Below are 109,731 nucleotides of genomic sequence, written 5' to 3' on the forward strand. Positions count from 1 at the left end.
GGCTGCTTCGGCAGCTCACCGTGGACGGTCACGCGAAAGGGCAGGGCATTGCTCAGGCGCGCCATGAAAAACCGCGACCAGCGCTGCCGGCGTTGCATCGAATGGGCCAGGCCCAATCGCTCGAAAACCCCGAAGACACTGGCCATGCTCAAACCCAGCGTCACCACCAGCAGCACCCGCGCGATCCGCGCGTACACCCGCAGCCGGCTCATCACACGGCCGCCTTGAAGTGCTTGGCGTAGCGCGGGCAGAGTTCGTCGCGCTTGAGCAGGATGAACACGTCGGCGACCTGGAAGTCTTCGTCCCAGCAGGGCTCGCCGCAGATCTTCGCGCCCAGGCGCATGTAGGCCTTGAGCAGCGGTGGCATTTCGGCAATCACGTTCGACGGAATATCCAGAGTTGGCAGCGGGTTCTTTGGCTCGGCACGCAGGTGTTCGGTGCACAGATAACGTTCGCGCAGGCGCTGCATGATCGCGTGGGCCTGCACGCCGCCGTCCTGCATCGGGATGCTCGCGCAACCCATCAGATAGCTGTAGCCGCCCTGATTGAGGACTTCGGCCAGTTCGCCCCAGAGCACGGCGATGGTGCCGCCGTTGCGGTAAGCCGGGTCGACGCAGGTGCGGCCGATTTCGAGAATCGGGCCTTGCAGACCGGCGAGGCCGTGCAGGCTGAATTCTTCTTCGCTGTAGAACTTGCCCAGGCTGCTGGCGGCGGTGTGATCGAGCAAACGGGTGGTCGCCACCAGGCGGCCGGTGTTCAGGTCACGCACGCCGATGTGGCTGCAGTGAACATCATAGTCATCCATGTCCAGACCCAGTTCCGCGCCTTTCAGCTTGGCGTTGAACTCGCCGCTGAACACGTTGAAACGCAAGGCCTGGGCTTGCTGCAAGGCCTCGGCGCCGATCAGGCGTTCGGCTTGCAGACGGCGTTCATTGCCGGTGTCGCTGATGCGGGCGATCTGAGTCATTTGAATCTCCGTACGGGCCTTTAACCCGTCGTGGGTTACAGCCGATCGACTTTCTTTATGCAGCCGTGTTGTGCAAAGTCAGGCTATGTAGCCCCGGTGTCATCGCCATGAATGTTTGGTGATGCTTATATGACAGCCCACGAGGAGCCTCTGATGACCTGGTCGACCCTGCTTGAATGTCGCGAACGCCTGCCCGCCGTTGCCGATCTGGCGGAGGGTTTCGCCACGCTGCTGCATCAACTGGGCAGCGTCACGCCGTTCGAACTGGCGGTGGCGGGAGGGCGGCGGATGGCGACGCCGGGGTTGGCGTTTCTGGTGGGCTATCAGGCGGCGTTGCGGATGCTCTGGCCGAGCGCGCCGCCGAGCCTGGGTGCTTTGTGTGCGACGGAACAGCGCAGCCTGCGACCGGCGGACATGCAGACCCGGCTCACGGATCTGCGCCTTAGCGGGCAAAAGGATTTCGTCACCGCCGGCGATGCAGCGGACTGGCTGTTGATCGCCGCCCGCAGTGAGCAACCCGGCGAATTGCCGCGCCTGAGCCTGGCGGTGGTGTACCCCGGCGAATCCGGCGTGCGCGTGGAAAAGCTCCCACCGTTGCCGTTGATGCCGGACATCAGCCATGGCCGCCTGTATCTCGACGACGCTCTGTGCGAACTGCTCGCCGGGGACGGTTGGGATGCCTACGTCAAACCGTTCCGCAGCCTTGAAGATGTCTATGTGCTCAGCGCAATGACCGCGTGGCTGTACGGCGTCGGTCAGGGCAGCGGCTGGCCGCAGCCGCTGCAATTGCGCTTGCTGGCGCTGTTGGCCGGTTGCGCGGAGGTCAGTCGGCAGCCACCGAACAATCCGGCGGGGCATGTGTTGCTCGGAGGCTTGTTTGCGCAGTTCGACGGGCTTAAAGCGGAAGTCGATCAGGCGCTGCTCGACGGCAATCCGGAGTGGGCAGCGATGTGGCAGCGCGATCAGTCGGTCATGCAACTGGCCGCAGGTGCGCGGGCCAAACGTCTGGCCAAGGCGTTGGCGGCAAGTCAAAACACATCTGTCATGAACGCCGGCTAGTCTTGTCAAGTTCATCCCCAGAGCCCTCACCATGTTCAAAGGACTGTCCCTGTTTCTGCTGCTGATCAGCTTCACGGTTCAGGCCGAACAATGGCCGGGCGAGCAGTGGTCGAGCGGCCCGAAACTCACCGGCCCGGCCGTCGATGCAATGGAGGCCTACGCCTTCCCGAGCCGCGATGACAACAACCGCCAGGGCATCCGCACCGACGCCTTGCTGGTGATCCGCGACGGCCAGCTCATCTATGAACGCTACGCCGCTGCGACCACCGCCGACACGCCGCACCTGACCTGGTCGATCAGCAAAAGCCTGATGGCCACGGTGTTCGGCGTGGCGTACGGCGAAGGCTTGTTCAAGCTCGATGATCCCGTCGCGAAGTTTTACCCGGTGCTGGAAAAACACCCGGCCATCACGATCCAGGATCTGCTGCACTGGGCCTCGGGCATCGACTGGCAGGAAGACTACGAATACGCCCCGCTGAAATCCTCGGTGGTGGCCATGCTCTACACCCGTGGTCATCGCGACATGGCCGCCTTCACCGCCGACCACGACAGCTACGCACCAGCGGGTCAGGCGTTCCGCTATTCCAGCGGCGACAGCAATTTGTTGGCCGCGGCGCTGAAAACCATCGTCGGCCCGCAGCGGTATCCCGACTATCCATGGACGGCACTTTTCGATCCTTTGGGCATCCGCCATGCCACCTGGGAAACCGATGCCACGGGCACCTTCGTCGCGTCTTCATACGCTTACCTGACGGCGCGGGATCTGGCGCGAATCGGCCTGCTGATGGAACGGGACGGACGCTGGAACGACCGGCAGTTGTTGCCCAAGGATTGGGTCGCCTTCAATCGCCAACCCTTCGCCGGCTACAAGGCTAATCAGGACGAAGCCGTGCCCGGCGGCCACTGGTGGCTCAATCGACCGGCAGACGGTGCCCCCTCGCCATGGCCCGACGCACCCCCCGACACCTTCGCCGCCCTCGGCCACTGGGGTCAGGCGCTGTACGTGATCCCGAGCGAAAAACTGGTGATCGTGCGCTACGGCGATGACCGCGATGGCAGCTATCGCCACAACGAATTGCTCAAGCGTGTGTTCGGGGCGGTGCGGCCATGAAGTTGTTCAGACGAATCCTGCTGGTGCTGCTGGTCGTGCTGCTGGGCTGGGGCTGGCACGAGCGCGAGAATCTGTGGGCCTTCCCGGACATTATCAGCGCCTACACCGCCAAGGAATATTGCTCGTGCCGCTACGTCATGAACAACGACGCCGAGTATTGCCGTGGCTACGTGAAGCAATGGTTGCCCAGCGAACTGATCGATGACCGAACGCAAAAACTGGTTACCGCCAGCGGCATGGGGCGCAGCAACAGCGCCCGGTGGCAAGGCGAACGCCAAGGCTGTCGCCTGCAACCCTGATCCGGTTCCACCCTGCGGAACCACATTCGATTGTCCTCTCGCGTGTCTCGCGGTTATCTGGCGGTGAGCACGACCTGCCGTTCATGTGTCGTGAAACAACACCGAACAACAAGACCGGGAAACACCCGCGCGAGGAGAACCGTCATGCCCCGACATCAGCATATTCTGGCCTGGCTCAACGACGTGGCCGGCGACCTGCACGCCACCCGCCAGGACATTCACGCTCACCCTGAACTCGGTTTCGAAGAAAGCCGCACCTCGGCGCTGGTCGCCCGCTCGCTCGAAGAGTGGGGCTATGAAGTCCACACTGGCGTCGGCAAGACTGGCGTGGTCGGCGTGCTGCGCAACGGCAGCAGCACACGCAAACTCGGGCTGCGGGCCGACATGGATGCGCTGCCGATCATCGAGAATACCGGTGTCGCTTACAGCAGCCGTCATCAGGGCTGCATGCACGCCTGCGGGCATGACGGGCACACCGCGATGCTGCTCGGTGCGGCGCGTTATCTGGCGGCGACCCGTCAGTTCGACGGCACCCTGACGCTGATTTTCCAGCCCGCCGAAGAGGGGCAGGGCGGGGCCGAAGCGATGCTCGCTGATGGCCTGCTCGAACGCTTCCCGTGCGATGCGCTGTTCGGCATGCACAACATGCCGGGCCTGCCGGCAGGGCACCTGGGCTTTCGCGAAGGGCCGATGATGGCTTCGCAGGATCTGCTCACGGTGACCATCGAAGGCGTCGGCGGCCACGGATCGATGCCGCATCTGGCGGTGGATCCGCTGGTGGCGGCGGCCAGTGTGGTGATGGCTTTGCAAACCGTGGTCGCGCGCAACATCGATGCACAGCAGGCGGCGGTGGTGACCGTTGGCGCGTTGCAGGCCGGCGAAGCGGCAAACGTGATTCCGCAACAGGCGATCCTGCGCCTGAGTCTGCGTGCGCTGAACGCCGAAGTCCGCGTTCAGACACTGGACCGCGTGCGCTCGATCATCGAAGCCCAGGCCGAAAGCTTCGGCTGCACCTCGACCCTCGAACACCGTCCTGCCTACCCGGTGCTGGTCAACCACGCCGCCGAAACCGAGTTCGCCCGTCAGGTCGGCGTCGAACTGGTCGGCGCCGACGCCATGGATGGCAACACACCAAAACTGATGGGTAGCGAGGACTTCGCCTGGATGCTCCAGCGCTGCCCCGGCGCCTACCTGTTCATCGGCAACGGCGTGGCGCGGCCGATGGTGCATAACCCGGCCTACGACTTCAACGACGACATTCTGCTGACCGGCGCGGCGTATTGGGGCGCGCTCACCGAGAGCTGGCTCAAGCCGGCCTGATTTCTTCATTTTTTGCTGCCGCTGGAACGCAGGTGTGCACGTGCCTGCGTGGTCTACCCACAGCTTCTGGAGAATCCCCATGCAGACTTCGAACGCAGGCGTTTCGCGCACCCGGCAAGTGGTCGCCGCCGTCATCGGCAACGCCCTGGAATGGTACGACTTCATCGTTTACGGCTTTCTGGCGAGCATCATCGCCCGGCAGTTTTTCCCGTCCGACGACGACTACGCCTCGCTGCTGATGGCGCTGGCGACTTTCGGCGTCGGCTTTTTCATGCGCCCGGTGGGCGGCATCCTGCTGGGCATCTATTCCGACCGCAAAGGTCGCAAGGCTGCGATGCAGATGATCATCCGCCTGATGACCGTGTCCATCGCCCTGATTGCGTTCGCGCCGAACTACGCCGCCATCGGCATGGGCGCGCCGTTGCTGATCGTGGTAGCGCGGATGCTGCAGGGCTTTGCCACGGGCGGCGAATACGCCAGCGCCACGGCGTTTCTGGTGGAGAGCGCGCCGGCCCATCGCAAGGGCTTGTACGGTTCGTGGCAACTGGTCGGGCAATGCCTGGCGGTGTTCAGTGGTGCGGCGATGGTGGCGCTGGTCACGCACCTGTTTTCCCCCGAAGCGCTGGACAGTTGGGGCTGGCGGATTCCATTCGTGCTCGGTCTGTTGATCGGCCCGGTGGGCTTGTGGATTCGCAAACACATGGAAGAACCGGAAGAGTTTCTCGAAGCGCGCAAAAAAGCCAAAGGCGCCGCGCCCGGCCTTTGGCAGGTGCTGCGTGAACATCGCCGCAGCCTGCTGGTGTCGATGGGCCTGGCCTGCGGTGCGACGGTGTCGTTCTACGTGGTGCTGGTGAACATGCCGACTTTCGCCCACAAAAACCTCGGCCTGCCGCTGGATCAGGTGTTGCTGGTGCAGATGCTCGCGGTGGGGCTGATGACCGTGGTGATTCCGCTGTCCGGTGCCCTGTCCGATCGCCTCGGTCGGCGGCCGGTGCTGATGGCGTTCACCTTGGCGTTTTTCGTCATGGTCTATCCGCTCTATGTGTGGGTCGCGGCGGCGCCTTCGATCGAGCGCTTGCTGGTGATGCAACTGCTGCTGTGCACGGCGATTGGCGGGTTCTTCGGTCCGGCTCCAACTGCGCTCGCCGAGCAGTTCCCGATTGAAGTGCGCTCCACTGGCGTGTCGGTGGCCTACAACGTAGCGGTGATGGTGTTCGGTGGTTTCGCGCCGCTGATCGTCACTTGGCTGAGCAAAGTTCTGAACACCCCGGTGGCGCCGTCGTTCTATGTGTTGTTCGCTTGCCTGCTGACCCTGCTCGGTACTTACTGTTTGCAGGAGGCCCCGCGTGCAAAGAAACCCGTTGCGCTCAACCTGGGAGTGAAACCGTGAGTCCGTTAGCCATTGATCCGATTGTCGCCCTTGATGCCGATGCGCTGTCCCGGGCGATCCATGCCCGCAAGGTGTCGTGCCGCGAAGTGATGCAGGCCTACCTGACGCACATCGAACGCTTCAATCCGGCGGTCAACGCGCTGGTGTCGCTGCGTCCGCAGGACGTGCTGTTGCGCGAGGCTGATGAATGTGGCCGGCAACTGGATCGCGGCGAGTCCCGGGGCTGGATGCACGGCATGCCCCAGGCGATCAAGGACCTGGCGGCCACCGCCGGGTTGCGCACCACCCTGGGTTCGCCGTTGTTTGCCGAGCAAGTGCCGCAGCACGACGCGATCAGCGTGGCGCGGGTGCGGGATTGCGGGGCGATCATCATCGGCAAGAGCAACGTCCCGGAGTTCGGCCTCGGTTCGCAGACCTACAACAGCGTGTTCGGCACCACCACCAACGCCTACGATCCGGGCCTGATCGCCGGCGGCAGCAGCGGCGGGGCGGCGGTGGCACTGGCCCTGCGCCTGCTGCCGGTGGCCGATGGCAGCGACATGATGGGCTCGCTGCGCAACCCGGCAGCGTTCAACAACGTGTTCGGTTTCCGCCCGTCCCAGGGCCGCGTGCCCCATGGGCCGGCGCCGGAAGTGTTCGTCCAGCAACTGGCCACCGAAGGGCCGATGGGGCGCACGGTCACCGACGTCGCGCGATTGCTCTCGACCCAGGCCGGTTACGATCCGCGCGTACCGCTGTCGCTGGCCGATGAACCACGGGATTTCGGGCTGGATCTGCAACAGGACTGCAGCGGCCTGCGCCTCGGTTGGCTCGGTGATTACAACGGCTATCTGCCGATGGACGATGGCGTGTTGAGCCTGTGCGAATCGGCGCTGACGGATTTCAGTGCGCTGGGCTGTCAGGTCGAGGCTTGTCAGCCGGAGTTTTCCATGGAGCGCTTGTGGCAGACCTGGCTCACGCACCGGCATTTCCTGGTGCAGGGCAGCCTCGGCGCGGCCTATGCCGACCCGCAAAAACGCGCGCTGCTCAAACCCGAAGCACAATGGGAAATCGAGGGTGGTTTGCGTCTGACCGCTGCCGAGGTCTATCAGGCATCGGTCGCGCGCAGCGAGTGGTATCGCGCGTTGAGCGAGTTGTTCGAGCGTTACGATTTCCTGCTGTTGCCCACCGCCCAGGTGTTCCCTTTTGATGCACAGCAACCGTGGCCGCGAGTCGTCGGCGGGCAGACCATGGACACCTATCATCGCTGGATGGAAGTGGTGATCGGCCCGACACTGGCGGGGTTGCCGAGCATCAGCGTGCCGGTGGGCTTCAACCCGGCCGGGTTGCCGATGGGCCTGCAAATCATCGGCCCGGCCCAGGCGGATCGGGCGGTGCTGCAACTGGCCTATGCTCATGAGCAACTGACCCGCTGGGTCGAGCGGCGACCGCCGGCATGCCTGCAATCGGCCTGAGCGGCCCGCATTTTGCTGCACGAAGTGATCTTTCACCCGCATCCACGGAGGTCGAACACATGGGCAGCAAGGCAGACACCGGCAGCGTGCGCTCGGTCGAACGGGCGCTGGCCATCGTCGAGTTGCTCGGCGAGCATCAGGCGTTGGGACTCGAAGAGTTGCACTACCTGACCACCCTGCCCAAAGCCACGGTGTCGCGGATGCTCGCCACCTTGCAGGAGCAGGGCTGGATCTATCGCGGCCTCAGCGACCGTCGCTACCGGTTGTGCGCCAAGCGGCTGTTCGGTGATCGTCAGCAACGCTTCAAGCGCCATCTGGTGGAAAGCGCCGCGCCGATGCTGCTCGAACTCAGCGAGCGCACTGGGCTGGTGGCGGATCTGTCGTGCTTCGACGGCGAGCGGGTTGAAGTGATGGAAAGCGCGATCCCGCAAGTGCTGCGCAAACGCTATCCGAACAACTGTCAGATCGTCGGTCATCACGCGAGCCTGTTTCATTCGGCGATGGGCCGGGCCTGTCTGGGAGAGCTCGACAGCCAGGACGTGCAGCGACTGGCCGAGCGCGAACAACTGGCGGATGACGGTGTGTTCCAGGCCACCGAGCAAGCCCTGCATCAGGGTTTCGGCCAGCGCACCGAAGGCTATTGGGAATACCCGGTGCGCCTGCCGTTCCTGATTCGCGCGGTGGCGTTGCCGATTCGTGCGCAGGGGCAACTGGTCGGCAGCATGGCGCTGCATTGGCCGATGGATCAGGCGCCGGTGGAGCGGGTGCTGAGCCTGCACCTCAACAGCCTCGCGGCGACTATTGGCCAGGTGCAGCAGGCGTTGGTCTGAGCCTTTGCACAGACTGACAGTTTGCAATAGCGCCACGGCCAGTTAAGGTTCGTGCAGGTTTATCGGCCCCACGAGTCTTCAATGTTCAACCGTTCTCTGTGCAACGCCTTCGCCGGCCTGCTGCTGGGCGCCGTCGCGCTGCCGGCCCAGGCCAACTGGTATCTGGACGGCGAGTCGTCGCGGCTGTCATTCGTCAGCACGAAAAACGCCAACGTGTCCGAAGTGCAGCGCTTTCTGGTGCTGCACGGCAAGGTCGATCCCGATGGCCGCGCCGAAGTCGAGGTCGAGCTGGACTCGATCAACAGCGGCATCCCGCTGCGCGACGAACGCATGCGCAAGGAACTGTTCCAGATCGAGCAATTTCCCGAGGCGACCATCACCACGCAAATCGACCTGCGCCCGATCAACGATCTGGCCCCCGGCGCGCAACTTGAGTTGCGCCTGCCGCTGACCGTCAACCTGCACGGCAAACAGCACGAATACCCCGCTGAACTGCTCGCCACTCGGCTTGATGACCGACGTTTTCAAGTGGTGACGCTGGAGCCGCTGGTGATCAGCGCCGAGGATTTCGATCTGCTGCCAGGGCTGGAAAACTTGCGCAAAATGGCCGGCCTGTCGGCCATCAGTCTGTCGGTGCCGGTGGGTGCGGTGCTGATCTTCACGGCGCGCTGACATGCGCGGCGCAGTGTTCCCGTGGCGTGACGGCAACCGCTTCGAACTGTTGATCGACGGCCCGCAATTCTTCCCGCGCATGCTTGAGGAAATCGCCCGCGCCCGTGAGCAGATTGAACTGGAGCTGTATCTGGTAGAGGCCGGCGCCTGTGCCGAAACCGTGGTTCAGGCGTTGGTGCTGGCAGCCGAGCGGGGCGTGCGGGTGCGCTGCCTGTTCGATGATTACGGCAGCCTCGCCTTCACCCTGACCTTGCGTCAGCGTCTGACCCTCGCCGGTGTCGAGCTGCGTTTCTACAATCGCCTGAACTGGCGGCGCTGGGTCGGCAATTTCTATCGCGATCACCGCAAGCTGTTGCTGGTCGATCAGCGTCTGGCGGTGGTTGGCGGCACCGGGGTGACCGACGAATTCTGGACGCCGGGCCACGACACCAGCGAATGGCACGAAGTGATGGTGCAGATCACAGGTCCCTTGGTGCTCGACTGGCAATTGCTGTTCGACCGCCAATGGATCGCCAACCGACATCGCCGCGCCTGGAAACCTCACGCGAATTTCGGCCTGCCGCGTTTGCCGCGCGTGCCCGACACCGGCGAGGGCATGGGCCGTGTGGCCTACGCCGACGCCCGCCAGCATCGCGACATTCTGCAATCACTGTTCCGCGCACTGAACAGCGGCCAGAAGCGCATCTGGCTGGCCACGCCGTACTTCCTGCCGACCTGGAAAATCCGCCGTTCTCTGCGCAAGGCCGCCGCCCGTGGCCTCGACGTGCGCCTGCTGCTGACCGGGCCGCGTACCGATCACCCGTCGGTGCGTTACGCCGGGCATCGCTACTACCCGCGCCTGCTCAAGGCCGGGGTGAAGATCTTCGAATACCAGCCGTGTTTCCTGCACCTGAAAATGGTGCTGGTGGACGATTGGGTGAGCATCGGCTCATGCAATTTCGACCACTGGAATTTGCGCTTCAACCTTGAGGCGAATCTGGAGGCGCTGGATCCGTCACTGACGGCAGCGGTGGTGGCGAGTTTCGAGAAGGACTTCGGCCTGAGTCAGCAGGTGAGTCTGGAGGAATGGCAGCGCCGGCCGTTGTGGCGGCGAGTGAAACAGCGGATCTGGGGATGGGTGGATCGGGTGGTGGTCAACCTGCTGGATAGACGCGGCTAGTCGCCAACCCCCGATTGATCGTTCCCACGCTCTGCGTGGGAATGCCTCAATGGACGCTCTGCGTCCGCTTTGGGACGCGGAGCGTCCCGGGCTGCATTCCCACGCGGAGCGTGGGAACGATCGGTTAGCTTTAACAGTTACAACAATTCAAAGCTCTGCTGCGTCACGTCCTGGGAATCCAGGCCGATCTGCACGTTGAACTTGCCAGGCTCTGCCGCGTACTTGAGCTGGGCGTTGTAGAACTTCAGGTCATCTTCGGTGATGGTGAAGTGCACGACTTTCTGCTCGCCGGCCTTGAGCATGATCTTCTGGAAGTTCTTCAGCTCCTTGACCGGACGGATCATCGAGCCGGTGACGTCTTGGATGTACAGCTGCACCACGGTTTCGCCGTCACGCTTGCCGGTGTTTTTCACCGTGACACTGGCGTCGAGCTTGCCGGTGGTGTTCAGGGTGGTCGACGACAGCGCCATGTCGCTCAGGCTGAAATCGGTGTAGCTCAGGCCGTAACCGAACGGGAACAGGGGCCCGGTGGTGTCATCGAAATACTGCGAGGTGTAGTTGCCCGGTTTGCCCGGCGTGAACGGCCGGCCAATGCTCAGGTGGTTGTAGTAGGTCGGGATCTGACCCACGGAGCGCGGGAAGGTCACCGGCAGTTTGCCCGACGGGTTGTAGTCGCCGAACAGCACGTCGGCGATGGCGTTGCCGCCCTCGGTGCCGCTGAACCAGGTTTCCAGAATCGCGTCAGCCTGTTCCTTTTCCTGAAGGATCGTCAGCGGACGGCCGTTCATCAGCACCAGCACCAACGGCTTGCCGGTGGCTTTCAGGGCGCGGATCAACTCACGCTGGTTTTCCGGGATGTTCAGGTCGGTACGGCTCGACGATTCGTGGGACATGCCACGGGACTCGCCCACGGCCGCAACGATTACGTCAGCGTCCTTGGCGGCTTTCACCGCTTCGTCGATCAGCACGTTGGCCGGGCGCGGGTCATCGACCACTTCCGGCGCATCGAAGTTGAGGAAGTTCAGGTAGTCGAGGACCTTCTTGTCGCTGGTGATGTTGGCACCACGGGCGTAGATCAGGTTCGACTTGTCGCCGATCACGCTGCTCATGCCGTCGAACAGGGTGACCGATTGCGCCGGACGGCCAGCAGCGGCCCAGCTACCCATCATGTCGATCGGGGCCTTGGCCAGCGGACCGACCAGCGCGACTTTCGCGGATTTCTTCAGCGGCAGGGTTTCGTTCTGGTTTTTCAGCAGCACCAGGCTGCGACGGGCGACGTCACGGGCGTCGGCGCGGTGCAGGCGGCTGTCGGCGTAGGTGTCGGCCGGATCGTCTTCGGCCTTGCCGATGCGCAGGTACGGGTCCTTGAACAGGCCCATGTCGTACTTGGCCCCGAGCACTTCGCGCACGGCGTTGTCGATGTCTTTCTGTTCGATCTCACCAGACTTGAGCAGCCCCGGCAGTTCTTTGCCGTACAGGGTGTCGTTCATGCTCATGTCGATGCCGGCCTTGATCGCCAGCTTCGCCGCTTCGCGACCGTCTGCTGCCACGCCGTGCTTGATCAGCTCGAAGATCGCGCCGTGGTCGCTGACCGCCAGGCCCTTGAAGCCCCATTCCTTGCGCAGCAGGTCGTTCATCAGCCAGGTGTTGGCGGTGGCCGGGATACCGTTGATCGAGTTCAGCGCGACCATCACGCCACCGGCGCCGGCATCAATCGCGGCGCGGTACGGTGGCAGATAGTCCTGGTACATCTTCACCGGGCTCATGTCGACGGTGTTGTAGTCGCGACCACCCTCGACCGCGCCGTACAGGGCGAAGTGCTTGACGCTGGCCATGATGCTGTCGGCCGCGCTCGGCGTGTCGCCCTGATAGGCCTTGACCATGACTTTGGCGATGCGCGAGGTCAGGTAGGTGTCTTCACCGAAACCTTCGGAGCTGCGGCCCCAGCGCGGGTCGCGGGAAATATCGACCATCGGCGCGAAGGTGATGTCGAGGCTGTCGGCTGCGGCCTCTTTGGCGGCCACGCGCCCGGACTGGCCGATGGCGTCCATGTCCCAGCTCGATGCGAGGGCCAATGGAATCGGGAAAATCGTACGGTGGCCGTGGATCACGTCGTACGCGAAAAACATCGGGATCTTCAGGCGGCTGCGCATGGCAGCGTCCTGCATCGGACGGTTTTCCGGGCGGGTGATCGAGTTGAACGTGCCACCGATGTTGCCGGCGGCGATCTCTTTGCGGATCAGTTCGCGAGGCATCTCCGGGCCGATGCTGATCAGGCGCAACTGGCCGATCTTCTCGTCGAGGGTCATTTGTTTCATCAGGTTACTGATGAACGCATCCTTGTTTTCCAGGGGTACCGGGGTCGTGGCGGCCAGTACTTGATGACTGGCCAGGCTGACGAACAGGCCCAGCAAACACAGCTTCTTCATGAATAGTTTTCTCAAGGGCCTAAACGGCGTTGCAATGCCGGCCAGCCAAAATTTAGGGAGCGACTATTGTTGTTCGGGTGCTGATTCAGAAAACGACAGCCGAATGTACATCGTCAGTTTCGACGACGTGATCGCGCAGGGCCTCTTTTTAGCCCATCGGCCCGCCGCAATCCAGTGGCGCGGGCGATTATGCCCCAACCGCCGGCTGAGAATGTTTCGCGAGTCATTATTCATGAAATGTGCAAGGGAGCACCCGTCCGATGAATGTCAGTCCTGTCTACCGCTCGCGTTTGCAGGTCGCCGCCTTGCTGGTGCTGGCCACGCTGTTGACCGCCTGCGGCATCAACAACATTCCCACCCTCGACGAACAGGCCAAGGCGGCTTGGGGCCAGGTGCAGAACCAGTATCAGCGCCGCGCCGACCTGATCCCCAATCTGGTGGAAACCGTGAAGGGTTATGCCAAGCACGAGGAGGAAACCCTGACGGCGGTGGTCGAGGCCCGGGCCAAGGCGACGTCGATCCAGGTCGATGCCAGCACCCTCGACAACCCGGAAAAGCTCAAGCAGTTCCAGCAGGCTCAGGATCAGCTGACCGGTGCCTTGAGCCGTTTGATGGTGGTGTCCGAACGCTATCCGGACCTGAAGGCCAACCAGAACTTCCTCGCCCTGCAATCGCAACTAGAAGGCACGGAAAACCGTATCGCCGTGGCCCGCCGGGATTTCATTCTGGCGGTGCAGAAGTACAACACCGAGATCCGCACTTTTCCCGGTCGCCTGTGGCACAGCGTGATGTACAGCGATCTGCCGATCCGCGAGACCTTCGAAGCCACCAGCCCCGGCGCGGACAAGGCCCCGGAAGTGAAGTTCTGAGCCGGGGATGCCCATGCGTGTGTTGAAGATGGGCCTGGTGCTGATGCTGTGGCTGTTCGCCGTCAGCGCCCGGGCCGAGTTGACCTTTCCGGCGCTGACCGGGCGGGTGGTGGACGACGCGCAGATGATCGAGCCGTCGGTGCGTGCACAACTGAATCAGCAGTTGCAGGCCCACGAACAGGCAACCGGCGAGCAGTTGGTGGTCGTGACCTTGCCGAATCTGCAAGGCTCCACTATCGAGGACTACGGCGTCGAGCTCGGCCGGCACTGGGGCATCGGCCAGAAGGACAAAAACAACGGCGCACTGTTGATCGTCGCCCGGGACGAGCGCAAATTGCGCATCGAAGTCGGCTACGGGCTGGAGGATCGCCTGACCGATGCCCAGAGTTCGGTGATCATCCATCAGGTCATCACACCGGCGTTCAAGGCCGGCAATTACAGCAAGGGCATCAGTGACGGCGTGGCGGCGATGCTGGTGGTGCTGGGCGGCAATCCGCTGGACGAACCTTCCACGGTGTATGAATCGGCCGGCGATCCGTCGGACGATTTCGTCTCGCGGCACCCGGCGTTGTTCGTATTTCTGGTGATGTTGTTCATCCTGACTGTTTTTATCTGCCAGATGCTCGGTATCCTTCCCGCCGGCCGGGGCGGCTCCGGAGGAGGGGGCGGCTTCGGTGGCGGAGGTTTTGGCGGCGGCGGTGGAGGCGGGGGCTTCAGTGGCGGCGGTGGCAGTTTCGGCGGAGGCGGGTCCTCCGGCGGCTGGTGATAACAATAATGAGCAGGCACTTCACGACATGGCATTACTGACTGAACACGAACAACGCAAGGTCGCCGAGGCCATCGCCCGGGTCGAGCGCGACACCGACGCCGAACTGGTGACGGTGCTGGCGGCCCGCGCCGACGACTACGCGTACATCCCGCTGCTGTGGGCCAGCCTGCTGGCGCTGGTGGTGCCGGGCATCGTGCATTACCTGACCGGCTGGCTGACGATGCACAGTCTGCTGCTGGTGCAGTGGGTCAGTTTTGTCGTGCTGTGCCTGGTGTTTCGTCTGCCCAAGGTCACCACCCATCTGATTCCGCGCCACGTCCGCCACTGGCGTGCCTCAAACCTGGCGCGGCGGCAGTTTCTCGAACAGAACCTGCATCACACGGTAGGCAGCACCGGCATGCTGATTTTTGTCTGCGAGGCCGAGCGCTACGTGGAGATCCTGGTGGACGAAGGGATTTCCAGAAAACTGGACAACAAGAGCTGGGATTCGATTGTCGCGGTGTTTACCGAGCAGGTGCGGCAGGGGCAAACGTTGCAGGGCTTCGTGACCTGCATCGAGGCGTGCGGCGAGTTGCTCAAGGTGCATGTGCCGGTGACGCAGGTGAGGAATGAGTTGCCGAATCGGTTGGTGGTGCTGGGATAAGCCGTTCGGGAAATTAGCCGTGCCCTTGAACGCCATCCCCCCTAAACTAGCGGCCATTCCCGATTTGCCTGTCCGAGGCCGCTTTTTCCCATGTCCGTTACCGCCCCATCTGCCAAACCGGCGCCCGATCACCACGCCCAGTTCATCGAGCTGCTGCAAACCAGCCTCGAACAGAACGGCTTCATCAAACTGGTGCTGGCCAAGTACGTCGGCGAAGAAGCGGACCTGCAGCGGATCATCATCAAGCCGGTGACGGTCAAGGCGCAGCCGTGCCTGTCGTTCGTTTATCGCTACAAGACCCGCGACATCACCAAGAACCTGCCGCTGGACGAGGCGGTGACGACGATTGCCGGGCTGTTGCCGGCCGCGTTCAAAAATGCGCATTTGCTCACGCTGACTGACGAAGCCCAGCTCGAATACAGCAAAAAGGGCAAAAGCTCGCTGTTCATGAGCAAACCCCAGCAATTGCGCGAAGTGCCGTCCGCCGAACACAACCGCGAGAAGAACCGCTTCCTCGATCTGAACCGACCGTTCCTCAAGGACCTGGGCGTCACCAACGCGCAACACGAGCTGATCCCGGCGATGTCGCGCAAGTGGAAGCAGATCAACAAGTTCATCGAAGTCTTCAGTCACGCCCTGACGTCCTCGCCGCTGGCCCTGGACAAACCGGTACGGGTGGCGGATTTCGGTTCCGGCAAGGGTTACCTGACGTTCGCCATCCATGACTATCTGCGCAACACCTTGAAGGCCGAGGGCGAAGTCACCGGCGTCGAATTGCGCGAAGAGATGGTCAATCTGTGCAACACCGCCGCACAGAAGTTGGAACACCCAGGGCTGGTGTTCAAGTGCGGCGATGTGCGCAGCGTGGCGCCGAGCGAGCTGGAAGTGATGATCGCTTTGCATGCCTGCGACATCGCCACCGACTACGCGATCCACACCGGCATCCGTTCTGGCGCAGCGATCATCATGTGCTCGCCGTGCTGCCACAAACAGATCCGCTTGCAGATCCAGAGTCCGGCGCTGCTCAAACCGATGCTGCAATACGGCCTGCATCTGGGGCAGCAGGCGGAAATGGTCACTGACAGCCTGCGTGCGCTGTTCCTCGAAGCCTGCGGTTACGAGACCAAAGTGTTCGAGTTCATCTCCCTGGACCACACCAACAAGAACAAGATGATCCTTGCCGTGAAGCGCGCCGAGCCGGTGGACCCGGCCCAGTTGCTGGTGAAAATTCAGGAGCTCAAGGCGTTCTACCAGATCAGCGAGCACTGCCTCGAAACGCTGCTGCTCGCCGATGGCCTGCTGCCGCTCAAGGCTTGAGCTGAACCCCGGCCGGTAACGTGCCCGGTTGAGCCGGGCGCACCGCCGTCTTGCGCCCGAGCATCACTGTCGCGATCACCCCGCAGGCGAACAGCCAGGTGATCGGCTCCACATGTTCGCCGAAGAACAGCGCGGAAAACGCGATGGTGAAGAAGATCTGCAACAACTGGATCTGACTGACCCGGGCAATGCCGCCCATGGCCAGCCCGGCGTACCAGGCGAAGAACCCCAGGAACTGCGAAAACAGCGCGACGTAACCGAAGGCCCACCAGGTTTTCGTCGAGACCGCGCCCTGATGCTGGATCGCCAGATACAGCACCGGGCCGATCAGCAACGGCGTCGACAGCACCAGCGCCCAGCAGATCACCTGCCAGCCGCCCATCTCCCGGGCCAGGCGACCGCCCTCGGCATAACCCAGACCGCCCACCGCAATCGCCCCGAGCATCAGCAAATCACCGGCCTGAATGCTGCCGGCGCCGGTGTACAACGCATAACCCAGCACCAGCGCACTGCCTAACGCGGCGCAGGCCCAGAAGGCTTTCGACGGACGCTCATGGGACAGCCACGCGGCGTACAGCGCCACGCACAGCGGCTGCAAACCGTTGACCAGCGCACCGTGGGATGCCGGCAAGGTCTGCATGGCCCATGCGGAGAGCACCGGGAATCCGAGAATCACCCCGGCGATCACCAGGCTCAGGCCTTTGACCTGTTGCCAGGTCGGCCACTTTTCCCGTCGCCACAACAACAGTAACGCCGCCGGAATCGCCGCGAACAACGCACGGCCGAGGCCGTTGAGCAGAGGGTGAAGTTCCTGCACCACGATACGGGTGAAGGGCAGGGTGAGGCTGAAAATCACCACGCCGAGCAGGCCGAGGGCCATGCCGGTGTTTTCGCGCGAAGACATGAGGGCAACCCGATTAGAAGGTGGCAGGGAGGTGGCTTCATCTAGCCACAAACCTTGCGCATCGTGCTGTTACAGTCAGGCGCAGAGTTATCCATACAGTTTGCGGACGTCATCGCGAACCTTGGACTACTTTGAATACTCCTGTGCATTCACCAGAGGAGTCCTGTCCATGGCCGCGAAAACGATTCTGATGCTGGTCGGCGATTACGTCGAAGACTACGAAGTGATGGTGCCGTTCCAGGCCCTGCAAATGGTCGGTCACACCGTGCACGCCGTGTGCCCGGACAAGGCCGCCGGTAAGACTGTGCGCACCGCGATCCATGATTTCGAAGGCGATCAGACCTACAGCGAGAAGCCCGGTCACCTGTTTGCCCTGAACTTCGATTTCGCCAAGGTCGATGCCAAGGATTACGACGCGTTGCTGGTGCCCGGTGGTCGCGCGCCGGAATACCTGCGGCTGAACGAAAAAGTCCTGGAACTGGTGCGAGCCTTCGACAAGGCCGGCAAGCCGATTGCTGCTGTCTGCCATGGCGCGCAACTGCTGGCGGCGGCGGGGATTCTCGAAGGCCGCGAGTGCAGCGCCTATCCGGCCTGTGCCCCGGAAGTGCGGCTGGCCGGTGGCACCTACATCGATATTCCGGTGACCGAGGGCCACGTCCAGGGCAATCTGGCCACCGCCCCGGCCTGGCCGGCGCATCCGAACTGGCTGGCCGGTTTCCTCGGGTTGCTCGGAACCAAAATCACCCTGTGAGCGTGAGGCCCATCGCGAGCGTGTTCGCGATGGGCAAGCCCGGACGGATCAGAAGAACCGCGTCACGCTGACCTTGGCATTGCGTCCCTGACTGTAAGCCCGATCACCGCTCAGCGCCGGGCGGTAATCTTCGTTGAACAGGTTGTCGACGGTGAGGTTGACCTCGGTGCCCTTGAGGTACGGCTGCTGCGGTTTCCATTTGGCGAACAGACCCTGCACGTTGTAGCGGTCGTTGGCGTACTGGTCGTAGAACACGTCACCCAGGGTGTTTTTGCTCGAGCCGTACTTGTCGCTCGGCAGGCGATCGGTCTGGCGCACGAACTCTCCTTGCCAGCCGACCTGGGCATCCCAGCTCGGAATCTTCACGCCGAGCACGGCAATCCATTTGCTCGGTGGAACGTCCCGCACCCAGACGTCCGGTCCCCATGGATTGGTGTAGGCGCCTTCGTGCTTGCCGGTCATCCACGAGTAGGACAGCGAACCGAACAGGTACGTCGAGTCATAGAAGCTTTCGACTTCAAAGCCCTTGATGGTCAGCCCGCCGATGTTGCGGTAGTTGCCCATGGGGCCGGAACCCTTGCAGTCCGAGGCGATGCTGCCGCCCTTGATGGCCTGGTTCTCGCAGCCTATGCCGGTGGCCTTGAAGATCTCGTCGTCGATCTTGTTGCGGAACAGCGTGGTGCGGACCTGCACGTTGTCGTGGTCTGTGAACACGTTGGCGAAGTGGCTGATATTACCGGCACGCCAACCGGTGATGCGTTCCGGGTCGAGGTCGACGCTGGTGGCGGTGCGGCTGCCCAGACCCTGCACTTCGTACTGCTCGTCGATGACCGGCGCGCGCCAGGTCTTGCTGTAGTCGACGAAGAAGCCGACGTCCGGGGTCATCCGCCAGAACGCCGACAGACGCGGCGACCAACCGGTGTAAGTGCGGTCGCTGTAGTCGTGGCCGAAGCTCGGGTCCGGGTTGTCGTAGTAAGGCGCGTCGTTGGCTTCGCCGCGATTGCGCACATGGTCGTAGCGCACGGACGGGGTCAGGGTGAAATCGCCCAGTGTGATCGCGTCTTGCAGATAAACGCTGTTGGTGTCGACCTTGCCCTGGGGCATGAAACTCGGCTGGAAGTAGCCGTAGTTGTACTTCGGCACTTCGTAGGTCTTGCCCGGCATCCACATTTCCGTGTCGCGGCTGTGCTTGCGGATTTGCACACCGCCGGTGACCGCGTGAGACAGCACGCCGGTTTCGAACAGGCTGATGTTGCTCGCCTCGACGATGCGGTCCTTGTAGGCGGTGTCCATCTTGCGTCCGCCGGTGGACGTCTGGAAGAACGCCGTGGCATCGCGCTCGTCGGTCTGATCGGTGTTGGACTCGGAATAGCTCAGCTTGAAATCGATCAGGCGATTGTCCAGCGGCTGGTACTGATACTTGGCCGACCACGTGGTGTCGGTGGTCTCGCGGTTGGCGAGGAAACGCTTGAGGGCGTTTTCGTAGCCGTATTGCTTGATGTTGGCGCGGGTCGGCGGGGTCGGATAACTGGCCGACGAAAACGGCGCCCAGCGCTCGCTTTGCGAGCGCGAATACGACAGACCGACGCTGTGCTCGTCGTTCAGGTGCAGGTTGAACTTGAGCAGTTGGCCGTCCAGATCCAGCGCGCTGTTGGGCAGGCGCCGAGGGTTGATCGGGTACTGATTGTCCGGATCGGGCGGGGTGCCGGCCAGCTTCATGTCGCCGCCATCGCGCTTGGTCAGGTACACCAGCGCATCGGCGCGACCGTCGTCGGTGCGACCGAACACGGCACCGGTGTAGGTTTGCTGATGGTCGTTGCTGGCGTAACCGTACTTGACCATCGCACCGCTGTTGCGACCTTCCTGCAATAGGTCCGGGGCGTCTTTGGTTTCCATGTGCACGGTGCCACCGAAACCGCCGTTGCCGGTGAGCATCGAGTGCGGGCCTTTTTCCACTTCAATGCGTTTGATCAGCTCCGGTTCGATGAAAATCGTGCCTTGCTGGTAGCGCTCGAAACCGCTTTTGGTGGCGCCGTCGACGGTCAACGGCACGTCCTCGGCATCGCCCAGGCCCCAGATGTTGATGGTCTGGCCGCCCGGTTTCATCGAACCGCCCATGCTCACGCCAGGCAGGGTCGCCAGCAGGCTGGGAATGTTGTTTGGCTGGTGGCGGTCGATGTCGGCCTGGGTCAGGGTCGAGCGGCCGACGGTGCTGGAGTCGACTTCGGTGCCGCTGCCGATCACGCTCAGGGCGTCGAGCTGGATGCCGTCACCGCTGCTGGTGACCGGCTCTTCCGGGCGCACGACGTAGGTCTGGTTGACCTTGATCAGACCGAACTGGCTGTTGTCGAGCAACGTGCGAATCGCCGCTTCCGCGCTGTATTCACCGTCGAGGGCCGGGGCCTTGAGGTTGCGCAGTTGCGCCTCATCGAACAGCAACTGGATCTTCGCCTGTTGGGCGACCTGACTCAGCGACGTTGCCAAGGGTTGCGCCGGCAAATGCAGGCTCAGGTCAGCGGCATGGGCTTGTACGCTGAACGCAAGGCAAGTGGCGAGCAGGGTCGGTCGAAGGCAGGTGAGCGGGTACGGCGAAAACACGCGAAACATGGAATCCCCCAGGGCGGCGAAAAGGCCAGAAAGGCCTGCGTACGAAGCGCAGACCGGAGGAAGACGCGGCAGGTAAAAAAAACCTCACATGCGAATGCAAAATATTCTCATGTAAGGTTTTGTCAGCGGTTTTCGAGGCGGATACTGCCATCGGCCAGCGCGACGGTTCTCACCGGTACCAGGGCTGGCAGGGCGTTGATCAGGGCGTCCGGGTCCTCGACGTCGAGGTTGCCGGAGACCTTGATCTGCCCCAGTTTTGCGTTGGCCAGCAGCACCGGACGCGGGCGATAGAGGTTCAGCTCATCCACCAGACTGGCCAGCTCACGGTTGCGAAAGGACAGATGCCCGGTGCGCCAGTCGGCCACCTGGCTGGCTGCAAGACTGTGTTGCTGCAAGGCGCCGCTGGCCAGGTCGACCGCGACTTGCTGCTGTGCGCCGAGCAGCAGCGGTGCGCGGCTGTCCGGTGTGAACGCGACCTGACCGTGGGCGACGCTGACCACCAGTTGTCGCTCGCTGCGCCGCACGTCAAAGCCGGTGCCGACCACGCGGATCGTGGCGTCGCCGGTCTGCACCCACAGCGGCCGTTCCTTGTCCGGGGCAACGTCGATGTAGAACTGTCCGCGATCAAGCGTGAGCCGGCGCTGGTGGCTGTCGAAGTCGACACGCAGTTGCGTGTTGGCGTTCACTGACAAGGTGCTGCCGTCAGGCAGTTCGAAGGTGCGCAGGCCTTTGGCGTGGGTAGCAATCTGCTGCTGATAGACCTCATGTGACGTGCCCAGAGGCGTAGCCAGTATCGCAACGATCAGCGCGGCGGCCATCGCCAGCGCGGGTCGCCAGCGGTTTTTTGAGCGATTTACCGGCAGCGGCGTTGGCCGGTTCAGTTGCTGCAATTCACCAAGCTCGGCCCACAACACTTCAAATGAACGATAGGCGCTGGCATGCGCCGGCTCGCTCAGCCATTGCTCGAATGCCTGGCGCTCTGCGGGCTGCTGATCCTGACGATTGCGGGTAAACCAGGCGGCGGCTTGAGCGTCGATGCTGTCGTCGGGCAGTTCCTCGGTGAAGTCGTGAGAACGGTTCATTCTGGCTGCTCCATGCCGTTGTCGTGATCCAGGCGTTGCTTGCAATGCAGCAGTGCGAAGGCAATGTGTTTTTCCACCATGCTCAGCGAAATCCCCATGCGCTCGGCAATCTGCGCCTGACTCAGGCCTTCGAAGCGGTGCAGCACAAGCGCCTCGCGCCGACGTGGCGAGAGTTCGCCCAGCACGGCTTTGAGTTGCTCTAGCCGTTGCTGGCGTTGCGCGGCCGCCATCGGATCGTGATGCTCATCGGCCAGTGGTTCGGCATCGTTGTCTTGAGTGGGCTGCACGATGTACCGCACCTTTTGGCGGCGCCAGTGGTCACGCAGCAGGTTGCGCGCCATTTGAAACAGAAAGGCCCGCGGCTGCTCGACCTTGGCCCGGTCGCGATAGTCGAGCCATTGGGTGAACACGTCCTGGGTCATGTCCGCCGCGTCACTGGGATTGTCCGTGCGTTTGCGCAGGTAATGCAGGATGTCCCCGTAAAACCGGCGAAACGAATCGGCCGACAGAGGATCGGGCGTGAGGCGGGGCATGACTATCCTTCTCGACGAAGCGGGGGGTGCAGAAAGTCGCGGATGATATGAGAATGATTGTCATTTGTCATGTTCACATTCGCGCCTGTCAGTGCGGAGTGGCTAAACCGTCGAAACGGTCTTTACTTGCGGGGATTCAATCGACAGGAGCAGCGACATGTCCGGATGGTACGAGTTGAGTAAAAGCAGCAACGGCCAGTTCAGGTTCGTGCTGAAAGCGGCAAACGCCGAAACGATTCTGACCAGCGAGCTGTACACCACCCGCAGCGCCGCCGATAACGGCATCGCCTCGGTGCAGGTCAACAGCCCGCTGGACGAGCGCTACGAGAAGAAATCGACGAAGGACGGGCATCCGTATTTCAACCTCAAGGCGGCCAATCACCAGATCATCGGTAGCAGCGAATCCTATTCGTCCGAGGCTGCGTGTGCCAAAGGCATCGCCGCCGTGAAGGCCAACGGGCCTACGACGGTGATCAAGGACAAAACCCTGCCGGTGCTCTGAGTTCACCTCCAGCACAAAAACCTGTGGGACCGGCAGCGTGCCGATCCCACAGGTTTTTTGTCGTGCTTGACGATCAGCGCAGGGTTTTGAGAATGGCCTGCAACTGGTTGCGCCCGGCCTCGCTCAACGGGAACACCGGCAAGCGTGGATCGCCGACTTCCAGCCCGGTGTCACGCAGACCGGCCTTGATCGTCGCCGGCAACCCGCCCTTGAGGATGAAGTCCAGCAGCGGCAACTGGCGGTAGAACAGTTCCCGCGCCTTGCCCAGATCCCCCGCCAGTGTGGCCTCGTACAAATCCAGATTGAGTTGCGGAATCAGGTTCGGTGCTGCCGTGCACCAGCCCTTGGCCCCGGCCGCAAAGGCTTCCAGCGCCAGTGGATTGCAGCCGTTGTAGAACGGCACCTGGCCTTCGCCGAGCAGTTGCAGCTTGTGCATGCGCTGGATGTCGCCGGTGCTCTCCTTGACCATGGTCACGTTTTCCACGCCGTTGACGATGCGCAGAATCAGTTCCACCGACATGTCGGTGCCGCTGGTGGCCGGGTTGTTGTAGAGCATGATCGGCACGCCGATGCTGTCGCCGATGGCGCGGTAATGGGCGAGGATTTCCGCCTCGGTCAGCTTCCAGTAGGACGCCGGCAGCACCATCACCACGTCGGCGCCGTGGGCTTCGGCAAAGCGTGCGCGACGCACGGCTTTGGCGGTGGTCAGGTCGGAGACGCTGACCACGGTCGGCACGCGTTTGGCCACGTGCCTGATGCTGAATTCGGCGACCTGGTCCCACTCCGCATCGCTCAGGTAGGCGCCTTCGCCGGTGCTGCCCAGCGGCGCGATGGCATGGACGCCGCCGTCGATCAGCCGATCGATCGAACGACCCAGGGCCGGCAGATCAAGACCTTCGCCTTTGGCGCCGAACGGGGTGATGGTATAGCCGATGATGCCGTGAATGTTGGACATGAGAGTGCTCCGCAAGGATGAGTTGTTCAGTTCAGGCAATCGGCGTGCTGACGCAGGTTCTGCCGGGCGTAGTAGTTGAATGCAGCGGCGTGGCGTTTGGGTTTCGACACCCAGTCATGGGCCTCGCGACCCAGCTCGGGAATGATCGGTTTGATCGTCCCGGCAGCCATTGCCAGCAATTGCAGTTTGGCGGCGCGCTCGATCAGTTGTGCGATGACGCAGGCTTCCTCGATGGTCGTGCCGGTGGACAGTTGACCGTGGTGGGAAAGCAGGATCGCCCGTTTATCGCCCAACGCCCCGGCAATCAATTCGCCTTCTTCGTTACCGACCGGCACGCCCGGCCAGCCCTCAAGGAACGCGCAATCGTCGTACAACGGACACAGGTCCATGTGGGAAATCTGCAACGGTACTTCCAGCATCGACAGCGCGGCAATGTGCGTCGGGTGGGTGTGGATGATGCAGTTCACGTCCGGCCGTGCGCGGTACACCCAGCTGTGGAAACGGTTGGCCGGGTTGGCCATGCCGTGGCCTTCGAGCACTTCCAGGTCTTCGTTGACCAGCAGCAGATTGCTCGCGGTGATTTCGTCGAAGCCCAGCCCCAGTTGCTGAGTGTAGTAAGTGCCCGGCTGCGGGCCACGGGCGGTAATCTGCCCGGCGAGGCCCGAATCGTGGCCGTTCTCGAAGAGGATCCGGCAGGTCAGGGCCAGCTTTTGCCGGTCTGTCCACGTATTATCCGCCAGGCTTTTTTGCATCTGGGTCAGCGCTTGCTTGACCAGTTCGTCTTTGGGTAGTGCTAATGTCTTCGCCATATCCGTGTCCTGTGGTGGTTGCCATGGATGACACTTAAGAGGCTATATGACACTTTGTGTCATTGGCAAGGACAAATCGTCTTTCCTTTGCTGGATTAATCGCTTCGCATGTCTATCCGTTTGAAATTATTGAGAAAAAAACTTGGCGTAACCCTTGAAGCACTGGCCGAGAAATCCGGCATGACCAAGAGTTATCTGTCGAAAGTCGAACGCGGGTTGAACACGCCGTCGATCGCCGCCGCGTTGAAACTGGCGAAAGCGCTGAACGTGAAGGTCGAGGAATTGTTCTCCGAAGACAACGTCAGCCTCGACAGCTACAGCCTGGTGCGCATCCACGAGCGCCAGTCGCTGGCGGCCAACGACCACAGCCCGGGTTATGCGGTGCTGGCCCATCAGGTCAGCGAGCGCAGTTTGCTGCCGTTCATCATTTACCCGCCGAGCGAATTCACCGACAAGACCTTCAAGGAACACTTGGGCGAGGAGTTCCTGTTCGTCCACGAAGGCCGGGTCGAAGTGGACTTCGTGAACGAACGGGTGCTGCTGGAGCGGGGGGACGCGCTGCATTTCAATGCGCAGAAACCCCATCGCATCCGCTCAGTGGGCGAGGTGCAGGCGCAGTTGCTGGTGGTGGTGCACAGCAGCGAGGAGTGATCAGACCTCGACCGGCACCGACAGCTTCGGATGTCCCAGCGCATGGCTCTTCGAATCAAAGAACCGCAACTCGGCGCCCGTGCTTTCGAACACTTTTGCGTAGTGGCGCTTCTGGTGCTGGATGAACGCCGCGCTGCGCGGGTAGATCGAGATCGCCACGGTCTGCGGTTTCGCCAGGCGCAGGGCGCGCACGATGTGGTTGTCCTGCTCGCCCAGGGCATGGCCGAAGATGCACAGACTGTCGCCGTGCGCGAGTAGCTGGTCGTAGCAGAACGACAGGTAATCGGAACTGCGGATGGTCTTGAGCTTGTCCGCGCTCGGCCCCTCGTTGACGAACAGCGGCACATCATCAAGCGTCTTGATCGTGTTGTTGATCGCAAAACTGCCCAGCAGCGTGCCTTCGGTGGCGGTCATTTTGCGGGCGCTGCCGTTCAGGTTGCGCACCAGATGCAGGCCACCGTGCAGGTACAGCAGACGCGGTTTTTCGGTGTGGCTTTCGCACAAGTCGAAACTGGCGTCGGGACCGTTGAACAGGTCGTCGATGGCCTCGCTCTGGTGTTGCAGGGCCCAGTAGTTGAGCAGGTCGTAATTGGTGGTGAACACCGTGCGATAACTGGCCAGTTCGCGGTTCAGAATGCTCAGGGTCGAGGCTTCGACCAGTCGCCACGGAATGTGCAAATCGTGGACGGCGTTGATCAGCGCTTCCTTGATCGCGTAGTAGCGGTTGCGCGGCGCAGCCGAGCTGACGGCCAATGCCTTGTTGACCCGACTGGTGGTTTTCAGGGCGCCAAGTACCTGTTCGAAACTGCGCGTCTGCATCGCGTCGAACACGCTCAGTTCCGACAGGCTCAGGGGTTTTTCTTCCACCGTGCGGGCGCTTTCGAACAGCGAGTCGTAGCCGAAATCGTCCCACACCGCGCGGCTGGCGCCGTTGCCCACCAGCAAACCACGGAAGTCGGTGGTGGCGCGCAACGCGTTCCAGTCTTCGAGTGTGGCGTCGACATCCAGAAAATCGGTCATTGCAGGGCACGTCTCAAAACTAAGGGGCAGATGGGCGGCGACTTTATCACGAGCGGGCATTGAGCCAGATCAACATCCGCCGTGACCGATCGGTCGATCCTGTATGCATCCGCCGAATCGCAGGAGTCGATTCGGCCCCTGTCAGGAGACGCACCATGAGCAGCACCTTTTTCATTCCCGCAGTAAACATCATGGGCAGCGGCTGCCTCGACGAGGCGATGAATGCGATCCGCAACTACGGTTTTCGCAAGGCGCTGATCGTCACCGACGCCGGGTTGGCCAAGGCTGGCGTGGCGACCATGATCGCCGAGAAACTGGCGATGCAGGACATCGACTCGGTGATCTTCGACGGCGCCAAGCCAAATCCGAGCATTGCCAATGTCGAGGCCGGGCTGGCGCTGCTCAAGGACAGTCGCTGCGATTTCGTGGTGTCCCTTGGCGGCGGCTCGCCCCACGACTGCGCCAAGGGCATCGCCCTGTGCGCGACCAACGGCGGGCAGATCCGCGACTATGAAGGCGTCGATCAATCGGCCAAGCCGCAATTGCCGCTGATCGCCATCAACACCACCGCCGGCACAGCCAGCGAGATGACCCGTTTCTGCATCATCACCGATGAAACCCGCCATGTGAAAATGGCCATCGTCGACCGTAACGTCACGCCGCTGCTGTCGGTCAACGACCCGGCGCTGATGGTCGCCATGCCGAAAAGCCTGACCGCTGCCACCGGCATGGACGCACTGACCCACGCGATCGAGGCCTACGTCTCCACCGCCGCCAACCCGATCACCGACGCTTGCGCCTTGAAGGCGATGACCCTGATCAGCAACAACCTGCGCCTGGCGGTTCGCGACGGCAGCGACCTCGCCGCGCGGGAAAACATGGCCTACGCGCAGTTCCTCGCCGGCATGGCGTTCAACAATGCATCGCTTGGCTTCGTGCATGCGATGGCGCACCAGTTGGGCGGTTTCTACGATTTGCCTCACGGGGTGTGCAACGCGGTGCTGTTGCCCCATGTGCAGACGTTCAACGCGCTGGTCTGCGCCGATCGCCTCACCGACGTCGCCCATGCCATGGGCGCCGACATTCGTGGTTTCAGCCCGGAGGAGGGTGCGCAAGCCGCGATTGCCGCGATCCGTTGCCTGGCCAAGGACGTCGACATCCCCGGTGGCTTGCGTGACCTCGGCGCCAAATGCACCGACATCCCGATACTCGCCGCCAACGCCCTGAAAGACGCCTGCGGTTTGACCAACCCACGGGCGGCGGATCAACGGCAGATCGAAGAGATTTTCCGCAGCGCGTTTTAAGCGGGCTGGCGACCGGGCGCGAACCTCACGCAGAGCACCGCGCCCAACGCCAGTACACAACACAGCAGCGACAGCGGCCACGCTTGCGGACTGGCGAACAGGCTGGCCACGGCGCCGATCAGTGCAGCCATCAATTGGTGGATGAAACCGCTCAGGGCCATCGCGTAGGCGCCGGCAATCGGCGCTCCATCGTTGGCCCGTGACAGGCTGATCGGGTAGTTCAACGACTGGCCGAACACCGCTACGCAGTAAGGCAGCCAAAGCAGCCAGGCCATCGAGCTGGCCAACAGGCTGCCGGCCAGCATCACCCCACTGCCGGCCATCACCAACCCGACCCCCAGTGTCATCAACCGGTGCTGACCCGTGCGCAAGACAAAGCGATTGACCGCCAACGCGCCCAGAAAATACGCCGCACTGATCGGCCAGCCCAACAGCCCATATTCGGTCGTTGTCCAACCGAGCGGGCCTTGCAGAATCAACGGCGCAGCGCTGTTGAACGCGATGATCACGCCATAACCCAGACCGCCCGCGAGCGCCGGCAGAAGAAACGCCCGACAGGTCAGAATCCTTCCGTAGACCGCCCAGGGCGACGCGGTTGCGGGTGCCTCGACAAGCTCCGGAAAATTCAGGCGCGAGACAATCGCGGCCATCAACAGACTGACCGCACCCAGCAGATAAAAGATCGCCTGCCAGCCCAGCGTCACCTGAATGAGCGAGCCGGCGTATTGCCCGATGCCGAGCGCGACAACGAACGAAATCGAAATCCACGACAGCGCCTTCGCCAGCAGATCGCCCCGGAAACTGTCACGAATCAGCACCCGCGCCATCACCGAAATGCCGCTGGCGCCGATCCCCTGAAGCAGGCGCATCAGCAGGAACGACTCCAGTGTCGAGCCCAGCGGCAGCACCAGATTCGCCAGCCCATAAATCCCCAGCGCCGCCAACAGCACCGGTTTACGGCCGATGCGCTGCGCCAGACTGCCCCAGAGCAGCATCGGCAGCGCCATGCCGATCAGGTACAGCGACAAGCCCCAGGCCACCTGCGGTGCATCGACCTGCAAGTGCCCGGCGATCTGTGGCAACGCCGGCAGGTAAATGCTCATGCCCAGTTGGGCGAGAAACACGGTGGAGCAGGTGATGAGCAGGATGAGGCTGGGGTTCATGAGTCGTCCGTGAAGGTTCAGCGGTCGCGATGGCCGCTGTGAGTCAGTAACAATCCGGTGATCAAATCACAGAAGTGGTGGATCAGTGTCGATTCCATGTCGGCGCGCAGCGTAACGCGGATCGCGGCTTTACCTTGAGCCACCACCGGGAAAAATACCGCGCTGGTGAAAAAGCCGTGTTCGGCCAGTTCGATGGCAATTCGAGTGGCCAGGGCGGCCTCGCCGCAGTTGATCAGGCGGATGGCCATGGGGCTGCCGTGTTGTTCGGTGCTCAGCAGGCTGTCGAACAGGCGAATATTGGCCTGGAGCCGAATCTGCAATGCACGCAGCTCTGCACTGCGATGCAGTTGGATCGACGCCAGACCCGCACCAATGGCAGCGCAATTGAGGCTTTGCGACCAATTGCTCGGACCGCCGTAACGCTGGATCAATTTTTTCTGGCGCTGATTGCCGAGCATCACCAGACCGCCGCTGGCACCGAACGACTTGGCCAGCGAAGCGACGATCAGGCAATCCTCTTCCAGCGCCGGCATTCTTGGCCGTACAAGGCCGGCGCCGTTGCTGCCGACCGCCGACAACGCGTGGGAGTCATCGAGATATAGAAACAAGCCATAACGTTCCTTCAGGTACAGCAGACCGTCCAGATTTGCCACGCCACCCATGCTGTAGGCACCGTCGGCGATGTAGGCGACGGTGGAGTGGCGTTGGCACACCGATTCGAGAAAATCCATGTCGTTGTGGGGCGATGTCAGCACTTGAGTTTCATCGGCGCAGCTGGCTTTCAGGTGATGCATCGAATAGTGGGCCAGGCGATCGAACACCATCACCGGCGGGCGGTTTTGCGTGAACACGCCACTGGCCAGCAACGGCAGGATGCCGGCACTCGCGGCGCTGCAGGACAGACTGCTCAGACACACCGCGCCAAACAAGTGCGACAGCTCGCTTTCGTATTGATCGAGCAGCGCCAGCTTGCAGCGATTTTTCGAGTTGGCTACGCGCAGTGTGCCGGTTTCCCGAAGGGCCGATATGGCACCTTCAAGCAGGGCCGGGTGGTGGTCGAGGCCCAGATAGGACGTGGTGCAAAAGTGATGGAACTGGCGCCCGTGTTGATCGAGCAAGTGGTTGCAGCCTTTGACCTCGACATTGAGAGCCGCGACTTTTCCGGCTTCGGCAGCCTCCCAGTCGTGGTCTGCCAGCGCGATGACTTTGCGATAGTTGGAGAAGGTGTTGAGGGAATCCGTCAGATGATTCAAAGGCAGCTCTCCTTGAGCATGGCAATCCATGGGGTGTTTCAATTTGTGTGTGTTGCCAGACTTTAAAGAGAGCTTTGCAGGGTCAGAATCGGCTGTATCCGATAGTGCTGAGGGCTGTTGGAGTTTTGTTTGTAGGGCGATGCCTCGCCGGGTTGTAAGGCGATGAAATGCCCGACAACCCTTAGAGTGAAGGGCTTACCTTTGCCCTGTTATCCGACGGCTGCGGCGCTCTTTTCCAGCGCCGGGGAAAACTGGATCAGCACCACGCCCGCCATCAACAGCACCGCGCCGAATACCCGAGACAATGTGAGTTGCTTCTCCAGCAGCCCGAACAACCCGAAGTGGTCCAGCACCATCGACGCCAGCACTTGTCCGGCCAACGCGAGCGCGACAAACCCCGATGCCCCGAGTTTCGGCACCAACACCACCGCCAATGCCACAAAACACACCCCGAACGCGCCACCGGCCCACATCCACAGCGGCGCCTTGCCGATGAACGCCAGTGATGGCAACGGTAATCGCAGCGCGACGATCACCGGCAACAACACCAGAACGCTGACCAGCAATGACGCCAATGTCGCCCACAACGGATGGCCCAGGCCCCGGGCCAGATTGGTGTTGATCGCACTTTGAAAAGGCACCACCGCCCCGGCCAATACCGCCAGCAACAACAGACCGGCCCACTGCAACGTACTCATGATCGTTCTCCAGCAAGGTTTTGCTGGACTCTAGGGTATTCGTCGCGCAGATTTAAATTCTGTTTTGTCATCCGGAACATGCATCAGATGAATGATCTTCGGCGCATCGACCTCAACCTGCTGGTGATCCTCGACGCCTTGCTCAGCGAGCAGCACGTCACCCGCGCCGCCGAGCGTCTGCACTTGAGTCAACCGGCGGTCAGCCATGCGTTGGCCCGACTGCGTGACTTGCTCGGTGATCCATTGCTGGTGCGGGCCGGTTCGGGGCTGGCGCCCACCGCTCGGGCGCTGGAACTGGTGGCGCCGCTGGCCGAGGCCCTGGCCCAGGTGCAATCGCTGCTGGCGCCCAACACCTTTGACCCGGCCAGCGCGCGCCGGACCTTTCGGCTTGCGATGTCGGACTACGGCGCGGCGATCATCCTGCCTCGCCTGATTCGTACATTGCGCGCGGAAGCGCCGGGCATCGACCTGCAAATCAGCCATGCCAGCCGCGAAGGCATGGTCGAAGGTTTGCTCAACGGCGACATCGACCTCGCTGCCGGTGTGCTCCCGGAACTCCCCGGCGAATTGCACAGCACGCCGCTGTTCGAGGAGCGCTACGTCTGCCTGCTGGATCGCCAGAGCCTTCCCGCCGGAGGTGTTCTCGACCTGCCAACCTACCTTTCCCGTCCGCACGTTCTGCTGGAAATGCGCGGCAGCGGCACCCCGGAAATCGAACGCACCCTGACCGCCCTGCGTGAGCGCCGCCGTGTCGCCATCAGCCTGCCGCACTGGAGCGTTGCGCCGCAGTTCATCAGCGGCACGGATCTGATCCTGACCGTGGCTTCGCGGGCGTTGAACGATATTGATGAAGAGGCACTGATCATCGTGCCGCCGCCGTTCGAGATCGCGCCGTTCACCTTTGTCTCGGCGTGGCACAAGCGGCGGGGTGGGGATCAGGCGTTGAACTGGTTGAATCGGCGGATCGGGGAGGGGATAGTGCGCGGCTGAAAAACATCGAGGAGCGGGGCGTGACAGTGAAGTCTGGGGTTATTGGGTGTATGGCGCTTTGCGGCGCGTTGATGGCGGGGCAGGTGTTGGCTGATTGTGTGCCTGCGCCGGTGGCTAACGAGCGGGATTTTTCTGTTTGCAAGGAGTGGCCGGCGTATCCCGGGCTGATCATCAACGCCAAATCGGAGCGCGTCGATGCACCTGAAAATACCGAGATGATCGCTTCCTACGATTTGGATGTGTCTGTTCTGAAAGACGGCCAAACGGATCCGATTGCAACTCATCACCAGGCTTCTGCCTTCAAAACAGATGGCATAGCGTTCCGGGAACTTGCGCTCGATACGGCTCGATACACGCTCGCCCCTGATCTTCGAGCTTTTGGAGTCCGGGTGCAGTTCACCAACGGATCTCGCCTCATTCCGCTTGAAGAAACGCATCTCTCTCTTTATGTGAGAGACGGCGCCAAGTTGCGCCCCGTCCTGCAGCGATTAGTGGTTTATCAGTACGGCGGCGAATGGGACGGTGAATGCACCGGCGAGCGATATGAGACAACCAGAACGCTAGAAATCGCCAAGACCAGCTCCCATGGTTATGCCGACCTGATTATCAAAACCCGACAGACAGGGACGACCAATGTCGTCGAAGGCGATGCTTGTGAAGACAAGACCAGTGTCGGCAGCCCTGAACTGACAACCCTTCGCTACGATGGAAAATCATACGTCTTGCCTAAAGGTTTCCAGGCGATCGAGTGATACAGAACCAACGCGACTCTTATCAAGGAAGAACAATGCTCACCCCAACCCGACTTTTCATCGCCCTCGGTTTTCTGGCCATCACCACTCAGGCCCACGCCGCCTGTGAGGTAAAGAAATTCGACGGTCACTCCCTGTCACGCTGCAAAGTGTGGCCGGCCTTCCCGGACAAGGCGATCTCGGTGAAGTCCACGTTCGTGTCCGACTCCGAAGGTGACCACGACGGTGTGTTCGACCTGGAGCTGTCGCTCCTCAACGCTTCCGACGCCAAACCGCTGGCGACTTACGTAAAGCCTGGCGCCTACAATTCCGACGCGATCAGCTTCAATGACTTGAAGATCGATACCGCTCGATACCGTCTGGCGTCGGACGTTCGCGCCTTTGGCCTGCGTTCGGATTTCGCCGACCATCTCTCAAGAGCCAATCCCTACGCGAAAACCGATCTGGCGCTGTATGTACGTGAAGGCAGCAAGTTGCGGCCGGTGCTGGAAGGTCTGGTCATTCGCAAGGAGTTTGGTGAGGGTAGCGGTGAGTGCGACACCAAGGACACGAAAATCCTCAGAAGCGTGGAAATCGGCTCGTCCAGCCATAACGGTTTCGCTGATCTGATCGTTTCCTCAAGTGGTGTGGTGTACACATCGACCCAGTCAGGCAAAGAGTGCGTTTCCAAAACCACTAACCTGAAGAACACCCAAATCACCCTGACCTACGATGGCAAGCAATACCTCGTCCCCGAAGACCTCCGAGGTTACTGACCGATGCTCACCGGCCTCAACCACCTGACCCTCGCCGTCACCGACCTGGATCGCAGCCTCGCGTTCTACCGCGACGTGCTGCGCTTGCGGGTCGAGGCCACGTGGGACGCCGGTGCCTACCTGTCGCTCCCTGGATTGTGGTTGTGCCTGTCGCTCGACGCGCAACGCAAATCCGAGCCCGCCGCCGAGTACACCCATTACGCCTTCAGCCTCGACGCAGCGGACTTTCCACGGTTCGTGCAAAAGCTTCGCGCCGCGAACGTGCAGGAATGGCGCGACAACCGCAGCGAAGGTGCGTCGTTCTACTTCCTCGATCCGGACGGCCACAAGCTCGAAGCGCATGTTGGCGATCTGGCCTCGCGACTGGCCGCATGTCGGCAAAAGCCCTACGCAGGCATGCGTTTTTTCAACGAGTCGTGAATATTCACAAACCGCTGGGATAGACTGGCGGCCACGTTTTCCGGCACTTGCAGGTTTTCCATGACTCCATCGTTGCTTATGGCCGTGCTGGCCTCGGGTTTCATCTACGGCATCACGCCGGGGCCGGGTGTGCTGGCGGTGTTCGGCATCGGCGCTGCGCGGGGCCGACGGGCCGGGGCGGGGTTCCTGTGCGGGCATCTGCTGGGCGATGTGATCTGGTGCAGCACGGCGTTGATTGCGATTGTCGGCGCCCGGGAAATCGGCAGTACCGCGTTCGATGTGCTCGGTGTACTCAGCGGTCTGTACCTGTTCTGGCTCGGCTGGCGCGCCGTGCGGGCCAAACGCAGCAACGGCGATCAGCCACAGGGCGCTGCGCGTCAGCCGTTCTGGCACGGCATCCTGTTCGGGCTGACCAACCCCAAGGCCTACCCGGTGGCAGTGGCGACGTTCACCGCGCTGCTGTCGAGCCGCGCCGAACTGCTCAACTGGTCGATGCTGCCGATGCTGATCGCTTTGAGCTTCCTCGGTGGATTGCTCGCCTACGCTATTCTCATTGGCATTGTCGGCGCCCGACAGGTGCGCACGCTGTATCAGCGCCATGAACTGGCCATCACCCGGTTGTGCGGGGTAATGTTTATCGGTTTCGCCATCAACGCCCTGGTGCATGCGCTACCGGGGCTGATGCCGAACAAGACTTGAATGTGATCGCTGGGATGCGAGGTCGAGGTCAGGGACGGTTGATCAGTGCTGCATTGCCCGGACACCCACGCTGAACCATGGAAAGTCGAAATTCTGCACCGTTGGCGAGTTATATCGATCTGTTGCTGGACGCCGTGTGCGCAGTCGACAAGCAGGGTCGTTTCGTTTTTGTCAGCGCGGCCTGCGAGCGGATTCTCGGCTATACGCCTGACGAACTGATCGGCCAGTCGATGATCGACTACGTCTATCCCGCCGACCGTGAACGCACCTTGTCCGCCGCCAGTGACATCATGGGCGGCGAGCCCAAGCACAATTTCGAAAACCGCTACGTGCGCAAGGACGGCAGCGTCGTGCACATTCTGTGGTCGGCGCGCTGGTCTGAAGTCGATCAACTGCGCATTGCCGTGGCTCGGGACATCACCGAGCGCAAACTCGCCGAATCCCGTCAGGCGGCGTTGTATGCGATCTCCGAAGCGGCGCATGCGGCGGAGGATCTGCTGGCGCTGTTCAAGCGCATTCACATGATTATTGGCGAGTGGTTGCCGGCGCTGAATTTCTCCGTGGCGCTGTACGACGAACACTGCGCACAGCTGAATTTTCCCTATCACGTCGACGATGACGAGTTGCAACCGGAGCAGCCCGGCACCGTGACCGGTCGGCTGTGCGCCGAAGTGATCCGCAGCGGTCAGCCGATCCTGCTGACCCCGGATTGCCCGCACGCACCGCCAGGTTTCGAAGCGTTGGTGGCGGGGCAGCAATCGCCATGCTGGCTCGGCGTGCCGCTGAACTCGAAGAACGGCACCATCGGCGCGCTGATCGTCAAAAGCCTGGCCGGCGGCGAGCGCTACACCGAGCGCGACAAGGAACTGCTGCAATACGTCTGCGCCCAGGTCGCCACGGCCATCGAGCGTCAGCAATTGCACGCCCGTCTGCGGCGCATGGCGCAATACGATCAGTTGACCCAGTTGCCCAACCGCGAATTGCTGCGTGATCGGCTCAAGGCTGCGCTTGCGGGTGCGCGGGAGCAGTCGGGGTTCATGGCGCTGCTGTATGTCGATCTGGATCGCTTCAAACAGGTCAACGACACCTTCGGCCACGCCGTTGGCGACATGCTGCTGCAAACCGTGGCCAACCGCCTCAAGGGCTGCGTACGCGACACCGACACCGTGGCGCGCATTGGTGGCGATGAATTCGTGGTGCTGCTGCACAGCGTTCACGCCGCCGAAGATGCCGACAGCGTGGCGGAAAAAATCCGACAGATTCTGGTGCAACCGATGCGTCTGGACGGGCACAACCTGCACATCGAACCGAGCATCGGCGTCGCCCGTTATCCCGAGCACGGCAGCGAAGAACAGCAACTGTTCCGCCACGCCGACCAGGCCATGTATGCCGCCAAACGGCAGAATCACCGGGCGCGGGATATCTGACTGACATCATCCGTTCGTCGCGGCAACGGCAACTTTTCTAAACCTTTGGCGGCTGGCGAATTCTCAATCCAGGCGGGCAGCAGCTCGCTACGATCAATACCAAGAGGTAGAGAATCATGCCTAACTCAAGAAACTCGAACTCGGGAAACTTCGCCAACGATCGAACCAAGGCGTCTGAAGCCGGTCGCAAAGGTGGGAAAACCACCACCACGACGGTCGACAAAGAGCCTAAAACCGACATGGGCCGCAAGCCCGCTCAGAAATCGAAGTAGTCGGCGAAGGTTGTTTTGATTGAGAGGCGGGGGCGAAAGCTCCCGCTTGAATTTCAAGAGAAGGAGGGCGCGACCATGAACCGGATGGCCACCCGAGTACGCAACTTCAGTTTTGTCACCCTGCTGGGGCTGTGCGCCGGCAGTGCGTTCGCCCAGTCGCCCGCCGACTTCATCAACGAAGCTTCGGCCAAAGGCATGGCCGACATCGAGGCCAGTCGTCTGGCGCACCAGAAGTCCGAGTCCAAAGAGGTCAAGGACTACACCATCGTGGTCATCAACGACCGCACCACCGCCAATCAGCATTTGGCAAAAATCGCCAAGAAGCTGGACTTGCCTGTCGCCCCCCGTGAAGAGGTCGCCGACAAGGCCAAGGCATTGATGCCGGAGGTGAAGGACGGCGCAACCTTCGATCAGGCCTACGCCGCCAGTCAGGTCAAAGCCACGGAAGAGGCGATCGAACAGATTCAGCAGGAAGCCCAGACCACCGACGTGCCAGAAATCAAAGCCTTCGCCAACGAGACCCTGCCGAAACTGCAAAATCACCTGCAAATGGCCCGGGCTCTACAGGCCAGCCGCTGATATCGGGTTAAACAAAAAGCGGCGCTCAGGCGCCGTTTTTTCTGCTCAGCATTCATTCAAGTCCTGCTTCGGTTTGCTCTTGTGGCCGAGCCCCTCAAGATCGAACACCTCACCTTCACCCATGGCGCGGTAGTGCCTGCGCAGAGCCTCCAGTTGCTTGAGGTCCAGCGACTCCAGCCCGAGCATCGCGTTCTGCGCCTCCTTGTTCACCCGCAGCAACTCATCGAGTTTCAAATGCAGAATGTCGGTGTCGCGGTTCTGGGTGTTCTGGATCAGAAACACCATCAGAAACGTAATGATCGTGGTCGAGGTATTGATGATCAGTTGCCAGGTGTCATTGAAATGAAAAAACGGCCCGCTCAACCCCCACAACCCAATCAGAATCAAAGCCCCCATGAACGTCTTGGGGCTGCCGGCCCAGAGTGCCAGCGTTTGCGAAATCTTTGCGAATTTCATGGCTGTGTTCCTTGTAGGGGAGCGCTTGAAATTCAGACATCGGGGTGGGTGTGAAAATTCTGCTTATCGATGCTTGTTGCCTCTGGGGATTGATTGTTCTGCATCACGGTTTTAGTGGAGAAACTTTCATTGTGTTGGTTTGCGTCTAGGATCAGATGGCAGTCAATTTGCCAGTATGCGAGTACACGGATAGAAAATCAGTCAGAGGCCGCTCATGGAATTCTTCGAAAAGTTAGCCAGTCTTGCCGCCAAAGTCCGGTTGCAGAGCGCTGCAATCCAGACAGAAGAAGCGACAAAAAACGCGTTTGTCATGCCTTTCATCAGTACCGTTCTGGGTTACGACGTGTTTGACCCGACAGAGGTGACTCCAGAGTTTGTCTGCGATGTCGGTACGAAGAAGGGCGAAAAAATTGATTACGCCATCATGAAAGAGGGTGAAGTGCAGATCCTCATTGAGTGCAAGAAAATCGGCGAGCCATTGCACATCAATCACGCCTCGCAGCTGTTTCGTTACTTCCACGTTACCAGCGCCCGAATTTCGATTCTCACCAACGGTCAGGTCTACAAGTTCTTCACTGACCTGGACGCGCCGAACAAAATGGATGAGAAACCATTCCTTGAACTGGATCTTCTGGATATCGATGAATATTCGGTGCCTGAACTCATCAAACTCACCAAGTCCGCGTTCGACGTCGATTCGATCATCAACGCGGCCGGTGAATTGAAGTACGTCAGCCAGATCAAGAAAGTCATCGCATCGCAGGTCAGCAAACCGGATGACGACTTCGTCAAAGTGTTTGCTTCGCGAGTCTACGACGGAGTCATTACGCAAAAGGTGCGGGATCAGTTCCATGAACTGACGAAGAAAGCGGTTGTGCAGTTCCTCAACGATCAGATCAATGATCGCCTGAAGTCTGCAATGAGCGGTGCTATCCAGCCGGCGCTGGCTTCATTGCCGTCGGCTTCTGCGGGAACTGATCCCGTCGATACGCGGGATGAGTCGGACGATAAGGTTCTGACGACTCTGGAGGAGTTGGAGGGTTACCACATCGTTCGTGCATTGGTTCGATCCGTGGTCGATGCCAAGCGAATCGTTCAGCGCGATACACAGAGCTACTTCGGCATTCTGCTGGACGATAACAACCGCAAGCCGATTTGCCGTCTGCATTTCAACCGTTCGCAGAAGTACATCGGTATCTTCGATGAAGAGAAAAACGAAACGCGCCATCCGATTAACTCAGTCGATGACATCTACGAGTACTCGGATCATCTGAAAAAGACAGTTGGCTACTACGACTGACAAAAAAACCGGCCCAAGTGGCCGGTTTTTTACGACTAGTTCGTCACCTCTATATTTGCAGCCCACCTGAAATACCCCACGGCCTCACATTGCTGATTGACCAGCATGAAGTTCATTTCGAGTCTGGCCATGCCCGATGCCTTGGTCGTGCACGCCCAGAAATGATCGTGGGCTTTCTGGCTAACGGGTTCGGTTGGAGCGCTGGGGTTGGGAGCGGGAATGGTGAGGTCCGGGTGAACTTCCAGGTGAAGCCCTGAAAGGACGTTGCTGGTATCGATTGTCATGTCGTAGACCACAACACTGTACTCGGCGATGAGGCTGACGGTTCTCCCGCGCAAATGAACAATACGACCAATGTCGATAGGTAAGGTTATATTGCTGTCATTTCTGGCTTTTTTTTGAGAGCTGTCATCTGTAGCAAAAAAGATGAACCCATCGCTGATGCTTGTCGGTGAACTGGCATCCAGACTGGGGGCCGGATAGCGCGAGCGTATTGATTCGGCATCGACGATCAACAGAATGTTGTGCGCATTCTCGGTGACGGAAGACGGTGAGGGGATCGGTTCGGAGGTCATCATGGATTCCTTTCATGATGTTGGCGCAAGACGCCAACCGCTTCGGCCGGCCGTGCATCCTGGTATGGCCGAGGCGGTAGCGAATCCGTCGGGCCCCTTGTCGCCAAGGAGCCCGAGGCAACGTCAGTTGTGAATGGAAATGAACGGATCCCACGAGCAGCAGCCGATGATCTGGCAGTTGCGGTCAACGATCAGGAAGTGGAAGTGATAGGTCACGCGACCGCACGAAAGGGTTTCCGACGACCAGTAGTGGTTATCGACTTTCTGGCAGCTGGGCACCGATGGATTGCTGGTGTTTGGCACCGCAACACAGGCCGTAGCCTTGCGCGGCGAGGGTGGGGAGATCAGGTCGGCGCCCTGGTTGCCTATGAATTTGTAGAAGATCACGGCGGTTTCGAAGCTTTGCGACAGGCTGGTTTCACGCCAGCGAATCAAATCGCCGACCTGTGCCTTCAGGTCCAGTTCACCACCGGCCTGGCCGCTGACCACGTTGTCCTGGTTGGTGACCATGTACACATGATGCCAGTCGATCAGCGTCGGGTTCTTCGGGTCTTTGCTGATGCCGGGATACTTTTTCAGAATGGTTTCGGTGTCGATCGTGACCAGCACATCCGTGACTCGAGACATGGTAAAGCTCCTTGTTCATAGTGATTGCCTGATGTTTTTTTCAGGCACGACAACGTTGCTTGCCATTCGGCCGTTGCGAGCACACTACTGCCGGAACCCATCGGTCACGAGAGATGAGCGGACCTGCTCCCTGCAGGACAACTGATAGATCGGGTTCCTTCCGATTGCCGCAAATTGACTATAGGCAGGTATTTTAGGCTGTCAAAATTGCGCTTAATCAGTTCGACGGACGGTCAACTGAGTGATAAGTCCCAGCGATTTGGCGATAAGCATCGAAACGCCGGACATGGTTTGCAATCTGTCGGTCTGGAGCTGAGTGCTGCCCAGCCTGTATCGTAAAGAACCGCTGGAATGCCCCGACAGGAGAACGCAATGACCTGGTCCGCCAAGCAATACGTCGCTTTTGAAGATGAACGCACCCGCCCGGCCCGCGACTTGCTGGCGGCGATTCCCACGCCCGAGGCGCGCTCCGTGGTTGATATCGGGTGTGGCCCCGGCAACTCGACCGAGCTTCTGGTGGAGCGTTTTCCGGGGGCGAAAGTGCAGGGGCTCGACAGCTCGGCGGACATGATCGCCGCCGCGCGCAAGCGTCTGCCGCAGTTGCAGTTCGAGGTGGCGGACATTGATAAATGGGCCGATGAAGGGCCATTCGATGTGGTCTTCGCCAACGCGGTGTTGCAGTGGGTGCCGGATCACGCGACGTTGCTGCCGACGTTGGCAGGCAAGTTGGCGTCGGGTGGCAGTCTGGCGATCCAGATGCCGGACAACCTGAATGAGCCGTCTCACCGGTTGATGCGCGAAGTGGCCGCTAATGGACCGTGGGCCAGCAAACTGGCGGGTGCGGCGGGGCAACGGACCGAAATGGCGGATGCCAGTGCCTATTTCTCGATGCTGCGCCCGCATTGCGCGCGGGTCGATGTGTGGCGCACCACGTATCACCATCAATTGGCGGGCGGGGCTTCAGGCGTCGTTGAATGGTTCAAGGGCAGCGGTTTGATTCCGTTCCTCAGTCCGCTGACGGAAACGGAGCGGGCGGATTATCTGGCGCAATATCTGGTGGAGGTTGCCAAGGCTTATCCGGCGTTGTCGGATGGTTCGGTGTTGTTGCCGTTCCCTCGGTTGTTCATTGTCGCCACACGTTGATACGAAAAAGGGCCGATTTGATCGGCCCTTTCTTTTTCGGTCAGCGCTGTACGGCGACCAGCATCATCATCGGCCGCTCGCGCTCTTCGGCGAGAGCCGGTTGCGCGGCCACTTCAGCATCGCTCGGGCCCCATTCATTGACGTGTTGAATGGTGAACCCGGCGCCAATCAACGCGTTGAGCAGCGTCCCGACCGTACGATGCTGCTTGATCACGCCGTCGGCCAGCCAGTTGGTCACCCGTTCGCCTTCCATCTGATAACTGTCCAGCGGCCAGCGCTTGTTGCCTTCGCCGTCGATCAGCCAGCCCGGATTGTGCGGCGCCATGAAGATCGGATGCTCGATGGAAAACACAAAATGTGCACCCGGTTTAAGCGCCGCATGCAGTTTGGCGAACAGACCCGAGAGATCTTTGATGTAGTGAAGGGCCAACGAGCTGTAGGCCAGATCGAAAGTGCACACAGGCAAGTCGAGGTGTTCCAGGTCGGCACGCTCGTAGCGGATGTTCGCGGCGGAGGTGGTTTCCTTCGCCCGTTCGAGCATTTTCTCCGAGACATCCAGCCCCAGTACCTCGGCTGCGCCCTGTTCACTGGCCCAGCGGCAGAACCAACCGTAGCCGCAGCCCAGATCCACCACCTGTAAACCGTGCAGGGGCGGTAACAAGGCTTTCAGCGCCGGCCATTCCGGTGCGGCATCGAGGCCGCCAATGGAGCGGTTCATCTGGCTGTAGCCCTGGAAAAATTCGGGGTCGTCGTAGATGTTCTGGGTCATGGGTTTGCTGCTCTTTTGAATTTGATTTGGGTGGCTTGGGGGCCACGGTTTTGAATCCCTCGAAAGGTGATGGCGCGTATTCGTCGATGGCCGCGCAGGGGGAGGGTGGTGGGCGATGGGGAAATGCTAGCGGGTCGTGGCGAGCGTGAGAACAGGCGGAGTGTTGGGGATCTGTAATCGCGGTTTTTCGATTCGGGATGTTTAAAGAGTGGGTTCCGTTTACTGAACCTTCCCACAAGGTTTTCAGGTTGTCCGTCGGAAGTGCGGGCTCTAGCCTGTGTGGGTCGCTGATGAATTGGCGATCGGGATTGGAACCCCCGCGACTTCACTGAATGCAAAGCGCCGTTCATGACGTATGCTTGCGCACCTTGATGGTGTGCACTCTGTTATGGCGGCTGTGCGCGGGAGACTTCGAGTCTGTCGGGTTTTGCTCAGTGGCCCGGGTTCCAACCTGCGTACAGCTGCCACCCCTTCGCGTGGAACCGAATGGGTCAGCTCTAACCATCACACTGGGTATCAAATCATGTTCAAACCAACGCCGAATCCACCCGAAGTCGAAACCGATCCAACCTCCCCCTACACCTCAATCGACTCCAGAAAACTCAACGACGCCGCCAACCGCGCCCTCGATCACTACCTTTGCCCCGGCGCCCATGTCATGGGCACGATCAACCAACCCGACCCGATGTACTTCGCCAACCCGGCTTACGACACCGAATCCTTGCTGGCCAACGCCAGCGAATCACTGGGCTCGGCCAGCGAAATGCTCAACAACTTTGCCGCCACCCTTGACCCCGCCCACCGCAGAACCGCGATAGGCATTGCGCAACTGGTGATGCTGGGTGAATTGGCGGTGAATCAGGCGCTGGATCATGTTGAGGTGAAGGACTGAATTACAGCTGTTCTGGCAGGCATAAAAAAACCGGTCATCGCGACCGGTTTTTTTGTTTCCGTATCCCTGGATGTTTTCTGTCAAGAAACGCCTGAAAGCAAACTTTCATAAGGAATTCGCAATCCATCGTGCAGACGTTTAATCATCGACAGGCTCAGTTTTCGTTTGCGGTTCAGTACTTCTGACACGCGTCCGCTGGTGCCAATGAAAGGCTCCAGGTCACGAGGAGTCAGGCCTTGCTGTTCCATGCGAAATTTAATTGCCTCAATCGGATCAGACGGCGGTATTGGGTAATGTTCTTCTTCGTACTTCTCGATGAGTAGCACGAGGATTTCCAGTTCATCACCTTCAGTCGAGCCGACTTCAGCTCCCCAGAGCTGTTCCACTCGTGTCAACGCCGCAGTCAGGTCTTCCGGGCTGCGAATTGGCTTGATGTTCATTACACGGTCTCCGCGTTGATCTGGTCATACTGGGCATGGGTGCCGACGAACCGGATGAAGCCAAGCTGCCGCTGGTAATCAATTGCCAGAATCACTCGATATTTATTGCCACCGATATTGAAGACAACCCTTGCACCCTTGAGGATGCTGGCTGTTCTGAGTTCGGCCTTGATCTCTTGTGGCGTGCGGTAGAGTGCCTTTTCCATATGGCGATACCATTCAACCAGCGGGGTCTGGGAATCAAAGTGAGCCGGATTGTTCTCCCAAAATTCCCGCAAGGTTGCTCTTGCAATTATCCGCATCCATGCCTCCTCCCGTTTTGGGAGATATTAGTCTTCGCCTAGCAGAGATGCAATCTCTGATATCCATTGAGCAAAGCGGGTGAGTCGCTTTGTCGTAAGCGTAGGGGCCCACGTTGAAGCATGTGATCTGAATTATTTATCAAGGAGTGACGGCTTGGGGTTTCATCAAATGACGGACATTAAAAAACCGGTCATCAGGACCGGTTTCTCAATTCATCTTCAACGTTGCTGCAAAACCTTGAGCGCCGCCGAGGCCAGGAATCCGGAGCGGCTTTTCTCTTCCGGGTGGTGCAACACGTATTCATCGATACGATTGAGTAGATAGCCCGGCAATGTGATGTTGAGTTTCTGAGCTTTGCCCAGGTATTTGGTTACATCGATGTCCACCAACGCCCACGTGCAGCCAGCGTATTTTGGATTGGCGGCATGCAACGTGACCTTGTTGGCGGGCGGGATCGGTGAACCGTCTTCGGCCAGAATCTCGAAGTGGCCTTCGATGGCTTCTCGGGCCATGGCCATTGCGTCGTCCAGATCATCTCCAGCGGAGAAGCAGCCCGGAATATCCGGCACCTCCACTCCCCAGGCATGTCCTTCATCACCCATTGAAATCGCGATCGGGTAAAGCATATGTGTTGTCCTCCTGGACGCTGCTGACCGAGCGAGTCAAAGCAACGCCTGCTGCAAAATACTGATGGCCGTTTTCTTGAGCAGATCTTTCTTCGGGTGAGGCACCGTAACCAGACCAGGTTTGGTCGGATGCTTGAAGTGATGATGACTACCCTTGATCCGCACCAGATACCAACCGTCTGCGACGAGTTGGCCAATTAGAAAACGGCTATTCACAACACCTCCTTGTGGTGTGCTTGGTGGGTACTATACCTACGATTTTTTCTCGATCAACACTATAACCACCGAGCGGTCATCATCCTTTGATGGAGCTGGTGTTCACGAAGGAGTCTAGGCGGGGATACTTCAGCAGGATTGGGAGTGTATTGCGGGCCGTTTCCATGAAATCCAATGGGTTGGTGTTGAGGCTGAACAGACGTGGGTCCCTGATCAAAGTAAATTTTTGAGGCAGGTTCTAACTCCAATATTTTGGGGCTTATCCCGATTTGGGCGCGATAACCCACAGTTAAATGGAGTTAAGCAGTCGAAGTAATGTCCGCCCCCGGCGTATTGGGGGGATTCGCTCCAAATCCCAGACACAAAAAAACCGGCCATCAAGGCCGGTTTTTTCTGTTTCCGTATCCCCCGTCAAACCACGACGCAGGACATAAATTCGATTGGAGCGGGTGAAGGGAATCGAACCCTCGTTATCAGCTTGGGAAGCTGGAGTAATGCCATTATACGACACCCGCTCAGAGCGGCTGACTTTGTACCAGACTCGGCCACGGATTTGAAGTTTTCTTTGCGTGTGGCGAGCGGAAAAGCCTGAATCAGAGCCAGATCGGTCAATCACGGGCAAGCGCTACGGGCTGGAGGACGGCTGAATCTCAGCCTCGCAGGCTTGCTCGCGACGACACTGTTTCAAATGGCCAATGCATGGTGATCCTGGACTAACGGGTAACGCGTTCGGCTGGCCTGTTGCGCCGGTTTCAGGAAACCGAGCAGGGCGTTCTGGCTGTCACGGCAGGCCGACTTGTGTTCCATGTCGAGGAAGTGACCAGTGGCTTGCAGGGTGGTGAAGGTACTCTGCGCCACATGGTTGCCGAACAGGCGCGCATCTTCGGCGGCGGTGTATTCGTCCCATTCGCCGTTCATGAACAGCACAGGTACGTTGATTTTCTTCGCCGCGTTCAAATAGCACTGGCGATCACTGTGCAGCACGTTGCTGATGTGAAAGTGCATCTGCCCGTATTCGTGCTCGGCGAGGCTGCTGACATGGCGATAGTTGAAGCGCTTGAACAGCGACGGCAGGTGTTTGCCGATGGTGTTGTTGACCAAATGGCCAACCCGGTCGCCGTCGCGTTTACCGAGGCATTCGACGCCGCGCTCAAGGTAATCGAGCATGTGCGCGTTGACCACCGGAGAGAACGAGCTGATCACGGCTTTTTCGATGCGCCGGGGTTGGTGCGCAAGGGCGACCATGGTCGCGGCGCCACCCCAGGAAAACGACAGCACGTGTTCGGCCGCGAAGTGGTCGATCAGCTCCAGCAGGATCAGACCTTCGACTTCTTTCGTCAGATGTTTCTCGTGGCGGTTATGGACTTTCGACTTGCCCGCGTAGGGCTGGTCGTAGCAGACCACGTTGAATTGCGGGTGCAGATTTTTCACGGTTTGTGCAAACGACGCAGTCGTGGCCATCGAGCCGTTGACCAGGATGATGGTCTTTTCTGCGGCGTCTGCGCGATAGAACTCCGTGTAAACCCGATACTGACCCTGTATATCCAGCACAGCGATTTCTGGCCTCATGTCATAAGACTCCTGGCAAGCAAGCGGGTATGCGCGCAAATAGAGATTGCACGAGCTTTGTGACAGGTAGGCATACGCCTGGAATTTTGGAGCCCATGTCGATCCGTTACGGCAGGTCGACGGGTATTGTTATTGGCGGGCAGTCTGTCGGCTGAGGCGGAGCCTTGAGGCTCTCTACCGACAAAAAGTTTCTTAGAAGTTATGTGTGACTCATCGGTCACAATTTGGCCGACGTCCTGATTCAAGCAGGGGGATCCGGATCGCGCAAGTGCCGTTGGTAAATTGTTCGACAACTTCTGCTGAGCGGTCGGCTGCTTAGAACAAATGAATCTCTTCGGTGCGCAAGGCGCGGTACTCGCCCGGTTTTAGCGCGTGATCCAGCGGCAGCGGGCCCATGGATTCGCGGTGCAGGCGCAGCACTTTGTTGTTGAAGTGGCCGAACATGCGCTTCACCTGGTGGTAGCGTCCCTCGACGATGCTCAGTCGCGCCGTTCGCGGGCCGAGCAGCTCCAGCTGCGCCGGTTGGGTGGTCAGGTCCTCGAAGGCGAAGTAGATCCCCTCGGCGAACTTGATCGCATATTCCGGGCCGATGTCCTGTTCGGTCTCGACGTAATAGACCTTCGGCAGTTTGGTCTGCGGCTGGGTCAGGCGCCGGGACCAGGTGCCGTCGTTGGTGATCAGCATCAGGCCGGTGGTGTTGAAGTCCAGGCGCCCGGCGATGTGCAGGTCGTCCTTGTCCGGCTCGTGGATCAGGTCGAGGACGGTCGGGTGCTCGGGATCGCGTGTGGCGCTGACGCAGCCCTGCGGTTTGTACAACATGAAATAGCGCGCCGGTTTGCCGCTTTGCAGCACTTCGTCGTCGACTTCGACACGGCTGAATTCCAGGACTTCGCTGTGAGGGTCGCTGACGACTTTTCCGTCGATGCGCACGCGCTTTTCCACCAGCAACAGGCGAACCTGCTTGCGGTTGTAGCGGGGCAGGTTACTGAGGAAACGGTCGACGCGCATGATCAGGAATCGGCAGGTAGCGGGGCGCGCATCTTACGGGATCGACGGCTTGGCCGCTTGCAGTTGCGCCTCGACCTGGGCGCAACGCGGGCACAGACAGGATTGGTCGCGCAGTTCCGGCGGCAGGGCTTCGAGCACTGCCGGGTCGATGCTCACGCCGTAGCACCAGCAGGCACGGTCGGCGGTGCGCGGGTCGGCCAGAGTGCAGTCGTTGCGGGCGCCGCAGGCCGGGCAGAGGTCAGGTTTGTTCATGTTGTCAGGCATAGGTCGATTGGTGCATTTCCACGCAGGTGCGGTTGCGGCCGGTCTGTTTGGCCCGGTACATCGCATGATCGGCCCGGGACAGCAGGCTGTGCAAGGTGTCATCCCGTTGCAGGGTGGTGGCGCCGATGCTGACCGTCAGATTCAGGGTGTGACCGTTGTAGGCATAGTCCTGCTGTTCGACGTGTTGGCGGATCTTCTCGGCAATCTTCTGACCGGTCTCGCCGTCGGTGTCCTTCAGCAGAACGATAAATTCCTCACCGCCCCAACGGCAGACGATGTCGGAATGGCGCAGGCAGCTTTGCAGGTCCCGGGCAAAACCGATCAAAACCTGATCGCCGGCCATGTGCCCGTAGGTGTCGTTCAACACCTTGAAGTGATCGAGATCCAGCAGCAACGCCGTCAATGGTTTCGGCTCACGGTGAGCTTCGTGCAGAGCTTGCACGGCGAGCAGGTCGAAACCGCGCCGGTTGGGCAGTTCGGTCAGGCTGTCGAGGGTGGCCTGGGCCTGGATCTTTTCCTGATAGCGCCGGATCAACCGGTTGACCAGGGCCAGCACGATCAGCGTCACCAACAGGCAGATCAGCAGATTGAGGTACAGCGACTGGCGGATTTCGCTGAGCGCGCCGTCTTCGCGTTTATCGACGAACAGGTACCAGTTCAGCTCCGGAATGAACCGCACGTTGAGGAAATGTCCCTGACCGTGTGCGGAATATTCGTAGCTGCCGCTGTGAGGTTTGGGCAACTGGGCGACCAGGCTTTTCATGCTGTCGAGATCCGTCAGGCTTTTCCCGACCCGCGCACCTTCCGGCCCGCCCTCGGCGCCGGTCAGTACCAGCCGGCCGAAGGTGTCGACGAAGTAAACGCTGCGTTGATAGCGCTGCTGGTACTTGTCGATCAGCTTGATGACCGCATCCACGGTCAGCCCCACGCCGGCGGCGCCGATGAAGCGATCGTTGTAGTCGTAGACCTTGTAGTTGATGAAGAAGGTCATGTTGTCTTTGTTGGCCAGGTCCGGGTCGACGTTGATCTCGTACGGATCCTTCATGTCGCGCACGCGGAAGTACCAGGCGTCGCGCGGCTCGTCGATTTTCACCTGCTTGAGCACGCCCTTGGCGTGGTAGTAGGTGTGGCTGCTGTTGGAGACGAAGAACGCCGTGTAGGCGCCGTAATGAGTCATGACCTCGTCGAGATAGCGGGTCATCTGATCACTGTCTTTCTCACCGTTCACCACCCAGTCGCGCATGAAGGTGTCGCGGGACATCATCGAGGAAATAAGGATCGGTCTGACGAGGTCTTTCTGGATTTCCGAATACACCGTATCGGACGTCAGCGGCAGTTCGGTGTTGACGATGTTGTCGCGGATCGACGCCCGCGAGGCGTAGTAGCTGAGCAGCGAGGTGGCGAGGAAGCCTGCGCCGAGGAGGGCGACCAGCGTCAGTACCAGCGAACGTTGGGAGTAAAACGCAGATCTGAGCGGCATTGGCAATTCCGTCGACGGTGGCCCGATGGCAGCATTCTAGTGGCAGTGACGGGGAAAAGGTTGCGGCATATTGGTCTGAAATGAGCCGCCTGTTGCGCCGCTGATCCGAAGGGCGCTGGAAGTTGGCACTCGGTAGCGGTTTGCCAGTCAAAACTCTTGTCAGCCGGTCTGTGCCGACTGCTGTCGCAGGTCTTTCAGGAGGCCGTCATGCGTATTTCAAAATGGCTGCGTCGGGGGCTGCTGGGAGCAGTACTCGGTCTTGGGCTGTCCGGTTGTTACTACTATGGTGGCGGCTACGATGTTTACTCCCCGCCTTACTACTACCCCGGTTACTACTCGCCCTATTACTACGGTGGATATTACGGGCCGCGCTACTACGGTGGCGGCCGCTATTACTACGGCGGCTATGGGTATCGTGGGGGTTACGGACGGGGTTATCACGGCGGTGGATACCACGGCGGCCACCACTAATCAGTAGCTGAATGACGGCGTTTGCCGATGAACAAGATTTCATGAATCACTTGTATCAAGTTGTTACTGAAACGCACCAGATTCGGAAAACGCTGTCAGATATTTCGTCAGTCGCCGAATGAAAGACTGACGCCTGCCAGCGTCGCTGGTGTGGCTACCCGCGGTCCAGGAGGCCGCCATGTATCGCCGAATTCTTCTGCTTGCCGTGATGCTTTTTTCGATTGGCGGTTGCGTCCCTTATTCCTATGGAGATGGCTACTACACCTCAGAGGTCTACACCTCCCAGTCTCCTTCGTACTACAACAGCGGTGGCACTTATTACAGCGGCGGCAGCACCTACTATTCGGCCCCGCGTTACTACCAGCCAGCGCCGCGCTATTACCAACCGGCTCCACGTTATTACTCGGCGCCTCGTTACTACCAACCGGCCCCGCGCTATTACGAGAGCCGCCGCTGGCATGGCGATGATCGCGGACGCTGGGATGGCCACCGTCGCGGTGGTTGGGATGATCACCGGGGTCGTGGCGACTATGACCGCCATAGCGGACGCGGCGATCACTGGCGCGGTAACCGCTGGTAACTACCCGCAAAAAAGCGGCGCATTGAGCGCCGCTTTTTTTGTGCCCGGATTTCAGTAACTGGAGAGGTCCGCCAACGGGTGCCGCCCCTCCCAGACCTTGTGAAAGTGCGCCTCGACCACCGCATCCGGCACCCGTGTGATGTCCGGCCAATGCCAGTGCGGTTTGTGATCCTTGTCGATCAAACGCGACCGAACCCCTTCGCTGAACTCCGGATGCCGGCAGCAATTGAGGCTCAGGGTGTATTCCATCTGAAAGACTTCGGCCAGCGACAAGTGGCGGGCGCGGACAATCTGCTCCCAGACCAGATGCGCGGTCAGCGGCGAGCCTTCGCTCATGGTTTTCGCCGCCCGGGCAATCAAAAGATCGTTGCTGTCCCGTTGCAGGCTGATGGCTTTCCAGGCGCAGGTCACGTCGCTGACATCCAGCAGTTCATCGATCTGCCGACGGCGCGGCAACCACTGCGCTTCCGGCATCTGCGCCACCGCTTCCTGCTGCAACGCCTTGAGCAGGCTGTTGAGTTGCATGGCGGTCTGTTCCTGCCAGTTCAGTTGCAGCAGGCCATCGATCAGTTCCTGCTGCTGTTCGTCGAGCAGGAAGCGGTCGGCCAGATCCAGATCGATCGCATCGCGACCGTTCATGTGCGCGCCGGTCAAACCAAGGAACAAACCGAGCTTGCCCGGCAGTCTTGACAGAAACCAACTGGCACCGACATCCGGGTACAGGCCGATGCTGATTTCCGGCATCGCCAGACGACTGCTCGGCGTGACGATCCGGATGCTCGCGCCTTGCAGCAGACCCATGCCGCCGCCCAGCACATAACCATGGCCCCAGCAGATCAACGGTTTCGGGTAGGTGTGCAGGCTGTAGTCCAGCCGGTATTCAGCGTTGAAAAACTGTGCGGCCAGCGGCGGCACTTCGCCGGGGTGTGCGCGACAGGCCTCCACCAGGCTGCGCACCTCGCCACCGGCACAGAAGGCCTTGGCGCCATTGCCGCGCAGCAGCACGCAGACGATTTGCGGATCCTTGGTCCAGGCGTTCAGTTTGTCGCTCAGGGCATGGATCATCGGCAGGGACAGCGCATTGAGCGACTTTTCGGCATCCAGACTGGCCACGCCGATGCGCGCGCCGTCGGTGCCGGTGAGTTCTTCGAAGTGCAGATTCATCGTGACCTCGATCGGGAATTTGAACGATCAGTATGATCGCTGTGTGGGAAAGTGCCGGATCTGCGTCAGATCAATTGACAAGCGTGGTCGGCTTTCCTAGGGTTCGCCCCATTGTTTTTGCCGGGTATGACCATGACTGCTGACGACCGTATCAAACTCGAACCGAGCTGGAAGGAGGCACTGCGTGCCGAATTCGACCAGCCCTACATGGCAGAGTTGCGCACTTTTCTGCAGCAGGAGCGGGCGGCCGGCAAGGAAATCTATCCGCCGGGCCCGATGATTTTCAATGCGCTGAACTCGACGCCGCTGGACAAGGTGAAAGTGGTCATCCTCGGCCAGGACCCTTACCACGGCCCGGGCCAGGCCCACGGCTTGTGCTTCTCGGTGCAACCGGGCGTGCCGGCGCCGCCGTCGCTGGTCAACATTTATAAAGAGTTGAAACGCGACCTGAACATCGACATCCCCAACCACGGCTATCTGCAGAGCTGGGCCGATCAGGGCGTGTTGATGCTCAACACCACCATGACCGTCGAGCGTGCCAACGCCAATGCGCACAAGGACAAGGGCTGGCAGTTCTTTACGGACCGGATCATCGAGGTGGTCAGCCAACAGCAACCGCATCTGGTGTTCATGCTTTGGGGCGCGCATGCGCAGAGCAAGCAGAAGCTGATCGATGCCACCAAGCATCTGGTGCTGACGTCGGTGCACCCGTCGCCGCTGTCGGCCTATCGCGGTTTCCTCGGCTGCGGGCACTTCAGCCGTACCAACAAATTCCTTGAGCAGAATGGCGAAGCGCCGATCGAGTGGCGTTTGCCGTCGGTGGTCTGATCTTCAGGGCTGGCGGTTCCAGTATTTGAACAACGGTTCCGCCAGAAACAACACAAACAACAGCCGCATCACCTGCATCGCCGTCACCAGCGGCACCGACAGTTGCAGGGTTTCCGCCGTCAGGCTCATCTCTGCGATCCCGCCGGGCATCATGCCCAGCGTCAACGATCGCAGATCCAAATGCGTCATTGCACTCAGTCCCAACGCCGCCAGCGTTGCGATCAACATGGTCAGCGCCGTGCCGATCAACGTACGCCCCATGAACGACGGCGCGCGGCGGAAGAACTGCCGGTTGAAGTGACAACCCAGACCGCTGCCGATCAGCCACTGGCCAATCTGACTGCCACCATTGGGCAGACCGATGTGCAGATCCCAACCGATACTCACCGCCGCGCTGACCAGCAACGGCCCGAACAGCCATGGATTGGGTTGACGCAGGCGTTGCCAGAGCCACGCGAGCAAGCCGCCCGCTGGAAACAGAATCGCCAGCCAGCGCCAGTCGACGCTGCCGGCGTGAGAAATCGGATTGCCATCGCCCAGCAGATATTTGAACGCCGCCGGCACACACAGCACCACCACCAGCACTCGCAAGCTTTGCCCGGCCGCGACATGGCTGAGCATCGCGCCGTTACGCGCGCCGAGGTTGACCATCTCGCCGGAGCCGCCGGGCATGCTGGAGAAAAACGCCGTGGCGCGATCTTCACCGGTGCGGCGCATCAGCCACACGCCGACCACCGCCGACAGGCTGGTGACCAGCGCCCCGAAGAAGATCAGGCCAAAGTGACTCAGCACCTGCTCCATCACCAGCGGGGTGAAGTGCAGGCCGATGCCGATCCCGACGATCCACTGGCCGCACTTGCGGCCGCCAGGGATTTCCGTCAGTTGCCACGGGGTCAGGCAGCGCACCAGGATGATCGCCAGCAACGAGCCGACCATCCACGGCAGCGGCCAGCCGATCTGGCTGGCGATGTAACCGCCCAGCAGACCGACCAGCGGGGTTCCCCACCAGGTTTTGAAGGACCGATCAAACATCGGCCACAGCACGCCGTGCGACCGAACGTTTACGCCAGATGCGGATGATCGGCACCAGCAGCATCGCCACGATCAGCCCCCAGACGCTGAGGGTGATCCCGCTCGACCAGAGGATGTCCAGCGAACCGTTGGAGATCGACAGCGCGCGACGCAGGTTTTGCTCCATCAGACCGCCGAGGATGAACCCCAGCAGCACCGGCGACAGCGGGAAATCGAGCTTGCGCAGGATGTAGCCGAAGATACCGATGCCGATCATCAGGAACAGATCGAACGTGGTCGCATGCACCGCGTACACGCCAATGGCGGTGATGATCGCGATCATCGGCACCAGTGCCCAGTTCGGCACGGCGAGGATGCGGGTGAAGATGCGGATCATCGGGATGTTCAGGATCACCAGCATGATGTTGGCGATGAACAGCGACGCGATCAGGCCCCAGACGATGTCCGGTTGTTGCTGGAACAGCAGCGGGCCGGGGGTGATGTTGTACAGCGACAGCGCGCCGATCATCACCGCCGTGGTGCCCGAACCTGGAACGCCGAGGGTCAGCATCGGCACCAGCGCACCGCAGGCTTCGGCACCGATAGCGGTTTCCGGTGCGGCCAGACCACGCTTGTCGCCCTGTCCGAACTTTCCGTTCGGGCCGGCGATTTTCTTCTCGGTCATGTAGGCCACGGCGCTGGCCAGCGTGGCGCCGGCACCCGGCAATACGCCCATGATGAAACCGAGCACGCCACAGCGCAGGTTCACCGCGAACACCGACGCGGCTTCCTTGAAATTGAACATCATGCGTCCGGTGGCCTTGAACGCTTCCTGGCCACGGTGGGTTTTTTCCAGCAGCAGAAGGATTTCGCTGATGGAGAACAAGCCCAGCACCAACACCACAAACTGGATGCCGTCGGTGAGGTGGATGTTGTCCCCGGTGAAACGATAGACGCCGCTGTTGGCGTCGATCCCGACGGTGGACAGGAACAGGCCGATCAACGCGGCGATGAAGGTTTTCAGCGGTCGGTCACCGGCCATGCCGCCGAGACAGACAATCGCGAACACCATCAACACGAAGTATTCGGCGGGGCCGAAGGCGATCGCCCACTTCGCCAGGATCGGCGCAAAGATCACCATGCCGCAGGTCGCGATGAACGCACCGATGAACGAACTCCAGGCCGACAGTGACAACGCCACACCGGCCAGGCCCTGACGAGCCATCGGGTAACCGTCGAGCGTGGTCATCACGGTGGAGGCTTCGCCCGGGATGTTCAGCAGGATCGAACTGATCCGGCCGCCGTATTCGCAACCCAGGTACACCGCCGCCAGCAGGATCAGCGCCGATTCCGGTGGCAGGCCGAGAGCAAAGGCAATCGGGATCAACAGCGCCACGCCGTTGATCGGACCCAGGCCCGGCAACAGGCCGACGATGGTGCCGATCAAGGTGCCGCTCAGGGCGGTGACGAGGTTGTAGGGCGTCAGCGCGACCCCGAAACCGTGACTCAAATATCCAAGCGTATCCATATCAGTTCTCCAGAACGTCGAGCAGGCCCAGAGGCAGTGGAACGTCCATGACTTTGTCGAACAGCAGGTACAGGCCGATGCTCAGCAAACTGATGATGATCGCGCCGGGCAGCCAGCGGCCGCCGTACAGACGGGCCATCGGGATGCCGACCAGAATGCTGCTGAGGATGAAGCCCAAGGGTTCGAACAGGCCGGCGAACACCACCAGCAGCAACACGCAGACACCGATTTTCTTCAGCGTTTCGCGGTCCAGCGGCGGGTCTTCTTCGGTGTGCTTGATCGGGGAGGGGCGGTAGATCATGTAGACCAGCGCCAGCCCCATCAGCCCGAGCATCAGCAACGGGAAGGCGCGCGGGCCGATCGGTTCGTAGGAAAAGGGTGCCTGGTAAGGCCAGGCCATCAGTATCAGGCTGACACAGGCCAGCAGCAGTACCGACGCAAAGATGCGTTGAACGAGCATGAGGAACTCCTGGGCCACGACCTCGATGCGCGAGGCCGTGGCCGCTAGACAGAGACGATCACTGGATCAGGCCGAACTCTTTGGCCAGCACTTTGTAGTCCGCGACTTGCTTCTTCACGTAGGTGTCCAGCTCCGGGCCGGTCATGGCGAACGGGAAGAGTTCGCGCTGATCACGCAGCTTGGCGAAGTCTTCGGAGGCCAGCAGTTTGTCGAAGGCGTCCTTCCACCAGGCGTAGTCTTCGTCGCTGACTTTCGGCCCGAGGTAGAAGCCGCGAACCACCGGCCAGACGATGTCGTAGCCTTGTTCCCTGGCGGTCGGGATTCCTTTCATTTCCGGCTCGTCGAGGCGGTTTTCGGCGAAGACTGCCAGCAGGCGCATGTCACCGCTCTGGATGTGCGGCATGGAGTCGGAGATGTCGGTGCTGCCAACCTGGATGTGGCCACCGAGCAGGGCGGTGGCAATCTCGCCGCCACCTTCGAGGGCGACGTAGCGCAGGTCGCGCGGGTTGATCCCGGCGGCTTTTGCGATCAACGCCGTCTGCATCCAGTCCTGGCTACCAACGGTGCCGCCGGAACCGATTACCACTTTGCTCGGATCTTTCTTCAGCGCCTGTACCAGATCGTCGAGGTTCTTGTAGGGCGAATCGCTTTTCACCGCGATGGCACCGTAACTGGTGCCGACCGCCGCCAGCCAGCGCACGTTGGTTTCATCGAAACGGCCGAACTTGCCTTGTGCCAGGTTCAGCAGCGAACCGCTGGACCACGCCACCAGCGTGCCCGCATCCGCCGGACGCTGGGCCACCACCGCGTTGTACGCCACTGCGCCGACACCGCCGGGCATGTAAGTCACGCGCATCGGCTTGGTCAGCAGTTTTTCGTTGACCAGCGCGCTTTGCGCCAGTTTGCAGGTCAGGTCGAAACCGCCGCCGGGGGAGGCCGGGGCGATGCATTCCGGGCGCTTGGGTTCGGCCATCAGTTGGCCGGCGAACAGCATGACGCCAGCGGCTAGAGCAACTTTACGCAGTGATAAGTTCATCTATGTCTCCTTGGGAGTTGTTGTTATGGACGTACTGAATTACCAAAGGGCAACGCTATAGCTCACCAGCAGACGCACTTCATCGGCATCGCGAGCGGAGTAGTTGGAACGGTAAGTGGCATTACGCAAACGCACGGCAACGTCCTTCAGGGCGCCGCTTTGTACTACATATTTGATCTCGGTGTTGCGCTCCCACTCTTTGCCTTCGTCACCGTTCTTGAGCTTGATGTTGTCACCGCTCAAGTAACGGCTCATGAAGCTCAGGCCGGGGATGCCGAGTTTGGCGAAGTCGAAGTCGTAGCGCGCCTGCCAGGAGCGTTCTTCGGCGCCGGCGAAGTCGTTGATCTGGACGAAGTTGACCAGGTACGGGTCGCTGCCATCGACATACGGGAACGCGCTGTCGCCGGACATGTGCTGATAACCGGCGGTGAACTTGTGGCCGCTCAGGGCATAGCTGACCAGACCGTTGAGCGAGCGGTTGTCGATCTCCCCTCCACGGGCAGCACCTTGATCGTCACTGACGGCGAAGCGCAGGTCGGTGGCGAAAGTGCCCGGGCCCATCGGCCGCGAAGCGACCAGTCCGAAGAAGTGCTGGTTGTAGACTTCGTCGAGTTGCGCGAAGTGGTAACTGCCGGTGATCTTGTCGGTGAACTTGTAGTCCACGCCGGCAAAATCGAAGTGCTTGCCGGCAACGGTGCCAGCAAAGCGGCCGTTCTTGTTGTTGAGGGCAATGTCCTCGAAATCGGTGCTGTCGCGGTCCTTGGCCTTGTCCAGGCGCCCGCCGGTGAAGGTCAGGTTCTTTATCTCTTTGGAGGTCAGCAAGCCGCCTTCGAAGGTCTGCGGCAGGATTCGCCCGTCGTTCGGCTTGAGGATCGGCAGTTCCGGAATCAGGCTGCCGATCTTCAGTTCGGTGGCGGAGATCTTCACTTTGCCGGTCAGGCCGACCTTGGAGTATTCGTCCGCCGCGCGCCCGTCATCGTGGGTCGGCAGCAGGCCGGTGCCGGTGCGGTCCGGGCTCGAATCGAGCTTGACCCCCAGCATCCCCAGCGCATCGACACCGAACCCCACGGTGCCGTCGGTGTAACCCGATTGCAGGTTGAGCATGAACCCCTGTGCCCACTCGTCGCGCTTGGACTGTTGGGCGCTGGTGCCGTCGCGAAAGTCGCGGTTGAAATACATGTTGCGGGTTTCGAAGGTGGCGGAACTGTCTTCGATGAAATCGGCGTAGCTCATCGGCGCGAAACCGGCGAGGGCGGCGGCACTGGCAAGGGCGGTGTGGCTGAAACGGGAAGGACGAACAGGCGTAAGAGCCTTGGTCTGCAAGGACGGCATGCGAGGTGTACTCCGTTTATTGTTCTTATTGGTCGAAAACGCTTCGAGGCGTTTTTCTTATCGCTGTGTGGCATCAGCGACGGCAGTCGGAACTGTCCGTGGGCCGACTCTAACGGCCTAACCTTTCGCTAACCTTTCAGCTGACTTTCCCGGATTTCGGGCTTCACAGCGGCGGTTGCGGCTGTAAACTCCGCGGCAAAGAATGGCGTCGGCCATCCCTGAATGAGGTAGAGATCCATGCGTGTTCTGCTCGTCGAAGACCATTTGCCACTGGCCGAAAGTGTCGCCCAGGCGCTCAAGAGCACCGGTCTGACCGTGGACGTGTTGCACGATGGCGTGGCCGCTGACCTGGCCTTGGGCAGCGAGGAGTACGCGATGGCGATCCTCGATGTCGGCCTGCCGCGCATGGACGGATTTGAAGTGCTGGCGCGCCTGCGGGCCCGGGGCAAGAACCTGCCGGTGCTGATGCTCACGGCCCGCAGCGACGTCAAGGATCGGGTCCATGGGCTCAACCTCGGTGCCGACGATTATCTGGCCAAACCGTTCGAGCTGACCGAGCTTGAGGCGCGGGTCAAAGCCCTGCTGCGCCGCAGTGTGCTCGGCGGCGAACGGCAGCAGCGTTGTGGGGTGCTGGCTTACGATCTGGATACCCGGCGCTTCACCCTCGGCGAAGAACTGCTGACGCTGACCTCCCGCGAGCAAGCGGTGCTTGAAGCGCTGATCGCGCGCCCGGGCCGGGTGATGAGCAAGGAGCAACTGGCGTCGCAAGTGTTCGGTCTCGACGAAGAGGCCAGCCCCGACGCCATCGAAATCTACGTGCATCGCCTGCGCAAGAAACTCGACGGCCATGCGGTGGCCATCGTGACCTTCCGCGGTCTTGGCTACTTGCTGGAAAGCCGTGATGCATAAGCCCAGCAGCCTGCGCTGGCGGTTGTTGTGGAACCTCGCGCTGTTGCTGGTGGTGTTGATGCTGGCCAGCGGCCTGAGCGCTTACTGGAACGGACGCGAAGCCGCCGACACTGCTTATGACCGCACCTTGCTGGCGTCGGCGCGGACCATCGCCGCTGGCCTCTCGCAGCGAGACGGCAGCCTCAGTGCCGACGTCCCTTATGTGGCACTCGACACCTTCGCCTACGACAGCGCGGGGCGCATCTATTACCAGGTCAACGACATCCATCAGAAGCTGATTTCCGGTTACGAAAACCTGCCAGGCCCACCACCGGGAACACCGAGAACCGACAGCTACCCGGCGCTCGCGCGTTTTTACAACGCCACGTATCAGGGGCAGAACGTGCGCGTCGTCAGTCTGTTGAAAGCCGTGACCGAGCCGAACATGAACGGCATGGCGGAAATCCGTGTCGCCGAAACCGACGAAGCACGCGTCAGCATGGCCCGCAGTCTGGCGGCCGACACCTTGCTGCGATTGGGCATGTTGGCGATTGGCGCATTGTTGCTGGTGTGGTTTGCGGTCAGCGCGGCGTTGCGTCCGATCGAGCGTTTGCGCACCGCGGTCGAAGAGCGTCAGCCCGACGATCTGCGGCCCTTGCCGTTGGTGGAGGTGCAGCACGAATTGTGGCCGTTGGTGCGGGCGCTCAATCACTTCACCGAGCGCTTGCGCGGGCAGTTCGAGCGTCAGGCGCAATTCATCGCCGATGCGGCCCACGAACTGCGCACGCCGCTGGCGGCGCTCAAGGCGCGACTTGAGTTGGGCCTGCGCTCAAACGAGCCGCAGACCTGGCGCGACACGCTGGAATCATCGGCGCAAAGCACGGATCGCCTGACCCATCTGGCCAACCAATTGCTATCACTGGCACGGGTGGAGAACGGCGCCAGGGCGATTGCCGAAGGCGGCGCGCAGTTGCTTGATCTGAGCCAATTGGCCCGGGAGCTGGGCATGGCCATGGCGCCGCTGGCCCATGCTCGCGGCGTGGCGTTGGCGCTGGAAGCGGACGAACCGGTCTGGCTGCGCGGCGAGCCGACATTGCTCAACGAACTGTTGAGCAATCTGGTGGACAACGCGCTGGCGCACACGCCGTCGGGCGGTAACGTGATCTTGCGGGTGCTGTCGCCGGCAGTGCTGGAGGTTGAAGACGACGGCCCGGGCATTCCGCAGGATGAGCGTGACCGGGTGTTCGAGCGTTTCTACCGTCGCAACCAGCAGGTTGCCGGTTCCGGGCTGGGGCTGGCGATTGTCGGGGAAATCTGCCGCGCGCATCTGGCGCAGATCACGCTGCACGATGGCGAGCAGGCGGGGTTGAAGGTGCGGGTGAGCTTTATTGCCGGCTAAGGATCAGTAAAACATCGACCGCGATTCTTCCAGGTCGGCACACAGCACTTTGTTGTCCGGATCGATCCCCAGTTTGCGGAAGGCCGGCACACTGAAAGGGTCGATGCGGGCGAGGGGATGGTCAGTGTCCTTGTGGCAATACAGGCTGGCCACTTGCACCAGATCCACGTAATCGATCTGCGACGAATCGCGTTTCAGATCCTGATACAGCCCCGGCAACTCCACCAGCCGCTCGGGAAATTCCCAGACCCGCAGCAATTTGTCGCCCAGCAGCGGATGAATGTGGTCGATCACATGGTTGAGGCTGACCGGGTCGGACAGCAATTCGTAGTGGTCTTCGGCATAGGTCAGGATTGGCAGCACACCGATCTGGTGCACCAGTCCGCCCAGCGCCGCCTGGTCAGGTTTGAGCTGGGTATAGCGGCGGCACAGTGCGTAGCTGACCCCGGCGATTTCCAGGCTCTTGCGCCAGACTTCGCGCATCTTCTGTTCGACCACGTCGGAGCGGGCGTGGAAGATCTGCTCCATCACCAGACCGATCGCCAGGTTGCTGCTGTAGTTGACGCCCAGCCGGGTGATCGCGGTGTGCAGGTCGGTGACTTCCTGGGTCGCGCGCAACAACGGGCTGTTGACCACTTTGATCAGGCGCGCCGACAGCGCCGTGTCACGGCCGATCACTTTGCTCAGGTCGCTGACGCTGATATCCGGGTCTTCAGCGGCCTTGCGAATCTGCAGGGCCACTTCCGGTAACGTTGGCAGAACCAGGTCATCGTTATCGATGGCCTCAACCAAATCCTGTTGGACCTTATCCGCCAGCTCACTCATGTCGTTTCTCTAGGGTGTTGCACAAATACTGCGATCAACGCTGGATTTCGCGGTCGCGATCCAGTTCGTAAGGCAGGTCGAGCAAGTGCAGCGTCGGACCTTCGGCCGTGCCCAGATGCAAATCGCCCGCTTCGGCAGCTTCGGCCTGCAACACCGCCAGCAGTTCAATATTTTTCTCGGCGCGGGCGGCCAGCACCACTTCGCCGATGGAGCTGCCGTGGCTCGGGGCGAACAGCGGGGTGCCCGGCTCCGGCAATTCGCTGGCGTCCAGTTGCACTCGGTACAGGCGACGCTTGAGCTTGCCCAGGTATTGCATGCGCGCAACGATTTCCTGGCCGGTGTAGCAGCCTTTCTTGAAACTCACGCCGCCGACGGCTTGCAGGTTGAGCATCTGCGGGATGAACAGCTCACGGGTGCTCGGCATGACTTGACCGATACCGGCGCGGATCTGGCCCAGCAGCCATTGATTGAGTTCGGCTTCGCTCAGTTGTGCGGACAGCTTGCCTTTGATGCTGTCGGCCTGATCGGTCGGTACCCAGAGTTCGGCACGGTTCGGGGAGACGCGAATGGCGATCAGGCCTTCGTGGCGGGCCACGCTGTCGGTTTCTGCCGGCAGTTCCAGACTCAGGCTGCTCAGGGCAGCATCGCCATGATCGAGGCCGAAGCGCACCCAGGAGGCGCTTTCGTCGGTCAGTTTCGATTTGGAGAACACCGCGTACTTTTTCAGATCCGCCAGTTGCGGCTCCAGCAGCTCGCCGGCCATGGCCAGCAGCACGCCGTCGCCTTCAAGCACGATGCGGAAACTCGACTGCATCCGGCCTTTCTGCGTGCAGCGGGCACCGAGGCTGGCCTGGGTATCACTCAAGTAATTGATGTTGCAGGTCAGCTGGCCTTGCAGGAATTTGCCGGCATCCGCGCCGCGAACCGCGAGAACGCCTTCATGAGACAGGGTGCAGAAAAAAGCAGAATCGGCCATGGGTCATCGCAGGGTAAATAGACTGGGGCACATCATAAGGGGGTGGTGTTGAAATGGGTAGTTCATAAAGGATCGGTGGTGCCCGACCAAAGCCGACTGTTCGCCCCGTGTCGGGCCTGTATACTTGCCGCCTATTTGAGGAGGGCTCCATGGTCGAACAAGTTGAACTGAATCGCCTCTTTTGGCACAGCCGTCGCGGCATGCTTGAGCTTGACGTGCTGCTGGTGCCGTTCGTGAAAGAGGTCTACGCGAATCTGAACGAGGTGGATCGCGCGCTGTATGTCCGCCTGCTCGAGTGCGAGGATCAGGACATGTTCGGCTGGTTCATGGAGCGCAGCGAGTCTGAAGACCCGGAGCTGCAACGCATGGTTCGCATGATTCTGGATCGTGTCCAGCCCAAGTAACACGTTCGAATGCCGCTGGCAGGCCTCACGGCAATTGCTGGCGGCGTATCTCCTGGCCCAGGCGTTCGCCCTGTGCGCTCTGTTTCTGCTTGTCCTGCCTTTCTGGGTCAGTCTGCTCGGTGCGGTAGCCTGTCTGAGCCACGCTGCCTGGGTGTTGCCCCGCCAGATTCTGTTGAGTCATCCCAAGGCTTTCTGCGGATTGCGTCGTGACGCCGATGGCTGGCAGTTGTGGAATCAGACCGATGGCTGGCAGCCGGTGCAGTTGCGTCCGGACAGTCTGGCGCTGCCATTGATCGTGGTTTTGCGCTTTCGATTGCGTGGGGAGTGGCGGGTCAGGTCGATCTGCGTGCCCCGGGACTCGCAGACGGCGGATTTGCACCGACGCCTGCGAGTACGCCTCAAGTTCAGCCGGCGTAGGTGGGCGGCACCAGAATAGTGTCGAGCGCTTCGGGCAGCAGATCCGGGTAGTCGAGGGTGTAATGCAGGCCTCGGCTCTCTTTGCGCTCCATGGCTGAGCGGATCATCAATTCCGCCACTTGCGCCAGGTTGCGCAGCTCGATCAGGTCGCGACTGACTTTATAGTTGCTGTAGAACTCGTCGATTTCGTCCAGCAACAGACGCACGCGATGTTGTGCGCGTTGCAGACGTTTGTTGGTGCGCACGATGCCGACGTAGTCCCACATGAAGCGTCGTAGCTCGTCCCAGTTGTGCGCGATGATCACGTCTTCGTCGGAGTCGGTTACCTGGCTTGCATCCCAGGCGGGCAGGGCGCGGGGGATGGCGATGTCGGATAATTGCTCGAGAATGTCCGCCGCAGCCGAGCGGGCATAAACGAAGCATTCCAGCAGCGAGTTGCTGGCCATGCGGTTGGCGCCGTGCAGCCCGGTGAAGCTGGTTTCGCCGATGGCGTACAGCCCGGGCACGTCGGTGCGACCCTGTTGGTCCACCATGACGCCGCCGCAGGTGTAGTGCGCCGCCGGGACGACCGGGATCGGTTGCTTGGTGATGTCGATGCCGAATCCGAGGCAGCGCTCGTAGACGGTCGGGAAGTGCGTCTTGATGAACGCTTCGGGTTTGTGGCTGATGTCGAGATAGACGCAATCGACACCCAGGCGCTTCATCTCGTGGTCGATGGCCCGAGCGACGATGTCCCGTGGCGCCAGTTCGGCGCGCGGGTCGAAACGCTGCATGAAGCGCTCACCGTTCGGCAGTTTCAAATGCGCGCCTTCGCCGCGCAGGGCTTCGGTGATCAGGAAACTCTTGGCCTGCGGGTGATACAGGCAAGTGGGGTGGAACTGATTGAACTCCAGGTTCGCCACCCGGCAGCCCGAACGCCAGGCCATGGCGATGCCATCACCGCAGGCGCCGTCGGGGTTGCTGGTATAGAGGTAGACCTTGGCGGCGCCGCCAGAAGCCAGAATCACGAACCGGGCGCCGTAGGTGTCGACTTCGCCGGTCTTGCGGTTGAGCACGTAGGCGCCGAGGCAGCGGTCGCCGTCCAGTCCCAGGCGTCGTTCGGTGATCAGATCGACGGCGACGCGCTGTTCCAGCAGCTCTATATTCGGGCGTTGTTTGGCTTGGGCCAGCAAGGTTGTGAAGATCGCAGCACCGGTGGCGTCGGCGGCGTGAATGATGCGGCGGTGGCTGTGGCCGCCTTCGCGGGTGAGGTGGAACTCGAAGCCGCCATCTTCTGTGCCGGACTGCTCATCTCGGGTGAACGGCACGCCCTGGTCAATCAGCCACTGGATCGCCTCTTTGCTGTGCTCGACAGTGAAACGTACCGCGTCTTCATGGCACAGGCCGCCACCGGCATTGAGCGTGTCGTCGACGTGGGATTCGACAGTGTCGGTGTCATCCAGCACGGCCGCGACGCCACCCTGGGCCCAATAGGTCGAACCGTTGGCGAGATCGCCCTTGCTCAATACGGCGATGCGCAAGTGACCGGGCAGGGTCAGCGCGAGACTCAAACCGGCAGCGCCGCTGCCAATCACCAGAACATCGTGTTGAAACTGTTGGCTCATTTCAGGATTCCGCTCAAAGCGACCCGGGTCGGGGTTGGCGCAAGACAGGCGGATGGGCGAGTCGAGACAGCCACACAGCCCACTAGTATATAGAGGGGTGGGGCGGCACAATAGCCGGGCCGATATGGCATTGTGAAACTACCGTGACGGAAAAATACGGAAGCTTTGTCGGATGTTTTTTTCGCCGGTTTTGGGAAAAAGCGACTGTATCGCAGATGAAACATGCTTTTTCCGCTCACGGTTGCCCAATGTCGGCGTGGCGCGTCTATAAATATTTGGAACTTTTGCCAGAGGGCCAAGATCAATAGACAGTTGCCCGAAACAAGGGACAGTGTCGGCTTCAATGCGGAACCTGCGGTTGGGTTCTAGCCGGCGAGCCGATTAAAAGATTATTCGCGCAGCCGGTTTATCCCGCGCTGCGTTTTTCGTGCGTGCCAAATCAGAGCCCGCAGGAAACTTGCTTGGAGGGGGAGAACTTTTGCGAAAAGCCCGAGTCTATGTTTGCAAGTCCGGTCGTTTAGTCATGCAAGCTTCCTCCGAGTTTATCGAGGAGTGTTCATGCTAACCCAGGAAGAGGATCAGCAGCTGGTCGAGCGCGTTCAGCGCGGTGACAAGCGAGCTTTCGATCTGCTCGTGTTGAAGTATCAACACAAAATTCTCGGGTTGATCGTGCGTTTCGTGCACGACACCCATGAAGCCCAGGATGTTGCTCAAGAAGCCTTTATCAAGGCTTACCGGGCACTAGGAAATTTCCGCGGAGACAGTGCGTTTTATACGTGGCTTTACCGCATCGCCATCAACACGGCGAAAAACTATCTGGTTTCACGCGGCCGCCGGCCGCCGGATAGCGATGTCAGTTCTGAAGATGCAGAGTTCTATGACGGCGATCACGGCCTGAAGGATCTCGAATCTCCTGAACGCGCATTGCTGCGGGATGAGATCGAAGGCACCGTCCATCGAACCATTCAGCAACTGCCAGAGGATTTGCGCACGGCTTTAACTTTGCGCGAATTCGACGGTCTGAGTTACGAGGACATCGCGAGCGTCATGCAATGTCCGGTTGGTACCGTGCGCTCCCGGATTTTCCGCGCCCGGGAGGCCATCGATAAAGCCCTGCAGCCGTTGTTGCAGGAAAACTAAAGACAGCGGCGACAGCCAAGAGAGGAACGCCATGAGTCGTGAAGCCCTGCAGGAATCGCTGTCCGCAGTGATGGATAACGAAGCGGACGAACTGGAATTGCGTCGGGTGCTCAATGCACTGGACGATGTTGAAACCCGTGAAACCTGGGCTCGTTATCAGATCGCTCGGGCAGCCATGCACAAGGATCTGCTGCTTCCACGGCTGGATCTCGCTGCGGCAGTGTCTGCTGCGCTGGAAGACGAAGCCACTCCAGCCAAAGTGTCCCGCGGTCCATGGCGCAGCCTGGGTCGTCTGGCCGTTGCAGCCTCGGTGACCGTTGCCGTTCTGGCGGGTGTTCGTCTGTATAACCACGACGAAATTGCCGGTGTTGAACTGGCGCAGCAATCCAATCAGCCTGCATTGGCCGTTCCTCAAGTCAAAGGCCCGGCTGTATTGGCAGGCTACAATGAGAGTTCGGAAGCCACCGGCCCTATGGCCAATGGTGTGCTGCAAGGCCAGCCAGGCTGGCACGATCAGCGTCTACCAGGTTACCTGCGCCAACACGCTCAACAAGCTGCGCTGAAAGGTACTGAAAGCGCATTGCCTTACGCGCGTGCAGCAAGCCTGGAAAACCGTTAAGGAGGATCATGCGCGCCATACCTCTACTTTCGCTTCTGCTCAGTGGCTGGTTCATCGTTCCAGCCCACGCCGACGAGGCCCAGGACTGGCTGACCCGTCTGGGCCAGGCCGAGCAGCAGCAAAGCTTTCACGGCACATTCGTTTACGAGCGTAACGGTAGTTTCTCTACCCATAACATCTGGCATCGTGTCCAGAATGGTCAGGTCCGCGAGCGTTTGCTTCAGCTCGACGGCTCGGCTCAGGAAGTCGTGCGCGTTGATGGGCATACTCAATGCGTCAGCGGCACCCTGATTGCGGGACTGGGGGACTCTCCCAACTCTGCCGCTCGTCCTCTTGATCCTCAAAAGCTGAAGAATTGGTATGACCTTGCCGTCATCGGCAAGTCGCGTGTGGCCGGGCGTGAGGCGGTGATCGTGTCGCTGACGCCGCGCGATCAGCATCGCTATGGATTCGAGCTGCATCTGGACAAGGAAACGGGGTTGCCGCTCAAGTCGTTGCTGCTCAACGACAACGGGCAGTTGCTTGAAAGGTTCCAGTTCACTCGACTGGAGACCTCTGAGGTTCCGTCCGACAAGGATCTCCAGGCCGATTCCGATTGCAAGCCTGTGAACCTTGAAGGCGACAAGGCTTCTGCCGTCAAGACCGCTCAGGTCTGGCGCTCTGACTGGCTGCCTCCTGGCTTTGAACTCACCAGCAGTTCTTCGCACAAGGATCCCGAGACCAAGACGCAGGTCAACAGCCTGCTGTATGACGATGGTCTGGCGCGTTTCTCTGTATTCCTCGAGCCGTTGAACGGTGCAACTGTCACCGATACCCGGACTCAGTTGGGCCCTACCGTTGCCGTATCCCGTCGCTTGACCACGCCTCAAGGTGAAGTGATGGTGACGGTTGTCGGCGAGATTCCAATCGGCACCGCTGAGCGGATTGCCTTGTCGATACGCAATGATGGCGCTGCAACCAGCAAGCAGTGAGCTGATTCCAGCTGTTTCCACCTCGTTTTCGAGACGTGAAATGTTTGCTGAGCATTTTCATTTGCAAATAATCCGAAAATTTTTTATAGGTCAGAGCCTCACGGCTCTGGCCTTGTTTTGTTGTTCCCGGAACAAAAATGCCGGCCTGTAGTTCCCGGTGTTCCTTGCTCCATATCGCTTAACCCTGCTCGTCGTAACGGGAGCTGTATGTCGATACCAAGCTTGAAGTCTTATCTCTCCATCGTCGCCACCGTGCTGGTGCTCGGTCAGGCTGTTCCTGCAGCCCAGGCGGCTGAAGCGGCCAGCCCGGCCAACCTGCCGGATTTCACCCAGTTGGTCGAACAGGCCTCGCCTGCGGTGGTGAACATCAGTACCACGCAAAAGCTGCCGGATCGCAAAGTGAACCAGCAGATGCCGGACCTGGAAGGCTTGCCGCCGATGCTGCGCGAGTTCTTCGAGCGCGGGATGCCGCCACAACAACGTTCTCCGCGTGGTGATCGCCAGCGTGAGGCGCAATCGTTGGGTTCGGGCTTCATCATCTCGCCGGATGGCTACATCCTGACCAACAACCACGTGATTGCCGACGCTGACGAAATCCTCGTTCGTCTGGCGGATCGCAGTGAAATGAAAGCCAAGCTGATCGGCACCGACCCACGCTCCGACGTGGCCCTGCTGAAAATCGAAGGCAAGGATCTGCCAGTACTCAAACTCGGCAAATCCCAGGATCTGAAAGCAGGCCAGTGGGTCGTGGCGATCGGCTCGCCGTTCGGCTTCGATCACACGGTGACCCAGGGCATCGTCAGCGCCGTTGGTCGCAGCCTGCCAAACGAAAACTATGTGCCGTTCATTCAGACCGACGTGCCGATCAACCCGGGCAACTCCGGTGGTCCGCTGTTCAACCTGAACGGTGAAGTGGTGGGGATCAACTCGCAGATCTACACCCGTTCCGGTGGCTTCATGGGCGTTTCGTTCGCCATTCCGATCGACGTTGCCATGGACGTATCCAACCAGCTGAAAAGCGGTGGCAAGGTCAGCCGTGGCTGGCTGGGTGTGGTCATTCAGGAAGTGAACAAGGATCTGGCCGAGTCGTTCGGTCTGGAAAAACCGGCCGGTGCGCTGGTGGCGCAGATCCAGGATGACGGTCCGGCAGCCAAGGGCGGCCTGCAAGTAGGTGACGTGATCCTGAGCATGAACGGTCAGCCGATCGTCATGTCCGCTGACCTTCCTCATCTGGTCGGCGCGCTGAAGGCTGGTGCCAAGGCCAATCTGGAAGTGATTCGTGAAGGCAAGCGCAAGAATGTCGAGCTGACGGTCGGCGCGATTCCTGACGAAGACAAGGAGCTGGATGCCCTGCCGAAGTCCGGTGTCGAGACCAACAGCAATCGTCTGGGTGTTTCGGTCGCTGAGCTGTCTGCCGAGCAGAAGAAAACCTACGACCTCAAGGGCGGTGTGGTGATCAAGGAAGTGCAGGACGGTCCTGCCGCCCTGATCGGCTTGCAGCCAGGCGATATCATCACTCACCTGAACAACCAGGCCATTGGTTCGGCCAAGGAGTTCTCCGAGATCGCCAAGGCACTGCCGAAGAATCGCTCCGTGTCGATGCGGGTTCTGCGTCAGGGTCGTGCCAGCTTCATCACGTTCAAGCTGGCTGAATGATTCAATAGCGGTTGAGTAAAAGAAAACCGCCTCGAAAGAGGCGGTTTTTTTGTGTCCGGCGTTTTTCCTGGATCAGGCTTATCCCATCATGTCCTTGATCATGCGTTCCTGCTCCATCAGCTCGCGCTGACGAGCATCGATACGCGATGACAACGGGAAGTTGCTGCCAGCCTTGCGTTTGGCGAAGTCCAGTTGCTGGATGGCCTGACGATAATCCCCAACCAGCGCGAAGTACTCGGCGCGAGCTTGATGCAGGCCGATGATATTGCCTGACAGACCGCGCGTTTCAGCCACCTGATACCAGACGTCCGGATCGTCCGGGCGCGATTTCAACAGGCCTTCCAGGGCTTTTTCCGCATCGGCGGTGCGATTCTGTTTCAGTAACAGATCGACTCGCACCTGATTCAACGGGTAGTTGCCCGGATACTGCGTCAGCATGCGGTCGACCCGCGACTGCGCCTCCGCCAGGCGATTGTTGGTGATATCCAGATCGACCTGCGCGAGGTTGAAGATGATCTCGTTTGGCGATCTCTCCAGCAGTTGCTTGAGATTCTCCCGCGCCTCATTCAACTGGCCACCCTTGATCTGGGCGATCGCCAGGCCGTAACGGGCCACGTCGTTTTTCGGGTTCTCATCCAGCTGTGCACGGAAACGCTTGGCGCCAAGGCCTGGGGTTTCCTCGTAGATCAGTTGCACCCGCGCGCGAATCAGTTGATAGCGCACGCTGTCTTCGATCCCGCCGGGTTTGGCCTGCTCGGCACGGTTGCGGGTGTCGGCGATCCGCGATTCGGTCACCGGGTGAGTCAGCAGGAATTCCGGCGGCTTGGCGTCGTAGCGGTACTGGCGCATCAGGCGTTCGAACATGGTCGGCATGGAACGCGGGTCGTAACCGGCCTTTTCCAGGTTGAGGATGCCGATGCGGTCGGCTTCCTGTTCGTTCTGGCGCGAGAAGGTCCGTTGCGACTGGATCGCTGCGGCCTGGGTGCCCGCGATGGTCGCGATCCCGGCCTCACCGCCACCGGCGGCCGCAATGACGATCCCGGCCAGCAACGCGGCCATCATCGGCACCTGCATCCGCTGGGACGCCTCGACGCCTCGGGCGAAGTGACGTTGGGACAAGTGAGCCAGTTCGTGAGCCAGTACCGAGGCATATTCACCTTCGGTCTGGGCATTGAGGAACAGGCCGCCGTTGACCCCGACAATCCCGCCCGGTGCCGCGAAGGCGTTGAGTTGCGGGCTGTTGATCAGGATGAATTCCAGGCGTCGGTCGTTGACCTGGCTGGTTTCCACCAGTTTATAGACGCTGGACTCGACGTAGTCCTTGAGCTGTGGATCGTTGAGCTGTGAAACCTGGCTGCGCAGCAGCGCCAACCACGCGCGGCCCAGTTGGTATTCCTGTTGTGGCGAGACGATGGCAGAGCTGGCGTCACCGAGTGACGGCAGGTCGTCGGCAAAGCCCGGTGAGGCGAGCAGGCAAGCGAGCGTCAGCAGGGTAGGGCGCAAAAATGTCATGCACAAAGCCTTAGTCGACAAAGACCTTACTGTAGCCGGACACCGGGCTTGCGACCAGATATTCTAGGCAGCCTGACCCTCTGAACCGGAGTAACGCATGACCGACGCTGTAGCCCATGACTGTGAACTGGACGCCAGCGGCCTGAATTGCCCGTTGCCGTTGCTCAAGGCCAAGATGGAACTGAACAAGCTGCCCAGCGGCGCGGTACTCAAGGTGATCGCCACTGACGCCGGCTCGCAACGCGACTTCCGCACCTTTGCCCGGTTGGCCGGTCATACGCTGCTGCGTGAAGAAGACGAGGCGGGCGTCTACCGTTACTGGTTGAAAAAAGCCTGAAACCGACAGCGTAAAAGACCTAAGGATTATTGATGTTCAAAGTGTTACGCGACTGGATTCAGCGCTACTTTTCCGATGAGGAAGCCGTGGTGCTGGCGGTGTTGTTGTTTCTCGCCTTCACCGCCGTGCTTACCCTTGGCGGAATGCTCGCGCCCGTGCTGGCGGGGATGGTGCTGGCGTACCTGATGCAGGGGCTGGTGGTTACCCTGGAGCGTCTGCGCATGCCTGGTGGCGCAGCGGTGGGGCTGGTGTTTGCGCTGTTCATGGGCGTGCTGATGCTGTTCATCGTCGTGGTGTTGCCGCTGCTCTGGCATCAATTGATCACGTTGTTCAACGAGCTACCGGGCATGCTCGCCAAGTGGCAATCGCTGCTGTTGCTGCTGCCGGAGCGCTATCCACATCTGGTGTCCGACGAGCAGGTGCTGCAAGCCATCGAAGCAGCGCGCGGCGAGATCGGTAAATTCGGCCAGTGGGCGCTGACGTTCTCGTTGTCGAGCCTGCCGCTGCTGGTAAACATCATGATCTACCTGGTCCTGGTGCCGATCCTGGTGTTCTTCTTCCTCAAGGATCGGGTAATGATCGGCGAGTGGGTGCGCGGCTATTTGCCACGCGAGCGGGCGCTGATCACCCGGGTTGCCGAGGAAATGAACCGACAGATCGCCAACTACATTCGTGGCAAGGTCATCGAGATCGTGATCTGTGGCGGGGTGACCTACATCGCCTTCGTCGCCCTCGGGCTGAACTACGCGGCGCTGCTGGCGTTGCTGGTGGGCGTGTCGGTGGTGGTGCCGTATGTCGGGGCGGTGGTGGTGACTGTGCCGGTGATGCTGATTGCACTGTTCCAGTGGGGCTGGAGTGATCAGTTCATCTATCTGATGGCGGTCTACGGGATCATCCAGACGCTGGACGGCAACGTGCTGGTGCCGTTGCTGTTTTCCGAAGCGGTCAATCTGCACCCGGTGGCGATCATCTGCGCGGTGCTGTTGTTCGGCGGGTTGTGGGGCTTCTGGGGCGTGTTCTTCGCGATTCCGCTGGCGACGCTGTTCAAGGCTGTGCTTGATGCGTGGCCGCGCAAGGAGCCGGTGGTGGCGCCGCTACTCTGAAAGCGATTCGGCGCCCGCAAGGGCGCCGAAAGGATCAGGCCTTGTTCAGCGCCTGAGCAGCAGCCAAAACTGCATCAACGTGGCCTGGCACCTTCACGCCGCGCCATTCCTGGCGCAGTACGCCATTCTTGTCGATCAGGAACGTGCTGCGATCCACGCCCATATATTCCTTGCCGTAGAGTTTTTTCAGCTTGATCACATCGAACAGCTGGCAGACGGCTTCGTCCTTGTCGCTGATCAGCTCGAACGGAAACTCCTGCTTGCACTTGAAGTTCTCGTGGGACTTCAGGCTGTCGCGGGAGATGCCGAAGATTTCCGTGTTGGCAGCCTTGAACGCCGCGTACTGATCACGAAAGCCCTGACCTTCAGTGGTGCAGCCCGGGGTGCTGTCCTTCGGGTAGAAGTAGATCACCACTTGCTTGCCCTTGAGGGCCGAAAGGCTGACGGTCTGCCCGCTGGTGGCGGGCGCTTCGAAATCGGCAACCGGTTGATCGATAGCTACGGCCATGAAAGCTTCCTTACATTGGGTTCTGTGGGCGCCACGGTTCGATCAGTGCGTCCAGGTTCATGGCGTCGGCGAAGTCCAGGAACTGGTCGCGCAGCCAACTGATCTGAGTGCCGGCCGGCAGGGTCACGGTGAACGTGGCGTTGAGCATGGTGCCGCCGGTCTGCGGAGCCTGATAGGTATCGCAGGTCAGGTTTTCCAGCTCGACGTTGTGATCCATGAAGAACTGGCACAGCTCGTTGATGATGTCCGGGCGATAGGCCGAGGACACGTAAGCCACGTACGGCAGGGCCTGAGGACGGTTTTCCAGGGCGGCACTGCGCACGACATTTACGGTGAAAGCATGCTTCTTGGCCAGGCCCGGCAGGCTGCCTTCCAGGCGCGCCAGGGCGTCCCAGCTGCCGGAGATCTCGAGGATCAGCGCGCTGCACTCGCCGTGACGGGTCAGGCGGGAGGTGACGACCGCGCAGCGGTTTTCATGGCTGGCGCGGCACAGGACGTTGGTCAGCTCCATGGGATTGGCGCCGAGGGCACTGACGACAAGGAATTGTTCGCGAACTGTGGGGGTGGACATGCAGCATTCCTAAAGCGATGAGCGGTCGGTAGGGTGAGGGCGTTGAGTGCCGGGACATACCTGTCCGGAAGGCCCGATTCGTATATCGCTACGGCTCCAATAATAAGGAAGCGTAAGGCGGCGACACTGGAACGGGGCCTGGGAGGCCGAAACGGGGGGCTGGAACCCGGCGTACAAGCTGATCAGTACCGATCAAAGTCTGAAGGGTAGCGAAAAGCGGCGCCAAGGGGAATGGCGGCGCAGTACTTCGCTTGTGCAAGCATCTTGGCGCCAGTACCATTACCGCTCTCTTTTTCCGGCAGGAGCGGTTTCATGATTGCGGGCAGTATGGTGGCACTGGTCACACCCATGGATGCACAAGGGCGTCTTGACTGGGACAGCCTCAGCAAACTCGTGGACTTCCATCTCAAGAACGGCACCCATGCCATTGTCGCGGTCGGTACAACCGGCGAGTCGGCAACCCTTGATGTAGAAGAACACATTGCCGTCATCAAAGCCGTGGTCAAACAGGTGGCTGGTCGCATTCCGGTCATCGCCGGTACCGGCGCCAACTCGACCCGCGAAGCCGTCGAGCTGACCCGCAATGCCAAGGCGGCCGGCGCCGATGCCTGCCTGCTGGTCGTTCCGTACTACAACAAGCCGACCCAGGAAGGCCTGTACCAGCACTTCAAGCACATCGCCGAAGCGGTCGACATTCCGCAGATCCTCTACAACGTTCCTGGCCGCACTTCCTGCGACATGCAGGCCGAGACCGTGATCCGTCTGTCCACCGTGCCGAACATCATCGGTATCAAGGAAGCCACTGGCGACCTGAAGCGTGCCAAGGCAATCCTCGACGGCGTGAGCAAAGACTTCATCGTGCTGTCCGGCGATGATCCGACCGCCGTCGAGCTGATCCTGCTGGGCGGCAAAGGCAACATCTCCGTCACCGCCAACGTCGCCCCGCGCGAAATGGCCGACCTGTGCGAGGCCGCGCTCAAGGGCGACGCCGAGACCGCACGGGCCATCAACGAAAAACTGATGCCGCTGCACAAGGACCTGTTCATCGAAGCCAACCCGATTCCGGTGAAGTGGGCTTTGGTCGAAATGGGCCTGATGCACGAAGGCATCCGCCTGCCGCTGACCTGGCTGAGCGCTCCTTGTCATGAAACGTTGCGCTCGGCCCTGCGCCAGTGCAGCGTCCTGGTTTAATTGAGGAAGTACAACGCATGAAGCGAATGGCCGGACTTTCCGCACTTGCCTTGATTATCTCCAGCACCAGTGGCTGCGGATGGATCTGGGGCCCGGAAGGTTATTTCCGTGACCGTGGTAGCGACTACCTGGAAGCGAAACAGACTGCACCGATGCAATTGCCACCGGATGTCAGCACCTCCAAGCGCCTGGATCCGCTGCTGCCGATCCCGCGTAACGTAGCCGACGACACCGCTACCGGCGAATATGTGGTTCCGCGTCCTCAACCGCTGTCGGCGATTGCCGACGCCAGCGATTACTCGCTGCAGAAGAGCGGTGATTCGCGCTGGGTCATGGGCCAGCATCCACCGGCCGAAGTCTGGCCAGTGGCTGTGCAGTTCTTCCAGGACAACGGTTTCCGTCTGGATGAACAGCGTCCGCAAACCGGCGAATTCACTACCACCTGGCAGCATTCCGACGAACTGTCCGCCGCCATGGCCAAGCGCCTGAGCGCCGCCGGCGTCGGTGCCGACAGCGAAACCCGCGTGCGGGTACGCATCGAGCCGGGCGTGCAGCGCAATACCAGTGAAATCTACGTGGTCAGCGCCGAGCGTCCTGCCGGCAGCACCGCCAATGTCGATTTCACCAACCGTTCGGTCAACACTGGCCTGGACGCTGCCTTGGTCGACGACATGCTCGCGAGCATGAGCCGTAACTCCGAGAAGGGCGGTTCGGTGTCGATGCTGGCGTCGCGTGATTTCGATACCCCGAGCCGTGTCAGCCTCAGCGAAGACGGCAGCGGCAACCCGGTATTGAACGTCGGTTCCGATCTGGACCGTGCCTGGTCGAGCGTCGGTCGTGCGTTGGAGCAAGGTCAGTGGCGCGTTGAAGACATCAACCGCAGCCTGGGCCTGTACTACATCAACCTGGCCGAAAAAGCCGAGAAGAAAGACGAGAAGCCTGGTTTCTTCAGCAGCCTGTTCGGCAGTGCGCCGACCAAGGAAGAAGTTGAAGCCCGTGCCGAGCGTTATCAGGTTCGCCTGAGCAAGGTTGGCGACAACGTTCAGGTCACCGTCGAGAAAAACATCAACACCGTTGCCCCGGCCGATGTGGCCCGCAAAGTGTTGAGCGTAATTCAGGACAACCTGGGCTGATCCAATGCGTTTTGCCGTTCTCGGCAGCGGTAGCCAAGGGAACGGCACGCTGATCGCCAGTGCTGATACGTATGTGCTGGTGGATTGTGGTTTTTCCCTGCGGGAAACCGAAAAACGCCTGCTGCGCCTGGGTGTGAACCCGGCGCAACTGAGCGCGATACTCGTAACCCACGAACATGCCGACCACGTGCATGGCGTGGGTTTACTGTCTCGGCGCTACAATCTACCGGTCTACCTCAGTCGCGGCACACTGCGCGGGATGCGCAAACCGATTGAACCCGCAGGCTTCGTGGCCGGCGGCGAGCAGCTGCAGATCGGTGCTCTGGACATCGGGGTCATTGCCGTGGCCCATGATGCACAGGAACCGACTCAATATGTATTCAGCGATGGTGAGCGGCGTTTCGGCCTGTTGACCGACCTGGGTTCATACTGTGAGCGGGTGCTGGACGGTTATCGGGACCTCGATGCGTTGATGATCGAGTCCAATCATTGTCGCGACATGCTGGCTCGTGGTCATTACCCGTACTTTCTCAAGCAACGGGTGGGCGGCGAGCTGGGACATTTGAACAACCATCAGGCGGCATTCCTGGTGGCCGAGTTGGGCTGGCAAGGCCTGCAACACCTGGTCCTGGCCCATCTGAGCAGCAAGAACAACCTGCCGCAGCTGGCCCGGCAATGTTTTGTCGACACCCTCGGGTGCGACCCGGACTGGCTGCAACTGGCCGATCAAGATTCAGGGCTCGACTGGCGCCACATCGCCTAGCCCATCTACTTAGCAAGCGGAGCCCATCATGGAAAAACGTGAAGAACTCTACCGCGGCAAAGCCAAATCGGTTTACAAGACCGACGACGCTGACCGCTTGATCCTGCTGTTTCGCAACGACACTTCGGCGTTCGACGGCAAGCGCATCGAGCAGCTCGACCGCAAAGGCATGGTGAACAACAAGTTCAACGCCTTCATCATGCAGAAACTCGAAGCGGCCGGCATTCCGACCCAGTTCGACAAACTGCTGGCCGACAACGAAGTTCTGGTGAAGAAGCTGGACATGATCCCGGTCGAGTGCGTCGTGCGTAACTACGCCGCCGGCAGCCTGGTCAAGCGTCTGGGCGTTGAAGAAGGCCTGAAGCTCAACCCTTACACCTTCGAACTGTTCCTGAAGGACGACGCCAAGGGCGACCCGTTCATCAACGAATCCCACGTCGTGGCATTCGGCTGGGGCACCGCCGAGCAACTGGCGCGCATGAAAGAACTGTCGCTCAAGGTCAACGAAGTCCTGAGCAAACTGTTCGACGACGCCGGCCTGCTGCTGGTGGACTTCAAGCTTGAATTCGGCGTGTTCAGCGACGGCTCCATCGTCCTGGGCGACGAGTTCAGCCCGGACGGCTGCCGTCTGTGGGACAAGGACACCAAGAAGAAGATGGACAAGGACCGCTTCCGTCAGGGCCTCGGTGACGTCATCGAAGCCTACGAAGAAGTCGCCAACCGTCTGGGCGTACCGCTTTAATCGACGCAAGCATCTGATAGCACGAAGAAATTTTCGAAAGAGGGTTTGCTTTCGGTAAAAGTGTTGTTATGATGCGCGCCGTTGGAGAGATGCCAGAGTGGCCGAATGGGACGGATTCGAAATCCGTTGTACCTTCACCGGTACCTAGGGTTCGAATCCCTATCTCTCCGCCATACATAGAAAAAGCCCCGTAGATGAAAATCTACGGGGCTTTTTTGTTTCTGATCAGTCCACCCTGCACCAATGTACGGAGCGCAATGCTCCAACGTATCCAGGCCGCTCACACTCCGAATTAACTGACTAAACTCCTGCATTCCAGGTCATGGACCACCGGGTCTCCGGCGGTCACCCCCTTCAATGCATGAGGTTCGGTCATGGCAAAGGGAAAGAAGAAAGACTCGCCCAAAGACACCCCCGCGGATCGCCCGAAACTGTCGAGCAAGGACTATCTGGCGGAGTTGCGTCGACTGCACGTTGAGCTCGTCAAGCTGCAGGAATGGGTGAGGGCCGAGGGCATCAAGGTCTGTGTGATTTTCGAAGGGCGTGATGGTGCGGGCAAGGGCGGGACGATCAAGGCGCTTACCGATCGGGTCAGCCCGCGGGTCTTTCGGGTCGTAGCATTACCGGCCCCGAGCGAGCGTGAGAAGAGCCAGATGTATCTGCAGCGTTACCTGCCTTATCTGCCAGCGGCCGGTGAGGTGGTGATCTTCGATCGCAGTTGGTACAACCGCGCCGGCGTGGAGCGGGTGATGGGGTTTTGCACCGAGAATCAGGTCGAAAAGTTTCTCAAGACGGTGCCCCTGGTGGAGCATGCCATCGTCGATTCCGGGGTGATTCTGCTCAAGTACTGGTTGAATGTCAGTCAGGAGGAACAGACGCGCCGGCTGGAGGAGCGTATCAAGGACGGTCGAAAGATCTGGAAACTGTCGCCCATGGATCTCAAGTCGTACAGCCGCTGGTATGACTATTCGCGGGCGCGTGACGACATGATCAAGGCGACCGATACCGAATATGCACCCTGGCTGGTGGCCGATTCGAACGACAAGCGGCGAGCGCGCCTGAACATCATCTCCGATCTCCTCAGCCGCATTCCGTACAAGAATGTTTCGCGCGAGAAGGTTGAGTTACCCAAGCGGCAGAAGCCCGGGGGCTACAAGGAATCGGATTATCCCTTCCGGCACATCCCCGAGAAATTCTGAAGACGGGTGTTCGCGTCAGTCTCGGAAAAGCCCCGTAGATGAAAGTCCGCGGGGCTTTTTCGTTTCGGCAGGGTGTCAGCCAGCCCTCAAATCTCCTTGACCGGCGTATCCCCCTGCACACCCTTGATCAATTCGATCACGTGCAGACAATCCGCCTTGTTCACATACGACTCCCCACTGGCAACCGTCTCATGGTTTCCCGCCCGCAGGCGCCAGCGCCATTGGCCCTTGCCGGTGCTCGGGGTGCCCTTGGATTGCCTGTAAATCTCGAAATACATTCAGTTCGCTCCATGCGATGGGATATTGCGACAACCTGTTTGGCGCATGGTCGCAAGCCTAGCGGAGCCTTGTCATTTGGCTATCGAGGATGTGTTTCCAATCGTTGGCTAATGTTTCTGCGACACGCGGGGCAGAGCGTCGGGATCGGCCTTCTGATTGGCGAGTACGTCCTTTTTTCACCCTTGCATGACCTTCAGTGGTGCTGCTTAATACGGTGCGGCTCATGGCGTCGAATTTCGTTCGGCGACCGACAAACACTATAAGAAAGAGCAGTCCATTGACCCACTCGCATGGAACGCAACACGCGGGGCCGGTGACGTTGTCGCTGGTGGTTCCCGTATTCAATGAAGAGGACAGCCTCGACGGCTTTCTCCTGCGCATTCGTCAGGTGTTCGAGCGTGAGGCGCAGATCAGCCTTGAACTGGTGTTCGTCAACGACGGCAGCACCGATACGACGCTGGAGCGCCTGCTGCGCTGTCAGCAGAGCGATTCGAAAATCCGGATCGTCGATTTGAGCCGCAACTTCGGCAAGGAGGCAGCGCTTTCCGCCGGCTTGCAGATTGCCACCGGGCAGATTGTGGTGCCGATCGATGTCGATCTGCAGGACCCGCCCGAAGTCATTCTGCAGATGATCGAGCGTTGGCGTGAAGGTTACGAAGTGGTGCTTGGTCACCGCATCAGTCGCCGCAATGACTCCTGGGCCAAACAGACGTCCGCCAGTTGGTTCTATCGCCTGCACAACAAGATTGCCGAACAGACATTGCCGGAAAACGTCGGCGATTTTCGGTTGATGGATCGTTGCGTGGTCGACGCTCTGCTGACGCTGCCGGAATCGCGGCGGTTCATGAAAGGTCTGTTTGCCTGGGTCGGGTTTCGCACCACCCAGGTCGAATACGAGCGCCCGGAGCGAGCGGCGGGGCACAGCAAGTTCAATGGCTGGCGGCTGTGGAATTTCGCACTTGAAGGCATCACCAGTTTCAGCACCGAACCCTTGCGGATCTGGACGTACCTGGGGGCGATGGTGTCTCTGGTGTCGTTTGCCTTTGCCATGTTCATTGTCGTGCGCACACTGATCCATGGTGTCGACATGCCCGGTTATGCCTCGCTGATGGTCGCGGTGACCTTTCTCGGCGGCTTGCAACTGATCGGCATCGGCGTGCTGGGTGAGTACCTGGGCCGCACTTATATCGAAGCGAAGCGCCGGCCGGTTTTCCTGGTGCGCCGCATTTACGAATCCAAGGACTGAAGCATGGATCTCAAGGAAACCGACATCCTCGGCGACAGCATCGGCGAGCATTGGTATTACTGTTCCAAAGCAGCGGCGACCCGTCGGTTGCTGGGGGAAGCACCGATCAAGCGAATTCTCGATGTCGGTGCCGGTTCAGGGTTCTTTTCCCATCATTTATTGACCCACACCGCTGCGCGCGAAGCGTGGTGCGTGGACATCAGTTACCCGGCCGACTCCAGCGCCACCACCGCCGGCAAACCGGTGCATTACCGCCGCTCGATCGATACCGTGGACGCCGATCTGGTGTTGCTGATGGATGTACTGGAGCACGTTGACGACGACCTCGGCCTGCTCAAGTCCTACGTCGACAAAGTGCCGTCCGGCAGTCGGTTCCTGATGACTGTGCCGGCGTTCCAGTTCATGTGGAGCGGGCACGATGACTTCCTTGAACACAAACGTCGCTACACCCTCGGGCAGTTCGAAACCCTGGCCCAAAAGGCCGGATTGACGGTCGAGCGGGGCGCCTACTATTTCGGTGCGGTGTTCCCGATTGCCGTTGCGTCGCGCCTGATACCCGGCGGTTCACGCGGTTCGGCGCCACGTTCGCAGCTGAAAAAACATCACCCGCTGGTCAATACGCTGCTGAAAACCCTGTGTCGCCTTGAGCTGCCCTTGATGGGCATGAACCGCCTGGCTGGCCTGAGTGTTTTCGTGCTGGCGCGCAAACCGTGATGGCGACGCAACGGTCCGAACTGATCCAGCGTGGTTTGCGCTTTGCCGTGACGGGGTTGTTTGTCACGGCCCTGCATGCGCTGGTGGCAGTGTTGTTCATCAACTTCGTGAGCCCTCAACCTCCGCTGGCCAATGGCGTGGCATTCGTCGTGGCGACGGTGGTGTCCTACGTGATCAATACCACCTGGAGTTTTTCCGCAAGGTTGCACGGCCGGACCCTGCTGCGCTTCCTGATGGTCTCGGCGGGAGGATTCGTGTTGGCGATGTTCGTGGCCTGGGCTGCCCAGATGGCCGGTCGGCACTATCTGCTGGGAATTGTGGCCGTCTCGTTGACCATTCCGGCATTCACTTTCGTACTACACAATTTCTGGACATATCGATGAAGGATTCGCGAGAGCACCCGGCACTATTTTTACTGCCGCTGCTGTTGGGGGCGCTGGTGTTTTTTCTGGCGATCGGGCCGCAAGCGCTGAATCCGCAAAACATTGCCTGGTTGGAACAGGGGGATCCGGCGACGCATTACCTGGGTTGGGAATTCTTCCGACATTCGCCCTGGACATTTCCAGTCGGGCTCAACCCGTTCTATGGCATGGAGTTGAGCAGTTCGATCATCTTTTCCGACTCCAATCCACTGTTGGCGCTGTTGTTCAAACCCTTCAGTGCGTGGTTGCCGGATACCTTCCAGTATTTCGGGTTGTGGCTACTGGCGTGTTGTGTCCTGCAAGCCTGGTTTGGCTGGAAACTGCTCGGGCTGATCACCGGCAATCCTGTGATTCGTCTGTTGGGAGCCGGGCTGCTGGTGTTCTCGCCGCCGATGTTTCTGCGCATGGGCGGGCACCTTTCTCTGGCGGGGCATTTCCTGATTCTGGCAGCGTTGTATCTGGCGCTGGTGCCAGACCTGCGTCGACGCCATTGGGCCTGGGGCTCGTTGCTGGCGGTGACGTCATGGGTGCACGCGTACTTGCTGGCGATGGTGGCCCTGATCTGGCTGGCGGACTTGCTGGGCAAGGCATTCAGCCGACAATTGACCCGGCGTCAGGCGCTGATTGAAGGTGGATTGCTGTTTGCGCTGGTGAGTGTGTGCTGCTGGCAGGCGGGTTATTTCAGCATTTCCGACGGCGCGGCGTCCGGCGGTTTCGGTTTGTACCGGATGAATTTGCTGTCTCCAGTCGATCCGGCAGGCTGGTCCCGGATCTTGCCCAGTCTGCCCAAGGGTGAGGGCGACTATGAAGGCTTCAACTACATGGGGCTGGGCGTTCTCTTGCTGGTGCCGCTGGCGCTGATTGCCTGGATTGGAAACAGGCAACCCTTGAAGGACGAGTTGCGCGCTCGTCCATGGCTGTTGATGGCCTTGTTCGGGCTATGGCTTTTTGCGCTGTCGAATCAGATCGGAATCGGTGCAACGACCGTCGGCTATCCGCTGCCGAAGATGATCATCGGCCTGGCCAATGTCTTCCGCGCCTCGGGGCGGATGTTCTGGCCGGTGCTGTATGCCCTCATCCTGGCCATGATTTTTCTGGTGGTGCGCGGCTACCGACCGCGCGTTGTGATTTTTTTGCTCGCTACAGCGCTGGTGGTTCAAGTCGCCGACACTCGAGCCGGCTGGCTTGGCCTGAGACAGGGGAAAATGGTTGCGCCATCGGCGGCCTGGAACAGCCCGCTGCGCGATCCGTTCTGGACAAGCGCTGCCGGACGATACGCGAATGTACGCGGCCTGATGCCGCAGAATCAGAATGATCGCTGGCAAATGATTGCCGGATTTGCAGCGGCTCACGGCATGAAGACCGACGCTGTCTATCTTGCGCGAGTGAGTTCTTCAGCACTGGCGCTGGCACAGCAGAAAGCCCGACGCATGCTCGACTCGGGGCAATACGACGCGGATTCGTTGTACATCCTGAGCGACGATGTCCTGGCGGACGCCGCAAAAAGCATCAACAGTGAAACCGATCTGTTGACCCGGGTGGATGGACTGGTGGTCCTTGCGCCGGGGTGGAAGCGCTGCGCGCAGTGTCTGTCGATGCGGGATGAGGGACGGCGGATGTCCGTGATTCCCCTCTCTGGGCCTGGGCAAACGCTGACGTTCAACTACCGGAGTCGACAATTGGCCAACGGCTGGTCGACGGCGGAAAACTGGGGGACGTGGACGGAGGGGCGGCAGGCGAAAATCGAAATGCGGCTGTTGCCGCAAGCGCGTTCGATCGTGCTCGACACATTGGCGTTCATAATGCCAAAGCATCCTTCCCAGCGAGTGATCGTGAGCCTCAACGGCGAGCAGGTGCTGAGCACGAGCTTGACGCAGTTCCAGGGTAATCGCCTGGAAATTCCAATCAGTGCTTCGCTCAGTCAGAGCCTCGCGCACGATGACAGACTCGATATCGAATTGCAGCTGCCGGATGCCATCAGCCCTCAGCAATTGGGGATCAACGATGATTCGCGGGTCATGGGCATGGGCCTGAAGACGTTGACGGTGCAATGACGCACCGTTTTGATGGACGCTGCCCCGGCAGCCTTTCTACACTGCCCACAATCTGGGGACCGGGGGGCAATGGATGAATCGCAATGAACTTCGCAAGGCCGACATCAACCTGATGGTGGTGTTCGAAACCTTGATGCTCGAACGCAACGTGACCCGGGCCGCCGAGAAGCTGTTTCTCGGCCAGCCGACCATCAGTTCGGCGCTCAATCGCCTGCGCACCATGCTCAACGATCCGCTGTTCATCCGCGTCGGCCACCGCATGGAACCGACGGCCCGCGCCGAAGACATCTATCGCCATCTCAAACCCGCGCTGGACTCGTTGTCGGTGGCGTTGAGCCTGACCCGTGATTTCGATCCCGCCGTCAGCACCATGACCTTTCGCATCGGTCTGTCGGATGATGTCGAATTCGGTCTGCTGCCGCCGCTGTTGCGCGCCTTGCGCCAGGAAGCACCGAACGTGGTGTTCGTGGTGCAGCACGTCGATTACTGGCGGATTCCCGATCTGCTGGCCGCTGGCGATATCACCGTCGGCATCAGTCAGACCCGTGGCCTGCCCGCCAATGCCAAGCGCAAACTGCTGCGGCATATCCAGCCGAGCATCCTGCGCGCCGACAAGTCCGACACGCCGCTGACCCTCGATGAATATTGCGCACGCCCCCATGTGCTGGTTTCCCACACGGCCAACGTCAGTGGTTATGCCGATGAGTGGCTGGCGGACATCGGTCGCACCCGTCAGGTGGTGCTGTCGGTGCCGCAGTACAGTTCGTTGCCGGCGCTGCTGGCCGGCACCGACCTGATCGCCAGCCTGCCGGACTACGCCGCCGAAGCCATGGCTGCCTCGGGCCTGCTGTTCAAGGAACCGTTCCCGTTCAAGACCCCGACCCTCGACCTGTCGATGGTCTGGCTCAGCCATGTCGACAGTGACCCGGCCGAACGCTGGCTGCGTTCGCGGCTGGAGCAATTCATGAGCGAGCGACCGCACGCGCCGTTCTGACTTGCCGACCCGTTGTCCGGCTGCTTTGCTGAGTACACCTGAATTCGGCGGAGCCTCCACCCATGAGCATTTCCCGTGGTTTGCTGCGTGGGCGCGGCAGTCTCGACAGTGGCAAGGTCGGCATGGTCGAGCTGTTTTTCGATCTGGTGTTCGTGTTTGCCGTGACTCAACTGTCCCACACGCTGCTCGCGCACCTGTCGATCGAGGGCGCCGTACACGTGGCGCTGCTGATGGTCGCCGTGTGGTGGGTGTGGATCTTCACGTCCTGGATCACCAACTGGCTCGACCCGGAAAAACTGCCGGTGCGCCTCGGGCTGTTCGGCCTGATGATCGCCGGTCTGCTGCTCTCTTCTTCGATCCCCAAGGCGTTCACCGAGCGCGGTCTGATGTTCGCGGCCGCGTTCGTGTTCATGCAGGTCGGGCGCACGCTGTTCGCGATCTGGGCGGTTCGCGGGGAGTCATTGAACATGACCCGCAACTTTCAGCGCATCCTCGCGTGGCTGACGTTGTCCGGGGTGTTCTGGATCGGCGGAGCGTTTGTCGAAGGCGAACAGCGGCTGTTCTGCTGGGCGCTGGCACTGCTGATCGAACTGATTTCGCCGTCGCTGTATTTCTGGGTGCCGGGACTGGGCCGATCGTCTTTGAGTGACTGGAACGTCGAAGGCAATCACATGGCCGAGCGTTGCGCGCTGTTCGTGATCATTGCCTTGGGTGAATCGTTGCTGGTGACTGGCGCGACCTTCGCCGAGCTGACCCCGGGCCGCGATGGACTGCTGGCGTTTCTGGTGGCGGTACTGGGCAGCATCGCCATGTGGTGGGTGTACTTCGACAGCGGTGCGGAGCGCGCGCACCACCGTATCGCCCATTCCGCCGACCCCGGGCGACAGGCGCGAATCGCCTACACCTACCTGCATGTGCTGATCGTCGCCGGGGTCATTGTCAGCGCGGTGGCCGATGAACTGGTGCTGGTTCATCCGGATCACGCCAGCGACGCCGGCATCGTCGTGATCGTTGCCGGGCCGTGGTTGTTCCTGCTCGGCAATGCATTGTTCAAGTGGGTCATGGCTGACCGACCGTTTCCACCGTTATCGCATGTGGTTGGGCTGATAGCGCTCATGCTGCTGTTGCCGCTGGCACTGAATCACTGGTTTTCGGCGCTGGCGCTTGGAGCGTTGACCACGGCAGCCGTGGTGCTGGTGGCGATCTGGGAAACCCTGGCGCTGCGTCGGGCGCTACCGGTTCCCGCGTCGGAAAAAGCCGCAGGAGAGTAGGGCGGGGCTGTGTTATATGTACGACCTTTCTGCCGACTGACTGGAGTCTCCCGATGCCACACCTGCACATGGAATACACCGCCAACCTGCCGCAACTGAACGCCGACGTGGCGTTGATCCGGCTCAATAACACCCTGGTGGGTTCCGGTCAGTTCGCGGCGGAGTTCGATATCAAGAGCCGTGCGGTCAAGGTGGAATCCTTCAAGGTCGGTACCGCCATGAGCGAGCGTGCCTTTGTAGCGGTGAGGCTGGCGCTGCTCAGCGGTCGTTCCCCGGAGATCAAGAAGCAACTCTCGCAAAACCTGTTGGCGGTGCTGCAGGACCTGTGCGAATGGCCGGCCGGTGTCGAAGTGCAGTTGAGTGTGGAACTGCTCGACATCGATCGCGAGTCCTACAGCAAAGTCGCCATCGGCGTGTAAGACTCAGGCCGCCTCCAGCTCCGCGCAGGTCTTGATGACCTGCTCGCGCAGCCACAGATTGGCGCTGTCCTGATCGACGCTGTGGCTCCACTGCATGTCGAGAGTGAAACCCGGCAGGCCGTTCGGCGCCTCGCAGTGATTGAACACCGCGTCGTTGGTCAGCAAACGCTGGATCCGCCGGGGCAGGGTAAGGATGAAATCGGTGCCGGTGATCATCTTCAACGCGGCGCTGTAGCTGTTGGAACGGGCGACGATCTGGCGCTTCTGCGCCTGACGCGCGAGCCAGCCATCGACCATGTTGGTGGTGGACGTCCAGGGCGTCGGGAACACATGCCGGCGTTCGGTGAAGGCTTGCAGGCTGAGGCGTGGCTCCAGCGGCGTGGCGCGTTTGTCGAAGACGCAGACCAGGTCATCTTCCAGCAACATCCGGGATTTAAGATCGGTATGGCTGCGATGGAAGTTGGGGCCGAAACAGACCACCAGGTCGAGGCTGCCATCGCGCAGTTCTTCAGCCGGCACGTCGGTTTCGAACTTGTGCATGTTGACCATCACCGGCAGATCGTCGAAGTCGAAACGCTTCAACAGCCGCGGCAGGATCAGTTGTTCGAAGTATTCCGGTGCGCAGATGTTGAACGTCACCGGTTGCGCCATCGGGTCGAAGGTCGGGGCGCCGGCGTGGCACAGGTTGATACTTTCGAGGATCTTCTGCACATGGCCATACATGCTGCTGGCCTTGTAGGTCGGGCGCATGCCGGTGCGGGTGTTGACGAACAATTCGTCTTCGAAACTGGTGCGCAATTTTTTCAGGCAGTAACTGACGGTGGACTGACTGACAAACAGCGCCTCCGACACATCGGTGACGCTGCTTTGCTCATACACGGCGACAAACACCATGAGATCCTGCATGTCGAGCTTTCTAAGCAAGTTACTGTTCAGCATCCGTTCTGTCTCGCTGTGCTCCTTGCGCTGAATCCGCGCAAACGTGTGCGCATGATCGTAACGGAACGATGGTGCCAGGAGAAAGCCCTGTAGGATTTTTCACGGACAGTTGTGGGACAGAAAGTTTTAGGAATACGACGTGCCGAATCAAACCTGGCAAAGATGGCCAGAAGCCTTTAGCTAGAGGGGTGAGTCCCGTGCACAACGCCCGATCAGCGAAAGTGCCGGGCGTAATGCCGAGGGTCGAAGTGCCACACGATCAACAGCATGAGCACCATGATGGCTGTCAGTGACCACCAGGCCCATTCGAAGCTGCCCAGTCGATCGCGGATCATCCCTGCCAGCAGCGGTGAAAGGCCCGCAATCAGATAGCCGATGCCTTGCACGAAGGCGGTCAGACCGCCGGCTCGCTGTGGATTGTCGAGGTGGTCGAGGGAGACGATCAGGCTCATCGGGAACAACCCGCCAATCCCCAGACCCAAGAGGCACGGCCAGAGCAGGCTCAAGTGTTGCGGGCTGAGGATCAAGCCGCAAAAACCGCCAATGATCAGCACCAGCAGGGCGCCCAGCACCCGGCGTCGGTCACGGCTGCGGTTGGCGATAGCGGGAACCACCAGTCCGGAAATCACCTCCATGGCCGTCAGAAAACCCAACAGCAGACCGGCGTTCTGTTCACTCCAGCCGTTTTCCACGTAGTACGGTGCGAGCCATGCCAGCACACAGGTGTAGGACGCCGTCCCCAGGCCGAAGAAGATTGCGAGCAGCCAGGCGCGGGAATGGGTGAAGAAGGTTTCTTTCGTTGCCTTGGTGGCTGTGACAGGCGCTGTGTCGTTGCCTTGCAACAACCAGAACAGCAGCGCGAGCAACGCCAGTACCGCCCAGATCGCCAGACCTGCCCGCCAACTGCCGGTGTCGAGCATCACCCGTGGCGCAAGGGAGGCGGCCAGCGCGGCGCCGCCCATGATCGAGGTGACATACAGACCCATGCACAGCGCCACGTTGTCGGGGAAGCGCGATTTGATCAGGGCTGGCATCAACGCCTGAATCAGCGCGATGCCGATCCCGGCAAGCACGGCGCAGACGATCAGTTGTGCCGCCGAGTCGAGAAACAGCCGCGACAGGGTTGCCAGGCCGATGATCAGCAACGACAGCACCACCGTGCGCCGTTCGCCCAGACGCTGGCTGATGCCGATCCCGAAAAACATCGCCAGTCCCATCGCCATCACCGGCAGCATGGTCAGCAGCGAGGCGAGGCTGAAGCTCAACGGTATGTCGCCGCGAATCGCCGACAGCAAAGGCCCGACGGCGGCCATCGACGGGCGCAGGTTAAGGGCGACAAGGACGATACCGAGCATCAGCCAGATGGCGGGGCGGGCAGTGGCGCGAACGTTTTCCATCTTCAGACCTTTGAATCAGAGGCTGTCGATTAGGCGGGTGTGGTGCGGGGGCCGGCAAATCAGAAAATCCCGAGGGGTATTTAAAAAGTCGATACGTCTCCCGAGCCCTCTGCGCAAGCCAGCGGCGATTTTTTACTGAATCAGGCCTGACGCATTTTCAAGTTTCATGGTTATTTCATGAGCTAACTAATCGTTGGCTTCTTTTTCACAAAATATTGATGGTTTTCTGCGTAGAGTTTTTGTCGCCTTAGTCAATGAAATTTTCACAATTGGCGAAGGCGCTTCTTTTCAGGAAATCGCCTCTTCATCATGTTCAAGTTAAAAGCCGTGCGCCCGGAATGGGTGACGTTGTTTGCCAGCGCCTTTCTTTTGGCCGGATTCAATTTCGTACTCTGGGAACACCTTTTCGAGATCACCGCGGCCGACGGCAAGGGCATCGCCATGCGCATTGCGTTCGGGGTGATGATCTTCGCGGCGTACAACATCGTGCTGACGTTTCTGAGCTTTCGCCCGGTATTGAAACCGGTGTTGACGGTACTGTTTCTGATCAGTGCCGGCGTGGCTTATTTCATGAGCCAATATGGCGTGATGATAGACGCCGGCATGTTTCGCAACTTCGCTGAAACCAATGCCACGGAAGTTCGCGATCTACTGTCGTTGAAGTTGTTCGCTTATATCGTGTTCCTGGGTGTCTTGCCGTCCTGGTTATTGTGGAAGTTGCCCGTCAACTATCGTCGCTGGCACCGAGAGTTATTAAGCAAAGTTGTGGTGTGTGCAGCATCGGTCGCCGTCATTGGCGGTGTGGCACTGGCCAACTATCAGGGCCTGTCCTCGCTGTTTCGTAACCACCATGAATTGCGCCTGATGCTGGTGCCGAGCAATTACATCGGCGCGTCGGCCGGCTATCTGCGTGAACAGGTGGTTTCCGCCCAGCAACCGTTCATCAAGATCGGTGAAGACGCCCAGCGCAACCCTGCATTGCAAAACCGTCCGCGCAAGTCGCTGACCGTGCTGGTGGTGGGCGAAAGTGCCCGGGCAGAGAACTTCGGCATCCTCGGTTACGGACGTGATACGACGCCGAAACTGGACAAGGAAGCCGGTTTGATCGCCTTCACTGACGTGCATTCCTGCGGCACTGAAACGGCCGTGTCGGTGCCGTGCATGTTCTCCAACATGGGCCGCAAGGATTACGACGCCAGCAAGGCGAAGAATCAAGAAGGGCTGCTGGACGTGCTCAAGCGTGCCGGCATCGATGTGATCTGGCGCGACAACCAGTCGGGCTGCAAAGGCACCTGCGATCGCGTCACCCTGCAGGACGTGAGCAATCTGAAAGATCCGGCGTTGTGCGCCAACAGCGAATGCCGCGACGAAATCCTTCTGCAAGGCCTGCAGAGCTTCATCGATCACCTGGACAAGGACACCGTGCTGGTCCTGCACCAGATGGGCAGCCACGGCCCGGAATACTTCAAGCGTTATCCGAAGGAATACGAACACTTCACCCCGGTGTGTGAAAGCAACGCACTGAACAATTGCAGTCGCGACAGCATCGTCAACGGTTACGACAACACGCTGGTGTACACCGACCATGTGCTGTCGAGCCTGATCGATGTCTTGCGCAGCAATCAGGAAAAAGTCGATACCGCCATGCTATATCTCTCCGACCACGGCGAGTCGCTGGGCGAGTACAACCTGTTCCTGCACGGCACGCCTTACATGCTGGCGCCGGAACAACAGAAACATGTGGCGATGCTGGCCTGGTTCTCCGACAGCTATCAGAAGTCCTACTCGGTCGACACCCATTGCCTGCAATTGAGCCGCAACAAGCCATTGAGCCAGGACAACCTGTTCCATTCGATGCTCGGTTTGCTGGAAGTGCAGAGCAAGGTCTATCAGCACGATCTGGACATGTTTGCCGGTTGCCGCGGTGCGGTCATCGACGGGGTTCTGGCCAAGGACTGAGCCTGCGGAATCTTTCTGTAAGACTATTCTTGCTATCCAGCAGGAGATTTCATCAAAGCACTTGCCCTGCGGAGGCGCAGAAAGCGCCGGTGGCGATATATACTGCGCGCCATTCTTGAAGGGAGAGCCGTGTGGCCATCGATATTCACTGGATTCGCGACAACGATAGCCTCGCGCAGTTTTGCGCCGAGTGGCAGCAGCTGCCTTTCGTTGCCCTCGACACCGAATTCATGCGGGTCGACACCTTCTACCCGATTGCCGGCCTGTTGCAGGTCGGCGACGGCAAACGCGCCTATCTGATCGACCCGCTGACCATTGACGCCTGGCAACCGCTGGCGGCGTTGCTGGAAAACCCGGCGGTGCTCAAAGTCCTGCACGCGTGCAGCGAAGACCTCGAAGTCCTGCTGCGCCTGACCGGCAGCCTGCCGGCGCCGCTGTTCGACACGCAACTGGCCGCCGCCTACCTGAACCTCGGGTTCTCGATGGGTTACTCGCGTCTGGTGCAGGAAGTGCTCGGCATCGAACTGCCGAAGGGCGAAACCCGTTCCGACTGGTTGCAGCGTCCGTTGTCCGACACGCAAATCAGCTATGCCGCTGAAGATGCCGTGCATCTGGCGGAGGTTTTCGTACAACTGCGTCCGAAACTGTCCGACGACAAATACGCCTGGGTGCTGGAGGACGGCGCCGAACTGGTCGCCAACCTGCGCCGTGAGACCGATCCGTACGAGGTGTATCGCGAGGCGAAGCTGGCGTGGAAACTGTCCCGCGCCCAACTCGCCGTTCTGCGCGAGCTGTGCGCCTGGCGTGAGCGCGAGGCCCGTGCCCGCAATCTGCCGCGCAACCGCATCGTCCGTGAGCATTCGTTGTGGCCGTTGGCGCGCACGCAACCGGACAACCTCAGCGCGTTGGGCAAGATCGAAGACATGCACCCGCGTACCGTGCGTCAGGACGGCGAGTTTCTGCTTGATCTGATCAAGCGCTCTGGCAGTGTGGGGCCAGATCAATGGCCGCCAGCCGTGCCGGAGCCGCTGCCGATCGAAGCCGCTGCGCTGATCAAACAGCTGCGGGCGCTCGGTCAGGCCGAAGCTGAACGCCTGAGCATCGCGCCGGAACTGATGCTGCGCAAGAAAACCCTCGAAGCGCTGGTCAAAAGCGGCTTCCCCGAGGGGCCTTACCAATTGCCTGATTCGCTGCGTGGCTGGCGCCGCGAATTGATGGGCCAGATGCTGCTCGACAGCCTGGCCACCGCCGGAGAACAGCCTTGAAACGTATTTGCTCGATTTACCAAAGTTCGAAACGCAGCGGCATGTACCTTTACGTGCTCAAGAGCGATGCGCTGGAGCGTGTGCCGGAAGCCTTGATGCTGGCGTTCGGCAAGGCCAGGCACTCCTTCGATCTGGTGCTGACTCCCGAGCGCAAGCTGGCCAGTGAAGACATCGTCGTCGTGCTGGAAAACCTCGACAAGCAGGGTTACCACCTGCAAATGCCGCCGGCCGAGGACGAGTACATCGAACACTTGCCCGAAGAGTTGCTGCGACGCAACGACCCGGTCTGACCTGCGAGGCCCTGTCCTGGGCCTCCTGTAATCCCTGGAACTGTTTTTACGGCGACGACCGCCACGAAGTGGGCGGCCGTCTGCACGGTTTGCGAAAGGTTTGAACATGCGCGTTCTGATTGCTGAACACGACCACGCGATATATGCCCGACTGCTGCGTCAGGCGGCCCCGGAGCTTGAAGTGCTGACCAGCGGCGACTCTGCCGAGCTGGCTCGCCAGGCAGTCGATTGCCCGGTGTGGCTGGGTCAGCCGGATCTGTTGGCGACTCTGCTGCGTCAGGGCCATCAGCCACAATGGCTGCAATCGACCTGGGCCGGCATCACGCCGCTCTTGGCCGACGGCCTGCGCCGGGATTACCGCTTGACCCGGGCGGTCGGCATTTTCGGTCAGGTGATGGCCGAGTACGTGCTGACCTACATGCTCGGTCACGAGCGCGAAGTGCTGGCCCGGCTGGTCAGCCAGGTCGAGCGCAAGTGGGACAGTCGCACCGGCCAGAGTCTGGTCGGGCGCAAGGTGCTGATCGTCGGCACCGGTGACATCGGCCAGAGCGTGGCGCAGTTTCTGCTGCCGTTCGGCGTCGAGTTGTACGGCATCGCCAACAGCGCTCGCGAACAGGCGCCGTTTGTCGAAGTCGGTTCGATGGCGGATCTGCCACGGCTGGTGGGCGAGGTGGATTACGTGGTCAATCTGCTGCCCAACACCGAGCACACCCACGACATCTACGACGCGGCGCTGTTCAAGCAATTCAAGCCGACCGGGTTGTTCATCAACGCCGGGCGCGGTGTGGCCGTCGTCGATGCGGATCTGGTCGAAGCGTTGAAGGAAGGCCATCTGGCCGGCGCGGTGATCGACGTCTGCCGTCAGGAACCGCTGCCACAACGTCATCCGTTCTGGACCGCGTGGGGCCTGCTGTTGACCGGGCACAGCTCGGCACCGACATCGCCGCCGATGATGGTGCAGTTGTTTCTGGATAACTTGCGGGCGTATCAGGCGGGCGAAGCGTTGCGTGGGGAAGTGGATTTCGCACGCGGTTACTGATTACGAAGATCGTTCCCACGCAGAGCGTGGGAACGATCAACGCCTCGATGTGGGAACGATCAAACGATGGGGCTTAGAGGGTGAAATCCCCTTCAGCCGCCAGCTCGCTCAGCGGACGACGCGGGCTCGGTGTTTCTCGCGCTTGCAGGTAATCCGCCAGGGTTGCCTTGTCACCCAGCTTGCCTACCGCAACAGCGGCGTGCAGTGCATAACCTTCCGGAATGTTCAGCTCCTTGCGGGTCAGCTCCTGATCGAAGCCGGCCATGCCGTGGGTGTGCCAGCCGCTCAGGCTCGCTTGCAGCGCCAGGTGGCCCCACGCGGAACCGGTGTCGAAGGTGTGCCACAGCGCTGGCGTTTCTTCGGTCGCGCCCGGTGCGGTGAAGGTGGTTTTCGAGATCACGATCACCAGCGCCGACGCGTGCTGCGCCCAGCTGCGGTTGAATTCGTTGAGCAGGCTCAGGTAACGCTCCCAGTTCGGCGTGTCGCGACGGGCGTAGAGGAAACGCCACGGCTGCGAGTTGTACGCCGATGGCGCCCAGCGCGCGGCTTCGAAGAAGCTCAGCAGGGTTTCCTCGGAAATCGCTTCGCCGGTGAAGGCGCGGGGCGACCAGCGATCGGTGAACTGCGGGTGAATGGCGTATTCGGCAACGCGAGGGTTGGCACTCATCGAGAGATTCCTTGCTACGTTTGAGGATAGGTTTGAAGCAAAACCCGGCGGGATCAGTTGGGCTGAACGATGGGGGCTGTATCTGAAGCCGTGCAGTTCACCGGAATGCAACGCGGTCGAGCGTTAATGGCACCCAGCCAAGGCTTCTTGAGACTGGCAAAGCTACTTGGCCGCGCAAAAACTGACAAGCCCCGCACAACCGGCAGTCGCCAGCGCTTGGCCCACGGGGCCTTGGGCACTAGACTGGCGGCCTTTTCACCACCTGATGTAGATGCTTGAGCCATGGCCGCCAAAGTCGAACCGTTCTGGATACGCAAAACCCTCGATCAACTGGATCACGAGGAATGGGAATCGCTGTGCGACGGATGTGGCCTGTGCTGCCTGCAGAAGCTCGAGGATGAAGAAGACAACAGCGTCTACTACACGCGCATCGCCTGCAAACTGCTGGACCTGAAAACCTGCCAGTGCAGCGATTACCCGAACCGCATCAAGTTTGTCCCGGACTGCATCCAGCTCACCCCGGGCCAGGCCGAAGAGTTCAAATGGCTGCCGCCGACCTGCGGTTATCGGCTGGTCAGCGAGGGCAAGGATCTTCCGTTGTGGCACCACCTGGTCTGCGGTGATCGCGACGCCGTGCACCACGAACGGATTTCCCAGTCCGGGCGCATGCTCGCCGAAGGCAGCGTGCCGGAAGACGATTGGGAAGATCACCTGATTTTCCGGGCCGGCTAAGTTCTGAGGGGCTAAGTTCTGAGGAGTTAAGTTCTGAGGAGTAAGCCCCGCCGAGGATTCAAGTTTCAACAAGGAGTGTGTATGGCTGTGGGATTGCGCCGGACGCTGATCGTCGGACTGCTGATGCTGAGCGCGCCGGTGTGGGCGGCGAAGAAGGTCGATCTGGATTACCACGTGCGTCTGTTGCCGCAAAGCGATCAGGCGGAAGTGCGCCTGACCCTTGCCAAAGGCGAGGCCGTGCGCAGTCTGGATTTCGACCTCGGCGACGGCAGCCACTACAGCGATTTCAAGGCCGACGGCCAATGGCAATTGACGCCGGGCCAGCAGGCGCGCGGCATATGGCGCCCGACGGCGGACAAGGCCAGCCTGACCTACCGCGTACGCATCAGCCACGGCCGCAAGAACGGCAGCTTCGACACGCGCATGACCCCGACCTGGGCGTTGATGCGCGGCGATGAACTGGTGCCGCCAGCCAGGCTCGATCAGCAGGACGGCATCGAACTGGTCTCGCGCCTGCACTTCGATCTGCCCGACGGCTGGAAAAGCGTCGAAACCGCCTGGCCGCGCATCGGCAAGAACAAATTCCGCATCGACAATCCGTCCCGTCTGTTCGACCGGCCCACGGGCTGGATGCTCGCCGGGCACCTCGGCAGCCGCCGCACGCGGCTGGGGGAAACCGAAGTGACGGTGGCTTCGCCGCAGGGGCAGGGCATGCGCCGGATGGACGTGCTGACATTGCTGACGTTTGTCTGGCCGCAGGTGCAAGCGGTGTTTCCCCGCCATCCGACAAAACTGCTGATCGTCGGTGCCAACGACCCGATGTGGCGCGGCAGCCTGGCGGCGCGGGAGTCGATCTACCTCAACACGCGGTTGCCGCTGGTCAGCGAAAGCGGCAGCAGCCCCTTGGTCCGCGAGCTGGCGCAGGTGTTCGGACGGATCAACGACGAGCAGCGCAGTGACTGGATCAAGGAAGGTTTCGCCGAGTATTACGCCGTCGAACTGGTGCGCCGTGCTGGCGGCATGAGCGACGAGCGTTATCAGGCATTGCAGGTAAAACTGGCCAAGGACAGCCAGAAGGTCAGCACACTGCGCGGCGAGCAGATCAGCCCGGCGCAGGTGTCCAAAGCGGTTCTGCTGTTACAGGAACTGGATCGCGAAATCCGTCTGAAGACCCGCAACAAGCGCTCGCTGGATGATGTGCTGCGCGGGGCGATGCATCTGGGGACGGTGGATACCAAGGCGTTCGTACAACTCGCCGAGAGTGTCATCGGCGAGTCGTCCAAGGTGCTTGATAGCGGTTTGCTTCAGTAGCGATCAGACCCCGGCTTTGGGCGACTTCACCGAATCATTGCCGGTCACGGTGGCGGTTCTGGTCGCCACTTCGGCATTGGCTTTCAGCTTGCTCAGTTCTTCACCGGCCCGCTCGATCTTCGTGCGCACGTTGTTCATGTCCTGACGGCTTTTCTCCAGCAGGCTTTTCACCGAACTGTGCCCGGTGATGCCACGGGCCATGGCCACGCCGCCAATCGCCACCTGAATCAAACCGAACACGCCGCCACGGCGCAGGCCCTTGCCGACCATGATCACGCCGCCGGCCAGCGAGCCGATGCGCTCCCAGCCTTCGACGTTCTGCTCGGAACGGGTCTGGAACGGGGTGGATTCGATACGCTCGACGCGTTTGAGCTCGGTCATGATCTTTCTCCAGGCAATGAGTAATGGATAAACAAGCTGACTGCGTGGGCGGTCAGCTCGTTCCATCGGATGTGCGACGGTTCAGCGGAATTTCGGCCCGGAACGGGTGTTCAAGCCTTTGGCCATGCGGTCGTAAAGCACGACGTTGACCGTGGCGGCGAGGTTCATGCAACCGGTGGTCGGGATGTACACGACGTCTTCGCACCAGTCGCGGATCTCTTGATCCAGCGAGCCGTCTTCGGGGCCGAAGATGTACAGGGCGCGATCCGGGTGAGTGTATTCCGGCAGCGGGCGGGCGCCGTCGACCAGTTCCACGGCGACCGGGACGCAATTGAGCGGCAGGATCTTTTTCAGGTCGTCGATGCCGATCAGCGGGATGTCGTAGTGCACGCGCTTGGTGTCGGTGACGAAATCGGCGGCGCGCTCATAGCGCTTGCCGGTGTAGAACACGGTCGACACGCCGTAACAGCCTGCGGCGCGCATCACCGAACCGACGTTTTCCGGTGATTTGGGGTTATACAAACCAATGCAGCTGTACCGTTTGTCTGCCACGAGCGGGGTGCCTTCGGGAAAAAGAGGGCGATTATACGGGGATTGGGGGAGGGCGGGCAGATTCAGGATCTGCGGTGACCGATGTGATCGTTCCCACGCTCTGCGTGGGAAGGATCATGGCTGGTTCAGTCTTCTTTCTTCATCAACCCGGCCAGCGCCGCAAACGGGTTGTGCGTGGCCTTGGCGATTTTCGGCGTGCTCAGCGAGCCTTCGCCGAAGTACTGCTGGTCGGTGTAGCGCGAGTGTTCGTTGTCGTGGCAGTACAGGCACAGCAGTTCCCAGTTGGAACCGTCCTGCGGGTTGTTGTCGTGGTTGTGGTCGCGGTGATGCACGGTCAGCTCGCTCAGGCGCTTGCCGGAAAACTCACGGGCGCAGCGGCCGCACACATGCGGGTACATCTTCAGGGCCTTGTCGCGGTAGCCCATTTCCTTGTCGCGCTGGTTGTCGGCGAGGATGCGATCCAGCTTCGAAGTGTTGGTCGGGGTGGACGAACTCATGGGTTCACCTTTGTAGAAAGACTAAATGACGGTTATGACGCAAGTTTAGCTCAGCCCTTGAGCTTCTCGGCAATCCAGATCGTGTGGCGGGTGCCCTTGTTGCCGTGGGCGAAGACCTGCACTTCCTCGGCCTTGAAACCGGCCTTCTTCAATTTGTCGGAAAACTGCCGGTCGGCGCTGGCCGACCACACCGCCAGCACGCCTTTGGGCCGCATCGCCTTGGCGCAAGCGGCAAGACCAGCGGCGGAATACAGCCAGCTGTTGGCCTTCTGGGTCAGGCCTTCGGGACCGTTGTCGACGTCGAGCATGATCGCGTCGAAACCGTTCGGCTCGCTTTGCAGGACCTTGGCCACGTCTTCCTGACGGATCACGGTGCGTGGGTCGAGCAGCGGGCGCCCTGACTTTTCACCGAGCGGCCCACGGTTCCACTCGACTACACCGGGCACCAGTTCGGCGACCACCACTTCGGCGCTCTTGCCCAGATGCTTGAGCGCGGAGGCGAGGGTGAAGCCCATGCCCAGGCCGCCGATCAGCACGCGCGAGTTCGGTCGGCCGGCAACCTTGCGGCACGGGATCTCGGCCAGTGCGTCTTCGGAACCGTGCATGCGGGTGTTCATCAATTGCCCGCCGTCGCCACCCTGGATCTTGATGACAAAGTCCTCGCCATACTCGAACAGGCACAGGGCTCCGCCGTTGTCAGGGATCGGCGTGGTGTCGAGCAGAACGAAACGTTTCATGGAAATCTCTAAAGAGGGGAAGGCAAGCAGGCGCGTTGGGAGTAGCCTGAACGCAGACTTCAGGCCAACGGAGCCCTTGATGAAGCGCACCATTCTAACGGTCATTACCCTGGCCGCGCTCTCGATAACTGCAGTGCAGGCCCAACAGACGATTCCCGTCAGCCCGACGCCGCAACCGGGTTCGCCCGGCACCGCGACGCCAACCCCGTATCCGCAGATCAGCCCGGTACCGATTCCCAAGACTGGTTCCGGCAGTGGCGGGCCACCGCTGGTGCCGATCGAGATGCCCAGCCCGCCGTCCAAGGATCAGCCATTGCCGGGCCTTGAACAGAACGACGGCAAGAGCAAATCCCCAGGCGGCTAGATCTGTTGCGCCGCCAGTTGGCCGTCGGCCATGCGCAGGCGTTTGGACAGGGAGACGGCGAGGGCGCGGATGATCTTGGCGGCGATTTTCGGTGCGTCGTTGAGCATTTTTTCCAGTGAATCCTTGCCGAGGTTGAGCAACTGACAGTTGCTCGCCGCCACGCAGGTCGCTGAGCGGCGTTCGCCATCCAGCACCGCCATTTCACCGAACGCGCGGCCGCTGCGCAGGGTGGCCATGGTTACGACCTGGCCGTCGCTGCCGGTTTTCTGCACGGCCACCTGGCCGGTGTGGATGATGCACATGAAACTGCCGGCATCGCCTTCGCGAAAGATCGCTTCGCCTTCAGCCACGGTGCTGATGCTGAAGTAGCCCGATGCGGCGGCGAAATCCGCCAGTTGCAATTGATCGAACAGGCCGCAGTCCATCAGCCAGTCGCGGATTTCGTTGTTCAGCAGGGTTGGTTCTGACATGTCGTGCGGTCTTTTTGTTGTGTCGGTTTGCAGGCTCGCGAGCGGGCGCCGAATTGATTATCGGCGCCCGGCGTCGGGAATTAAGACCTGACTGACCGGCGGAGTTCCTCAGGCGATACCCAGAACCTTGAAAACAAATGCATATTCGAGGGCTACGTCACGTAATCCCTGATAACGACCACTCATGCCGCCGTGGCCGGCGCCCAGTTCAGTCTTGAGCAGCAACGGATTGTCGTCGGTCTTGGTCGCGCGCAATTTCGCCACCCACTTGGCCGCTTCCCAGTACTGCACGCGGCTGTCGTTGTAGCCGGCGATCACCAGGGTTGCGGGATAAGCCTGCGCGGTAACGTTTTCGTACGGCGCGTAGGCCTTGATCCGCTCGTAGACGTCCGGCTCTTCGGGGTTGCCCCATTCGTCGTATTCGGTGACGGTCAGCGGCAGATCCGGGTCGAGCATGGTGTTGAGCACGTCGACGAACGGCACTTCGGCAATCGCCACGCCGAACAGTTCCGGACGCTGATTGAGCACTGCACCGATCAGCAAACCGCCAGCACTGCCGCCGCTGATCGCCAGTTGCGGCGCGGTGGTGATGCCGTTGAGGATCAAGAACTCGGCGCAGGCAATGAAGTCGCTGAAGGTGTTTTGCTTGTGTTCCTGCTTGCCAGCGCGATACCAGGCTTCGCCCAGTTCACCGCCGCCGCGCACGTGGGCAATGGCAAACGCCATGCCGCGATCCAGCAGGCTCAGGCGTGCATGGGAGAACCAAGGGTCGAGGCTCGAACCGTAGGCGCCGTAACCGTAGAGGTACAGCGGCACCGGTTTGCCGACCATTTCCCGCTTCATCACCAGGCTGATCGGCACCAGCGTGCCGTCCGGTGCGCTGGCCCACAGGCGTTGGCTGACGTAGGCGTCGGCGTCGAACGGACCGAGTACCGGGGTTTCCTTGAGCACTTCCTGCGCGCCGGTGGCGAGGATCAACTGCCGAACCTGAGCCGGACGATTCAACGCCTCGTAGCGCAGGCGGATACGGTCGCTTTCGAATTCCAGGCTGTTTTGCACATAGAGGCTGTAGGCCGCGTCCGGCAATTGCACGCGATAAGGCGCCAGACCGTGTGGGCGAACTTCGATGATCGGCAAACCGCCTTCGCGCAGGCTCAGGGTCAGGGCTTCGGCGTTGAGGGTCACGCCATCGAGCATCACCGAATCGCTGTGGGGAATCAGGTTCTGCCAGTCGGCTTCGCTCGGCGCGATGCCGGTGTCCGGCGTCTGATACAGGGCGAAGTTGATGCCGTCGCGGTTGGTGCGGATGAACCAGGTCCATTCGCCGTCGAGTTTGCCGTGGTCGACGTCGTATTCGTGATCCTCGACCCGAGGCGCCAGGCAAGCGAAGGGCAGGTGCGGCTGATTGGCGTCCAGCGCCCAGACTTCGCTGGTGGTCTTGCTGCCCAGGGACAGCAGCAATTGCTGTTCGGAGCTGGCGCGGTAGCAATGCAGGAAGAAACGCCCGTCCGGCTCATGGAACACCTCTTCGGCGGCAGTGCCGTCGAGGCGGTAGCGGAACAGTTTGTGCGGACGATGGGTGTCGTCCAACTCGCCGAAGAACAGCGTCAGGCTGTCGTTGGCCCAGGTCATGCTGCCGTCGCAGTCCTGGAATTCCAGTTCGCTGACACGCTCGCTGGATAATTCCTTCACGAACAGCGTGTAAATCTCGTCGCCCGAGGCATCGACGCTGTAGGCCAGACGCTGGTGATCCGGGCTGATGCTGAACGCGCCGAGGGAGAAAAAGCCGCCATTGGCCAAGGCGTTCGGGTCAAGCAGCAACTGTTCGCGGCTTTCGTCGAGGGTCAGGCTGTCGTCGGCCGGACGCGGGCAGCGGTAGTGGCGGGGGTATTCGTCACCCGCAGTGGTGCGCGTGTAATACAGATACGGCCCCCATGGCGACGGCAGGGACAGGTCGGTTTCGAGAATCCGGCCCTTGATCTCTTCGAACAGGGTTTCGCGCAGTCCGGCCTGATCGGCGGTCTGCGCCTGCTGGTAGTCGTTTTCGGCCTTGAGGTAGTCGAGCACCGCGTCGGTGTCGCGTTCCTGCAGCCAGGCATACGGGTCGTGACCGGCATCCTTGCGGGCAATCGGGGCGCTGGTGACGTTGGCGGATACGGGCATGGAGGGCTCTCGAACATGACAAATGAGGACCGCACGGACGGCGGGGAAGCCTGATGTGCGAAAAGTCGTTACTATAAGCGCCTCTTTGCCTGCCTTGCCATGGACACCATGACCGAGAACGACTATCTGATCGCCTGGGGCCTCTACGCCTTTGCCGCCGTGGGCTGCCTGTTGGTGTGGATGCGCATGACCCGCTGGATGTGGCGCTGGCTGCGCGAGCCGCTGCGTGTGCTGATGGCGGTGCTGCTGTTCAGCCCGACCATCATCGACCCGGTGAAGGAAAAATTCGCCCCGTCCATCGCCATCACGGCGCTGGATCTGGCGTTCAAGGTGGGCAACAACGCCTTTCGTGCGATTTCCGAATTGCTCATGTACGCCATGATCGCGTTCGGCCTGTACCTGATTTTCGTGCTGATCCGCTTCCCGATCGAACGCGCTTCTAAGGCTCGCAAGGAACAGGCCGAGGCCGCCCGCGCTGCCGCCCGTGCCGACGACGAACGTGACGGCGATCAACCGTTCGGCGCCGCCGGCGATGATCGTTATGGCCGTCCACCGCTGCCGAACAATCCGCAGCGCATGCGCGTCGAGCCGCGTCTGTAATCACGAGAGTCCGCACATGTGTGAACTATTGGGCATGAGCGCCAACGTGCCGACCGACATCGTGTTCAGCTTCACCGGGCTGATGCAGCGCGGCGGTCGTACCGGCCCGCACCGCGACGGCTGGGGCATCGCGTTCTATGAAGGTCGCGGGCTGCGGTTGTTCCAGGACCCGGCGGCCAGCTGCGAGTCGGAAGTCGCCAATCTGGTGCAGCGTTATCCGATCAAGAGCGAAGTGGTGATCGGTCATATCCGCCAGGCCAACGTCGGCAAGGTCTGCCTGTCCAACACCCACCCGTTCGTCCGCGAACTGTGGGGGCGCAACTGGTGCTTCGCGCACAATGGCCAGCTCGCCGACTTCACCCCGATCAAGAGTTTCTACCGCCCGGTCGGCGATACCGACAGCGAAGCGGCGTTCTGCGATTTGCTCAACCGCGTACGTGCAGCGTTTCCGGAACCGGTCGATATAGAAGTGCTGCTGCCGGATCTGGTCGCCGCTTGCGCCGAATACCGCAGCAAAGGCGTGTTCAATTGCCTGCTCAGCGACGGCGACTGGCTGTTCTGCTATTGCTCGACCAAACTTGCGCAGATCACCCGTCGCGCACCGTTCGGCCCGGCGCGGCTCAAGGACGTCGATGTGATTGTCGACTTCCAGGCCGAAACCACGCCCAACGACGTGGTTACGGTGATTGCCACCGAACCCTTGACCGAAAATGAAACCTGGACCCGCTACGAACCGGGCCAATGGAGCCTGTGGCGACGCGGCGAATGCGTCAGCCAAGGCACGACCGAATAAAGGATCTCTCCCCGATGTTGCTCAGTTATCTACGGCTGGTGTTGTTTGCGGCGGGCCTGTTGATCGGTGTCCAGGTGCCGGGATTCATCAACGATTACGCCAAGCGGGTCGAAGCGCATCTGATCGAGGCGCAGACCGGTCTGCGTGGCTTCCAGGGCACTGCCGAGCAGTTTTTCAAAGGTGATATTCAGGCGCTGGTCGCTCATTATCGCGCCAGTGAAGACCCTGTGTTTCGCAGCGATGCCGACAGCCTGAGCACTTTGCTCGTGCGTCAGACCGCACTGGATAAGCAGTTCCAGGCCATGCAGGGCCCGTGGTACATCCGTGTGCTGCAAGTGGCGCTGGCCGCCGATCCGGACATCCGCAAGGAGACCTGGAACGGCTACAGCTATCAGATTCTGCTGACGCCGGAAGCGATGATCTGGGGCATGAGTGGCGCGTTGTTGCTGTCGTTCGGCCTCGAATGCCTGTTCCGTCTGATCGACTGGGTGGTGCTGGGCGGCAAGCGCCTGCGCCAGAGCCGGCCGATCGAAGACCGGGATGTGCGCGGGCTGTAAGCTTCGATGCATCGTTCCCACGCCGTGGGAACGATCAACTCAGAACGATGTAATCCGTGCCGACCTTGCGCGCATACCCCTCCAGCACCTGCTGACACAACGTCACAATCTCTTCGACCCATTCCACACCGACCCGCCACGACACTACCACTTGTAGATCGGGTGGCCGTTGATCGATGTCGAGCAGGGTCAGTTCGCCTCGCGCCAGTTCCTCGGCCACCAGCACCGGAGGCAGTGCGCCAATACCGAAGCCATCACGCAACAACCGGGTGATCGCCGACACCGAATTCACACAGTTCAACCGTGGCGCCAGCACGCCCTGGGCCTGCATCAGCGCCAGAATGTCCTGATGTGGCCGGGAGTTTTTCGAGTAGGTGATGATCCGTTCCTGCGCCAGGTCGGCGAGGCTTTGGTAGTTGCGGTTGTAGATCGAATTGCTGGCGACGATCCAGCCGATGGGGTGACTGGCCAGTTCCAGGCTGCGCACGCTTTCATGGCGTACCAGATCGGTTTGCAGGATCAGATCGAGAAAGCCTTTTTGCAGCTGATCGCAGAGGTTCAGCGACGTATCCGCCACCAGCTCGATTTCCACCCGTGGATACAGATCGGTCATCTGCGCCACCAGCGGGCTGAGCCAGGTGTGAATCACCGTGTCCATCACCCCGATGCGTACCCGGCCGACCTTGCTCGATCGGGTTTCGATCGACTGCTTCAGCGCCTGCATCGTGTCGAGCATCTGCTCGGCGTATTCCAGCACTTTCAGGCCTTCGGGGGTCAGGCTGACGCCGCGTGAGTCGCGTAGAAAGAGCTTCACCCCAAGCTCGCCCTCGAGCACCGCGATCCGGCTGGAGATCGAAGCCTGGGTGGTGAACAGCTTGTCAGCGGTCAGGCGAAAACTCTTCAGCCGGGCGACCCAGACAAAGGTCTCGAGAAACTTCAGGTTCATGGCAACAAATTTTTCTTATGTCTTGGGCGGGTTTTTATTCGTTGGACGCGACCGGGTGACGCACCCAAAAATCGACGCATCCGGTCCCCACGATAGGCGTCGTCGGGGCTACGAACAAGACCAATAATAATTGCGGAGATTTGCCATGAGTGCTCCCGACACCCTCCCTTTGTCAAAGGCCACGGCCCGTCCCGGACCGTTCGACTGGTATCGCAACATCAATCAGCAGGAGCGTCGCACCTTCTGGAGTTGCAAGATCGGCTACGGTCTGGACGGCATGGACACCCAGATGCTCAGCTTCGTGGTGCCGACCCTGATCGCGATGTGGGGCATCACCACGGGTCAGGCCGGGTTGATTCACACCAGCACGTTGATCGCCTCGGCCATCGGCGGCTGGGTAGCGGGGATTCTCTCCGACCGCATCGGCCGCGTGCGCACCCTGCAACTGACGGTGTTGTGGTTCGCCTTCTTCACTTTTCTCTGTGGCTTCGCCCAGAACTACGAGCAATTGCTGATCGCCCGCACCCTGATGGGTTTTGGTTTCGGCGGTGAGTGGACCGCCGGCGCAGTGCTGATCGGTGAAGTGATCCGGGCCAAGGATCGCGGCAAGGCGGTGGGCATGGTGCAATCCGGCTGGGCGTTGGGCTGGGGCCTGACAGCGATTCTGTATGCGCTGCTGTTCTCGGTGCTGCCACCGGAAGATGCCTGGCGCGCATTGTTCATCCTCGGCATCGTGCCGGCGGTGTTCGTGATTTTCGTCCGCCGTCTGGTGAAAGATCCGGAGATCTACCGCGAAGCCAAGGCCAGGCAAACTCCGGAAAGCCCGTCGAAGTTCTACGAGATCTTCGCTCCCGGCATGCTCTTCACCACGATCCGTGCTTCGTTGCTGACTACTGGTGCCCTTGGCGGTTACTACGCGATCACCTCCTGGCTGCCGACTTTTCTGAAGAACGAGCGCGGCTTGAGCGTACTCGGCACTGGCGGTTATCTGGCGATGGTGATCGTCGGTTCCTACGTCGGTTACGTGATCAGCGCTTATTTGACCGACCTGCTGGGGCGCAAGAAGAACTTCATCCTGTTCGCGGTCGGCTCGTTCACCATCGTTCTGCTCTACACCCAATTGCCGGTCAGCAACGGCGTGATGCTGTGGCTGGGTTTCCCGCTGGGCTTCTTCGCCTCGGGGATTTTCAGTGGCATGGGCGCGTTTCTGACGGAGTTGTTCCCGACGCGGATTCGCGGTTCGGGGCAGGGTTTTTGCTACAACATCGGCCGGGCGCTGGCGGCATTGTTCCCGCTGCTGATCGGGCTGCTCAGCCAGAAGGTGCCGCTGAGCGTAGGTATCGGTGCCTTTGCGGCAGTGTCCTACGGCGTGGTGATCCTCGCGGCTTTGAGCCTGCCGGAAACCCGTGGCAAGCAACTGGACGCGCAGTAACTGATAACCTGCGACAACTGTCCTACAGCACAAAAAGATAACAGCTACAGGAGTGTTCACCGTGAGCCGCCTGCTATTGAACTGTGACATCGGCGAGAGCTTCGGCAACTGGACCATGGGTCTGGACGCGGAGGTCATGCCCTTCATCGATTGCGCCAACATTGCCTGCGGTTTCCACGCCGGCGACCCGAGCATCATGCGCAAGACTGTCAGCCTGGCCTTGAGTCATGGCGTGCAGATCGGCGCGCATCCGGCCTATCAGGATCTGGTGGGTTTCGGCCGACGTTCCATGGCGTACACCGCCCAGGAACTGCAAGACATCCTGCATTACCAGATCGGCGCCCTCGACGGCATTTGCCGTGCCCAGGGTGGAAAAGTCAGTTACGTCAAACCCCACGGCGCAATGTACAACGACATGATAGCCAACCCGGCGCAGTTGCGGGCGGTGATCCAGGCAGTCGCAGCTTACGACCGCAGCTTGCCGCTGATGCTGATGGCGACCCGTGACAACACGGCGGCGCAACAACTTGGCGACGAATACGGCGTGACTCTGTGGTTCGAAGCCTTCGCTGACCGTGCCTACGACAGCGCCGGCCGACTGGTCTCGCGGCAACTGCCGGGGGCGGTGCATCACGACGCCGAAACCATCATCGGGCAAGCACTGACCATTGCTCGGGGCGACAACCTTACCGCCAGCGACGGCAGCGCGCTGCACCTGCAAGCCCACACCTTGTGCGTACACGGCGACAACGCCAGTTCGGTTGCGGCCGTGCAACGCATTCGTCAGGCCTTGAACGAGCAGAGCGCGCCATGAATCCGCGGGTGGAAGTGGTAGCACTGGATTGCCTGATGCTGCGCCTGTTCGATGAAATCGCCGAAGCCAACATGCCGTGGATGCTCGCCGCCAGCGAGCGGTTGCGCACGGTGTTCGGCGAGCATTTGATTGATCTGGTGCCGTCGTACACCACGTTGATGGTGCATTACGATCTGACCGAATTGAATCCGAGTCAGGCCCGGGAGTTGATCGCCGAAGCCTTGATCGACCTGTCACCGAATGCGCGAACCGGCGGCCAGTGTCACGTGCTGCCGGTGTGGTACGACTTGAGTGTCGGCCCGGAACTGAGCCTGCTGTCGCAGCGCAGTGGTTTGTCGGTGGAAGAAGTGATCCGCCGTCACAGTGCGCGTGAATATCAGGTGTTCGCCCTGGGTTTTGCACCGGGGTTTGCCTTCATGGGGCTGGTGGACGAAGTCCTGGCGGCCCCGCGTCTGAACACACCTCGCAAGAAAGTCGCCGCCGGCAGCGTCGGCATCGCCGAACGGCAAACTGCCGCGTATCCGGTGGTATCCCCCGGCGGCTGGAATCTGATCGGTCGCACGCCGGCAAAACTGTTCGACCGTGAACGCGATGGCTACAGCCTCATGCAGCCCGGCGATACCGTGCGTTTCGAAGCGGTGAGCCACGCCGAATTCATCCGTCTCGGCGGTGATGACTCGCCTCTGGAGGCCCTGGCATGAGCCGACTGACGATTGAAGCGAGCACACCGCTGTGCCTGTTGCAGGACGCCGGACGATTCGGCGTGCGTCATCTGGGTGTGACCCAGGGCGGCGCGGCGGACTGGCGGTCGATGGCCTGGGCCAACTGGCTGCTGGGTAATGGCCTGGATTTGCCGGTGATCGAAATCACCCTCGGCGGGTTTGCGGTGGTGGCTGAGGAGGACTGTCTGTTGGCGTTGGCTGGCGCCGATCTTGGCGCGCAAATTGACGGTGAAACGTTGGCGCCGTGGCGCAGTTTCAAGCTGCGCAAAGGGCAGACCTTGAAGTTCACCCAACCGTTGTTGGGGGCTCGGGCCTATCTGGCGGCGCCCGGTGGTTTCAGTGCGCCGAAAGTGTTGGGCAGCAGTGCCACGGTGGTGCGCGAAGAGCTCGGCGGCCTCGATGGTTTTGGCTTGCCGCTGGCCAAGGGTGCTTCGCTGAGTTATCAGGGCGAAACCCTGTTGGTGCGTGAGGTTCCGGCACAGCATCGACCGGATCTGCGCCTCGACGCACCGCTCGATCTGGTGCTCGGCGCGCAAATCGGCCAGTTCGGCGGACAGAGCCTGTTCGATGCATTCAACAGTGCCTGGACGCTGGACAGTCGTGCCGACCGCATGGGTATTCGTCTGTTGGGGACGGCGTTGCAGTATCAGGGCCAGCCAATGATTTCCGAGGGCATTCCGCTGGGCGCGGTGCAGGTGCCGCCGGACGGGCAGCCGATCGTGTTGCTCAATGATCGGCAGACCATTGGCGGGTATCCGCGATTGGGAGCGTTGACGCCGTTGGCGCTCGCCCGATTGGCACAGTGTCTGCCGGGGGCGAAGGTCAGGTTGCGCCCGGTGGTGCAGGACGTCGCGCACCGGGAACATGTCGAGTATCTGAAGCGTTTTTGATCGTTTCCCCCGCCGCTGGCGGGGGAGTGATCCCGGATTACTTGGACAGAAACCGCATCCCTTCTTCGAGCCCGCGCAACGTCAGCGGATACATCTGATCCTCGATCAGATCCCGCACGATATTGGTCGATGAGGTGTAGCCCCACGTATCTTTCGGGTACGGGTTAATCCAGATGAGCTTCTTGTACTTTTCCATGAAGCGCTGCATCCACACGTAACCCGGCTCTTCGTTCCAGTGCTCGACGCTGCCGCCGGCCTGGGTGATTTCATAAGGCGCCATGGCGGCGTCACCGATGAAGATCACTTTGTAGTCAGCACCGTACTTGTGCAGTAGGTCCTGGGTCGAGGTGCGCTCGGAGGTGCGGCGCATGTTGTTCTTCCACACCGATTCATAAATGAAGTTGTGGAAGTAGAAGTACTCCAGATGCTTGAACTCGGTCTTGCAGGCCGAGAACAGTTCCTCGCAGATCTTCACGTGGGCGTCCATCGAGCCGCCGATGTCGAACAGCAGCAACAACTTCACCGTGTTGCGCCGTTCCGGGCGCATCTGGATGTTCAGCAGGCCGGCGTCCTTGGCGGTGTGGTCGATGGTGCCGTCGATATCCAGCTCTTCCGCCGCGCCCTGACGAGCGAATTTGCGCAGGCGGCGCAGGGCGACCTTGATGTTGCGGGTGCCCAGTTCCACCGAGTCGTCGAGGTTCTTGTACTCGCGCTGATCCCAGACTTTCACCGCTTTGCCCTGGCGCTTGCCGGCGTCGCCGACCCGAATGCCTTCCGGGTTGAAACCGCCGGAGCCGAACGGGCTGGTGCCGCCAGTGCCGATCCATTTGTTGCCGCCGGCGTGGCGTTCTTTCTGTTCTTCCAGGCGCTTCTTGAACTCTTCGATCAGCTTGTCCAGGCCGCCGAGGGATTGGATCTGTGCGCGTTCCTCGTCGGTCAATGAACGCTCGAACTCCTTGCGCAGCCAGTCTTCGGGAATCAGCGCCTGCAAGTGGTCGTCGAGTTTTTCCAGGCCGTTGAAGTAGGCGCCGAACGCACGGTCGAACTTGTCGAAATGCCGTTCGTCCTTCACCAGAATCGCTCGGGACAAGTAGTAAAACTCGTCCATGTCGGCGAACGTCACGCGCTGTTTCAGCGCGTTGATCAGGTCGAGCAGCTCGCGCACCGACACCGGTACCTTGGCTGCACGCATTTCGTTGAACAGGTTGAGCAACATGGCGTCAGCCTCTTAGCGGGTGCCGCGACGGCTCATGAACGCCAGGCGTTCAAGCAGTTGCACGTCCTGTTCGTTCTTCACCAGCGCACCGGCCAGCGGCGGGATGGCTTTGGTCGGATCGCGCTCGCGCAGCACTGCTTCGCCGATGTTGTCGGCCATCAGCAGTTTCAGCCAGTCCACCAGTTCCGAGGTCGACGGCTTCTTCTTCAGGCCCGGCACCTTGCGCACGTCGAAGAACACGTCCAGCGCTTCGCTGACCAGGTCCTTCTTGATGTCCGGGTAGTGAACGTCGACGATTTTCTGCAGGGTGGTGCGGTCGGGGAACGCGATGTAGTGGAAGAAGCAGCGTCGCAGGAAAGCGTCCGGCAGCTCTTTCTCGTTGTTGGAGGTAATGATGATGATCGGACGCTTCTTGGCCTTGATGGTCTCGTCGATCTCGTAAACGTAGAACTCCATCTTGTCGAGTTCTTGCAACAGATCGTTGGGGAACTCGATGTCAGCCTTGTCGATTTCGTCGATCAGCAGAATCACGCGTTCTTCAGACTCGAACGCCTCCCAGAGCTTGCCCTTCTTCAGGTAGTTGCGCACGTCGTGGACTTTTTCATTGCCCAGTTGCGAGTCGCGCAGACGGCTGACCGCATCGTACTCGTACAGGCCCTGATGGGCCTTGGTGGTGGACTTGATGTGCCAGGTGATCAGCTTGGCGCCGAACGATTCGGCCAGTTGCTCGGCGAGCATGGTCTTGCCGGTGCCCGGCTCGCCCTTGACCAGCAGCGGCCGCTCCAGGGTGATGGCGGCGTTGACCGCCAGCTTCAGGTCATCGGTGGCGACGTAGGCCTGGGTGCCTTCGAACTTCATCTGCTAATCCTCGAACGGTAACGCCGACCTGAACGGGCAGGGCGGGGGCGAAATAATCGGATGCCCGACTATAACGCGCGGCCCGGTCGACTGTGAACGCAGACGGCTTATTCAGTCTCTGAATGGGGCGTCACATGTTGACTCAGTTTCGGCGCAAAGCCAGCATTCAGCGATCATCGGTTTGGAAGTAGCCTGCTGAACATCTCTGAAAGAGGATCGGAACCGATGCTACCCAGGAAACGCCCTCGTTTATCGTCTGTACAACCTTCGGAAGATTTTTGTCTGGCGCTGACCTTTGTTGATGGTCAGCAGTTGCGTGTCGATTTGAGCCAGGATCTTCAAAGGTATCCGGGCCTCAAGCCATTACTTGATCCAAAGGTGTTCTGCGCAGCAAACCTCGGAAATGAGGGTTGGACCGTGGAATGGCTGGATCCGGATATTCAGCTCGGCGCCGATACCTTGTATCTGGATGCGCTCGTGCAAAGACCTAACCCGCATCCGGCTTCGGACGCTCATACCGGGCGTTGAAAGCCTGGATGAATCCATTGCGCAAAATCTGCAAAAACGCTTCGAACGCGCTGATATCTTGCTGATGGACGCTGCCGCTGAGTTCGACCTTGGTTGCGAACTGGTTTTTGGCCTGGTTCTTCAGCACGGTTTCAGTACCTCCGACCAGGGCCTCCCAGACTGAGCGGAAGATGCTTTTGTTCTTGTTTTCCACATCCTGTTGCCAGTTGAACACTTCAACGTCGCGCAGCAACGGCTTGATGTAGCCCGTCAGCTGGGCTTTTTTGGCCTGGGCCTCGATAACCACGTCGCCGTGGCCGGCATTGAAGTCGAATTTGCCGTAGGCCGAGGCGAAGTCGTTCATGCGCTTGAGTTCGAGGTCGCGGGCGCGCAGGCGAAATTCGAAATCCTCGAAATTGCTCAGCGGGTCGAAGGTGGCGGAGGTTTCCAGTGGCGCCTGGCCCAGCAGCAGGGCCTTGCCTTCGAAGCGGGCATCACGCTTGCCCTGGGTGTCGACAACGTTGGTCAGGTTGTAAATGCTCGCTTCGACGTTCGTAGCGTTCATGTTCACGGGCGGTTTCGAGTTGAAGTTGCGGAAACTGATGCGACCATCGTTGATCTGCACTTCGTCGAGGGTGATCGGCAGCAGCTTGCCCAACTGCGCGCGCCAGTCGGTGCCTTTACCGGTCTGGGAGTTCTGTTTGTTGGCACCGCCATCGACGAAATTGACTTCGGGTCTGAAGAACTTCACCTGCGCTACTACCGCGTGGTCGTACCACAGCGAATGCCAGCTCACAGACAGGTCGATCAACGGTGCATTGACGAACGGCACCGGCACCTTGCCGTCGACCTTGACGATCTTCAGTCCGTTGATCTTGTACGCACCGCGCCACAGGGCCAGGTCCACATCGGTGACCTGCCCACGGTAGTCGCCCATGTTGGCCAGCTTGTCATTCAGATAGTCGCGCACGAGAAAAGGCAGGGCGATGTGCAGGGCGATCAGTAGCACAACGACAGTGGCGAGGATCCACAACGGCCAGCGGTAGCGACGCTTCATGGCGGCAATTCCCGAACGGTGTTAAGCGATGGACTGCCGCCTGTAGCAGACGTTCGACCCGACTGGACTGGCAGGAGCAACAGGCTTACCTTGGAGAGCTGAATTCAACGCTGCATAAGGACCCAGCCATGAGCCGCATTTTTGCTGACAACGCCCATTCCATCGGCAATACGCCGCTGGTGCAGATCAACCGCATTGCGCCTCGTGGCGTGACCATCCTGGCCAAGATCGAAGGTCGCAACCCGGGTTACTCGGTGAAGTGCCGGATCGGCGCGAACATGATCTGGGACGCCGAAAGCAGCGGCAAACTCAAGCCGGGCATGACCATCGTCGAGCCGACCTCGGGCAACACCGGTATCGGCCTGGCCTTTGTGGCGGCCGCTCGCGGTTACAAATTGATGCTGACCATGCCGGCCTCGATGAGCATCGAGCGGCGCAAGGTGCTCAAGGCGCTGGGTGCCGAGCTGGTGCTGACCGAGCCTGCCAAAGGCATGAAAGGCGCAATCGAAAAGGCCAACGAGATCGTCGCCAGCGACGCGGGCAAATACTTCATGCCGTCCCAGTTCGACAACCCGGCCAACCCGGCCATCCACGAAAAAACCACCGGTCCGGAAATCTGGAACGACACCGACGGTGCGATCGATGTACTGGTGGCGGGCGTCGGCACCGGCGGAACCATCACCGGTGTGTCGCGGTATATCAAGAATACGGCGGGCAAACCGATTCT

General features: G+C 60.5%; 119 protein-coding genes, 2 tRNA genes and 1 pseudogene (2 of these 122 only partly in view). 70 read left to right on the forward strand and 52 right to left on the reverse strand.

Annotation, left to right across the window (positions count from 1 at the left end):
• Together IF199_RS06785 and olsB are read right to left on the reverse strand one after the other, a co-directional pair.
• Positions 1 to 212, reverse strand: the 5' end (the start) of a protein-coding gene (locus tag IF199_RS06785) for a lysophospholipid acyltransferase family protein (protein ID WP_096819471.1). The gene continues 583 nt to the left of window position 1, outside the view; only the first 212 of its 795 coding nucleotides appear in the window; the start codon lies at positions 210 to 212; its stop codon lies beyond the left edge, outside the window.
• On the reverse strand, positions 212 to 967 hold the full coding sequence (gene olsB / locus IF199_RS06790) for an L-ornithine N(alpha)-acyltransferase (protein WP_096819470.1): 756 nt from the start codon (positions 965 to 967) through the stop codon (positions 212 to 214). Before olsB ends, IF199_RS06785 begins: the two co-directional genes overlap by 1 nt.
• Positions 968 to 1,120: 153 nt before the next feature.
• On the opposite strand from olsB, the gene IF199_RS06795 reads away from it, so the two are divergent.
• The 9 genes from IF199_RS06795 to IF199_RS06835 all read left to right on the forward strand — a co-directional run bounded on the left by IF199_RS06795 (position 1,121) and on the right by IF199_RS06835 (position 10,261).
• A complete protein-coding gene (locus tag IF199_RS06795; protein ID WP_192559978.1) occupies positions 1,121 to 2,026 on the forward strand; it encodes an acyl-CoA dehydrogenase middle domain-containing protein in 906 nt (301 codons plus the stop codon).
• 31 nt (positions 2,027 to 2,057) lie between these two features.
• A complete protein-coding gene (locus IF199_RS06800) occupies positions 2,058 to 3,137 on the forward strand; it encodes a serine hydrolase domain-containing protein (protein WP_192559979.1) in 1,080 nt (359 codons plus the stop codon).
• Positions 3,134 to 3,436, forward strand: coding sequence for an amidase (locus tag IF199_RS06805; RefSeq protein WP_192559980.1), 303 nt, complete (start codon positions 3,134 to 3,136; stop codon positions 3,434 to 3,436). Before IF199_RS06800 ends, IF199_RS06805 begins: the two co-directional genes overlap by 4 nt.
• A 144-nt stretch (positions 3,437 to 3,580) precedes the next feature.
• A complete protein-coding gene (locus IF199_RS06810; protein WP_192559981.1) occupies positions 3,581 to 4,756 on the forward strand; it encodes a M20 aminoacylase family protein in 1,176 nt (391 codons plus the stop codon).
• A gap of 79 nt (positions 4,757 to 4,835) precedes the next feature.
• Positions 4,836 to 6,146 (forward strand): citrate-proton symporter, encoded by a 1,311-nt coding sequence (locus IF199_RS06815; protein WP_192559982.1) that lies wholly within the window; start codon positions 4,836 to 4,838, stop codon positions 6,144 to 6,146.
• A complete protein-coding gene (locus IF199_RS06820; protein ID WP_192559983.1) occupies positions 6,143 to 7,600 on the forward strand; it encodes an amidase in 1,458 nt (485 codons plus the stop codon). Before IF199_RS06815 ends, IF199_RS06820 begins: the two co-directional genes overlap by 4 nt.
• Positions 7,601 to 7,659: 59 nt before the next feature.
• The gene (locus IF199_RS06825) at positions 7,660 to 8,430 is read left to right on the forward strand and encodes an IclR family transcriptional regulator (protein WP_192559984.1); all 771 of its coding nucleotides are present in this window, start codon (positions 7,660 to 7,662) and stop codon (positions 8,428 to 8,430) included.
• Positions 8,431 to 8,511: 81 nt separating this feature from the next.
• On the forward strand, positions 8,512 to 9,102 hold the full coding sequence (locus IF199_RS06830) for a YceI family protein (RefSeq protein ID WP_192559985.1): 591 nt from the start codon (positions 8,512 to 8,514) through the stop codon (positions 9,100 to 9,102).
• Between the two features lies 1 nt (position 9,103).
• Complete coding sequence (locus tag IF199_RS06835) at positions 9,104 to 10,261, forward strand: phospholipase D-like domain-containing protein (RefSeq protein ID WP_096819461.1); 1,158 nt, start codon at positions 9,104 to 9,106, stop codon at positions 10,259 to 10,261.
• Positions 10,262 to 10,398: 137 nt separating this feature from the next.
• On the opposite strand, the gene bglX is transcribed toward IF199_RS06835, so the two are convergent.
• On the reverse strand, positions 10,399 to 12,690 hold the full coding sequence (gene bglX, locus IF199_RS06840; RefSeq protein WP_192559986.1) for a beta-glucosidase BglX: 2,292 nt from the start codon (positions 12,688 to 12,690) through the stop codon (positions 10,399 to 10,401).
• 260 nt (positions 12,691 to 12,950) lie between these two features.
• On the opposite strand from bglX, the gene IF199_RS06845 reads away from it, so the two are divergent.
• From IF199_RS06845 to IF199_RS06860, 4 genes are all read left to right on the forward strand, one after another.
• Entirely contained in the window at positions 12,951 to 13,559 is a 609-nt protein-coding gene (locus IF199_RS06845) for a LemA family protein (RefSeq protein WP_192559987.1), read from the forward strand.
• A 13-nt stretch (positions 13,560 to 13,572) separates the two neighbouring features.
• Complete coding sequence (locus tag IF199_RS06850) at positions 13,573 to 14,325, forward strand: TPM domain-containing protein (RefSeq protein ID WP_192559988.1); 753 nt, start codon at positions 13,573 to 13,575, stop codon at positions 14,323 to 14,325.
• A 28-nt stretch (positions 14,326 to 14,353) separates the two neighbouring features.
• Positions 14,354 to 14,971: a TPM domain-containing protein gene (locus tag IF199_RS06855; protein ID WP_192559989.1), complete on the forward strand. Its 618-nt coding sequence runs from the start codon at positions 14,354 to 14,356 to the stop codon at positions 14,969 to 14,971.
• Positions 14,972 to 15,061: 90 nt separating this feature from the next.
• The gene (locus IF199_RS06860; RefSeq protein ID WP_192559990.1) at positions 15,062 to 16,288 is read left to right on the forward strand and encodes a class I SAM-dependent methyltransferase; all 1,227 of its coding nucleotides are present in this window, start codon (positions 15,062 to 15,064) and stop codon (positions 16,286 to 16,288) included.
• Here the strand turns inward: IF199_RS06860 and IF199_RS06865 are convergent.
• Positions 16,278 to 17,192, reverse strand: a complete 915-nt coding sequence (locus IF199_RS06865) for a DMT family transporter (RefSeq protein ID WP_096819455.1) — start codon at positions 17,190 to 17,192, stop codon at positions 16,278 to 16,280. The two genes, IF199_RS06860 and IF199_RS06865, sit on opposite strands and share 11 nt — an antisense overlap.
• Before the next feature lie 169 nt (positions 17,193 to 17,361).
• Here IF199_RS06865 and IF199_RS06870 point away from each other — a divergent pair, with 169 nt between their 5' ends.
• Positions 17,362 to 17,943 (forward strand): DJ-1/PfpI family protein, encoded by a 582-nt coding sequence (locus IF199_RS06870; protein ID WP_192559991.1) that lies wholly within the window; start codon positions 17,362 to 17,364, stop codon positions 17,941 to 17,943.
• Between the two features lie 48 nt (positions 17,944 to 17,991).
• On the opposite strand, the gene IF199_RS06875 is transcribed toward IF199_RS06870, so the two are convergent.
• The 3 genes from IF199_RS06875 to IF199_RS06885 all read right to left on the reverse strand — a co-directional run bounded on the left by IF199_RS06875 (position 17,992) and on the right by IF199_RS06885 (position 22,165).
• On the reverse strand, positions 17,992 to 20,550 hold the full coding sequence (locus tag IF199_RS06875; protein ID WP_096819453.1) for a TonB-dependent receptor: 2,559 nt from the start codon (positions 20,548 to 20,550) through the stop codon (positions 17,992 to 17,994).
• A gap of 122 nt (positions 20,551 to 20,672) precedes the next feature.
• Complete coding sequence (locus IF199_RS06880) at positions 20,673 to 21,632, reverse strand: FecR family protein (RefSeq protein WP_192559992.1); 960 nt, start codon at positions 21,630 to 21,632, stop codon at positions 20,673 to 20,675.
• Entirely contained in the window at positions 21,629 to 22,165 is a 537-nt protein-coding gene (locus tag IF199_RS06885; protein ID WP_192559993.1) for an RNA polymerase sigma factor, read from the reverse strand. Before IF199_RS06885 ends, IF199_RS06880 begins: the two co-directional genes overlap by 4 nt.
• Positions 22,166 to 22,322: 157 nt before the next feature.
• On the opposite strand from IF199_RS06885, the gene IF199_RS06890 reads away from it, so the two are divergent.
• A complete protein-coding gene (locus IF199_RS06890; protein ID WP_096819450.1) occupies positions 22,323 to 22,667 on the forward strand; it encodes a YegP family protein in 345 nt (114 codons plus the stop codon).
• A gap of 73 nt (positions 22,668 to 22,740) precedes the next feature.
• Here IF199_RS06890 and IF199_RS06895 read toward each other — a convergent pair whose 3' ends face one another.
• Positions 22,741 to 23,622 carry a dihydrodipicolinate synthase family protein gene (locus tag IF199_RS06895; protein ID WP_192559994.1) on the reverse strand — a complete coding sequence of 294 codons (882 nt, stop codon included), beginning with the start codon at positions 23,620 to 23,622 and terminating at the stop codon, positions 22,741 to 22,743.
• 26 nt (positions 23,623 to 23,648) lie between these two features.
• Positions 23,649 to 24,431 carry an aldolase gene (locus IF199_RS06900; RefSeq protein ID WP_007957912.1) on the reverse strand — a complete coding sequence of 261 codons (783 nt, stop codon included), beginning with the start codon at positions 24,429 to 24,431 and terminating at the stop codon, positions 23,649 to 23,651.
• A 108-nt stretch (positions 24,432 to 24,539) separates the two neighbouring features.
• On the opposite strand from IF199_RS06900, the gene IF199_RS06905 reads away from it, so the two are divergent.
• On the forward strand, positions 24,540 to 25,082 hold the full coding sequence (locus tag IF199_RS06905; RefSeq protein WP_192559995.1) for a helix-turn-helix domain-containing protein: 543 nt from the start codon (positions 24,540 to 24,542) through the stop codon (positions 25,080 to 25,082).
• On the opposite strand, the gene IF199_RS06910 is transcribed toward IF199_RS06905, so the two are convergent.
• Positions 25,083 to 26,102, reverse strand: coding sequence for a DUF4917 family protein (locus tag IF199_RS06910; RefSeq protein ID WP_192559996.1), 1,020 nt, complete (start codon positions 26,100 to 26,102; stop codon positions 25,083 to 25,085).
• A 155-nt stretch (positions 26,103 to 26,257) separates the two neighbouring features.
• Between IF199_RS06910 and yiaY the strand changes: the two genes are divergently transcribed.
• Entirely contained in the window at positions 26,258 to 27,406 is a 1,149-nt protein-coding gene (gene yiaY, locus IF199_RS06915; RefSeq protein ID WP_192559997.1) for an L-threonine dehydrogenase, read from the forward strand.
• Here the strand turns inward: yiaY and IF199_RS06920 are convergent.
• The 3 genes from IF199_RS06920 to IF199_RS06930 form a co-directional block, all read right to left on the reverse strand.
• Positions 27,403 to 28,569 carry an MFS transporter gene (locus IF199_RS06920; protein WP_192559998.1) on the reverse strand — a complete coding sequence of 389 codons (1,167 nt, stop codon included), beginning with the start codon at positions 28,567 to 28,569 and terminating at the stop codon, positions 27,403 to 27,405. The genes yiaY and IF199_RS06920 overlap by 4 nt on opposite strands.
• Positions 28,570 to 28,586: 17 nt before the next feature.
• On the reverse strand, positions 28,587 to 29,822 hold the full coding sequence (locus IF199_RS06925) for an aminotransferase class I/II-fold pyridoxal phosphate-dependent enzyme (protein WP_244142445.1): 1,236 nt from the start codon (positions 29,820 to 29,822) through the stop codon (positions 28,587 to 28,589).
• 209 nt (positions 29,823 to 30,031) lie between these two features.
• Positions 30,032 to 30,520 (reverse strand): DMT family transporter, encoded by a 489-nt coding sequence (locus IF199_RS06930; protein ID WP_192560000.1) that lies wholly within the window; start codon positions 30,518 to 30,520, stop codon positions 30,032 to 30,034.
• Between the two features lie 78 nt (positions 30,521 to 30,598).
• Between IF199_RS06930 and IF199_RS06935 the strand changes: the two genes are divergently transcribed.
• The 8 genes from IF199_RS06935 (at position 30,599) to IF199_RS06970 (ending at position 36,414) form a co-directional block, all read left to right on the forward strand.
• Positions 30,599 to 31,510, forward strand: a complete 912-nt coding sequence (locus IF199_RS06935; RefSeq protein WP_192560001.1) for a LysR family transcriptional regulator — start codon at positions 30,599 to 30,601, stop codon at positions 31,508 to 31,510.
• Between the two features lie 20 nt (positions 31,511 to 31,530).
• Complete coding sequence (locus IF199_RS06940; RefSeq protein ID WP_192560002.1) at positions 31,531 to 32,262, forward strand: PA3715 family protein; 732 nt, start codon at positions 31,531 to 31,533, stop codon at positions 32,260 to 32,262.
• Between the two features lie 35 nt (positions 32,263 to 32,297).
• Positions 32,298 to 33,017, forward strand: a complete 720-nt coding sequence (locus tag IF199_RS06945) for a PA3715 family protein (RefSeq protein ID WP_192560003.1) — start codon at positions 32,298 to 32,300, stop codon at positions 33,015 to 33,017.
• A gap of 3 nt (positions 33,018 to 33,020) precedes the next feature.
• Positions 33,021 to 33,437, forward strand: a complete 417-nt coding sequence (gene fos / locus IF199_RS06950) for a fosfomycin resistance glutathione transferase (RefSeq protein WP_192560004.1) — start codon at positions 33,021 to 33,023, stop codon at positions 33,435 to 33,437.
• A 60-nt stretch (positions 33,438 to 33,497) separates the two neighbouring features.
• The gene (locus tag IF199_RS06955; protein ID WP_096819439.1) at positions 33,498 to 34,136 is read left to right on the forward strand and encodes a LysE family translocator; all 639 of its coding nucleotides are present in this window, start codon (positions 33,498 to 33,500) and stop codon (positions 34,134 to 34,136) included.
• A 77-nt stretch (positions 34,137 to 34,213) separates the two neighbouring features.
• Positions 34,214 to 35,563, forward strand: coding sequence for a sensor domain-containing protein (locus IF199_RS06960; RefSeq protein ID WP_096819438.1), 1,350 nt, complete (start codon positions 34,214 to 34,216; stop codon positions 35,561 to 35,563).
• 116 nt (positions 35,564 to 35,679) lie between these two features.
• A complete protein-coding gene (locus IF199_RS06965; RefSeq protein WP_077045875.1) occupies positions 35,680 to 35,835 on the forward strand; it encodes a KGG domain-containing protein in 156 nt (51 codons plus the stop codon).
• A gap of 75 nt (positions 35,836 to 35,910) precedes the next feature.
• Positions 35,911 to 36,414: a DUF4142 domain-containing protein gene (locus tag IF199_RS06970; RefSeq protein WP_192560005.1), complete on the forward strand. Its 504-nt coding sequence runs from the start codon at positions 35,911 to 35,913 to the stop codon at positions 36,412 to 36,414.
• Positions 36,415 to 36,459: 45 nt separating this feature from the next.
• Here the strand turns inward: IF199_RS06970 and IF199_RS06975 are convergent, their stop codons facing one another.
• On the reverse strand, positions 36,460 to 36,870 hold the full coding sequence (locus IF199_RS06975) for a low affinity iron permease family protein (protein ID WP_096819436.1): 411 nt from the start codon (positions 36,868 to 36,870) through the stop codon (positions 36,460 to 36,462).
• A gap of 214 nt (positions 36,871 to 37,084) precedes the next feature.
• Here IF199_RS06975 and IF199_RS06980 point away from each other — a divergent pair, with 214 nt between their 5' ends.
• Complete coding sequence (locus IF199_RS06980) at positions 37,085 to 38,170, forward strand: type I restriction endonuclease (RefSeq protein ID WP_192560006.1); 1,086 nt, start codon at positions 37,085 to 37,087, stop codon at positions 38,168 to 38,170.
• A 35-nt stretch (positions 38,171 to 38,205) separates the two neighbouring features.
• Here IF199_RS06980 and IF199_RS06985 read toward each other — a convergent pair whose 3' ends face one another.
• Both IF199_RS06985 and IF199_RS06990 read right to left on the reverse strand, forming a co-directional pair.
• Positions 38,206 to 38,745, reverse strand: coding sequence for an AidA/PixA family protein (locus IF199_RS06985; protein ID WP_192560913.1), 540 nt, complete (start codon positions 38,743 to 38,745; stop codon positions 38,206 to 38,208).
• A 123-nt stretch (positions 38,746 to 38,868) separates the two neighbouring features.
• Positions 38,869 to 39,372, reverse strand: a complete 504-nt coding sequence (locus tag IF199_RS06990; protein ID WP_007957947.1) for an inclusion body family protein — start codon at positions 39,370 to 39,372, stop codon at positions 38,869 to 38,871.
• Positions 39,373 to 39,744: 372 nt separating this feature from the next.
• On the opposite strand from IF199_RS06990, the gene tam reads away from it, so the two are divergent.
• The gene (tam, locus tag IF199_RS06995; protein WP_192560007.1) at positions 39,745 to 40,515 is read left to right on the forward strand and encodes a trans-aconitate 2-methyltransferase; all 771 of its coding nucleotides are present in this window, start codon (positions 39,745 to 39,747) and stop codon (positions 40,513 to 40,515) included.
• 40 nt (positions 40,516 to 40,555) lie between these two features.
• Here tam and IF199_RS07000 read toward each other — a convergent pair whose 3' ends face one another.
• The gene (locus IF199_RS07000; RefSeq protein ID WP_192560008.1) at positions 40,556 to 41,284 is read right to left on the reverse strand and encodes a class I SAM-dependent methyltransferase; all 729 of its coding nucleotides are present in this window, start codon (positions 41,282 to 41,284) and stop codon (positions 40,556 to 40,558) included.
• 523 nt (positions 41,285 to 41,807) lie between these two features.
• Here IF199_RS07000 and IF199_RS07005 point away from each other — a divergent pair.
• Positions 41,808 to 42,176, forward strand: a complete 369-nt coding sequence (locus IF199_RS07005) for a DUF6124 family protein (protein WP_192560009.1) — start codon at positions 41,808 to 41,810, stop codon at positions 42,174 to 42,176.
• Between the two features lie 80 nt (positions 42,177 to 42,256).
• On the opposite strand, the gene IF199_RS07010 is transcribed toward IF199_RS07005, so the two are convergent.
• From IF199_RS07010 to IF199_RS07050, 9 genes are all read right to left on the reverse strand, one after another.
• Positions 42,257 to 42,616: a helix-turn-helix domain-containing protein gene (locus IF199_RS07010; protein ID WP_085683210.1), complete on the reverse strand. Its 360-nt coding sequence runs from the start codon at positions 42,614 to 42,616 to the stop codon at positions 42,257 to 42,259.
• Positions 42,616 to 42,918: a type II toxin-antitoxin system HigB family toxin gene (locus tag IF199_RS07015; RefSeq protein ID WP_192560010.1), complete on the reverse strand. Its 303-nt coding sequence runs from the start codon at positions 42,916 to 42,918 to the stop codon at positions 42,616 to 42,618. The genes IF199_RS07010 and IF199_RS07015 overlap by 1 nt, the downstream gene beginning before the upstream one ends.
• A 219-nt stretch (positions 42,919 to 43,137) precedes the next feature.
• Complete coding sequence (locus tag IF199_RS07020) at positions 43,138 to 43,545, reverse strand: type II toxin-antitoxin system HicB family antitoxin (protein WP_192560011.1); 408 nt, start codon at positions 43,543 to 43,545, stop codon at positions 43,138 to 43,140.
• A gap of 36 nt (positions 43,546 to 43,581) precedes the next feature.
• A complete protein-coding gene (locus tag IF199_RS07025) occupies positions 43,582 to 43,761 on the reverse strand; it encodes a type II toxin-antitoxin system HicA family toxin (RefSeq protein WP_095049193.1) in 180 nt (59 codons plus the stop codon).
• A gap of 441 nt (positions 43,762 to 44,202) precedes the next feature.
• Positions 44,203 to 44,276, reverse strand: a tRNA-Gly gene (locus IF199_RS07030).
• Between the two features lie 169 nt (positions 44,277 to 44,445).
• Positions 44,446 to 45,330, reverse strand: a complete 885-nt coding sequence (locus IF199_RS07035) for an alpha/beta fold hydrolase (protein ID WP_192560012.1) — start codon at positions 45,328 to 45,330, stop codon at positions 44,446 to 44,448.
• A 315-nt stretch (positions 45,331 to 45,645) separates the two neighbouring features.
• Positions 45,646 to 46,338 carry a pseudouridine synthase gene (locus IF199_RS07040; RefSeq protein WP_096819430.1) on the reverse strand — a complete coding sequence of 231 codons (693 nt, stop codon included), beginning with the start codon at positions 46,336 to 46,338 and terminating at the stop codon, positions 45,646 to 45,648.
• Between the two features lie 33 nt (positions 46,339 to 46,371).
• Positions 46,372 to 46,590: a cysteine-rich CWC family protein gene (locus IF199_RS07045; protein ID WP_192560013.1), complete on the reverse strand. Its 219-nt coding sequence runs from the start codon at positions 46,588 to 46,590 to the stop codon at positions 46,372 to 46,374.
• A 4-nt stretch (positions 46,591 to 46,594) separates the two neighbouring features.
• Positions 46,595 to 48,082, reverse strand: coding sequence for a sensor domain-containing diguanylate cyclase (locus tag IF199_RS07050; protein ID WP_096819429.1), 1,488 nt, complete (start codon positions 48,080 to 48,082; stop codon positions 46,595 to 46,597).
• Positions 48,083 to 48,289: 207 nt separating this feature from the next.
• Here IF199_RS07050 and IF199_RS07055 point away from each other — a divergent pair, with 207 nt between their 5' ends.
• Together IF199_RS07055 and IF199_RS07060 are read left to right on the forward strand one after the other, a co-directional pair.
• On the forward strand, positions 48,290 to 48,553 hold the full coding sequence (locus tag IF199_RS07055; RefSeq protein ID WP_192560014.1) for a hypothetical protein: 264 nt from the start codon (positions 48,290 to 48,292) through the stop codon (positions 48,551 to 48,553).
• Positions 48,554 to 48,731: 178 nt separating this feature from the next.
• Positions 48,732 to 49,133 carry a hypothetical protein gene (locus tag IF199_RS07060; RefSeq protein WP_096819427.1) on the forward strand — a complete coding sequence of 134 codons (402 nt, stop codon included), beginning with the start codon at positions 48,732 to 48,734 and terminating at the stop codon, positions 49,131 to 49,133.
• A 51-nt stretch (positions 49,134 to 49,184) separates the two neighbouring features.
• On the opposite strand, the gene IF199_RS07065 is transcribed toward IF199_RS07060, so the two are convergent.
• On the reverse strand, positions 49,185 to 50,297 hold the full coding sequence (locus IF199_RS07065; protein WP_192560015.1) for an enoyl-CoA hydratase/isomerase family protein: 1,113 nt from the start codon (positions 50,295 to 50,297) through the stop codon (positions 49,185 to 49,187).
• 132 nt (positions 50,298 to 50,429) lie between these two features.
• On the opposite strand from IF199_RS07065, the gene ung reads away from it, so the two are divergent.
• Positions 50,430 to 51,125, forward strand: coding sequence for a uracil-DNA glycosylase (gene ung / locus IF199_RS07070; protein WP_085605867.1), 696 nt, complete (start codon positions 50,430 to 50,432; stop codon positions 51,123 to 51,125).
• A gap of 3 nt (positions 51,126 to 51,128) precedes the next feature.
• Here ung and IF199_RS07075 read toward each other — a convergent pair whose 3' ends face one another.
• The 5 genes from IF199_RS07075 to IF199_RS07095 are packed head-to-tail and all read right to left on the reverse strand — an operon-like array spanning position 51,129 to position 56,492.
• The gene (locus IF199_RS07075) at positions 51,129 to 52,157 is read right to left on the reverse strand and encodes an AbrB family transcriptional regulator (protein ID WP_192560016.1); all 1,029 of its coding nucleotides are present in this window, start codon (positions 52,155 to 52,157) and stop codon (positions 51,129 to 51,131) included.
• Complete coding sequence (locus IF199_RS07080) at positions 52,150 to 53,664, reverse strand: tripartite tricarboxylate transporter permease (protein ID WP_096819424.1); 1,515 nt, start codon at positions 53,662 to 53,664, stop codon at positions 52,150 to 52,152. Before IF199_RS07080 ends, IF199_RS07075 begins: the two co-directional genes overlap by 8 nt.
• Position 53,665: 1 nt before the next feature.
• Positions 53,666 to 54,124, reverse strand: coding sequence for a tripartite tricarboxylate transporter TctB family protein (locus IF199_RS07085; RefSeq protein WP_096819423.1), 459 nt, complete (start codon positions 54,122 to 54,124; stop codon positions 53,666 to 53,668).
• A 58-nt stretch (positions 54,125 to 54,182) separates the two neighbouring features.
• Positions 54,183 to 55,160, reverse strand: a complete 978-nt coding sequence (locus IF199_RS07090; protein WP_192560017.1) for a Bug family tripartite tricarboxylate transporter substrate binding protein — start codon at positions 55,158 to 55,160, stop codon at positions 54,183 to 54,185.
• A 39-nt stretch (positions 55,161 to 55,199) separates the two neighbouring features.
• Positions 55,200 to 56,492, reverse strand: coding sequence for an OprD family porin (locus IF199_RS07095; RefSeq protein ID WP_192560018.1), 1,293 nt, complete (start codon positions 56,490 to 56,492; stop codon positions 55,200 to 55,202).
• A gap of 237 nt (positions 56,493 to 56,729) precedes the next feature.
• Between IF199_RS07095 and IF199_RS07100 the strand changes: the two genes are divergently transcribed.
• Both IF199_RS07100 and IF199_RS07105 read left to right on the forward strand, forming a co-directional pair.
• Positions 56,730 to 57,401, forward strand: coding sequence for a response regulator (locus IF199_RS07100; RefSeq protein WP_192560019.1), 672 nt, complete (start codon positions 56,730 to 56,732; stop codon positions 57,399 to 57,401).
• Positions 57,394 to 58,779 (forward strand): sensor histidine kinase, encoded by a 1,386-nt coding sequence (locus IF199_RS07105; protein WP_096819419.1) that lies wholly within the window; start codon positions 57,394 to 57,396, stop codon positions 58,777 to 58,779. The genes IF199_RS07100 and IF199_RS07105 overlap by 8 nt, the downstream gene beginning before the upstream one ends.
• Before the next feature lie 3 nt (positions 58,780 to 58,782).
• Here the strand turns inward: IF199_RS07105 and IF199_RS07110 are convergent, their stop codons facing one another.
• Positions 58,783 to 59,604, reverse strand: a complete 822-nt coding sequence (locus IF199_RS07110; RefSeq protein ID WP_096819418.1) for an HDOD domain-containing protein — start codon at positions 59,602 to 59,604, stop codon at positions 58,783 to 58,785.
• A gap of 34 nt (positions 59,605 to 59,638) precedes the next feature.
• On the reverse strand, positions 59,639 to 60,580 hold the full coding sequence (gene ygfZ, locus IF199_RS07115; protein ID WP_192560020.1) for a CAF17-like 4Fe-4S cluster assembly/insertion protein YgfZ: 942 nt from the start codon (positions 60,578 to 60,580) through the stop codon (positions 59,639 to 59,641).
• A gap of 149 nt (positions 60,581 to 60,729) precedes the next feature.
• Between ygfZ and IF199_RS07120 the strand changes: the two genes are divergently transcribed.
• Complete coding sequence (locus IF199_RS07120; RefSeq protein WP_007957989.1) at positions 60,730 to 60,984, forward strand: FAD assembly factor SdhE; 255 nt, start codon at positions 60,730 to 60,732, stop codon at positions 60,982 to 60,984.
• On the forward strand, positions 60,968 to 61,420 hold the full coding sequence (locus tag IF199_RS07125) for a protein YgfX (RefSeq protein WP_192560021.1): 453 nt from the start codon (positions 60,968 to 60,970) through the stop codon (positions 61,418 to 61,420). Before IF199_RS07120 ends, IF199_RS07125 begins: the two co-directional genes overlap by 17 nt.
• Here the strand turns inward: IF199_RS07125 and nadB are convergent.
• Positions 61,389 to 63,005: an L-aspartate oxidase gene (nadB, locus tag IF199_RS07130; protein ID WP_192560022.1), complete on the reverse strand. Its 1,617-nt coding sequence runs from the start codon at positions 63,003 to 63,005 to the stop codon at positions 61,389 to 61,391. The genes IF199_RS07125 and nadB overlap by 32 nt on opposite strands.
• 558 nt (positions 63,006 to 63,563) lie before the next feature.
• On the opposite strand from nadB, the gene rpoE reads away from it, so the two are divergent.
• From rpoE to IF199_RS07150, 4 genes are all read left to right on the forward strand, one after another.
• Positions 63,564 to 64,145, forward strand: a complete 582-nt coding sequence (gene rpoE / locus IF199_RS07135) for an RNA polymerase sigma factor RpoE/AlgU (protein WP_003172477.1) — start codon at positions 63,564 to 63,566, stop codon at positions 64,143 to 64,145.
• Between the two features lie 31 nt (positions 64,146 to 64,176).
• Positions 64,177 to 64,764, forward strand: coding sequence for a sigma-E factor negative regulatory protein (locus IF199_RS07140; protein WP_096819414.1), 588 nt, complete (start codon positions 64,177 to 64,179; stop codon positions 64,762 to 64,764).
• Between the two features lie 8 nt (positions 64,765 to 64,772).
• A complete protein-coding gene (locus tag IF199_RS07145) occupies positions 64,773 to 65,735 on the forward strand; it encodes a MucB/RseB C-terminal domain-containing protein (RefSeq protein WP_096819413.1) in 963 nt (320 codons plus the stop codon).
• 207 nt (positions 65,736 to 65,942) lie between these two features.
• The gene (locus IF199_RS07150) at positions 65,943 to 67,391 is read left to right on the forward strand and encodes a DegQ family serine endoprotease (RefSeq protein ID WP_102622210.1); all 1,449 of its coding nucleotides are present in this window, start codon (positions 65,943 to 65,945) and stop codon (positions 67,389 to 67,391) included.
• A gap of 78 nt (positions 67,392 to 67,469) precedes the next feature.
• On the opposite strand, the gene IF199_RS07155 is transcribed toward IF199_RS07150, so the two are convergent.
• Entirely contained in the window at positions 67,470 to 68,903 is a 1,434-nt protein-coding gene (locus IF199_RS07155; RefSeq protein WP_102622211.1) for a M48 family metalloprotease, read from the reverse strand.
• 97 nt (positions 68,904 to 69,000) lie between these two features.
• On the opposite strand from IF199_RS07155, the gene IF199_RS07160 reads away from it, so the two are divergent.
• Both IF199_RS07160 and IF199_RS07165 read left to right on the forward strand, forming a co-directional pair.
• Complete coding sequence (locus tag IF199_RS07160; protein ID WP_007963279.1) at positions 69,001 to 69,240, forward strand: sulfurtransferase TusA family protein; 240 nt, start codon at positions 69,001 to 69,003, stop codon at positions 69,238 to 69,240.
• 32 nt (positions 69,241 to 69,272) lie between these two features.
• Positions 69,273 to 70,343, forward strand: a complete 1,071-nt coding sequence (locus tag IF199_RS07165) for an AI-2E family transporter (protein WP_096819410.1) — start codon at positions 69,273 to 69,275, stop codon at positions 70,341 to 70,343.
• Positions 70,344 to 70,377: 34 nt separating this feature from the next.
• Here the strand turns inward: IF199_RS07165 and IF199_RS07170 are convergent, their stop codons facing one another.
• Entirely contained in the window at positions 70,378 to 70,851 is a 474-nt protein-coding gene (locus IF199_RS07170) for a peroxiredoxin (RefSeq protein ID WP_192560023.1), read from the reverse strand.
• Between the two features lie 10 nt (positions 70,852 to 70,861).
• Positions 70,862 to 71,422 carry a glycine cleavage system transcriptional repressor gene (locus IF199_RS07175; protein ID WP_096819408.1) on the reverse strand — a complete coding sequence of 187 codons (561 nt, stop codon included), beginning with the start codon at positions 71,420 to 71,422 and terminating at the stop codon, positions 70,862 to 70,864.
• Between the two features lie 312 nt (positions 71,423 to 71,734).
• Here IF199_RS07175 and dapA point away from each other — a divergent pair, with 312 nt between their 5' ends.
• The 6 genes from dapA to ppk2 all read left to right on the forward strand — a co-directional run bounded on the left by dapA (position 71,735) and on the right by ppk2 (position 76,450).
• A complete protein-coding gene (gene dapA, locus IF199_RS07180) occupies positions 71,735 to 72,613 on the forward strand; it encodes a 4-hydroxy-tetrahydrodipicolinate synthase (RefSeq protein WP_096819406.1) in 879 nt (292 codons plus the stop codon).
• A 17-nt stretch (positions 72,614 to 72,630) separates the two neighbouring features.
• Positions 72,631 to 73,746 carry an outer membrane protein assembly factor BamC gene (gene bamC / locus IF199_RS07185; protein ID WP_192560024.1) on the forward strand — a complete coding sequence of 372 codons (1,116 nt, stop codon included), beginning with the start codon at positions 72,631 to 72,633 and terminating at the stop codon, positions 73,744 to 73,746.
• Positions 73,747 to 73,750: 4 nt separating this feature from the next.
• The gene (locus tag IF199_RS07190) at positions 73,751 to 74,509 is read left to right on the forward strand and encodes an MBL fold metallo-hydrolase (protein ID WP_096819404.1); all 759 of its coding nucleotides are present in this window, start codon (positions 73,751 to 73,753) and stop codon (positions 74,507 to 74,509) included.
• Between the two features lie 28 nt (positions 74,510 to 74,537).
• A complete protein-coding gene (gene purC, locus IF199_RS07195) occupies positions 74,538 to 75,251 on the forward strand; it encodes a phosphoribosylaminoimidazolesuccinocarboxamide synthase (RefSeq protein WP_025110658.1) in 714 nt (237 codons plus the stop codon).
• A gap of 83 nt (positions 75,252 to 75,334) precedes the next feature.
• Positions 75,335 to 75,424 (forward strand) — tRNA-Ser (locus IF199_RS07200).
• Between the two features lie 201 nt (positions 75,425 to 75,625).
• On the forward strand, positions 75,626 to 76,450 hold the full coding sequence (gene ppk2, locus IF199_RS07205; protein WP_096819400.1) for a polyphosphate kinase 2: 825 nt from the start codon (positions 75,626 to 75,628) through the stop codon (positions 76,448 to 76,450).
• Between the two features lie 86 nt (positions 76,451 to 76,536).
• Here the strand turns inward: ppk2 and IF199_RS07210 are convergent, their stop codons facing one another.
• On the reverse strand, positions 76,537 to 76,728 hold the full coding sequence (locus tag IF199_RS07210) for a YegP family protein (protein ID WP_064383113.1): 192 nt from the start codon (positions 76,726 to 76,728) through the stop codon (positions 76,537 to 76,539).
• A 278-nt stretch (positions 76,729 to 77,006) separates the two neighbouring features.
• Between IF199_RS07210 and IF199_RS07215 the strand changes: the two genes are divergently transcribed.
• From IF199_RS07215 to IF199_RS07245, 7 genes are all read left to right on the forward strand, one after another.
• Entirely contained in the window at positions 77,007 to 77,975 is a 969-nt protein-coding gene (locus IF199_RS07215; RefSeq protein WP_192560025.1) for a glycosyltransferase family 2 protein, read from the forward strand.
• 3 nt (positions 77,976 to 77,978) lie between these two features.
• Positions 77,979 to 78,689: a class I SAM-dependent methyltransferase gene (locus tag IF199_RS07220; RefSeq protein ID WP_192560026.1), complete on the forward strand. Its 711-nt coding sequence runs from the start codon at positions 77,979 to 77,981 to the stop codon at positions 78,687 to 78,689.
• On the forward strand, positions 78,689 to 79,072 hold the full coding sequence (locus tag IF199_RS07225) for a GtrA family protein (protein WP_244142446.1): 384 nt from the start codon (positions 78,689 to 78,691) through the stop codon (positions 79,070 to 79,072). Before IF199_RS07220 ends, IF199_RS07225 begins: the two co-directional genes overlap by 1 nt.
• On the forward strand, positions 79,069 to 81,165 hold the full coding sequence (locus IF199_RS07230; protein ID WP_192560028.1) for a DUF6311 domain-containing protein: 2,097 nt from the start codon (positions 79,069 to 79,071) through the stop codon (positions 81,163 to 81,165). The genes IF199_RS07225 and IF199_RS07230 overlap by 4 nt, the downstream gene beginning before the upstream one ends.
• Before the next feature lie 73 nt (positions 81,166 to 81,238).
• A complete protein-coding gene (locus tag IF199_RS07235; protein ID WP_096819394.1) occupies positions 81,239 to 82,159 on the forward strand; it encodes a LysR family transcriptional regulator in 921 nt (306 codons plus the stop codon).
• Positions 82,160 to 82,221: 62 nt separating this feature from the next.
• Complete coding sequence (locus tag IF199_RS07240) at positions 82,222 to 83,430, forward strand: low temperature requirement protein A (protein ID WP_192560029.1); 1,209 nt, start codon at positions 82,222 to 82,224, stop codon at positions 83,428 to 83,430.
• A gap of 53 nt (positions 83,431 to 83,483) precedes the next feature.
• Positions 83,484 to 83,849: a 5-carboxymethyl-2-hydroxymuconate Delta-isomerase gene (locus IF199_RS07245; protein WP_096819392.1), complete on the forward strand. Its 366-nt coding sequence runs from the start codon at positions 83,484 to 83,486 to the stop codon at positions 83,847 to 83,849.
• Positions 83,850 to 83,852: 3 nt separating this feature from the next.
• Here the strand turns inward: IF199_RS07245 and IF199_RS07250 are convergent, their stop codons facing one another.
• Together IF199_RS07250 and IF199_RS07255 are read right to left on the reverse strand one after the other, a co-directional pair.
• Positions 83,853 to 84,788, reverse strand: coding sequence for a LysR family transcriptional regulator (locus IF199_RS07250; RefSeq protein WP_096819391.1), 936 nt, complete (start codon positions 84,786 to 84,788; stop codon positions 83,853 to 83,855).
• A gap of 212 nt (positions 84,789 to 85,000) precedes the next feature.
• Positions 85,001 to 86,185 (reverse strand): cyanate transporter, encoded by a 1,185-nt coding sequence (locus tag IF199_RS07255; protein WP_192560030.1) that lies wholly within the window; start codon positions 86,183 to 86,185, stop codon positions 85,001 to 85,003.
• A gap of 309 nt (positions 86,186 to 86,494) precedes the next feature.
• On the opposite strand from IF199_RS07255, the gene IF199_RS07260 reads away from it, so the two are divergent.
• The 4 genes from IF199_RS07260 to IF199_RS07275 all read left to right on the forward strand — a co-directional run bounded on the left by IF199_RS07260 (position 86,495) and on the right by IF199_RS07275 (position 90,738).
• Complete coding sequence (locus IF199_RS07260) at positions 86,495 to 88,144, forward strand: phosphoethanolamine transferase (RefSeq protein WP_096819389.1); 1,650 nt, start codon at positions 86,495 to 86,497, stop codon at positions 88,142 to 88,144.
• A 131-nt stretch (positions 88,145 to 88,275) separates the two neighbouring features.
• The gene (rnd, locus tag IF199_RS07265) at positions 88,276 to 89,409 is read left to right on the forward strand and encodes a ribonuclease D (protein ID WP_096819388.1); all 1,134 of its coding nucleotides are present in this window, start codon (positions 88,276 to 88,278) and stop codon (positions 89,407 to 89,409) included.
• Entirely contained in the window at positions 89,406 to 89,699 is a 294-nt protein-coding gene (locus tag IF199_RS07270) for a YcgL domain-containing protein (protein ID WP_096819387.1), read from the forward strand. The genes rnd and IF199_RS07270 overlap by 4 nt, the downstream gene beginning before the upstream one ends.
• A 106-nt stretch (positions 89,700 to 89,805) precedes the next feature.
• Positions 89,806 to 90,738, forward strand: a complete 933-nt coding sequence (locus IF199_RS07275; protein ID WP_192560031.1) for a D-2-hydroxyacid dehydrogenase — start codon at positions 89,806 to 89,808, stop codon at positions 90,736 to 90,738.
• 73 nt (positions 90,739 to 90,811) lie between these two features.
• Here the strand turns inward: IF199_RS07275 and IF199_RS07280 are convergent, their stop codons facing one another.
• Positions 90,812 to 91,405, reverse strand: a complete 594-nt coding sequence (locus tag IF199_RS07280) for a nitroreductase family protein (RefSeq protein WP_192560032.1) — start codon at positions 91,403 to 91,405, stop codon at positions 90,812 to 90,814.
• Positions 91,406 to 91,687: 282 nt separating this feature from the next.
• Between IF199_RS07280 and IF199_RS07285 the strand changes: the two genes are divergently transcribed.
• Positions 91,688 to 92,137 (forward strand): YcgN family cysteine cluster protein, encoded by a 450-nt coding sequence (locus IF199_RS07285; protein ID WP_025110643.1) that lies wholly within the window; start codon positions 91,688 to 91,690, stop codon positions 92,135 to 92,137.
• An 81-nt stretch (positions 92,138 to 92,218) separates the two neighbouring features.
• Positions 92,219 to 93,448: a hypothetical protein gene (locus IF199_RS07290; protein WP_192560033.1), complete on the forward strand. Its 1,230-nt coding sequence runs from the start codon at positions 92,219 to 92,221 to the stop codon at positions 93,446 to 93,448.
• Positions 93,449 to 93,451: 3 nt separating this feature from the next.
• Here IF199_RS07290 and IF199_RS07295 read toward each other — a convergent pair whose 3' ends face one another.
• The 4 genes from IF199_RS07295 to IF199_RS07310 all read right to left on the reverse strand — a co-directional run bounded on the left by IF199_RS07295 (position 93,452) and on the right by IF199_RS07310 (position 95,615).
• Positions 93,452 to 93,829 carry a YgaP family membrane protein gene (locus tag IF199_RS07295; protein ID WP_102622221.1) on the reverse strand — a complete coding sequence of 126 codons (378 nt, stop codon included), beginning with the start codon at positions 93,827 to 93,829 and terminating at the stop codon, positions 93,452 to 93,454.
• 81 nt (positions 93,830 to 93,910) lie between these two features.
• Positions 93,911 to 94,381: an RNA methyltransferase gene (locus tag IF199_RS07300; protein ID WP_007958066.1), complete on the reverse strand. Its 471-nt coding sequence runs from the start codon at positions 94,379 to 94,381 to the stop codon at positions 93,911 to 93,913.
• A 125-nt stretch (positions 94,382 to 94,506) separates the two neighbouring features.
• Positions 94,507 to 94,878: a YajD family HNH nuclease gene (locus tag IF199_RS07305; protein ID WP_007944009.1), complete on the reverse strand. Its 372-nt coding sequence runs from the start codon at positions 94,876 to 94,878 to the stop codon at positions 94,507 to 94,509.
• Positions 94,879 to 94,928: 50 nt separating this feature from the next.
• Positions 94,929 to 95,615, reverse strand: a complete 687-nt coding sequence (locus tag IF199_RS07310) for a spermine/spermidine synthase domain-containing protein (RefSeq protein ID WP_011332930.1) — start codon at positions 95,613 to 95,615, stop codon at positions 94,929 to 94,931.
• 79 nt (positions 95,616 to 95,694) lie between these two features.
• Here IF199_RS07310 and IF199_RS07315 point away from each other — a divergent pair, with 79 nt between their 5' ends.
• Complete coding sequence (locus IF199_RS07315) at positions 95,695 to 95,979, forward strand: hypothetical protein (protein ID WP_096819383.1); 285 nt, start codon at positions 95,695 to 95,697, stop codon at positions 95,977 to 95,979.
• On the opposite strand, the gene IF199_RS07320 is transcribed toward IF199_RS07315, so the two are convergent.
• Both IF199_RS07320 and IF199_RS07325 read right to left on the reverse strand, forming a co-directional pair.
• A complete protein-coding gene (locus tag IF199_RS07320) occupies positions 95,976 to 96,449 on the reverse strand; it encodes a cyclic nucleotide-binding domain-containing protein (protein ID WP_096819382.1) in 474 nt (157 codons plus the stop codon). The genes IF199_RS07315 and IF199_RS07320 overlap by 4 nt on opposite strands.
• Positions 96,450 to 96,557: 108 nt before the next feature.
• Entirely contained in the window at positions 96,558 to 98,612 is a 2,055-nt protein-coding gene (locus tag IF199_RS07325; RefSeq protein WP_192560034.1) for a S9 family peptidase, read from the reverse strand.
• Between the two features lie 99 nt (positions 98,613 to 98,711).
• Here IF199_RS07325 and IF199_RS07330 point away from each other — a divergent pair, with 99 nt between their 5' ends.
• From IF199_RS07330 to IF199_RS07340, 3 genes are read left to right on the forward strand one after another with little or no spacing between them, the layout of a single operon-like run.
• Positions 98,712 to 99,212, forward strand: a complete 501-nt coding sequence (locus tag IF199_RS07330) for an MFS transporter (RefSeq protein WP_096819380.1) — start codon at positions 98,712 to 98,714, stop codon at positions 99,210 to 99,212.
• Between the two features lie 16 nt (positions 99,213 to 99,228).
• On the forward strand, positions 99,229 to 100,005 hold the full coding sequence (locus tag IF199_RS07335; RefSeq protein ID WP_003222625.1) for a class II glutamine amidotransferase: 777 nt from the start codon (positions 99,229 to 99,231) through the stop codon (positions 100,003 to 100,005).
• Between the two features lie 14 nt (positions 100,006 to 100,019).
• Complete coding sequence (locus IF199_RS07340; RefSeq protein ID WP_096819379.1) at positions 100,020 to 100,562, forward strand: DUF2937 family protein; 543 nt, start codon at positions 100,020 to 100,022, stop codon at positions 100,560 to 100,562.
• A gap of 34 nt (positions 100,563 to 100,596) precedes the next feature.
• On the opposite strand, the gene IF199_RS07345 is transcribed toward IF199_RS07340, so the two are convergent.
• Positions 100,597 to 101,508 carry a LysR family transcriptional regulator gene (locus IF199_RS07345; RefSeq protein ID WP_192560035.1) on the reverse strand — a complete coding sequence of 304 codons (912 nt, stop codon included), beginning with the start codon at positions 101,506 to 101,508 and terminating at the stop codon, positions 100,597 to 100,599.
• Between the two features lie 145 nt (positions 101,509 to 101,653).
• Between IF199_RS07345 and IF199_RS07350 the strand changes: the two genes are divergently transcribed.
• From IF199_RS07350 to IF199_RS07365, 4 genes are all read left to right on the forward strand, one after another.
• Entirely contained in the window at positions 101,654 to 102,940 is a 1,287-nt protein-coding gene (locus IF199_RS07350; protein ID WP_096819377.1) for an MFS transporter, read from the forward strand.
• Between the two features lie 61 nt (positions 102,941 to 103,001).
• A complete protein-coding gene (locus IF199_RS07355) occupies positions 103,002 to 103,754 on the forward strand; it encodes a 5-oxoprolinase subunit PxpA (protein WP_192560036.1) in 753 nt (250 codons plus the stop codon).
• Positions 103,751 to 104,455: a 5-oxoprolinase subunit PxpB gene (gene pxpB / locus IF199_RS07360; protein WP_192560037.1), complete on the forward strand. Its 705-nt coding sequence runs from the start codon at positions 103,751 to 103,753 to the stop codon at positions 104,453 to 104,455. The genes IF199_RS07355 and pxpB overlap by 4 nt, the downstream gene beginning before the upstream one ends.
• Positions 104,452 to 105,366 (forward strand): 5-oxoprolinase subunit C family protein, encoded by a 915-nt coding sequence (locus IF199_RS07365; RefSeq protein WP_192560038.1) that lies wholly within the window; start codon positions 104,452 to 104,454, stop codon positions 105,364 to 105,366. The genes pxpB and IF199_RS07365 overlap by 4 nt, the downstream gene beginning before the upstream one ends.
• Before the next feature lie 37 nt (positions 105,367 to 105,403).
• Here IF199_RS07365 and IF199_RS07370 read toward each other — a convergent pair whose 3' ends face one another.
• Both IF199_RS07370 and IF199_RS07375 read right to left on the reverse strand, forming a co-directional pair.
• Entirely contained in the window at positions 105,404 to 106,582 is a 1,179-nt protein-coding gene (locus IF199_RS07370; RefSeq protein WP_007956512.1) for a vWA domain-containing protein, read from the reverse strand.
• A gap of 12 nt (positions 106,583 to 106,594) precedes the next feature.
• Positions 106,595 to 107,440: an AAA family ATPase gene (locus IF199_RS07375; protein ID WP_007911294.1), complete on the reverse strand. Its 846-nt coding sequence runs from the start codon at positions 107,438 to 107,440 to the stop codon at positions 106,595 to 106,597.
• Between the two features lie 225 nt (positions 107,441 to 107,665).
• Here IF199_RS07375 and IF199_RS07380 point away from each other — a divergent pair.
• Positions 107,666 to 107,923: pseudogene (locus IF199_RS07380) on the forward strand (DUF2442 domain-containing protein); the annotation flags it as partial.
• A gap of 4 nt (positions 107,924 to 107,927) precedes the next feature.
• Here IF199_RS07380 and IF199_RS07385 read toward each other — a convergent pair.
• A complete protein-coding gene (locus IF199_RS07385; protein ID WP_192560040.1) occupies positions 107,928 to 109,004 on the reverse strand; it encodes a DUF748 domain-containing protein in 1,077 nt (358 codons plus the stop codon).
• A gap of 128 nt (positions 109,005 to 109,132) precedes the next feature.
• Here IF199_RS07385 and cysK point away from each other — a divergent pair, with 128 nt between their 5' ends.
• Positions 109,133 to 109,731: the 5' portion of a cysteine synthase A gene (cysK, locus tag IF199_RS07390; protein WP_102620234.1), read on the forward strand. 376 nt of this gene lie beyond the right edge of the window; only the first 599 of its 975 coding nucleotides appear in the window; it begins with the start codon at positions 109,133 to 109,135; its stop codon lies beyond the right edge, outside the window.

Origin of the sequence: Pseudomonas allokribbensis, from assembly GCF_014863605.1 — a bacterium.
Classification (GTDB): domain Bacteria; phylum Pseudomonadota; class Gammaproteobacteria; order Pseudomonadales; family Pseudomonadaceae; genus Aquipseudomonas; species Aquipseudomonas allokribbensis.

Coding starts and splice junctions, on each gene's coding strand:
- olsB (WP_096819470.1), bottom strand. CDS start 967: ATGACTCAGATCGCCCGCATCAGCGACACCGGCAATGAACGCCGTCTG.
- IF199_RS06795 (WP_192559978.1), top strand. CDS start 1,121: ATGACCTGGTCGACCCTGCTTGAATGTCGCGAACGCCTGCCCGCCGTT.
- IF199_RS06800 (WP_192559979.1), top strand. CDS start 2,058: ATGTTCAAAGGACTGTCCCTGTTTCTGCTGCTGATCAGCTTCACGGTT.
- IF199_RS06805 (WP_192559980.1), top strand. CDS start 3,134: ATGAAGTTGTTCAGACGAATCCTGCTGGTGCTGCTGGTCGTGCTGCTG.
- IF199_RS06810 (WP_192559981.1), top strand. CDS start 3,581: ATGCCCCGACATCAGCATATTCTGGCCTGGCTCAACGACGTGGCCGGC.
- IF199_RS06815 (WP_192559982.1), top strand. CDS start 4,836: ATGCAGACTTCGAACGCAGGCGTTTCGCGCACCCGGCAAGTGGTCGCC.
- IF199_RS06825 (WP_192559984.1), top strand. CDS start 7,660: ATGGGCAGCAAGGCAGACACCGGCAGCGTGCGCTCGGTCGAACGGGCG.
- IF199_RS06830 (WP_192559985.1), top strand. CDS start 8,512: ATGTTCAACCGTTCTCTGTGCAACGCCTTCGCCGGCCTGCTGCTGGGC.
- IF199_RS06835 (WP_096819461.1), top strand. CDS start 9,104: ATGCGCGGCGCAGTGTTCCCGTGGCGTGACGGCAACCGCTTCGAACTG.
- bglX (WP_192559986.1), bottom strand. CDS start 12,690: ATGAAGAAGCTGTGTTTGCTGGGCCTGTTCGTCAGCCTGGCCAGTCAT.
- IF199_RS06845 (WP_192559987.1), top strand. CDS start 12,951: ATGAATGTCAGTCCTGTCTACCGCTCGCGTTTGCAGGTCGCCGCCTTG.
- IF199_RS06850 (WP_192559988.1), top strand. CDS start 13,573: ATGCGTGTGTTGAAGATGGGCCTGGTGCTGATGCTGTGGCTGTTCGCC.
- IF199_RS06855 (WP_192559989.1), top strand. CDS start 14,354: ATGGCATTACTGACTGAACACGAACAACGCAAGGTCGCCGAGGCCATC.
- IF199_RS06860 (WP_192559990.1), top strand. CDS start 15,062: ATGTCCGTTACCGCCCCATCTGCCAAACCGGCGCCCGATCACCACGCC.
- IF199_RS06865 (WP_096819455.1), bottom strand. CDS start 17,192: ATGTCTTCGCGCGAAAACACCGGCATGGCCCTCGGCCTGCTCGGCGTG.
- IF199_RS06870 (WP_192559991.1), top strand. CDS start 17,362: ATGGCCGCGAAAACGATTCTGATGCTGGTCGGCGATTACGTCGAAGAC.
- IF199_RS06875 (WP_096819453.1), bottom strand. CDS start 20,550: ATGTTTCGCGTGTTTTCGCCGTACCCGCTCACCTGCCTTCGACCGACC.
- IF199_RS06880 (WP_192559992.1), bottom strand. CDS start 21,632: ATGAACCGTTCTCACGACTTCACCGAGGAACTGCCCGACGACAGCATC.
- IF199_RS06885 (WP_192559993.1), bottom strand. CDS start 22,165: ATGCCCCGCCTCACGCCCGATCCTCTGTCGGCCGATTCGTTTCGCCGG.
- IF199_RS06890 (WP_096819450.1), top strand. CDS start 22,323: ATGTCCGGATGGTACGAGTTGAGTAAAAGCAGCAACGGCCAGTTCAGG.
- IF199_RS06895 (WP_192559994.1), bottom strand. CDS start 23,622: ATGTCCAACATTCACGGCATCATCGGCTATACCATCACCCCGTTCGGC.
- IF199_RS06900 (WP_007957912.1), bottom strand. CDS start 24,431: ATGGCGAAGACATTAGCACTACCCAAAGACGAACTGGTCAAGCAAGCG.
- IF199_RS06905 (WP_192559995.1), top strand. CDS start 24,540: ATGTCTATCCGTTTGAAATTATTGAGAAAAAAACTTGGCGTAACCCTT.
- IF199_RS06910 (WP_192559996.1), bottom strand. CDS start 26,102: ATGACCGATTTTCTGGATGTCGACGCCACACTCGAAGACTGGAACGCG.
- yiaY (WP_192559997.1), top strand. CDS start 26,258: ATGAGCAGCACCTTTTTCATTCCCGCAGTAAACATCATGGGCAGCGGC.
- IF199_RS06920 (WP_192559998.1), bottom strand. CDS start 28,569: ATGAACCCCAGCCTCATCCTGCTCATCACCTGCTCCACCGTGTTTCTC.
- IF199_RS06930 (WP_192560000.1), bottom strand. CDS start 30,520: ATGAGTACGTTGCAGTGGGCCGGTCTGTTGTTGCTGGCGGTATTGGCC.
- IF199_RS06935 (WP_192560001.1), top strand. CDS start 30,599: ATGCATCAGATGAATGATCTTCGGCGCATCGACCTCAACCTGCTGGTG.
- IF199_RS06945 (WP_192560003.1), top strand. CDS start 32,298: ATGCTCACCCCAACCCGACTTTTCATCGCCCTCGGTTTTCTGGCCATC.
- fos (WP_192560004.1), top strand. CDS start 33,021: ATGCTCACCGGCCTCAACCACCTGACCCTCGCCGTCACCGACCTGGAT.
- IF199_RS06955 (WP_096819439.1), top strand. CDS start 33,498: ATGACTCCATCGTTGCTTATGGCCGTGCTGGCCTCGGGTTTCATCTAC.
- IF199_RS06960 (WP_096819438.1), top strand. CDS start 34,214: ATGGAAAGTCGAAATTCTGCACCGTTGGCGAGTTATATCGATCTGTTG.
- IF199_RS06965 (WP_077045875.1), top strand. CDS start 35,680: ATGCCTAACTCAAGAAACTCGAACTCGGGAAACTTCGCCAACGATCGA.
- IF199_RS06970 (WP_192560005.1), top strand. CDS start 35,911: ATGAACCGGATGGCCACCCGAGTACGCAACTTCAGTTTTGTCACCCTG.
- IF199_RS06975 (WP_096819436.1), bottom strand. CDS start 36,870: ATGAAATTCGCAAAGATTTCGCAAACGCTGGCACTCTGGGCCGGCAGC.
- IF199_RS06980 (WP_192560006.1), top strand. CDS start 37,085: ATGGAATTCTTCGAAAAGTTAGCCAGTCTTGCCGCCAAAGTCCGGTTG.
- IF199_RS06985 (WP_192560913.1), bottom strand. CDS start 38,745: ATGACCTCCGAACCGATCCCCTCACCGTCTTCCGTCACCGAGAATGCG.
- IF199_RS06990 (WP_007957947.1), bottom strand. CDS start 39,372: ATGTCTCGAGTCACGGATGTGCTGGTCACGATCGACACCGAAACCATT.
- tam (WP_192560007.1), top strand. CDS start 39,745: ATGACCTGGTCCGCCAAGCAATACGTCGCTTTTGAAGATGAACGCACC.
- IF199_RS07000 (WP_192560008.1), bottom strand. CDS start 41,284: ATGACCCAGAACATCTACGACGACCCCGAATTTTTCCAGGGCTACAGC.
- IF199_RS07005 (WP_192560009.1), top strand. CDS start 41,808: ATGTTCAAACCAACGCCGAATCCACCCGAAGTCGAAACCGATCCAACC.
- IF199_RS07010 (WP_085683210.1), bottom strand. CDS start 42,616: ATGAACATCAAGCCAATTCGCAGCCCGGAAGACCTGACTGCGGCGTTG.
- IF199_RS07015 (WP_192560010.1), bottom strand. CDS start 42,918: ATGCGGATAATTGCAAGAGCAACCTTGCGGGAATTTTGGGAGAACAAT.
- IF199_RS07020 (WP_192560011.1), bottom strand. CDS start 43,545: ATGCTTTACCCGATCGCGATTTCAATGGGTGATGAAGGACATGCCTGG.
- IF199_RS07035 (WP_192560012.1), bottom strand. CDS start 45,330: ATGAGGCCAGAAATCGCTGTGCTGGATATACAGGGTCAGTATCGGGTT.
- IF199_RS07040 (WP_096819430.1), bottom strand. CDS start 46,338: ATGCGCGTCGACCGTTTCCTCAGTAACCTGCCCCGCTACAACCGCAAG.
- IF199_RS07045 (WP_192560013.1), bottom strand. CDS start 46,590: ATGAACAAACCTGACCTCTGCCCGGCCTGCGGCGCCCGCAACGACTGC.
- IF199_RS07050 (WP_096819429.1), bottom strand. CDS start 48,082: ATGCCGCTCAGATCTGCGTTTTACTCCCAACGTTCGCTGGTACTGACG.
- IF199_RS07055 (WP_192560014.1), top strand. CDS start 48,290: ATGCGTATTTCAAAATGGCTGCGTCGGGGGCTGCTGGGAGCAGTACTC.
- IF199_RS07060 (WP_096819427.1), top strand. CDS start 48,732: ATGTATCGCCGAATTCTTCTGCTTGCCGTGATGCTTTTTTCGATTGGC.
- IF199_RS07065 (WP_192560015.1), bottom strand. CDS start 50,297: ATGAATCTGCACTTCGAAGAACTCACCGGCACCGACGGCGCGCGCATC.
- ung (WP_085605867.1), top strand. CDS start 50,430: ATGACTGCTGACGACCGTATCAAACTCGAACCGAGCTGGAAGGAGGCA.
- IF199_RS07075 (WP_192560016.1), bottom strand. CDS start 52,157: ATGTTTGATCGGTCCTTCAAAACCTGGTGGGGAACCCCGCTGGTCGGT.
- IF199_RS07080 (WP_096819424.1), bottom strand. CDS start 53,664: ATGGATACGCTTGGATATTTGAGTCACGGTTTCGGGGTCGCGCTGACG.
- IF199_RS07085 (WP_096819423.1), bottom strand. CDS start 54,124: ATGCTCGTTCAACGCATCTTTGCGTCGGTACTGCTGCTGGCCTGTGTC.
- IF199_RS07090 (WP_192560017.1), bottom strand. CDS start 55,160: ATGAACTTATCACTGCGTAAAGTTGCTCTAGCCGCTGGCGTCATGCTG.
- IF199_RS07095 (WP_192560018.1), bottom strand. CDS start 56,492: ATGCCGTCCTTGCAGACCAAGGCTCTTACGCCTGTTCGTCCTTCCCGT.
- IF199_RS07100 (WP_192560019.1), top strand. CDS start 56,730: ATGCGTGTTCTGCTCGTCGAAGACCATTTGCCACTGGCCGAAAGTGTC.
- IF199_RS07105 (WP_096819419.1), top strand. CDS start 57,394: ATGCATAAGCCCAGCAGCCTGCGCTGGCGGTTGTTGTGGAACCTCGCG.
- IF199_RS07110 (WP_096819418.1), bottom strand. CDS start 59,604: ATGAGTGAGCTGGCGGATAAGGTCCAACAGGATTTGGTTGAGGCCATC.
- ygfZ (WP_192560020.1), bottom strand. CDS start 60,580: ATGGCCGATTCTGCTTTTTTCTGCACCCTGTCTCATGAAGGCGTTCTC.
- IF199_RS07120 (WP_007957989.1), top strand. CDS start 60,730: ATGGTCGAACAAGTTGAACTGAATCGCCTCTTTTGGCACAGCCGTCGC.
- nadB (WP_192560022.1), bottom strand. CDS start 63,005: ATGAGCCAACAGTTTCAACACGATGTTCTGGTGATTGGCAGCGGCGCT.
- rpoE (WP_003172477.1), top strand. CDS start 63,564: ATGCTAACCCAGGAAGAGGATCAGCAGCTGGTCGAGCGCGTTCAGCGC.
- IF199_RS07140 (WP_096819414.1), top strand. CDS start 64,177: ATGAGTCGTGAAGCCCTGCAGGAATCGCTGTCCGCAGTGATGGATAAC.
- IF199_RS07145 (WP_096819413.1), top strand. CDS start 64,773: ATGCGCGCCATACCTCTACTTTCGCTTCTGCTCAGTGGCTGGTTCATC.
- IF199_RS07150 (WP_102622210.1), top strand. CDS start 65,943: ATGTCGATACCAAGCTTGAAGTCTTATCTCTCCATCGTCGCCACCGTG.
- IF199_RS07155 (WP_102622211.1), bottom strand. CDS start 68,903: ATGACATTTTTGCGCCCTACCCTGCTGACGCTCGCTTGCCTGCTCGCC.
- IF199_RS07160 (WP_007963279.1), top strand. CDS start 69,001: ATGACCGACGCTGTAGCCCATGACTGTGAACTGGACGCCAGCGGCCTG.
- IF199_RS07165 (WP_096819410.1), top strand. CDS start 69,273: ATGTTCAAAGTGTTACGCGACTGGATTCAGCGCTACTTTTCCGATGAG.
- IF199_RS07170 (WP_192560023.1), bottom strand. CDS start 70,851: ATGGCCGTAGCTATCGATCAACCGGTTGCCGATTTCGAAGCGCCCGCC.
- IF199_RS07175 (WP_096819408.1), bottom strand. CDS start 71,422: ATGTCCACCCCCACAGTTCGCGAACAATTCCTTGTCGTCAGTGCCCTC.
- dapA (WP_096819406.1), top strand. CDS start 71,735: ATGATTGCGGGCAGTATGGTGGCACTGGTCACACCCATGGATGCACAA.
- bamC (WP_192560024.1), top strand. CDS start 72,631: ATGAAGCGAATGGCCGGACTTTCCGCACTTGCCTTGATTATCTCCAGC.
- IF199_RS07190 (WP_096819404.1), top strand. CDS start 73,751: ATGCGTTTTGCCGTTCTCGGCAGCGGTAGCCAAGGGAACGGCACGCTG.
- purC (WP_025110658.1), top strand. CDS start 74,538: ATGGAAAAACGTGAAGAACTCTACCGCGGCAAAGCCAAATCGGTTTAC.
- ppk2 (WP_096819400.1), top strand. CDS start 75,626: ATGGCAAAGGGAAAGAAGAAAGACTCGCCCAAAGACACCCCCGCGGAT.
- IF199_RS07210 (WP_064383113.1), bottom strand. CDS start 76,728: ATGTATTTCGAGATTTACAGGCAATCCAAGGGCACCCCGAGCACCGGC.
- IF199_RS07220 (WP_192560026.1), top strand. CDS start 77,979: ATGGATCTCAAGGAAACCGACATCCTCGGCGACAGCATCGGCGAGCAT.
- IF199_RS07225 (WP_244142446.1), top strand. CDS start 78,689: ATGGCGACGCAACGGTCCGAACTGATCCAGCGTGGTTTGCGCTTTGCC.
- IF199_RS07230 (WP_192560028.1), top strand. CDS start 79,069: ATGAAGGATTCGCGAGAGCACCCGGCACTATTTTTACTGCCGCTGCTG.
- IF199_RS07235 (WP_096819394.1), top strand. CDS start 81,239: ATGAATCGCAATGAACTTCGCAAGGCCGACATCAACCTGATGGTGGTG.
- IF199_RS07240 (WP_192560029.1), top strand. CDS start 82,222: ATGAGCATTTCCCGTGGTTTGCTGCGTGGGCGCGGCAGTCTCGACAGT.
- IF199_RS07245 (WP_096819392.1), top strand. CDS start 83,484: ATGCCACACCTGCACATGGAATACACCGCCAACCTGCCGCAACTGAAC.
- IF199_RS07250 (WP_096819391.1), bottom strand. CDS start 84,788: ATGCTGAACAGTAACTTGCTTAGAAAGCTCGACATGCAGGATCTCATG.
- IF199_RS07255 (WP_192560030.1), bottom strand. CDS start 86,185: ATGGAAAACGTTCGCGCCACTGCCCGCCCCGCCATCTGGCTGATGCTC.
- IF199_RS07260 (WP_096819389.1), top strand. CDS start 86,495: ATGTTCAAGTTAAAAGCCGTGCGCCCGGAATGGGTGACGTTGTTTGCC.
- IF199_RS07275 (WP_192560031.1), top strand. CDS start 89,806: ATGCGCGTTCTGATTGCTGAACACGACCACGCGATATATGCCCGACTG.
- IF199_RS07280 (WP_192560032.1), bottom strand. CDS start 91,405: ATGAGTGCCAACCCTCGCGTTGCCGAATACGCCATTCACCCGCAGTTC.
- IF199_RS07285 (WP_025110643.1), top strand. CDS start 91,688: ATGGCCGCCAAAGTCGAACCGTTCTGGATACGCAAAACCCTCGATCAA.
- IF199_RS07290 (WP_192560033.1), top strand. CDS start 92,219: ATGGCTGTGGGATTGCGCCGGACGCTGATCGTCGGACTGCTGATGCTG.
- IF199_RS07295 (WP_102622221.1), bottom strand. CDS start 93,829: ATGACCGAGCTCAAACGCGTCGAGCGTATCGAATCCACCCCGTTCCAG.
- IF199_RS07305 (WP_007944009.1), bottom strand. CDS start 94,878: ATGAGTTCGTCCACCCCGACCAACACTTCGAAGCTGGATCGCATCCTC.
- IF199_RS07310 (WP_011332930.1), bottom strand. CDS start 95,615: ATGAAACGTTTCGTTCTGCTCGACACCACGCCGATCCCTGACAACGGC.
- IF199_RS07315 (WP_096819383.1), top strand. CDS start 95,695: ATGAAGCGCACCATTCTAACGGTCATTACCCTGGCCGCGCTCTCGATA.
- IF199_RS07320 (WP_096819382.1), bottom strand. CDS start 96,449: ATGTCAGAACCAACCCTGCTGAACAACGAAATCCGCGACTGGCTGATG.
- IF199_RS07325 (WP_192560034.1), bottom strand. CDS start 98,612: ATGCCCGTATCCGCCAACGTCACCAGCGCCCCGATTGCCCGCAAGGAT.
- IF199_RS07330 (WP_096819380.1), top strand. CDS start 98,712: ATGGACACCATGACCGAGAACGACTATCTGATCGCCTGGGGCCTCTAC.
- IF199_RS07335 (WP_003222625.1), top strand. CDS start 99,229: ATGTGTGAACTATTGGGCATGAGCGCCAACGTGCCGACCGACATCGTG.
- IF199_RS07340 (WP_096819379.1), top strand. CDS start 100,020: ATGTTGCTCAGTTATCTACGGCTGGTGTTGTTTGCGGCGGGCCTGTTG.
- IF199_RS07345 (WP_192560035.1), bottom strand. CDS start 101,508: ATGAACCTGAAGTTTCTCGAGACCTTTGTCTGGGTCGCCCGGCTGAAG.
- IF199_RS07350 (WP_096819377.1), top strand. CDS start 101,654: ATGAGTGCTCCCGACACCCTCCCTTTGTCAAAGGCCACGGCCCGTCCC.
- pxpB (WP_192560037.1), top strand. CDS start 103,751: ATGAATCCGCGGGTGGAAGTGGTAGCACTGGATTGCCTGATGCTGCGC.
- IF199_RS07365 (WP_192560038.1), top strand. CDS start 104,452: ATGAGCCGACTGACGATTGAAGCGAGCACACCGCTGTGCCTGTTGCAG.
- IF199_RS07370 (WP_007956512.1), bottom strand. CDS start 106,582: ATGTTGCTCAACCTGTTCAACGAAATGCGTGCAGCCAAGGTACCGGTG.
- IF199_RS07375 (WP_007911294.1), bottom strand. CDS start 107,440: ATGAAGTTCGAAGGCACCCAGGCCTACGTCGCCACCGATGACCTGAAG.
- IF199_RS07385 (WP_192560040.1), bottom strand. CDS start 109,004: ATGAAGCGTCGCTACCGCTGGCCGTTGTGGATCCTCGCCACTGTCGTT.